The following is a 115343-nucleotide window of genomic DNA, read 5'->3' as shown; positions in this document are numbered from 1 at the left end:
CCGCTGTCTGGGCGCGCCCTCGCACCTGCTCGTGACCCCGGCGACCGTCCCGCTGGGCACGCTTGGCGCCGCCGACGGCGCCAAGGGCGACGACTCGCCGCGCCGCTCGGTGAGCGGTGTCGGGGAGCAGGACCCGGTTCCGCGCGAGTACCGGTACGGCGACGACCTGCGCAAGGTGCACTGGCGGTCCACCGCCAAGCACGGTGAGCTGATGGTGCGCCGGGACGAGCAGCACTGGCGCGAGAACAGCGCGGTCCTGCTGGACACGCGGCGCCGCGCGCACGGCGCCCCGGGCCCCTCGGGCTCCCTGGAGACCGCGGTGAGCGTGGCCGCCTCCGTGGCGGTGAGCCTGCTCGGCGACGGACACGACCTGCGCCTCCACACCGAGCGGGGCGGGGTGCAGACCGTGACCGCGGCCGGCGTCCTGGACGGCCTGGCCCTCACGGAGCCCTCCGACGCCGCGGGGCTCCTCGGCGGGATCGGCATGCTGGCCAACACCCGCGGGACCACCAGCCTGGTGGTGGCGGTGCTGGGCGCGGTCGGCCCGGAGGAGGCCGCCGCACTGTCCCGGACGGGCGGCAACGGGATCCGTGTGGCCGTGCTGTGCGCACACGCCGCCTGGCCCGACCGCGACGCCCTGGCCGGGGTCCACGACGTGCTGGCCACCGCCGGCTGGCGCGTCATCGTCCTGTCCTCGGCCACCGAACTGCCACCGCTGTGGAGCCGCGCGACCGGGCCCGCGGCGGCGTCCACCGCGAGGACCGCGCACGCCGGTCCGCACACCCCCGGGAGGGGACCGCGTTGAGAGCACTGATGCCCCTGGGCTCCCTGGCCTGCATGCTGATGGCGCTGCCCCTGCTGGATTCACTCGTACGCGGCGGAACGTGGTGGGTCCCGGCCTTCGTCATGATGGTGGCGGTGGCCGGTGTGTCCGCGCTGTACCGGTTGAGCGGATGGAACGTGCTCCCGGTGCCGTTCCTGCAGGCGTTGGCGGTGGCGCTCCTGGCCACACCGCTGTTCGCCGGGCACATGGCGCCCCTGGGGCTGCTGCCCACGGAGCGTGTTCTGGTACATCTGGTAACGGTCTTCGAGCAGGGCATGAAGACCATCGACGCCAGCGCGCCACCGGTCTCGTCCTCCGCCGGGGTCATGCTGGTCATCGCGCTGGCCCTCGCGGTCCTCACGGGCGCCGCGGACTTCCTCGCGGTGACGGCGCGCTGTCCCGGCATGGTCGGCGGCCTGCTGCTGGCACTGGTGTCGGTACCGGTGCTCCTGGACGGCTCCGGGCTGGACTGGCTGCCCGCGACCGCCTGCGCCGTCGGCTTCCTGGCGCTGCTCGCGATGGACATGTGGGTGCGCGGCCACGAGTGGGGGGCGCGCGTCCCCGACGAGCGCGGCTCCCGGGCGGGGACGCCGGGGTCGGTGCGCGTCCCCGACGGGCCCGACTCCCGGGCGAGGAAGCTGGGGGCGGTGCGCGGTGTGGCGACGGTGTCGCTGGCCTCGGCCGCCGCGGTGCTGCTGGCGGTGACGGTGCCGCTGATGCTGCCCTCGCTGCGCACCGACACGCTCCGCACGATGCTCGACGGGACCCGCATCGGCACGGGCGGGAACCACATCACCACCACGCACCCGCTGGTCTCCCTGCGTCGCGACCTGTCCTTCTCCGACCGCAGGGTGCTGACCTACCGGACCGACGCCGAGCAGCCCCCCTACCTGCGCACGTACGTGCTGGACGAGTTCGACGGCGTGAACTGGACGATGACCCCGGTGAACGCCTCGATCGGCACCAGGGTCGACGGGGAGCTGCCGCTGCCGACCGGGTGGGGCTCGGCCCCCTCCGAGGACGTGGTGACCACGCGGATCTCGCTGGACTCGGAGACTCCGCGGATGGACTTCCTGCCGCTGCCGTACTGGGCGCGCACGGTGAGGGCGCCCGGCGAGTGGTACGCCGATCCCCGGAGCCTCATGGTGTTCACCACCGACAGTGCTCCCACGGGTCTGAACTTCACCGTGGAGACCGTGGACCGGGTGCCGACGGCCGAGGAGCTGGCCGACACCGGGAACCCGCGGTCCCTGCCGGGCGACTACCGGAACCTGCCGAACGGGCTGGACCCGCGTGTGCGGGAGCTGACCGACGCGTTGACCGAGGAGGCGCGCACCCCCTACGAGCGGGCGGTGGCGTTGCAGGAGTACTTCACGGGGGGCGCGTTCACCTACGACCTGGACCCGCCCTCGGTTCCCAGCGACGCCGACCCGCTCGTCCACTTCCTGCTGGAGGACCGGGTGGGCTACTGCGAGCAGTTCGCGGGGGCGATGGCGGTCATGGCCCGGCAGGCCGGCATCCCGGCGCGGGTGGCGGTGGGCTACACCGCGGGCGAGCGCATGGGCGACGGCCGGTGGGCCGTGTCGTCGGGCGACGCCCACGCCTGGCCGGAGCTGTACTTCGAGGGCGCGGGCTGGCTTCGGTTCGAGCCGACCCCGGCGGCGGCCGACGGCCAGGGGTCGGCGTCGGTGCCCGACTACTCGCGGGGTTCGGAGGAGGGCGGCGCGGACAGCCCCGGCACCGTCCCGGAGGAGTCCGAGCTCTCGCCCGACGAGGCCTCGGAGGACCCGCGGGAGGACGGGGCGCCCGAGGAGGAGCCGAGCCAGGCGCCCGAGGAGGGTGGGGAGCCCGAGGACGAGCCGACCTCGTCGGTGGCGGCGCCCGGTGACGGCTCCCCCACCGCCGGGGGGCTGGCGTGGCTGCCCGTGGCGGGTGCCGCGGCGGTCGGAGTGCTGCTGCTACTGGTGCTGCCCGCGCTGGTCCGCGCCCTGGTGCGCTGGTCCCGGACGACCGCGCTGTCGGCGGGTACCGCCGGGGCGGCGGAGGCGCACACCGCCTGGCGGGAGCTGCGGGACACGTGTTTGGACCTGGGCGGTACGTGGACGCCGGCGGAGAGCCCGCGGGCCACGGCCGAGCGCCTGGCCCGCTCGGGACCGTCGCCGGCGACGGCGGAGCCGGGAGGACTGATGTCGGGGGCCGCACGGGAACCGGTGCCTCCGGAGGCCGCGGAGGCGCTGTGGCGCCTGGCCCTGGCCGAGGAGTCGGCGCGCTACGCGCCCTCTCCGGGATCCCCCGAGGGACTGCGCGAGGACCTGTGGACCGCCCTCTCCGGACTGGACGCGGCGGTCGGCCCGGGGGCACGCCTTCGCGCGGTGCTGCTGCCCCGTTCCCTGGCACCGTGGCACCGTCCGCGTCCGGCTCCGGGCCCCGGACCCGTGACCCTGTAGCACGCCGGCCGGGAACCCCGCCGGTGTGGCGCGCGAGGGTTCCCGGCCGGTGACCGGGGCGGGAAGGACAGGTGCGCGCGCCGCGGGGCGCGGGCGGCCCGGGAACACGAGAACGTGGTGGGGTCCCGCACGATCGTGCGGGACCCCACCACGTTGTGCTCCGTGCCGGGCGGGATCCGCTCGGAGAATCCACCGGCGGGGCCGTGACCAAGTGGGCGGGGGCGGCCGAGAGGCGGTCGGAGGCCTACTCCTCGCCCTCCTGGCGTCGCCGCCAGCGCTCCTCGAAGCGGTTCATCATACCGGGGCGGTTCCCGCCCCTGCGCTTTTGCTTGGGCTCCGCCGCCGCGGCGGCGGCCTCGGCGCCGCCTCCCGACGCCCTGCGCCAGGCACTGGCCCCCCACAGGAAGCACGACAGCATGACGAGGAAGCCGAGAACGCTGATGGCGACCTGGGCGACTGTGGACTGGAGCATCAGCCCCGTCATCAGCAGGACCACGCCGACGACGAATCCGAGTCCAGCCTTGATGATCCAGCGCTTGTAATGGACCGCGGGGTTCGTTTGCCGAACAGTGTTCGCGAACTTCGGGTCCTCGGCATACAGCGCCCGCTCGATCTGGTCGAGCATGCGCTGCTCGTGTTCAGAGAGCGGCACGGCGCCTCCCTACGGCAGTCCCCGGTTGGGGTGACGGGTACTGATGAACATTCTCTTGGTCAGTGATATGCCCAGAATACGGTGCGCTAGCGCCCGGTGGAAAGAAAAGCTGCGTGCGTACATGGCCCACAACGGCCACGATACCCTCGCCCTGTATCGGAAACACCGGCTTCCATGCCTCTCTTCTACCCTGACTCCGGTCCTACCCTTGGAACGCTTCGCAGGCCCCGGAAGTTGCCGCATCATACGTCGTTTTCGTCACGCTTGGCCAGCACGGCCGACTGTATCGCCCCTGGACCGAAACGTGCCGTTACACGGTCCATCACCCGTTCGACATCCCTCCATCCCGATTCCTCCTCCCCCAGCGCCAGCTGGTGGTGCGCCCGCTCCACCGGCATGACCCCCTCGACCCGCACCCCCACCAGGCGCAGCGGCACACCGCGCAGACCGGAGGCGGTGTACAGCTCGCGGGCGAGGGCGCTGATCTCGCGGGCCACGTCGGTGCCCTCGGGCAGGGTCCGCGACCGGGTGATCGTGGAGAAGTCCCCGCGGCGCAGCTTCACGCTCACCGTGCGCCCCGCCTGGCCCGACGCCCGCAGGCGGCGCCCCACCTTCTCCGCCAGCCTCAGCAGTTCGCGGTCCACCACGTCCGGGTCGGCGACGTCCTCGTCGAAGGTCTCCTCCGCGCCGAGGCTCTTGTCGGGGGTCTCCGGCACCACCGGGCTCTCGTCCACGCCCCGGGCCAGCTCGACCAGCCTGGTCCCGGCCTTGTCGCCCAGCTCCATGCGGAGCATGTCCGGCTCGTAGCGGGCCAGTCGGCCGACCGTGCGCACGCCCAGCTTGGCCAGTGTCCGCTCGGTCCGGTCCCCCACACCGGGCAGCGCCCCGACCGGGAGCGGATCCAGGAAGCCCCGCACGTGGGCGGTGGGCACCAGCAGCAGGCCGTCGGGCTTGCAGTGCGTGGAGCCGAGCTTGGCGGTGAAGCGGGTGGCGGCCACCCCCACGGAGCACGTGAGGCGCTGCTCGGCGCGCACCCGCTCGCGGATCATCGCGGCGATCCGCACCGGTCCGCCCAGGCGTCGGCGCGCGCCGGACACGTCCAGGAAGGCCTCGTCCAGGGAGAGCGGCTGCACCAGCGGGGTCACCGAGCGCAGGATGTCCATCACGGCCTCCGACACCTGCCGGTAGGCACGGCCGTCGGGCGGGAAGACCAGGGCCTCCGGGCACAGGCGCGTGGCCCGCGTCATGGGCATCGCCGAGTGCACGCCCTTCGCGCGGGCGAGGTAGTCGGCGGAGGAGACCACGCCGCGCGGGCCGGTACCGCCCACGATGACGGGGCGCCCGCGGGCCTCGGGGCGGCGCAGCTGCTCCACGCTCGCGAAGAACGCGTCCATGTCCAGGTGCAGGATGTGGCAGTCGGAGTCCGGGCCGGACCCGTCCGCGGGGAAGTCGGCGCCCAACGGCACGATCCCGCTCGGGGAGACCATGCCCCGCATCGCGGTACCGCGTTCCAGTTGGCGTCGGCTCATGATGTCAGGCTATGTCCTGCCGGTACGTGCGCTCCTTCGGGCCCGGAGCCGCTGGCCGCCCTCCCGTACGCCTCGCGGCGCGGGGCCGGGGGCTCAGTCGCGGTGGGCGACGACGTGCAGCTGGGTGGCGACCCCGATCAGCTCGGGGTACTCGGCGGCGGACCTCTCCAGCTCCACCAGGCGCTGCCCGGCGTGGGCGTCGCCCTCCCAGGCGTGCCCGGGCACGAGGTCGGCGAACGTCCGGACGCCGCGGACGCTCTCCCCGGTCAGCCCCGCACCGCCGATCAGCTCCAGGACCTGCTGACGGGTGAACCGGCGCGGCATGGGGTCGCCCTCGCCCCAGCGGCCGTCGGGGTCGCCGAGCAGGTGGTGCGCCTCGTCGATGTGCCCGGCCAGCGCGCGGTGCAGGGCTCCCGCGACCGCGTTGGTGACCAGCAGGCTCACCGCACCGCCCCCGCGGGTGATACCGACCACGTCGCGCAGCGCCGCCGCCGGTTCGTCCACGTACTCCAGCACGTTGTGCACCAGCACGAGGTCGGCGCTGCCGGGCTCGAACATGGAAGCCAGGTCGCGGGTCTCCCCCTGGACCCCGCGCACGGCCACGTCCCGTTCCGCGGCGCGGCGCTCCAGTGCGGCGAGCGAGTCGGGGCTGGGCTCGACCACGGTGACCCGGTGGCCGAGCTCGGCGAGCGGAACGGCGACACCGCCGGTGCCGCCACCCGCGTCGACGATCTCCAGGGGGCCGCCGTGCCCGAGCCGGGACAGCAGTTCCACCAGGGCGTCCCACACGACCGCCGTCCGCGCCGCGTTGGCCGCCCGCGCCGGTCCGGTCGATCCCCCCGCGCCGAGGCCGCCGCCGGCGGTCGCGGTCGCGCTGGTCCTGTCAGTCACCTGCGTCCCCTCAATCCAGGTTGCCCCGACGGTCCCCGCCCACCGGTGTCAGAGCGAGAGCGTCGACTTGTTCTCCATCAGCCTGGACAGGAGTCCGCTGATGAAGTTGGGCGACTCGTCGGTGGACAGCTCCTTGGCGACGCCGACCGCTTCGGCGATCGCCACACCGTCCGGGATGTCGTCGGCCCAGAGCAGTTCGTAGGCGCCCATCCGGAGGATGTTGCGGTCCACGACGGGCATGCGCTCCAGGGTCCAACCGATGGCGTAGGTGTTCAGGAGCTCGTCGATGCGCTCACGCCGCTCGTCGACCGAGCGGGCCAGGCTCTCGGTGAACTCGTTGATCGGCGGTTCGGGCTGGGCCCGGCGGCGTCCGATGACGTCCTCCACCGAGGTGGCGCGTACTTCCGACTCGTAGAGGACCTCGACGGCGCGCCGCCGCGCCTTGCGCCGTGCTCCGCTCATCAGTTGACTCGCCCGAGGTAGTCACCCGTACGGGTGTCGACCTTGATGCGCTCGCCGGTGGTGATGAACAGGGGCACCTGGATGGTGGCGCCGGTCTGGACGGTGGCGGGCTTGGTGCCGCCGGTGGAGCGGTCGCCCTGCACGCCCGGGTCGGTCTGGGTGATCTCCAGCTCGACGGCGGCGGGCAGCTCGATGTAGAGCGGGTTGCCCTCGTAGGTGGCCACCGTGGCCCTGGTGTTCTCCAGCAGGAAGTTCTTGGCGTCGCCGACGACCGTGTCCGGGACCGGGATCTGGTCGTAGGTCTGGGTGTCCATGAAGATGAAGGACTCGCCGTCGTTGTAGAGGTACTCCATCTCGCGGCGGTCGACGTTGGCGAACTCGACCTTGGCGCCGGCGTTGAAGGTCTTGTCGACGATCTTGCCCGTGAGGACGTTCTTCAGCTTGGTACGGACGAACGCGCCGCCCTTGCCCGGCTTGACGTGCTGGAACTCCAGGACGTTCCAGAGAACGCCGTTCTCGAGCCGCAGGGTCGTGCCGTTCTTGATGTCGTTCGTCGAGGCCACGTCGGTCGTCTCTCCAAGGGGTCTGACACGTCGGGAACCGGGCCCGTGGGGTCCGGTCGGTGGTCGGTGGGGCTGTGCGCGGGCACCTCGGGGAGCCTCCCCTGGCGCACCGGTGCGCATGTCGCCTGTGTTCAGTCTAGTGGCTTTGTGGAACACGGGCGTCGCCCGTGACCGCACGATAGGCCTCGTCGAGCAGCTCGGGGGCGGGACCGCTGAGGATGGCGGGCCGGGCCGGGCCGTCCAGGACGACGAAGCGCAGGGTGGCCCCGCGCGCCTTCTTGTCCACGGTCATGGCGGCGCGCAGCTCGGGCCACGCCTCCTGGGCGTAGGAGGTGGGCAGGCCCACCGACGAAAGCAGGGAGCGGTGCCGCCGGACCAGGTCGGCGCCCACACGGCCGTCCAGGCGGGCGAGTTCGGCGGCGTAGACCATGCCGATGGAGACCGCGTAGCCGTGCCGGAAGGTGTAGTTCTCGGCACGTTCGATCGCGTGCCCCAGGGTGTGCCCGTAGTTGAGGATCTCGCGGCGGCCGCTCTCGCGCAGGTCGCCGGAGACGACGTCGGCCTTGACCCGGACGGCGCGCTCGATGAGCTCGCGGGTGTGCCTGCCCTCGGGGGTGGCGGCGCCCTCGGGGTCGTCCTCGACCAGGTCGCAGATGACGGGGTCGTCGATGAACCCCGCCTTGACGATCTCGGCGAGGCCCCCGACGTAGTCGGCCCGGGGCAGGCTCGGCAGGGTGGACAGGTCGCACAGGACCCCGGCCGGGGGGTGGAACGCGCCGACGAGGTTCTTGCCCTCGGGGGTGTTGATGCCGGTCTTGCCGCCGACGGCGGCGTCGACCATGCCCAGCAGGGTGGTGGGGACCAGGACCGAGCGCACACCGCGCAGCCAGGTCGCCGCGACGAACCCGGCCAGGTCGGTGGTCGCTCCCCCGCCGACGCCGACGACGGCGTCGCTGCGGGTGAAGCCCCGCCGTCCGAGCCGCGACCACAGGTCGGCGGCGACGGCGGCGGTCTTGGCGGCCTCGCCGTCCGGGACGGGCATGGCGTGGACCCGGTACCCGGCGGCCTCCAGGGCACCGAGCACGGGGCGGGCGATCGCGCCCAGGCCCTCGGGGTGGATGACGGCGACCTGCGCGGCGCCGCCGACGAGCGAGGGGAGTTCGGAGAGGACACCGCTGCCGACCACCACGTCGTAGCGGTCGGCGGAGTCGCCCACACCGATCCGTGTCACGGTCACTGCTGAGCCCTTCCGGTGTCCTGTCCGGCCAGCGAGGGCAGGATGGCGTCGACGATCTCCTCGGGGTGGTAGCCGGTCGTCTCCACGGTGACGGTGGCCAGGCGCTCGTAGACGGGAAGGCGCTCGTTGAGCAGTTGGCGGAGCCGGGTGCGCGGGTTGCCCGCGAGCAGGGGGCGGGCGACGTCCATGCCCACGCGCTTGGCGGCCTCGCCGAACTCCACGTGGAGGTAGACCACGTGGTGTCCCTCCAGGTCCTTCCGCGTGGCCTCGTCGAGGACCGCGCCGCCGCCGACGGCGATCACGCCCTCCCAGGCGCGCAGGCCCTCCGCGACCACCTCGCGCTCCAGGGCGCGGAAGTGCTCCTCACCGTCCTCGATGAAGATGTCGCCGACGGGCTTGCCCGCGCGTCTTTCGATCTCGGTGTCGGTGCACAGCAGGTCCGAGCCCAGCCGCTCGGCCAGGGCCTCGCCGACGGTGGACTTGCCCGATCCGGGCGAACCGATGAGCACCGCGATCGCTTTTGCCACGCTCTGCCTGCCTAGGGGATCCGTGGGGCCGCCCCGCCCGCGCGGGGACGGCACCGTGTGACGTACTCGTCTCTGTCTAGCAGACACACGGCTCCGTCGTGTGGGACGTCCCAGCACGTGGACACCCGCACGCCCGCCGGGTCGCGTCAGGGCTCCCCGTCCCCGCGCAGCAGGACGAGGGCGAGCACCGTCGTCCACGCCAGTCCCACGACGAGCGAGAGCCGCTGGTAGAGGCCGCCCAGCTCCACGAGCTCCGGCGCCTGGGAGAACCCGAGGCCCGCCAGGAGGAACAGGCCGAGGAACAGGACGGCGCTGAGCACGGAGTACGCGCCGAGGACCCACCTGCGGCCGCGCGCGAACCAGAGGGCGAACGCGAGGCAGGCCAGCGGCAGCCCGAGGAAGAACAGCATCGACGCGGCGTCGTGGAGGGCGCCGGCCGGGGTGTACACCAGTTCGTCCGGCGTGCCCGGCGGGTAGCCGCTCACGGGATCGGTCGGGAACAGCCCGGCACCGAGCAGCCCGACACCGGCGGCTCCCAGGGGCCACGGCTTCACCCCCGCGCCCGAGGACCGTCCCAGAAGCCGCCGCACGCCCACCGCGAAGGCCACCAGGAGAGCCCCCGCGACCAGGAAGTTCGCGGTCTGGTTCCATCCGGCTCCGGTCAGCGCCAGCGAGCTGACGGGGTGGCGCAGCGGAAGGTAGCCGGGACGCACCGCCCCCGCGACGGTGAACACCGTGGCGAAGAGGGGCCCCGCGACGATCCCGCACGCCAGGAGCCCGCGTGTCATCGACATGGGGCCGCCTTCCTCGGGGGACGCTCCGCACCCAAGGTAGACGGTGCCCAAGGCCCGTGGGAGACCGCCGCCCCCGGCCCGCCCCGGGAGGAGGGGCCGGGCGCGGGGCTCAGCTGATGGTCAGCGAGTCCAGGTAGCCCCTGAGGTTGCGCGCGGTCTCGGGGACCGAGTCGCCGCCGAACTTCTCCACGGCGGCCTCTGCGATCACCAGGGCGACCATCGCCTCGGCGACCACACCGGCGGCCGGGACCGCGGTGACGTCGCTGCGCTGGTGGTGGGCCCGCGCGGGCTCGCCGGTCTCGGTGTCGATGGTGTCCAGCGCCTTGGGCACCGTCGCGATCGGCTTCATCGCGGCGCGCACCCGCAGCGGGTCGCCGGTGGTCATACCGCCCTCGACACCGCCGGCGCGGTTCGTGCGGCGGCGCACGCCGTCCGGGCCGGGCTCGATCTCGTCGTGCGCGGCCGAGCCCCGGCGGGCGGCGGTACGGAACCCGTCGCCGACCTCGACGCCCTTGATCGCCTGGATGCCCATGAGCGCACCGGCCAGGCGCGCGTCCAGGCGCCGGTCCCAGTGCACGTGGCTGCCCAGGCCAGGCGGCAGGCCGTAGACCAGCACCTCGACCACGCCGCCGAGGGTGTCGCCGGACTTCCTGGTGTCGTCGATCTCCTCGACCATGCGCGCGCTGGTCCGGGAGTCGAAGCAGCGCACCGGGTCGGCGTCGACCGCCTCCAGGTCCTCCGGGCGCGGCTCGGGAGCGTCCTCGGGCACCGCCACGGGCCCCATGGACACCACGTGGCTGAGGATCTCCGCGCCCAGTGCCTGGCGGCAGAACTGGCGGGCCACCTCGCCGATCGCGACGCGGGCCGCGGTCTCACGGGCGCTGGCGCGCTCCAGGATGGGCCGTGACTCCTCGTGCCCGTACTTTTGCATACCGACCAGGTCGGCGTGCCCGGGGCGGGGCCGGGTGAGCGGCGCGTTGCGCGCCACGCCCTCCAGCTCCTCGTCGGGAACGGGGTCGGGCGACATCACCTTCTCCCACTTGGGCCACTCGGTGTTCCCGACCTCGACCGCGACCGGACCACCCTGGGTACGGCCGTGGCGGATGCCTCCGATGACGGAGACCTGGTCCTTCTCGAACTTCATCCGGGCCCCACGTCCGTACCCGGCGCGACGGCGGAGCAGCGCGGCGGCGATGTCGTCAGAGGTGACGGACACACCGGCCGGGAGGCCCTCCAGAATCGCGACGAGTGCGGGTCCGTGGGACTCCCCCGCGGTCAGCCAACGCAACATGTGCACGATCCTCCCACGGATCGGTGTACGGCGGCGCACCCGGGCTCAGGGTTGGGGCAGCAGCGGCCCCTCGGCCAGGACGGTGGCGAGGGCGGCGGCGAGCATGAACGGGCCGAGCGGCAGCGGGTCCCTGCGGGTGAGCCGCCGGAGCGCCATGAGGACGAGGCCTACGAGCGAGAAGGCGGCGAAGGCCCAGAAGACGGCGACCAGCGCCCCGAGGGGGCCCGCGGCCCAGCCCGCGTACAGCCCGGTGAGCCCGGACAGTTTGACGTCGCCGAACCCGAGCCCCGCGCGGTGCACCCGCCACAGCAGCCAGTACAGCACCGTGACCAGGGCCATGCCGACCAGTGCGTCGACGAACCGGTCGGTGTCGGGGCCCCCGGGCGGCAGGAGGGCGGCCGCCCCGATCAACACCGCGGCCACCGGGTAGGCGGGGGCCACGACGGCGTCGGGCAGGCGCATGACCCTCAGGTCGATGACGGACAGCAGCACGCCGACGGCGACCAGCCAGAGCACGGCGAGAAGGTCGAACGGGCACCAGGGGGACCGCGTCAGGGACCAGAGTCCGGCGGCCCCGAAGAGGAGGGCGGTCAGGGCGACGACCGCGGGGTCGGGGCGGATGACCTGCTCGCAGTGGGGACAGGCCCCGCGCTTGCGCAGCGCCCGGGCCTCCACGACGGGAAGCCAGCGCAGGAAGCGGAGTTCGGCACGGCAGTGGGGGCAGCGGGGCGGCGGCGGCCCCTCGTCGTCGTCCTCCTCCGGCGGCGGACGCTCACTGGGCACGCCCTCGGTGTCCACGTGGACCCTCGTGGCGTCGTTCCCCCGCTCCGCGGGGAGCGGCAGGTTCCCGCGCGGTGCGGGTGGGTTCGGGGAACCGGGGGTCAGCGGTGCCCGCGCCGGGCCGAAGAGGTGGACCAGGCGGCCGTTGAGCCGGCCCGCGACCGCACCGAGCAGGGCGAGGAGGACGACGGTGACGGCCGTCCACAGAAAGGGGTGGAGCGCGAATGCCGAGGGGATGGGCATGTTGGGAAGTTACCGTTTCGGGCCCCGCGGCGACACCACCAGGTCCGGCCTGTGGACGACCACGGCACGGTCCCGGCGGCTCCGGACACGGGGAGGGCGCCGCCGCGCCTCCGCCTACGCACCGCCGCCGACCCGTCTCCGTGTCGGCCGTCCCTCCTCCGGGCTACTCCTCGTCGGCCGCCTCCCGGCCGGGCTGCTCGTCGGCCGCCTTCCGGCCCGGCTCCTTGCCGTCGTCCCGCCGGGCGCGCACGACGGCGCTCAGCTCGATGCCTCCGGGCAGTACGTGCCGCAGTTCGGCGGTGAGCCGCTCGGCCACGCGCCGCAGGGCCTCGTCGTCGCGCTCGTCGAGTTCGAGGCGGATGCCGATGTCGCCGCGCTCGGAGGGGTGGATGCGCACGCGCTCGATGCCGAACTCGGTGTGTGTGACCTGGTAGACGAGCGCGAGGACCTGCGGGTCCTCCCTGGGCTCGGGAACGGCGCCGGTCTCGGCGAGCATGGTGAGGAAGCGGCCCTGGACGGTGTAGGGCGCCGGGCCCGCCACGTCGACCACGAGGGCGTCCGCCCCCTCCTCCACGGCCGCCTGGCAGGCGTCCTTGGTGGTGAAGGGCACCGGCCGCGCGTCCGGGCGCCAGCGGCGGACCGCGTCCACCGAGGTGAAGGCGAGCATGCCCCGGCGCCCGTCCTTGCCCGTCATGATCGGGACGGCGACCTCGCTGTGCTTGTCCTTGGTGAGCCCGCCGAAGCCCTCCTCCGTCCCGGTGGCCGTGGCGACCACCGGGATGAGCACGCGGGACCCGCTGAGCGCGGCCAGCACCTGGCGGTCGCCGTTCCGTCCCGACGCGTGTTCGCGCAGGCGCGCCTCGACCTCGGGGTCGGCGCTGCCGTCGTCGTCACGGAAGTTCTGGGCGCCGGTGATGGATGGTCTGCTCACGGGCACCGACTCTACCGGGGGCCGGTCGGCGGTGCGCCCCGCGCTCGCGCGAACCTGGCGGACCTGTCCGGGCCCCCGGCCGGCGCGGGCCCCGCGCCCGTGCGGACCTATCCGCGGGGAGGGGTCCCGTCGCCGTCGAGGGCGGCGATGATCGTGCTGAGCTGGGAGACCTGCTCGCCGGTGAGCTTGTCGAACATCAGGGAGCGCACACACGCGGCGTGTCCGGGCGCGGCCTGGTCCAGGAGCAGGGATCCCTTCTCCGTGAGCACGGCCCACAGTCCGCGCCGGTCGTCGTCGCAGTGCTCCCGGCGCACGTAGCCGTCGCGTTCGAGCCTGGCGACCTGGTGGGAGAGCCTGCTCTTGGAGACGATGACGCTGTCGGCGAGCATCCGCATGCGCATGCGCTGGTCGTGCGCCTCGGACAGGTGCACGAGGATGCCGTACTCGATGAGCGAGAGCCCGGTGCTCGCGCGCAGGTCCCTCTCCAGCTCGTCGTAGATCCAGGCGTTCATCCTGAGGAAACCACGCCAGACGTGCTGTTCCTCGCCGTCGAGCCACGTGGCCTTGTCCATGGGCCCCATCGTAGTGGCGGCCTGCGGGCCGGCCTTGCACGAGTGCGTCGGAACACGTAACCCCTTCCAGGGAAGATACTTCTAAGGTACCTTGTTACTCAGCAGTGAGCAGGACCCGACCCCGGGTCCGCCGACCCGACGAGGGAGACACCATGGCAGAGCAGGAACTGAAGCCCGGCACCTGGACGATCGACGCCGCCCACAGCGTCGTCGGCTTCTCCGTACGGCACATGATGGTCAGCAAGGTACGCGGCCGGTTCGAGAAGTTCGACGCCACGCTGACGGTCCCCGAGGACCCCACGCAGTCCTCCGTCGAGGCCACCATCGACGCGGGCTCCATCAACACGGACAACGGTGACCGCGACACCCACATCCGCTCGGCCGACTTCTTCGGCGTCGAGCAGCACCCGCAGTTCACCTTCCGCTCCACCGGTATCGAGGCCAAGGGCGAGGACTTCGTCCTCAAGGGTGACCTGAGCATCAAGGGCAACACCCGGCCGGTCGAGATCGCGCTGGAGTTCAACGGCTCCACCATCGACCCCTACGGTCTGACCCGCGCCGGCTTCACCGGCTCCACGCAGATCAGCCGCAAGGAGTTCGGCGTGGACATCGAGATGCCGATGGAGAGCGGCGGCGTGGTCGTCGGCGACAGGATCACCATCGACATCGACGCGGAGTTCACCCGCCAGGACTGAGCGGACGCGGAACCGGGCGGGGCCGCACGGGACCGCGGCGTCGGGACGGCATCCGCGCCGGAGCTTTGACGACACACCGTCACCATCTCCGGAGCCCCTCGGATATCGTCGGCGGGGGAGGGCCACACGCCCTCCCCCGCCCGCTTTTCCCGCATGCGCCCGCCCGCCGGCCAGGAGGTCCCGTGCCCCCGACCCACCCCTTCTCCCCCGAGGTCGTCGCCGCCGTCACCGCCCACATGAACGGCGACCACCCCGAGGACACCCTGCTCATCTGCCGCGCCCTGGGCGGCCTTCCCGAGGCCACCGCCGCCCGCATGACGGGCCTGGACGGCGACGGCGGCGACTACGCGGTCACCGCGGGCGGCGCCGAGCACACCGTCCGCATCCCCTGGGCCCGGCCGCTGACCGAGCGCGCCCAGATCCGCGCCGAGGTCGTGCGCATGTACCAGGAGGCCCGCGAGAAGCTCGGCGCGGCCCCGCGCGAGGGGCACTGAGCCCCCTCCGCGTCACCGGTCCCTCCCGGATCACACTTGTTCGTCGGAACTCCGCGCGGCCGCGGGGAGTCGAACGAAGGCAGGGAGATGACGACACGTCCCGGACAGTGCCGCCGACGGCGCGCGACGGGCCGCACCGGCCTACTCTGGAAGGACCGTCGATCCCCCGCCCGTACACGACAGCAACGCCTATCCGAAGGACGGCCCCGGCCTCCATGGTGATGCCCGACCCCGGCGACGACAACGCGCCGACCCAACGGATCGAACCCACCGCGCCGACCACGCGAACCGGCCCCGGTGCGGGCTCCACCCGCACGGGAGCCACACGCTGGGTCACGCGCGTCCTGCGCCCGGGATCCGCGCGGCGGGACGACACGGCGCCCACCCGCGTCACCGCCCCCGGCGCGGAGCGCACCAGCGCCCTGCCGGGCTCCGCCCGGGCGGACCGCTCCGCCCCCGCCGCCCCGACGGCGGTGGCCGGCGCCCCACGGTCCGCTCCCACCGTCCCCGGCGGCGGACGCGGTGACGACCGCGCCCCCTGGTGGCGGGCCCTGTTCGGCCCGCTCCTGGACTGGATGGCCCGCCTGGTCTCGCGCGTGGTGGTCGGACCCGCGGGCGACCTCGACTACGCGGTCCCCGCCGAGCTGCGCCGCCGCTACCGCGTGCTCGACCACATCGGCGCGGGCGGCGAGGCCGTCGTCTACCTGGCCGAGCCCACCGACTCCCCCGGACGCCGGCTCGCGCTCAAGGTCTACCGGCCCGGACACGACATCAACCGCGAACTCCTCGACCGGCTCCGCGCCCGCGGCACCGCGTCGCCCCACGCCCCCGCCATCCACGGCTACGGCACCGCGGCCAGCGCCTGGGGCGAGGACCTGGCCTGGGAGGCGCAGGAGTACTTCTCCCGGGGGTCGCTGCGCACGCTCATCGACCAGGCCCCCCTGGAGGAGGAGCGGGCCAGGGCCGTGGTCTCCGCGGTCGCCGAGTGCCTGCACCACTGGCAGCACGAGCTCCAGCACAACCACACCGACGTCAAACCGGAGAACCTGCTGGTGCGGTCCCTCGACCCGCCGGTCGTGGCGCTCACCGACTTCGGCGGCGCCGTGCGCGCCACCATGAGCCGGGTCTACGGCGGGCTGGCCATCACCGAGGACTACGCCGCGCCCGAGGTCGTCGAGGGCCGCCGCGAGGCACCCGCCGCCTGGTGGTCCCTGGGCGTGATGGCGCACGAGCTGGTGAGCGGCCGGCGCCCCGAGCGCGGCGGCAACTGGCTGACCGCGCGCAACACCGAGGTGGACATCTCCGCGATCACCGACGAGCGCTGGCGTCTGCTGGCCCGCGGCCTGCTCGCGCCCGCCCCGTCCGCGCGCTGGGGTTACGACGAGGTCGTCCAGTGGCTGGCCGGCGAGCGCCCGCAGATCCGCACGGCACGCCGCCTGCGCCCCATCGACTTCGCGGGGGTCAGCCACGAGGACCCGCCGAGCCTGGCCTTCGACCTGCTCGACCGCTCCGACACCGGCGCCATGTGGCTGCGCAGCCACTGGCCGCAGCTGCGCACCTGGCTGGACCGGGAGGTCAACGACTACACCTTCGACCGCGCCTACCTGACCGGCCTGGACGCGTACCCCGAGCGGGCGCACGTGGCGATCAGCGCGCTGGCCGCCCGGTACGTGCCGGGAATGCCGCCGCGCTTTCGCGGACACGAGATCAGCGCCGACGGGCTGCTGGCCCTGGCCACCGGCGAGGCCAGCCGGCACGCGGTGGTACGCGAGGCCGTGGCCTCGGGCGCGGTCGGGCTGGGCGCCCAGCACTGGTGTCCGCACCCGGGCTGCCGTTCGGGCGGCTCGGGCCGGTGCGCCCTGCTGGAGCGCGTCCAGCACGAGGTGCCCCTGATCATGCGGCGGGTGTCCGAGACCCTCGACCGGCTGGTCGGCTCGGGCCCGGACGCCCCTCGGAGCCCGGACACCCACGAGACGGACACCGCGTGGGCGCGTGCGGTCGAGCTGGTGCTGGTCCCCGAGAGCGCGTCCCGGTACCGCTCACTGCTGCGGCACCAGTCCTGGCACCCCCGTCGGCGCAGCACCGCCCCGCACGCCCCCTGGTGGGCGGAGCAGCGGCGCCTGGCACTGCGCGACGGCACCGGACGAGACGCCCTGGCGACCAGGAGCGCCCTGGTCACCGCCGTGCTCCTGCTGCCCGAGGCGGTCCGGGTGGGCGGCGGTATCGCCGAACGCGAGCGCGCCGACGGCAGGGCACGCCGCCAGGACCGGTGGGCGGCGCTGGCCGGTTCGGCCCGTGAGCGCTGGTCCCAGGTCCGGGAGAGGGTCTCCGCCCCCGGGCGGCGCGGGACCGGGGCCGCCACGGCACCGACCAGGCCGGACCAGTCGGCCGTCCCGCAGCCCTACGGCCCCGCGGGTACGCCGGAGCCGGTGCCGAGCCCCCGCGAGCAGGAGCGCCGCAGGCGCCGGGCCGATCGGACCATGGGCCAGATCCAGCGGGCGATGAAGGCGGGCAAGTGCCGCCGCTTCGCCTATCCGGCGGCGCTGCTGGGCCTGGTGGACGGACTGGGCCGGGTGGTGCGCCCGCCGCAGGGCTTCTACCCCGAGAGCGAGTTCGTGACCTCGTCCTACACGGGGCTGTTGGGCGCCGCCGACGGCGCCGTCCTGGGCTGGCTGTCGGAGGTGACCGGTTCGGTGACCGGGCTGCTGCCGGGCGGCACGGGCGACGCGTGGTGGTTCCCGGTGCTGTTGTCGGTCGTACTGGTGGTGCTGGGGCGCTCGGCGGCCAGCAGGAAGCCCACCTCCCGGGCCCGCCGCCGCCTGGGGGCGTTCCGCCTGGCCGTGGCCGGATCGCTGTTCATGGTGGTGGTGCTGTTGTCCACGGGCCTGGTGGCACTGGGCTCGGGCGTGCTGATCCCCCTGGACGGGCTCCTCGGCTGAGCACGCGAGGATCCTGCTTGCGGGACATCCCTCGCCCGTCTGGTGTGCCGACCGTAAACGTTGCCGGTGTGGCGGGTGGGTCCGGACCGGCCGGAGCAGCATGCCGCCGCACACGCTTGAGGACCGACCCGGCCGGAAGCGGCGAGGGGCGCGGTACCGCGCGTGGGGCGCGGCCACCGGGGCCGGTGTGGGCTATGATCACCCGGTTCGGCATGCGTCCGGACGAGACCACGACGGGGAAGCGGGTGACAGGTGGGTGACGTGATCGAACTGCACGCCGGAGAGTACCGGGCGGGCATCGACCACACGGGGGCGGCTCTGCGGTCACTCACCTGGCGCGGCCGGGACGTGGTCTGGCCCTACGGCGCGGACGGCCCCACGGCCTTCCAGGGCCAGGTCCTGGCGCCGTGGCCCAACCGGGTGACCGAGAAGGGCTACCGGTTCGGCGGCGCCGAGTACCACCTCGAACCCAACGACCCGGCCACGGGCACGGCCATCCACGGCCTGGTCCACGACCGGACGTGGTCGCCGGAGTCGGTGTCCGGGGACGCGGCCACCCTGCGCCTGGACTTCGAGGGCACGCCCGGCTTCCCCTTCCCCCTGGAGCTGTCCGTCACCCACCGGCTCACCGGGGACGGGCTGGAGGTCACCACCACCGCCCGCAACCGGGGCGGCTCGCCCGCGCCGTTCGGGCTGGGCTTCCACCCCTACCTGACCCTGGGCGAGCCCCTGTCGGCGCTGGCCGAGCGCGGCGAGCTCACGCTGGAGGTCACCGCGGGCGCACGCCAGCCGGTCGACGAGCAGATGCTGCCGTCGGGCGCACCCGTCCCGGTGGACGGCGGCCCGCTCGACTTCCGACCGCCGGGCCGCGGGCTCGGCGACACGGTCCTGGACACCGCCTTCACCGCGCTGGAGCGCGACGGCGACGGACGCGCGTGGGTGCGTGCCAGCGGCCCGGAGCACCGGGTCTCGCTGTGGTGCGACTCCAGCTTCGGCTGGCTGCAACTGTTCAGCGCCGACACCCTCGGCGGGGCCGACCACCGGGCCCACCTGGCGGCCGAGCCGATGACCTGCCCGCCCAACGCGCTGGCGACCGGCACCGACCTGATCGTGCTCGCGCCGGGCGAGTCGACCGGGCACACGTTCGGCATCACGGCCGAGGCCCGGGGCTGAGCGCCGCCGGCCGGCCGCGCCTCATCCCGAGCCGGAGGGCTCGCGGCCCAGAACGTCGCTGAGCCGCTCCAGGTCCTCCACGGTGTCGATGTCCTCCGGGCTGGCGACGTCGTCACAGGCCACGGGGGTGACCAGGTGCGAGTACGCCCGCAGGAACGGGCGCGCTCCCACGTCGTGCACGGCCATGGCGTAGACGGTCGACCAGTGCTCGCGTCCCAGCAGCACCGGGTTGCGCTGGTTGCCGTGGTAGGTGGCCACCGCGGCGCGGGCGCCCTGCTCGTGCGCGCGCACCAGGCGGCGCACCGCCTCGGGGGTGACCAGGGGCTGGTCGGCCAGCGCGATCAGCACGGCGTCCACCGTGCCGGGCAGTGCGTCGATCCCCGCGCGCACCGACGACCCCATACCGGTCCGCCAGTCGGGGTTGTGCACCGTGTGCGCGCCGTCGACCGGCGTGTCGGCCGCGCCCAGCACCACCATCGCGGGGGCGCATCCGCCCTCGGTCAGGATGCGCACGCCCCGGTCGACCAGGCGCTCACCGCCCACCTCGACCAGCGCCTTGGGGCGCCCGAGTCTGCTCCCCGCCCCCGCCGCCAGCAACAGGCCCGCCACCCGGCCGGCACGCTTCCACTCCCGGTCCTGCGCGTCCCCAGTACCCATGACGAGATGATGCCACGCGAGCGCGCTCCGGGTGGGCCGCCTGGCACAGCCGGTCCGGGCTCCTCACGCGGCCCCCCTCCTTCCCCCGCGGTGACCAGGTGCTTCGACCCGGAACGGGTTTCGGTTCACTCTGCTGAGTGACCGAATCCGGCCGGAATGAGGGACGCCTTCGGCGTGTCGTGGTGGATGCGTCCGCTGGTCTCGCGCAGCGCGCGGCCGCTGCCGCCCCACCGGTCGCGTACCAGCTCCGCGGCGATCGACACCGCCGTCTCCTCCGGGGTGCGCGCCCCCAGGTCCAGGCCGATCGGCGAGTGCAGGCGCTCCAGCGCCTCCTCCTCCACCCCCGCCTCGCGCAGCCGCTCCAGCCGGTCCTCGTGGGTGCGTCGCGACCCCATCGCGCCGATGTAGCCCGCGCGGGTTCCGAGGGCGGCCCTGAGCACCGGCACGTCGAACTTGGGATCGTGGGTGAGCACGCAGACGGCGGTGCGCTCGTCGATCTCGTCGGCGATCTCGTCCAGGAACACGTGCGGCCACTTGACCACCACCTCCTCGGCGGTGGGGAACCGCTTGGCGGTGGCGAACACCGGCCGGGCGTCGCACACCGTCACCCGGTAGCCCAGGTAGGTGCCGAGGTCGGCCACGGCCGCCGCGAAGTCGATCGCGCCGAACACCAGCATGCGCGGCGCGGGCGCGAACGACTGGACGAAGACCTCCAGCGCGTCGCCGCGCCGCTGCCCGTCGCTCCCGTAGCGCAGCAGGCCGGTGCTGCCCTGGGCGAGCATGCCCCGCGCGTCGTCGTCCAGCGCGTCGGCCAGCCGGTCGCTGCCCAGGTCGCCCTCGGCGTGGCCGGGCCAGATCACGCGGCGCCGCCCCACCCGGCCCTCGTCGGAGGGGTCGGAGACGATGGTGGCCACGGCGACGGGCTGATGCTCGTCGACGGCGCCGATCACCGAGCCGAGCTGGGCGTAGGTGGCCCTGCTGATCGGCTCGACGAACATGTGCAGGGTCCCGCCGCAGGTCAGCCCCACGCTGAAGGCGTCGTCGTCGCTGACCCCGTAGGTGCGGCGCACCGGCACGCCCGTGCGGATGACCTCCAGGGCCTCCTCGTAGACCGCGCCCTCCACGCAGCCGCCGGACACGCTTCCCACGACCTCGCCGGAGGCGCTGACCAGCATCGCCGCGCCGGCGTCGCGCGGTGCGCTCTTGTAGGTGTCGATCACCGTGGCCAGCGCGAACGTCTCGCCTGAGGCGTACAGGTCGGACACGGCCGCTCGGATGTCGCGCACGCGGTACCTTCTTCCACGTTCGGTCAGGTGGCTCCCAGTACCAAACTACGTGGCTCACGCAACACCGCGGGAGTCCCCGATCCTCAAGAATCCGGCGCCTCCCTCGGGAGGTTCCTACGAGTATCCGGGCTCCTGGGCCTCGCCGCGGTCGTGCAGCAGTGCGCGGAACTCCGCCAGGCCGCGCCGGGCGAGTTCGCCGTCGGCGCTCTGGATGCCCATCACCGCCAGGGTCGTGCCGTCGGACAGGTCCACCGAGGGCCAGGGCTCACCGGTCGGCATCCGGATGTCCACCACCTCGGCCCACGACAGCACGTGGGTGCGGATGCTGTTGACCACCGTCACACCCTCCTCGGCGGCCACCAGCCGGGGCCGGGCGAGCAGGTGCAGCGCGGCGGCGATGACCAGGCCCGTGCCCACCATCAGGAACCGGTCCATCGGCCCCCACTCCCCCGGCATGATCACGGCGAGCACCGTCAGGGTGGCCACGATCAGCAGGGCCAGGCCGTAGGCGACCCACCGCACCGACCGGGGCCGCCACGTCCTGGGCAGGACCGGCCGCTTCGACGCCTCGTCCACGGGCTCTTCCCTCGTCCGCACCGACTACTCCACTCCTGACCGGCCCGTGTGGCCGGGCGACCGCCCGACCACCGGGAACACCGTTTCCGCGCGACCCGGTCCGGTCAGCGGCGCAGACCGCGCAGGACCACCGCCGTGTCCAGGGCGGCCAGCGCGGCCTCGGCGCCCTTGTTCTCGGCGCTCCCCGGCAGGCCGGCGCGGTCACGCGCCTGCTCCAGGGTGTCACAGGTGAGCACGCCGTTACCGACGGGGGTGGAGTGACGCAGGGCCACCTCGGTCAGGCCGTGGGTGACCGACTGGCACACGTAGTCGAAATGGGGCGTGCCGCCCCGGATGACCGCGCCCAGGGCGATCACGGCGTCGTGCTGCCGGGCCAGCTCCTGGGCGACCACGGGGATCTCGACCGCCCCGGCGACCTCCACCACGGCGGGTTCGACCACCCCCGAGGCCTTCACCACGTCCAGGGCGTTGGCGAGCATCGGCTGGACGAGGGAGGCGTTCCAGCGGGTCACGACGATGCCCACCGACATCCCCGAGGCGTCCACGGCCTGCTCGTCCGGACGTCCTTCACCACTCATGGGTCCTGCTTTCTGTCTGTGCCGCGGAGGGGCCGACCGGGCCGCCCCGCGGGGTCCCGCCGGTTCCGGGGACCGGTCTCAACGGGCGACGCCGGTCAGGTCGTGGCCCATACGGTCGCGCTTGGTACGCAGGTAGGTGAGGTTGTCCTCGGTGACGAAGGAGGGCATGCCCACCCGCTCGCCGACCCGCACGCCGTGGCGTTCCAGCCCCTCGGCCTTGTCGGGGTTGTTGGTCAGCAGCCGTACCGAGGACACGCCCAGGTCGGTGAGGATCTGGGCGCCGGCGCCGAACTCGCGGGCGTCGGCGGGCAGCCCCAGGCGCAGGTTGGCGTCGACGGTGTCCACGCCCTGGTCCTGGAGGCTGTAGGCGCGCAGCTTGTGCAGCAGGCCGATCCCGCGGCCCTCGTGCCCGCCCAGGTAGACCACCACGCCGCGCCCCTCCTCGGCGATGTCGGCCATGGCGGCGTCCAGCTGGGCACCGCAGTCGCAGCGGTGGGAGCCGAACGCGTCGCCGGTGAGGCACTCCGAGTGCAGGCGTGCCAGGACGTCGGCGCCGTCGGACAGGTCGCCGTAGACCAGCGCGACGTGCTCGGCGCCGTCGGTGGTGCCCTTGAAGCCGATCGCGCGCCACTGCCCGTACTTGTTGGGCATCCGGGTCTCGACCATGCGGGTGACCAGCGGCGGGTGGGCCTCGTCGTCGGTGAGGACCTCGCCGAGAGCGGCGCGGTGGACGGCCAGCTGCTCCACCGACACCAGCTTGAGCCCGTGCTCGTCGGCGAACTCGCGCAGCCGCGGCAGGCGTGCCATGGTGCCGTCGTCGTTGACGACCTCGGCGAGCACGCCCGCGGGGCGCAGACCCGCCAGCCGGGCGAAGTCGACGGAGGCCTCGGTGTGTCCGCGCCGGGCCAGGACGCCGCCCGGGCGGGCGCGCAGCGGCAGGATGTGGCCGGGGCGCACGAAGTCGGTGGGACGGGTTCCGGCCGAGGCCAGCAGGCGGATGGTGCGGGCGCGGTCGGCGGCGGAGATGCCGGTGGTGACCCCCTCGCGGGCGTCGACGGTGACCGTGTAGGCGGTGCGCAGGCTCTCCTCGTTGCGCGCGGTCATCAGGGGCAGGTCGAGGCGGTCCAGGTCCTCGCCCTCCATGGGCACGCACACCACGCCGGAGGTGTGGCGGATCATGAACGCCAGGAGTTCGGGTGTGGCGAGTTCGGCGGCGAAGATGATGTCGCCCTCGTTCTCGCGGTCCTCGTCGTCCACCACCACGACGGCCCGCCCGGCGGCGAACTCGGCGATGGCCTCCTCGATGGGGTCGAGGACGACGGCCTGGTCGGTCTCGGTGGTGGCCGGGGTGGCGTCGGTGACGGTCATTGCCGCTCCCTGGGGTGACTCGTGGGTGGAGATGGTGTGCCGGGTGGCGGCCCGCCCGCGCGGGTCCGCCCCCTGGTGCCGTGTGCCGGGTCGGGGCTCACGCCCGTGGACGGGCCGAAGCCACGGCGGTGATGCGCTCGACGTACTTGGCGATGACGTCCACCTCGATGTTCACGGTGGTTCCGGCGGTGAGGCCCCCCAGGGTGGTGGCCCGCAGGGTCTCGGGGATCAGGCTGACCTCGAAGAACTCCTCCCGCGCTCCGGGGTCGCTGACCGCGGAGACGGTGAGGCTGGTGCCGTCGACGGTGACGGAGCCCTTCTCGACCACGTACGGGGAGAGGTGGGCTGACAGCCCGAAGCGCAGAACGTCCCAGTTGTCGCCGGGATTCCGGGAGAGCAGGCAGGCGGTGCCGTCGACGTGGCCCTGGACGATGTGGCCGCCGAGGCGGCCGTCCACGCGGGCGGCGCGTTCGAGGTTGACCGGGGAGCCGACGGTGAGCGAGCCGAGGCTGGAGCGGTCCACCGACTCCTTCATCACGTCGGCGGTGAAGGTGTCCCCGTCGCGGCCGACGACGGTCAGGCACACGCCGTTGACCGCGATGGAGTCGCCGTGGCCGACGTCGGAGCTGACCAGGGGTCCGCGCACGGTCAGGAGCAGGGCTTGGCCGCCCGCTGGTTCGATGGAGACGATCTCGCCGAGTTCTTCCACGATTCCGGTGAACACGCCCTTGCCTTCCTTCGCCTGGTCGGCTCCGGGGCGTCAGGGGTGTGGAACGGGTCCACGGCAAGGCGGCACCGGCTCTACCGCGCGCGAGGGGCGCTGCGACAGGCGGACCGTCCCGACACGTACTGCCTCCCATCCGGACTTTCACCGTCGGTACCGGAATCTCACCGGTTCAACCGGCCGATGGATTCGGCCGGGTCGCGGACTGTCACCGCCGGTTCGGAATTACACCGACCCCGGAGCACGTGTTTGACTGTTGTCTCAACGATTCGGATCCTAACCCCTCGTCAGCCGGAACACATAGCCCGTGTGACACGAATCATCCGCGTTCGCCCCTGTCAGAGGGATCTGCGGAGGTGTCGGACGACGTGTCGGCGGAGGCGTCTTCGGGTGTGTCACCGGTGGCGCGGTCACCGTCTCCCACGGGTCCGCGGGCGGAGTCGCCGGCCGGATCCGGGGGTCCGGGCCGCTCGGCCAGGCCGCTGCGCACGAACATCTCCGGGGCGAGGTAGGAGGCCCAGAAGGCGATCCCGGCGTAGGCGAGGAAGGCCGCGGCGGACGCGGCCGGACCGGACAGTTCGCCGAAGAGCACGTCGACGACCACCTGGACGAGCACGATCACCGAGATGCCGAGGACGAAGCGGGCGGCCCGTGAGACGAGGGTGCCCCGGGCGCTGTACCAGCCGCGTCCGGCGAGCAGGGTGAAGCCGCAGAGCCCGCCGAGCAGGGTGCCCGAGGCGGTGTACAGGCCGGTGAGGGTCTCCCCGGCCGGGTCGGTGGGGATGGCGCCGGTCCACGCGACGGGAGCCGTCCAGCCGTCGCGCACCAGCAGCTGCCACAGGGTCGCGGCCACGCAGGGCAGCAGGGTGAGGGCGAGGGCACAGCCCACCCAGCGGGCCGTGCTCAGCCCCAGCCACCAGGCGGTGATCCGCTCCTCCCAGCGCAGGGCCGCCCACAGCACGAGCGCGCCCAGCAGCAGGCCGGCCAGGACGTCGCTGATGAAGTGCGCGCCCAGGTAGACCCGCGAGAGGGCGACGAGCGCGATGACGGCGGCGGCCGCCCACAGCACGGCACGGCGGCCGGAGCGCAGACCGAGGTAGCCCCAGGCGACCATGGCGCCCTGGGCGTGCCCGGAGGGGACGCCGAAGCTGCCATGGCTCACGTGGGCCTTGATCCGGGCGTCGAACCAGGAGGGGCGCGCACCGTAGAGCACCGACTTGAACAGGTAGTTCAGCACGCTGGAGGAGGCGACCACGACGAAGAGCCGGACGCCCAGCCCCGGGCTGAGGCACCAGAAGACCAGGGTGAGCCCGACGATGACGACGGCGTGGGAGCCGAGATGGGTGACCGCCCCCAGCGGATAGGCGAGCCAGTCCCCCAGCCCCTGGAGCCACAGGACGGGAGTGGCCTCCGCCTCCCACAGCACGTCCGCGACCCCCTGCTCGGCCGTCCGATCGTTCAACGCGTACTCCTCACGGGTCCGCGCCTGGCAACGCGCTCACGCCGCGCCGCTCCCCCGCACGCGTGGACGCGGAGGGGAAGACGGAGCCGCGACCAAGCGAAATCAACGACTACGAGTCGCACAGCCTAGGGCCGTGGGCCGCCCGCGTGCCACCCGCGCACGGGCCGTGTCGGGATCGTTGCGCACGGGCGGACCGGGAGGCGGAGGCGGGCCGGCCGGGTCTGCCGGGTTCCGACCGGGGTCACTTCCGTCCGGAGGCCTCCGCGGCCAGGGAGCGCAGGGACTCGACGGCCCCCGCCGGGTCCTGGGCCCCGTAGACGGCCGAACCGGCGACGAAGACGTCGGCCCCGGCCTCGGCCGCGCGCTCGATGGTCTCGGCGCTGACACCGCCGTCGACCTGGAGCCAGACGGAGGCGTCGCGGCTGTCGAGGAGCTCGCGCGCCCTGCGGATCTTGGGCAGGACCATGTCGAGGAACTTCTGGCCGCCGAACCCGGGTTCGACGGTCATGAGCAGGAGCATGTCCATCTCGCCGATGAGGTCGGCGTAGGGCTCGACCGCCTCGCCGGGGTTGAGGGCCAGGCCCGCGCGGGCGCCGAGGCGGCGGATCTCACGCAGGGTGCGCACGGGGGCGCCGGCGGCCTTGGCGTGGATGGTGACGCTGCCCGCGCCCGCCTCGGCGTAGGCCGGGGCCCACCGGTCGGGCTCCTCGATCATCAGGTGACAGTCCAGCGGGGTGTCGGTCGCCTTGAGCAGGGACTCGACGACGGGCAGTCCCAGGGTCAGGTTGGGGACGAAGTGGTTGTCCATCACGTCGACGTGGAGCCAGTCGGCGGACGGGGACACGGCGGCCGCTTCGTCGGCGAGGTGCGCGAAGTCGGCGTTCAGGATGCTGGGTGAGATCTGGATGGTCACGCGTGCAGTGTAACCACGCGGCTCCGAACTGCGTGTACGCGGTCGGACGGGGTCCGTCCGTTCCTTTCCCACGAAACGAACAGAACGTTCGTCCGGCACCTTTACGGCGTAGATTCACCAGGTTTCCCGGGGACGCGGACCGGGGGCACGGACCGGGGTCCGGGCGCTCAGGCCTCCCCGCCCCTGCGGAACAGCGCCAGGAACATCGCGTCGGTCCCGTGGACGTGCGGCCAGAACTGGGCGTACCTCCCCTCGGGGCCTGCCGCGAGGTCGGGGACCTCGTCCAGGTGGTCGGCGGCGCGCAGCAGCGTGAGGTCGTCTCGCTCGGAGAGGACTCCGCGAACGATCGCGTCGGTCTCGTCCAGGTGCGGCGAGCACGTCACGTAGGCGACCACCCCGCCGGGACGGACGGCGTCGGCGGCGCTGTTCAGCAGGGCGTGCTGTAGGGGCGACAGGTCGGCGGCCGAGGACTCGGTGCGCCGCCAGCGCGACTCCGGACGGCGGCGCAGCGCGCCCAGACCGGTGCACGGGGCGTCCACCAGCACCCGGTCGAAGGCCCCCGGGCTCCAGGCGGGCGCGGTGCCGTCGGCGACCACGACCCGTCCCGCGTCGCGCGGGGCACGGCGTACCGACCTGGCCACCAGGCCCGCGCGCGCGGGCTGCACCTCGGCGGCCAGCAGGCGGGCGTCGCGCTGTCCCGCCAGGGACGCCAGCAGGGCGGCCTTGCCGCCCGGACCGGCGCACATGTCCAGCCAGCGGGCGTCGTCACCGCGGACGTCGACCCTGGTCAGGGCCAGGGCGACCAGTTGGCTGGCCTCGTCCTGGACCGCGGCGCGGTTCTGGTGCACCTCGCGGATCGAGGCGGGATCGCCCTCGGGCAGGTAGGCGGCGAACGGCGAGTAGCGGGCCTCCTCGGCACCGGCGGCCACCAGGTCGGCGACGGTGGCGCGGCCCGGCTTGGCCACGAGGGTGACCCGGGGGCGCTCGTTGTGCGCGGCGAGCAGGTGCTCGGTCCTGACCAGGCCGTCCTTGGACCTCTCCCCCAGCGCCCGGGCCAGCTCCTTGACCACCCAGCGCGGGTGGCTGTGCACGACCGACAGGTACCCGCTGGGGTCGACGGCGCGGTCGGGGGCGACCACGGACATCCACGCGTCCAGGTCACGGGCGGACACCTTGCGCAGGACCGCGTTGACGAACCGGCCGCGGTGGTGGCCGACGACCCTGCGGGCCAGGTCCACGGTCGCGCTGACGGCGGCGTGCGGCGGGATCTTGGTGGACAGCAGCTGGTGGGCGCCCAGGCGCAGCAGCGGCAGCACCTCGACGTCCACGGAGGAGAGCGTGCGGTCCACGCAGCGCTCCAGGACGGCGTCGTAGGAGCCCTGGAGGCGCAGGGTCCCGTAGGTCAGCTCGGTGGCCAGCGCGGCGTCGCGGCCGCTGATGCCGCGCTCGCCGAGCAGGGAGGGCAGCAGCAGGTTGGCGTAGGCGTCGCGCTGGTCGACCGCGCGCAGCACGTCGTAGGCGACCCGGCGCGCGGGATCGCGGGGCGCGGGCGGCGGTCCGGACCTGCCCTGGCCGCCCTGGCCGGGCCTGCCGCCCCTGCGAGGGTGGCGGTACGGGGATCGGGACTGCTCGCTCAACGTGTGTGCCTCAACAAACCGGGGACGGGGCCTGGGTCGTGTTCCCTGGCGGGCTTCGGCCCGCCAGGTCGAGACTACGGCAGCTCAGCGGCCCAGGCGGTCGTCTTCGGTGGGACGCACGCCACGTGCCCAGTCGACCGCGGCCATGGCGCGCTTGCCCTGGGGCTGCACCTCGCCCAGGGCGACCGGATGGGTGCTGGTGCCGACGACGACGCGCTTCTTGTCGACGTGCAGCTGGCCGGGGTCGAGCGCCGGGGTGTCGGCGTCGGGGAGGGGGGTGAGGGGGCCGACCTTGAGGCGGCCGCCGCGGAAGGTGGTCCAGGCGCCGGGCGCGGGGGTGCAGGCCCGGGCCACCCTGTCCACGCGCAGGGCGGGGGCGGTGAAGTCGAGTTCGGCGTCCTCGGGGGTGAGCTTGGCGGCGTAGGAGACGCCGTCGGCGGGCTGCTCGACGGGGCTGAGCCGCCCGGCGGCGATGCCGTCGAGGGTGCGCACGAGGAGCTCGGCGCCGGAGACCGAGAGCCGTTCGAGGAGTTCACCGCTGGTGTCGGTGGGGCGCACGTTCTCGGTGAGGGTTCCGTAGACCGGCCCGGCGTCGAGCTCCTTGACGATCTGGAAGGTGGAGGCTCCGGTGATGTCGTCGCCGTGCAGGATCGCGTGCTGCACCGGCGCGGCGCCGCGCCAGGCGGGCAGCAGGGAGAAGTGCAGGTTGACCCAGCCGTGGCTGGGGACGTCGAGCGCGGACTGCGGCAGGAGGGCGCCGTAGGCGACGACGGGACAGCAGTCGGGGGCGATCTCGGCGAGGCGCTCCAGGAACTCGGGGTCGCCCGCCTTGGCGGGCTTGAGGACCTCGATGCCCTCGCCGGCGGCGAGTTCGCCGACCGGGCTGGCGGAGACCCTCCGGCCGCGTCCGGAGCGGGAGTCGGGACGGGTGACCACGGCGGCGACCTCGTGGTCGGAGTCGAGCAGCGCCCGCAGAGACGGCACCGCCACCTGTGGTGTTCCGGCGAAGACGAGCTTCATGCTTATATCCCCATTCACTGGCCCGGGACCGCCCACGGGTGTCCGCGGCCCGGGTCCCCGTGCGCGGGGCCCGGTCGGGGGAGGCGGAAGAGCCCACGAGCGCGGTCTGTCGGGTTCCCATTTCTACCAGTCGCCGGGAGCGGGACCCGCCCGTGCGGGAGCGGTGTCGCCGTGTCCGTGGAGGCCGCCGGACCCGCCGCGCTCGAAAGCGGTGTCGCAGGCCTCTGGTAGACAGAAAGCGATGACAACGCAGCCCGGCCAGCCCGACGGGGCCCTCTTCGACCTTCCGGAGAAGAGCGGGGCCCCGGCGGCCAGGAAGTCCCGCCGTCCGGCCCCGCGCAGGCCCGCCGAGCGGCTCCCGATCGCGCGCGTGGTCGTGGACACCCCGCTGCCCCACCTGGACCGGTACTTCGACTACCGGGTGCCGGCCGACATGGACGAGGCGGCGGTGCCCGGCTGCCGGGTGAGGGTGCGCTTCAACAACCGCCAGCTCAACGGCTTCCTGGCCGAGCGGGTGGAGACCTCGGAGTTCGCGGGACGGCTGGCGTACCTGGAGGCGGTCGTCTCGCCGGAGCCGGTGCTGACCCCCGAGACCCTGGAACTGGCCCGCGCGGTCGCCGACCGGTACGCGGGCACGCTGAGCGACGTGCTGCGCCTGGCCGTGCCGCCCCGCCACGCCCGCGTGGAGAAGGAGGAGGCCAAGGCCTCCGCGGCCGCCTCCGAAGCCGCTCCGGCGCGGGAGGCCGACGCCGACCCGGACACGGCCGGGGAACCTCCGGACGCGGCGCAGGAACCCGCGGCCGCGGAGGACGGGGCCTCCGGCCTGGAGAGTGCCGGGGCGGCCCCGGACGGGGTGGAGCCCGGGCCCTGGGCGGACTATCCCGAGGGCCCCTCCTTCCTGCGGGCACTGCACGAGGGCCAGCCCGCCCGCGCGGTGTGGAACGCCCTGCCCGGCACGGACTGGGTGGAGGCGGTGGCGGTCGCCGCGCGGGCGACCCTGGCGGCGGGGCGCGGCGCCGTGGTCGTGGTGCCCGACGGCCGCGACGTCGAGGCCGTCGACGCCGCGCTGGGCCGCCGCCTCGGCGGGGGCCGGCACGTGGCGCTCACCGCCGACCTGGGACCCGCCGAGCGGTACCGGCGCTGGCTCTCGGTGCTGCGCGGGCGGGTCCGGGTGGTGGTCGGCACGCGCGCGGCGGTGTTCGCGCCCGTCCGTGACCTGGGACTGGTGGTGCTGTGGGACGACGGCGACGACGTGCACGTCGACCCGCACGCCCCCTATCCGCACGCGCGCACGGTGCTGTCGATGCGCGCGCACCGCGCGGGCGCCGGTGCCCTGATCGGCGGGCACACCCGCACCACCGACACCCAACTGCTCGTCGAGTCGGGGTGGGCGCACCCCCTGACCGCCGACCGGACGACCCTGCGCCGCCGCGCGCCGGTGGTGCGGGCGGCCGGGGACGACCGGGAGCTGGCCCGCGACGAGGCGGCGCGGTCGGCGCGGATGCCGAGCTTGGCCCTGCGCGCCGCGCGCGAGGCCGCCCGCACCGGCCCGGTGCTCTTCCAGGTGCCGCGCCGGGGCTACCTGAACACGCTTGCGTGCGCCGGATGCCGCGAGCCCGCCCGCTGCGACTCCTGCCGGGGCCCGCTCGCGGTGCGCGGATCGCACGCCATGCCCTCGTGCGGCTGGTGCGGCCGGGTGGCCGGCCAGTGGGCGTGCCCGGAGTGCGGCCTCACCCGCATGCGCGCCGTGGTGGTGGGCGCGCGCCGCACCGCCGAGGAGCTGGGCCGGGCCTTCCCCTCGCTGACCGTGCGCACCTCGGGCCGCGAGGAGGTCCTGTCGCGGGTGGCGGACACGCCGTCGCTGGTGGTGGCGACCCCGGGCGCGGAACCGGTGGCCGAGAACGGGTACGCGGCGGCGGTGCTGCTGGACGGCTGGGCGCTGTTGAACCGGATGGACCTGCGCGCCTCGGAGGAGGCGCTGCGGCGCTGGCTGAACGCGGCGGCGCTGGTGCGGCCGGGCGGCACGGTGGTGGTGTCGGCCGACGTCTCGCTGCCGGTGGTGCAGTCGCTCGTGCGCTGGGACCCGGCGGGCTTCGCCGAGCGTGAGCTGGCGGAACGCCGGGAGCTGGGCTTTCCCCCCGCGGTGTCGATGGCCTCGGTCACCGGCGGCCCCGAGCACGTGCGCGAGCTGCTCGACCAGATCGAGCTGCCCGAGGGCGCCGAGCTGCTGGGGCCGGTGCCGGTGGGTTCGGACCGCGCGGTCGGCCCGGACGGCACCCACCAGACGGAGCGCGCGCTGCTGCGGGTGCCCCGCGCCGGGGTGGGCGCGCTGACCCGGTCGCTGAAGGCGGCGGCCTCGGCCCGCAGCGCACGCCGGGACGAGCACCTGGCGCAGGTGAGGGTGGATCCGCCGCACGTGGTCTAGAAGCCCGTGCGGTGGGCGCCTCCCGGGGAAAACCGGTGGAGGAACCACCGGAACACGTGGAGACTGCCTGCCATGGCACACTCCGCCGCGGACCTCTTCGACTCGGTGGCCGACGTCTACGACGAGTCGGTGCCCTTCTTCGCCACCTTCGCGCGGCGGCTGACGGCCTGGGCCGGGCCGCCTCCCGGCGCACGGCTGCTGGACCTCGGCGGCGGACGCGGAGCCGTGTCCCTCGCCGTCGCAGAGGCGCTGGGCCCCTCGTGCGCGATCCTCGCCGTGGACGTCTCACCCAGGATGGTCGACGCCCTGGCGGCGCTGCCGGTCCCGGGGCTGCGGGCCCGTGCTATGGACGCCGCCGCGCTCGACCTGCCCGACCGCTCCCGCGACGCGGTGCTCAGCGGATTCCTGCTCCACATCCTGCCGGATCCGGGCGCGGCGCTGCGCGAGGCGGCCCGGGTGCTCCGGCCCGGCGGAACCCTCGCCTTCTCCGTTCCCGGCCCCAGCGCCGACGGAGGATGGTGGTCGCGCTACGGGGAGGTCCTCGACGAGTTCGGGTCCGCGCACACCCTGGACGCACCCGCCGGGATGGGCGGCGGGACGAGCCCCTCCTGGGAGGAGCTCGCCGAGCGGTCCGGGCTGCGGTACACGCGCACGGCCGCCACGGAGGCCGAGTTTCCCCTCGACGGGCCCCGGGCGCACTGGGACTGGCTGCTCTCGCACGGCAACCGCTGGCTCCACGACGCGCTGGAGGAGCCCCACCGCCGCGCCCTCGAACAGAGGGTGTTGCGCACTCTCGACGAGCACCACCCCACACGGGGGCACAGCCTCATCGCCGGAGCCGTCCTCCACGAGATGACCAGGCCCTAGGACGCCTTCGGCCTCCGTGGCGGCGGGGCGGCCGGCTCCCGTTCAGCGTCCGTACCCGGCGCGGTACAGGTCGCGCAGCACCGCGATCTCGGCGCCGTGGTGGATGATCTCCCGGTTGAGGTGGAGCACCAGCGCGACCATCGGGAGGTCGTCCCACTGGGATGACTCGGCGCCGCCCACGGGAGCGGCCAGGCCGTCCTCGTCCAGCGCCTGGATGTGCTCGGACCAGGTCTCGTAGGCGTGGCGCAGCCGCTGCCTGGCGTCGGTGGCGGTCACGGGCCAGTCGATGCCCCGGCTCGTGGCGGTTCGGTCGCCGAAGTGCCAGTTGATGCGGGTCTCCAGCACGTCCACGACGATGTGCCCGAGCCGCCAGGCGATGGTGGTCACCGGCGGCGGGTCCGGTTCGGGGACGGCCACGTCGGGCTGGTGCCAGCCCTCCCGCACCTCGCGGACGGTCCAGGCGTCGGGCACCGGCTTCCAGAGGAGCTCCTCGTCGGTGAGCCCCTCCAGCCTGGGCCACAGGGAGTACTCCCAGTAGAACTGGAGCTGTGCCAGAACCTCGCCGGTCCAGTTCACCGCCATCGGTGCGTTTCCCCTCCCCGCTCGGGTGCCCGTCGGCCGAGTCCCGCCAGGATTCCGGTGCCCTGGCCGGACACGTCCTCGTCAGGGTAGGGCCACCACTCGATGTCGGCGACCCCCGGCTCGATCGGCTGGAAGGGGGAGAGCGCCCGCTCGACCACCGGCCGCGGCTCCGGGGAGGCGAGCGCGAGGTAGCCGCCGCCGCGCATGAGGGCGTGCAGGTCCCCGATCCCGACGGGCGGGCCGTCGGCGGGAAGGGACCGGGTCATCAGAACGGCGACGGGCTCGTCGAAGTCGACGAGCCCGGAGGTGCTGAGGCGGCGCAGGAGCGTGTCGGATCCGGAACCGTCCGCGGAGAGCACCGAGGTGCCCGCTCCGGAGAGCATGCCCGCCGCGCCGGACGGGGCGACGTGGACCACCGAGGCACCGGGGCTGGCGGTGTGGACGCGTTCGGCGGTACCGGGCACGGGGCATCCCCAGTCGACGAACTGGCGCACGCCCGCGTCGGCGCACAGGTAGTCGATCACCCGCCCCAGGAAGGCCTGGTGCGGGCGGGTGTGCGGGAGGGCGGGCGGCTCGCCCCCGCGCGGGTCGAGGCCCACCACACGTGGCCGTCGGCCGGGGACCGGGACGGGCTCGCGCCCACGGAACACGGCCCTGAGCGGACCTGTCTTGGGTCCTCGGACGTTGGTCACGATCACGCTCCCCCAGCCGGTTCGCTCGCGGGAGGCAGGACGCGCCACGGGGAGGGCCGGTCGGGCCCGGACAGCGTTGCGCCATGCCGTCAGGGCCCGATGGTACCGCCTGGGAAAGTGATCCTCGGCACATGCATGGGTGTTATGTGCCCCATTTCGCCGTTTGTGGAGTCCTGTGACGTAAGGGAGTTCTCGTCGACCCGCGGGCGGGCAGGCCACGGCCTCCTGCCCGGGCCCGGCAGGCATCCGTGCGCCCGCGCGGGCGGCATCCGCCCCGGGAGTGGGGGGAGTGGAGCCTCCTGGCGCGGCGCCCCGCCGAAGGGGACCCGCCCCGCCGCAGGGGGCCCGGCGGGGTGGGTCCCTCCCCCGGATCGCAACAGCTTGTCAGAACGCCCTGTCGGGATCGGGTACCGGGGCCAGGCGGCCGTCGCAGTCGGCGTACTCCCAGCGCGGACCACGGGCGACCAGGTCGGCGACCGCGCCGACGAGCCGGTCCACGTGCTCCCGGGTGGTGCCCACGCCCAGGCTCGCCCGCACCGCCTGGCCGTGCCCCTCGGGCAGCAGGTGGCGGGTGAGCGGGTGCGCGCAGAACAGCCCGTCGCGCACCCCGATCCCGTACTCGGCGGACAGCGCGGCGGCCAGCAGGTCGGCGGGCAGGCCGTCCACGGTGAACGACACGATGCCCACCCGGGGGTGCTCGTCCCCCCACAGGGTCAGCTCGGTGACGCCGTCGATCCCGGCCAGTCCCGCACGCAGCCGCTCCAGCAGAGCCGACTCGCGGATGTGCAGCGATCCCTGTGTCCGGGGGGTGAGGGTGTCACAGGCCGCGGCCAGCGCCACGGCGCCCAGCACGTTGGGGCTTCCCGCCTCGTGCCGCGCGGGCAGGTCGTTCCACACCACGTCGTGCTCGGTGACCAGCCGGGTGGCGCCGCCCCCGGACAGGTAGGGGGTGGCCTCGCGCAGCCAGTCGGCGCGCCCGGCCAGCACGCCGGAGCCGAAGGGCGCGTAGAGCTTGTGGGCGGACAGGGCGACGTAGTCCGCGCCGGTCTCCGCCAGGCTGAAGGGCAGGTGGGGCACGTACTGGGCGGCGTCCACGGCCACGCGCGCACCCTCGGCGTGCGCCGCCTCCACCAGTTCCCCGACCGGCCAGATCTCACCCGTGACATTGGAGGCGGCGGTCACGCACAGCAGCCGGGGCCCCTCGGGCGCCCCGCGCAGCGCGGTGCGGGCGGCCTCCACCGCGGCACCGGGGGTGGCGGGCAGCGGCAGGCGCACCACGCGTCCGGCGCGGGAGGCGGGGTGCTCCCAGGGCAGCAGGCCGGCATGGTGCTCGGACTCGAACACGACCACCGTGCAGCCCTCGGGCACCGCGCGGGCCAGCAGGTTGAGGGCGTCGGTGGTCCCGCGCACGAACACCACGGCGTCCGCGGGCCGGGAGCGCACGCCCAGGAAGCGGGCCACGCTGCGGCGCGCGCGTTCGTAGGCTTCGGTGCTGACCTGGGAGTGGTGGCCCGCCCCGCGGTGCACACTGGCGTAGCGGGGCAGCGCCTCGGCCAGGGCCTCGGCCACCGGGGTCAGGCAGGGGGCACTGGCCGCGTAGTCGAAGTTGGCGTACTCGACGCGCTCGCCGGTGACCAGGGGGACGCCCTCCTCGGAGGCGAGGACCGTGCACCGGTCGGTGCCGGACGAACGCGCCGAACGGGCGGAACGGGCGGTGTGGATGGAGCTGACAGTGGTCATGGGGCACCTCGCCTACGGGTCGTGGGACCCGCGGGGGTGCCGTCACGGCGACGCCTCGGGGTCCGCGCTTGTCCGACACGGACGTGTCGGGACCTGGTCCTCACCCGGGGCACCCCACCGCGGAAGGAGGGTTGCCGGCCAGCAAGCCGGGGCTTGACGCTGGCACTCGTGACCTGCGACGCAGATTAACACAGCCGTCCCCCGGCGGACAGTGCGAGCCGCGTGTGGCCCGAACCACCGCCCCGCTTGACAGCCGCGAACGCGTTGGGGACATACTTGTCCCTGCCTGCCCTCACGCCGCGGGTGTCCGGTTCTCCCCGGCCGCCCTCCAGGCGCGAGACTCCAGAGCGTTGGAGTTTTCGCGTGCCCGCGAGCGAGAGGTGTGCATGTTGCAGGGCAACGACCGTATTCAGCAGGTCTTCCGTAATCCCAGGGTCGTCCTGGTCTCCGGCTACGCCCGTCTTCCCGACTCCGTGGCGAGCCACTCCCAGTACCAGCGCCTCGGCGTCGTCCTCGCCGTGGACACCGCGGACGGCCGTATCGTCGCCGCGGACACCACCCTGCTCACCGACCTGGCCAAGGACTTCTTCCGCGCCCTGGTCGAGGGCTCCTCGGTGACCGAGGACATCGCCGAGCTCGTGCGGCGGGTACAGACCCGGTACGCGGGCCAGTCCGGTGCCGCGCTGACCACCGCCCTGCGCCGGTGCCTGGAGACCTACGGCCAGCTGCGGGAGGGCGACCAACTGCCCGGCGGCCCCGACGGCGAGGAGTGAGCACCCCGTGACCGACACCCGTTCCGAGTCCGGCTCCCCCGCCCCGCTGCCGCTGGCGGGGGTGCGCGTCGCCGACCTGTCCCGGGTCCTGGCGGGCCCGTACGCCACCATGCTGCTCGCGGACATGGGCGCCGAGGTCGTCAAGGTGGAACAGCCCGGGCGCGGTGACGACACCCGCTCCTGGGGGCCGCCCTGGGCCGGGGCCTCGGAGTCCTCTCCCGGCGAGGCCGCCTACTTCCTGTCGGTGAACCGCAACAAGCGCAGCCTGGCCGTGGACCTGAAGGACCCCGAGGGCCTGGCCGCCGTACAGGAGCTGTGCGCGGCCTCCGACGTGGTGATCCAGAACTTCCGGCCGGGGGTGATCGACCGGCTCGGGCTCGGCTACGAGGCGGTCAGCGCCCGAAACCCGGCCGTCGTGTACTGCTCGGTGAGCGGGTTCGGGCCCGAGCACGACCCGGGCACGCGCCCCGGTTTCGACATCGTGGTGCAGGCCGAGAGCGGCCTGATGGCCACCACCGGGCCGGCCGAGGGGCCGGCGAGCAAGGTGGGTGTGGCCCTGACCGACGTGCTCACGGGACTGAACGCGGCCGTGGGCGTCCTCGGCGCGCTCATGCGGGCCCGTGTGACCGGCAGGGGCGAGAACGTCAGCGTGTCGCTGATCAACTCCACCCTGTCCGGCCTGGTCAACCTCACCCAGCAGGCGCTGGTGACGGGTGCGGAGCCCGCCCGGGTCGGCAACGCGCACACCACGATCGTGCCCTACCAGACCTTTCCCACGGCGGACGCGGAGATCGTCGTCGCCGCCGGGAACGACGCCCTGTACCAGCGGCTGTGCGCGGCCCTGGACCGCCCCGACCTGGGCGGGGACCCCCGCTACGCCACCAACCCCGGGCGGGTGGCGCACCGGGAGGAGCTGGTCGCGGAGCTGTCGGCGACCCTGCGCGCCCGGTCCGCCGACCACTGGATGGAGGTCCTGGTGGAGGCCGGGGTGCCGGTGGGGCGGGTGCGCGGGGTGCTGGACGCGCTGCGCACCGCCGACGCCAGCGGCGACGACGTCCTGCGCACCGTGGAGCATCCCACCGCCGGGCTGGTCGAACAGGTCCGCGCGGGGTTTCGGCTGGAGAACAGCCCGCCGCCGCTCACCGCTCCGCCGCTGCTGGGCCAGCACTCCCGGCAGGTCCTCGCCGAACTGGGCGTGGACGATGCGACCGTGGACGGGATGGTCGGGCGCGGCGCCGTCCAGCAGCCCGACCTTCCCTGAACCGGGACCGCCCGTACGGGGCCGCACGCCAGGACCGACCGACAGCACGAACACGAGGACCCCGCACCCGCCTCCCCTCCGGCCGCACGGGCCGGACGCACCACGAAGGGACACCACCATGAGCGACCACCGCAAACCCGCGGCCCCGGACCCGCACGACTTCCTGGCCGTGGACGCCGACCTGTCCGACACCGAGCGGGACGTCCGCGACGCCGTGCGCGGCTTCGCCGAGCGGGAACTGCTGCCGAACGTGGCCGACTGGTTCGACGCGGGCACCCTGCCCGACCCGCGCGGGCTGGCCAAGGCCTTCGGCGACCTCGGCGTGCTGGGCATGCACCTGGAGGGGTACGGCTGCGGCGGGTCCAGCGCGGTCGCCTACGGCCTGGCCTGCCGCGAACTGGAGGCGGTCGACTCGGGCCTGCGCAGCTTCGTGTCGGTGCAGGGTTCGCTGGCGATGGCGGCCGTCCACAAGTTCGGCTCCGAGGAGCAGAAGAACGAGTGGCTGCCGAGGATGGCCGCGGGCGAGGCGATCGGCTGCTTCGGCCTGACCGAGCCCGACTCCGGCTCCGACCCGGGGTCCATGCGCACCCGTGCCCGCAGGGACGGGTCGGACTGGGTGCTCAACGGCACCAAGATGTGGATCACCAACGGCTCGGTGGCCGACGTGGCGGTGGTCTGGGCCACCACCGACGAGGGGGTCCGCGGGTTCGTGGTACCCACGGGGACCCCCGGGTTCTCGGCCAACGTCATCCACAAGAAGCTGTCGCTGCGCGCGTCCGTCACCGCCGAACTGGTGCTGGAGGACGTGCGGCTGCCCGCCGACGCGCTGCTGCCCCTGTCCCGGGGGCTGGGATCGCCGCTGTCGTGCCTGAACGAGGCCCGCTACGGCATCGTGTGGGGCGCGGCCGGCGCCGCCCGCGCCTGCTACGAGGCGGCGCTGGAGTACGCGCTGAGCCGCGAGCAGTTCGGCCGACCCATCGCCGGGTTCCAGCTCACCCAGCGCAAGCTCGCCGACATGGTGGTGGACGTCAACCACGCCGGCATGACGGCGCTGCGGATCGGCCGGCTGAAGGACGAGGGGAACTGCCACCACAACCACGTGAGCTTCGGCAAGTTCTCGTGCGTGGCCGCCGCCCAGCGGGTGGCGGCCGCCGCGCGCTCGGTGCACGGCGCCAACGGCATCACCCTGGAGTACCCGGTGATGCGGCACATGGTGAACCTGGAGACGGTCGCCACCTACGAGGGCACCGAGGAGATCCACGCGCTCAGCATCGGCCAGGCCGTGACGGGGATCTCCGCGTTCCGCTAGGGGGTCGGGGTAGGAACGCCGGGACGGGGCACGGACACGTCCCCTCCCCGGTGTCGTCGGCCGCGCGCACCCGCCAGAATGGGGAGCATCCGAGCGAGGGAGTTGCCGAGATGGGGAACGAACCGACGAAGCGGTTCGAGATGACGCGGCTGCGGCGGACGGCCAACGCCTGCGTCAGCGGCTTCGTCAAGTACGGGGTGTGCCTGCCCGAGTTGCACCTGCTCACCACGCGTGGGCGCAAGACGGGCTTCCTGCGCACCATCCCGCTCAGTGTGCTGGACAGTGACCGCGGCCGGTTCCTGGTCTCCCCCTACGGGGAGGTCGACTGGGTCCGCAACCTGCGCAAGGACGGTTTCGCGACGCTGCGCCAGGGAGGCTGGATCGAACTGGTCAGCGTGCGCGAACTGGGCGCCGAGGAGGCCGCCCCGCTGTTGAAGGAGTACCTGGACCATCCGCGGGCCGCCGTGGTGGGGCTGTACTTCGAGACGCCGCCGGACGCCCCGGACGAGGCGTTCGTCGCCGAGGCCGAGCGCCACCCGGTCTTCGAGATCGTGCGCTCCACCACGATCCGCATCTGAGCGGAGGGTCCGCAGTGCCCCGGGCGCTCCGTGCGCCCGGGGTCCTCAGTTGCGGACGCGGTAGACGTCGTAGACGCCGTCCACGCCCCGGACCGCGCGCAGCACGCTGCCCAGGTGGGCGGGGTCGGCCATCTCGAAGGTGAAGCGGCTCTGCGCCACCCGGTCGCGACTGGTCTGGACGGTCGCGGACAGGATGTTGACGTGCTGGTCCGACAGCACCCGGGTGATGTCCGACAGCAGCCGGGACCGGTCCAGGGCCTCCACGTGCAGCGCCACCAGGAACATGGAGTCCTCGGTGGGCGACCAGTCCACCTTCACCATGCGCTCGGTGTCCAGGGTCGCGGTGTTCACGCAGTCCTTGCGGTGCACGGACACCCCGTTGCCCCGCGTCACGAAACCGACGATCTCGTCTCCCGGCACGGGCGTACAGCACTTGGACAGGCGCGCCCACACGTCGGCGTCGCCCTCCACGACCACGCCCGGGTTGCCGGACTGGTGCTGGCGGAGCGCCGCCTTGGTGGGCAGGGCCGACTCGGCGATGTCCTCGGTGTGGCTCTCCAGCCCGCCCATCGACTCGACGAGCTTGCCCACCACGTGCTGCGCGCTGACCTGGTGCTCGCCCACGGCCGCGTACAGGGAGTCCACGTCCGGATAGCGCAGGTCCCTGGCCAGGGCGATGAGCGCCTCACCGCTGAACAGGCGCTTGACCGGCAGCTCCTGTTTGCGCATGATCTTGGCGATCTCGTCCTTGCCCTGTTCTATGGCGGCCTCGCGGCGCTCCTTGGTGAACCAGTGGCGGATCTTGTTGCGGGCGCGGGCGCTCTTGACGAAGTTCAGCCAGTCGCGGCTGGGCCCGGCGTCGGGCGTCTTGGAGGTGAGGATCTCCACCGTCTCGCCGTTGTGCAGCTTGTTCTCCAACGGCACCAGGCGGCCGTTGATACGGGCGCCCACGGTGCGGTGGCCGACCTCGGTGTGCACCGCGTACGCGAAGTCGACGGCGGTGGCGCCCTGCGGCAGGGAGATGACGTCGCCGCCCGGGGTGAAGACGAACACCTCCTGCACCGACAGGTCGAAGCGCAGCGACTCCAGGAACTCGCCCGGGTCCTTGGTCTCCTGCTGCCAGTCGATGAGCTGGCGCAGCCACTGCATGTCGGAGCCGCCCCTGGGTTTGCTCACGCCCCCGCTGGTGCGGTCCTCCTTGTACTTCCAGTGCGCGGCGATGCCGTACTCGGCGCGCCGGTGCATCGCCCGGGTCCGGATCTGCAACTCGACCGGGTTGCCCGAGGGCCCTATGACCGTCGTGTGCAGCGACTGGTACATGTTGAACTTGGGCATCGCGATGTAGTCCTTGAACCGCCCCGGCACCGGGTTCCACCGCGCGTGGATGGTCCCCAGGGCCGCGTAGCAGTCGCGGACGCTGTCCACCAGGACCCGCACGGCGATGAGGTCGTAGATCTCGTCGAAGCCGCAGTTGCGGGCGATCATCTTCTGGTAGATCGAGTAGTAGTGCTTGGGGCGCCCGCGCACGGTGGCCTTGAGCTTGGACTCGCGCAGGTCGGCCGAGACCGCCTCGATGACCTCCTGGAGGTAGACGTCGCGGCGCGGGGCGCGCTCGGACACCAGGCGGGCGATCTCGTCGAAGCGCTTGGGGTAGAGGGTGGCGAAGGCCAGGTCCTCCAACTCCCACTTGATGGTGTTCATGCCCAGTCGATGGGCGAGGGGGGCGAAGATCTCCAGGGTTTCGCGAGCCTTCTTCTCCCGTTTGGCACGGGATGGCAGGTAGCGCAGGGTGCGCATGTTGTGCAGGCGGTCGCACAGCTTGATGACCAGCACGCGGATGTCGCGGGCCATGGCCACGACCATCTTGCGGACGGTCTCGGCCTGGGCGGCCTCGCCGTACTTGACCTTGTCCAGTTTGGTGACACCGTCGACCAGCTCGGCGATCTCGTCGCCGAAGTCGGCGCGCAGCTCGTCCAGGGAGTACTCGGTGTCCTCGACGGTGTCGTGCAGCAGGGCGGCGGCCAGGGTGGCCTCCTGCATGCCCAGCTCGGCGAGGATCGTGGAGACGGCGAGCGGGTGGGTGATGTAGGGGTCGCCGCTCTTGCGCTTCTGGTCGCGGTGGTGGTGGGCGGCGACCTCGTAGGCGCGCTCGATCAGCCGCACGTCCACCTTCGGGTGGGTGGCGCGCACTGTCTTGATCAGTGGTTCGAGCACCGGGTTCATCGTCACTCCCCGCTGGGCGCCGAGTCGGGCGAGCCTTCTGCGTACTCGCACCGTGGAGGGCGTGGTGGAGGGGGTCGGCTGCCGCGTGGCCCCCGCTCCGGAGACGTCGGAGGGCGCCGCTCCACTCGCGGCGCCCTCCGGGCGGTCCTCCTGTGGTCTTGTGGCGGCGTCCGGCGCACCGGTGCCGTCCGCGTGCCCTCCTGGCATGGCCGGCCGCGGTTCTCCGGGGGCGTTCCGCCGCGTCTCGTCCGCCGCTACCGCCCCGGTCGAAACCACTTCGCTTGGCATGCCTACCTCCCGCGGATCCGCCCGGGTCGCGCGGGCGCCGTCGGCGCCGCCCGGCTCCACCGGTGCACGTGCGTGTCATCAGGGCCAGTGTGGCGTGGCCGCCGCGGTACCTCTCCCACCAGTCTAGTGGGACCGTCCCCCCGGGTACGGGAGACGGTCGGGCCTTCCCGCACCCGCCGTGACCGGCGGGTGTGACACAGGCCACCAGGAGCGTCACTCCTGGTGGTGGAGTATGTCAACGATGACGGACCGTCGCGCATTCCCGTGCGGGAGGGGCGCCGGTCGCGGCGCGGGTCGGCGGAGTCAGACCGAAAGGAGGGTGTGCAGCTCCACGTCGGGCATCTTCTCGTGCCCCCGGAGCGAGGAGAGCTCCATCAGGACGGAGAATCCCACGACCGTACCACCCGCCTTGCGGATCAGGTCCACCGCGGCCTTGCCGGTGCCGCCGGTGGCGAGGACGTCGTCCACGATCAGCACACGGCTGCCCGGGGTGACGGCGTCGGCGTGGATCTCGACGGTCGCGGTGCCGTACTCCAGATCATAGGCCTGACCGATGGTGCTCGCGGGCAGTTTCCCCGCTTTGCGCGCGGGAACGAAACCGGCGCCCAGCGCCATGGCGACCGGGGCCCCGAAGATGAACCCGCGTGCCTCCAGGCCGACCACGTGGTCCACCCCGGCGCCGAGGAAGGGCGCGGCGAGGCCGTCCACGGCGGCGGCGAGGGCCTCCCGGTGGTTGAGCAGCGGCGTGATGTCCTTGAACAGGATGCCGGGGTGCGGGAAGTCCGGGACGTCGCGGATGTGGGCCTGGATGAGTTCCAGGTCCGGGGCGGCGTCCGTGGTCGCGGTGTCGTCGGACATGTGCGGTGGGACCTTCTGCTGGAGAGGTGAGGACTGTCGGGCGGGATCCGGCCCCGACACGGCGGTACCGACCCCCGGGCGGGGGTCGGTACCGAAGCCTGTCGGGCCGTGCGCGGCCCGCGGCGGAGTCCGCCGCACGCGGGCGGGCGCCGCTCCGCCGTCCGGGGCCGGGGTGGCGAGGGGACTAGCCCTTGGGGTTGTCGTCGTCGCCGAAGTCGGGACGGTCCTCCACCGGAGTGTCGCTGGCGGCCGGGGTGATGACCTCACCGATACCGGCCTTGAGCATGCGGATGCGGGTACCGGGCGCGATCTCCAGCACGACGTCCTGCTCGTGGATCTCGACGAGGGTGGCGAAGATACCGGCCTTGGTCATCACCTCGACGCCGGGGACCAGGGAGCTCTGCATCTTCGTCTCCTGCTGACGGCGCTTCTGGTTCGGGCGCCAGAACAGCAGCCAGAACACCACGAGGATCAGCAGGAACGGGAACAGCATACCGAGGAGTCCGCCCGTGGGCTCTCCTTCGGCTGCGAGGTGGTAAAGGCCCTGCACGGGGCGTCCTTCCTGACGTTTCGTCGTGTGGCCGACGGATGTCGGCTCGGACACCACCACGGCCACCTTGTTCGCGCCGGTCCGGACCGTCGCGGCCCGAACCGTACCCGGCACGTACAACGTGCTGGAGGGCCGACTCGTTCCGCCGGTGTCGAACGACACGTACGGAGCACTGCCCCGTATCGGCTGGTTCGTCCCAGCTTACGTGGCGTCGGTCACCGGTATCCCACCGGTCGAGATCGGAGTGTTAACGGTTCGGCCCCGGATTCTCGTGCGCAGCACCCATTGTGCCCGGACCGACGCCCCGTGTCAGCACACCCGGTCAGGGACCCGACGTGCCTCCGGCCCCGGGGCCGCCCGTGGAGGAGGGCTGGCCGTTGGCGGCCGCCGCGCCGAAGGCCGCGTCCGGCGGAGGCGTGAGCCCCATGTGCGCCCAGGCCTGCGGGGTGGCCACCCGGCCGCGCGGGGTGCGGGCCAGGAAGCCGGACCGGACCAGGAAGGGTTCGGCGACGACCTCCACGGTCTCGGCCTCCTCCCCCACCGAGACCGCCAGCGTGGACAGGCCGACCGGGCCTCCGCGGAAGCGGTTCATCAGCACGTCGAGGATGGCCCGGTCCAGCCGGTCCAGGCCCAGGCGGTCCACCTCGTACAGTTCGAGCGCGGCGCGGGCGGTGCCCAGCGACAGCTTGCCGTCGCCGCGCACCTCGGCGTAGTCGCGTACCCGGCGCAGCAGCCGGTTGGCGATCCGGGGCGTGCCGCGCGAGCGCCCGGCGATCTCCCGGGCGGCGTCCTCGTCCAGGGGGGCGCCGAGCAGGCCGGCCGAGCGGTACAGGATCAGTTCCAGTTCCGCGGGCGTGTAGAAGTCCATGTGCGCGGTGAACCCGAAGCGGTCGCGCAGGGGGGCGGGCAGCATGCCCGCCCGCGTGGTGGCCCCGACCAGGGTGAACGGGGCGATGTCCAGCGGGATGGCGGTGGCCCCGGGACCCTTGCCGACCATGACGTCGACCCGGAAGTCCTCCATGGCGACGTAGAGCATCTCCTCGGCGGGGCGGGCCATCCGGTGGATCTCGTCCAGGAAGAGCACCTCGCCCTCCTGGAGGGAGGAGAGCACCGCGGCCAGGTCGCCCGAGCGCTCGATGGCCGGACCGGAGGTGATGCGCAGCGGGGCGCCGATCTCGGAGGCGATGATCATGGCCAGGGTGGTCTTGCCCAGGCCCGGACCGCCGGACATCAGGATGTGGTCGGGCGCCCGGTTGCGCCGCTGGGCGCTGTGCAGCACCAGGGAGAGCTGTTCCCTGACGCGTTCCTGGCCGACGAACTCGCTCAGGACGCGGGGGCGCAGCGCGCCCTCGACCTGGTGGTCGTCCACGCTGACGTCGGGCGAGACCGCCCCGCGCTCGTAGGCGGGGGCCTCCTCGGCGGTGAATCCGCTGTGGGGTTCCTCGTGGGAGTCGTACACGGGAGTTCCTCGTCCCTCCTAGGCGCGGCTGAGCCTGCGCAGGGCGCTGCGCAGCAGGACGGCGACGTCGTCGGTCTTCTCGGCCTCGGTGGCCACGGCGGCGGCCGCGGCCTCGGCGTCCTTGGCGGGCCATCCCAGGTTGACCAGGCCGGACACGACCTGGCCGCGCCAGGCGTCGCCCGGCCCGCCCTCAGGTGCGGCGGCCTCGGCACCGGGGAGGGTGCCGTCGGTGAGTACGGGCGCGTCGAGCTTGCCGCGCAGTTCCAGGACGATGCGCTGGGCGCCCTTCTTGCCGATGCCGGGCACGCGGGTGAGCGCGGCGGTGTCCTCGGTGGACACGGCGTGGCGCAGGCTGGAGGGACTGTGCACCGAGAGCATGGCCAGGGCCAGGCGGGGACCGACGCCCGAGGCGGTCTGCGCCTGTTCGAACAGGTGCTTCTCGTCGTCGTCGGCGAACCCGAACAGGGTCAGGGACTCCTCGCGGACGACGAGGCTGGTGGCGACGGTGCCGGTCTCGCCCACGTGCAGGCGGGACAGGGCGGAGGGAGTGCACTGCACGGTCATTCCGACCCCGCCGACGTCGATCACGGCGCTGCCCGCGCCGCGTGCGGCCACCCGGCCGGTGAGGAACGCGATCATCTCGTGTGGGCACCGGGGACGGTGCCCTTCTCCTTCCTGGGGGCGTGGCGCTACCGGCCGCGGGTGCGGCGGGCCAGTTCCACCTTGCGGGCGAAGTCCTGCTGGGCCTGGGCGACGCGGGCCTGGGCCCCGCCGCGCCAGATGTGACAGATGGCCAGGGCGACGGCGTCGGCCGCGTCGGCGGGCCTGGGCGGTCCGTCGAGTCCGAGGATACGCGCCACCATGGTGCCGACCTGCGCCTTGTCGGCGCGGCCGTTGCCGGTGATGGCGGCCTTGGCCTCGCTGGGCGTGTGCATGGCCACGGGCAGGCCGCGGCGGGCGGCGCAGACCAGGGCGATGCCGCTCGCCTGGGCGGTGCCCATGACGGTGCTGAGGTTGTGCTGGGCGAAGACGCGCTCGACCGCGACGGCGTCGGGCCGGTAGTGGTCCAGCCACTCCTCGATGCCGCGTTCGATGCCGACGAGCCGCTGGGGCAGGTCGGTGTCGGCGCTGGTGCGGATGGCGTCGGCGCCGAGCAGGGCGAGCGGCCGGCCGATGGCGCCCTCGACGGCACCGATGCCGCACCGGGTCAGTCCCGGGTCGATCCCCAACACGCGCACGCGTTTCACCCTCGTCTTCTCGAACGTTCGTTCGCCCACATGCTAGCGGCGGGCACCGACCTTCGCCGTAGGCCCGCCCGCGTGTCAGCGCGCGGTCGGCCGCCGACCGGTGCGGGCGGGGACATCGGCCCCGGTCAAGCCTTCCACCCCGGGCGCCCCCTGAGGACAGTATCCGCCTCGGGCCCCGGCGCGCGCACGGCCCGGACCCGGTCGCGGCCCCGGGAAGGGGGTGGACGGCGCCGGAGGAGCGTGCTAGGTTGCACTCAGTTCGAGAAAAACTCACTATGAGAGCAACATGGGGGCGCACGTGACCGCCGAAGAACCGCGACAGGAGGAGGGCGAGGGCCGGTTCCTCGCCGGCTACGACCCGCACGCCTTCGCGCCGGCCGCGGTCACCGCCGACGTCGTCGCCCTCACGATCCGGTCGGGAGAACCGCACGTGCTGCTGACACGGCGCGCCGCCCATCCGCAGCGCGGCTGGTGGGCCCTGCCGGGCGGATTCGTCCGGGCGCAGGACGGACCGGACGGGCCCGCGGACCCCGACCTGCCCGACGCCGCCCTGCGGGTGCTCTCGGAGAAGACCCTCCTGCCCACCGAGCTGCACCTGGAGCAGTTGGGCACCTACGGCGCCCGGGACCGGGACCCGCGCATGCGCGTCTTCTCGGTCGCCTACGTGCTCCTGGCCCCCGACCTGCCCGACCCCCGCACCGGCCGCGACACCGAGGAGGCCGCCTGGGTCCCGTGGCGCGAACTGGGCCACGGCGACGGCGCCCGTGCCGGCCGCGAGCTGGCCTTCGACCACGGCCGCATCCTCGCCGACGCCGTCGAGCGCGCCCGCTCCAAGCTGGAGTACACCGCGCTGGCCACGGCGTTCCTGCCCCCCGCCTTCACCATCACCGCGCTGCGCGAGGTCTACCAGGCCGTGTGGGGACGGGCTCTGCACGCCGCCAACTTCCACCGCAAGATCCTGGCCACCCCCGGGTTCGTGGAGGACACCGGGGAGCTCGCCGAGCGCGGCGGCGCGGGAGGCGGGCGGCGTGCCCGGCTGTACCGGGCGGGCGGCGCGGCCCTGCTGCACCCGCCCCTGCTGCGGAGCACCCAGCCGGCCGCGGGAGGAACCCCCCGATGACCGGCCACCGAGGTGGGGCCCCGACCTTCGAGGACGCCGAGCGCGACGTCGCCATGGCATCCGGGCCCGTCGAACTGTTCGGCCCGCCGCCCGAGGACGGCTCGGTGCCCCCGGCCGCGACCGACCGGTACCGCCGGCTCGCCCGTGCGCTGCACCCCGACAGCGCGCCGCGCGGGAGGGGCGCCGCGTCCTTCACCCGCCTCACCGAGCTGTGGGACCTGTACCGGGAGACGGCCGCGGGCGGCCCGGGCCTCACCGAGCCCACCCTGGCCACCCGCACGCGCGTCTACCGGGTCGACGGCCCGAGGCTGGCCAGAGGACACGTCGCCGACCTGTACCCGCTGCGCCACCGGGCGCCGGAGTGGCGCGAGGCGGTGCTCAAGCTGCCCCGCTCCCCGCGGGACAACGACCTCATGGAGGCCGAGGCGACCGCCCTGCGCCGTGTCCGCGAGCGGGGGCACGAGCGCTACCGCGCGTTCGTCCCCGACCTGGTGGAGTCGTTCAGGCACCGCGACGCCGCGACCGGCGCGGAACGGCGCGCCAACGTCCTCGGGCGGCTGCGCGGGTTCCACACCCTCGACGAGGTGCGCCGCGCCCATCCCGACGGCGTCGACCCCCGCGACGCGGCGTGGATGTGGCGGCGGCTCCTGGTCGCGGTCGGCAACGCCGCCCACGCCGGGGTGGTGCACGGCGCGGTCGTACCCGAGCACGTGATGGTCCATCCCGGGGAGCACGGCCTGGTGCTGGTCGACTGGTGCTACTCGGTGACCGCGCACGCCCCGCGCACCGCGCCGCACGTTCCCGCGACGGTGCCCGGCCGCGAGGACCTGTACCCGCCCGAGGTGGCCGCCCGCCGACCCGCCCTGCCCCAGACCGACATCCACATGGCGACCCGGTGCGTGGAGTACGTCACCGCGGGCCGCCTGCCCCGGCGGCTGAGGGCCTTCGCGCGCGGCTGCACCCTGCCCGCGCCCGAGCGGCGGCCGCGCGACGGCCTCGCCCTGCTCCGCGAGCTCGACGAGGTGCTGGAGCGCCTCTACGGGCCGCGCCGGTTCCGCCCCTTCTCCATGCCGGATCCGGTCCCCCGCCCCTGATCCGACCGACCACGACCCGGCCCCGGCCCCCGGCCTCCGTCCACCCCCGCACCGCACCCCCACGAAGGAGACCTCCCATGGGAAGCAGCAGTTGGTCCACCGACGCCTACCACGCACGTCAGGCCTACAACTCCTCCGTCGGCTCCAGCAGTTTCGGCTACACCGACGACGTGCTCTCCTCCACCCCGCGCAGCGCGTGGAGGACGCACGCGTCCCTCGACCCCGAGGGGGTGGCCACGCGCGAGAGCCGTGACTCCGCCGAACACCCGAACTCGCTCGCCATCTCCGTGCTGTTCGACGTCACCGGGTCCATGCGCGACGTGCCGCGCGTGCTCCAGACCAAGCTGCCGGACCTGTTCGGCCTGCTGCTGCGCAAGGGCTACGTGGAGGACCCGCAGATCCTGTTCGGCGCGATCGGCGACGCCACCTGCGACCGGGCCCCGCTCCAGGTCGGCCAGTTCGAGTCCGGCAACGAGCTGGAGGACGACCTGGGCAACATCCTGCTGGAGGGCGGCGGTGGCGGCCAGGTCACCGAGTCCTACGAGCTGGCCATGTACTTCATGGCCCGGCACACCGCCATGGACTGCCTGGAGAAGCGCGGACGGCGCGGCCACCTGTTCGTCATCGGCGACGAGATGGCCTACGGGTCGGTCAAGGCCGGGGAGGTGCGCGAGGTGATCGGCGACGACCTCACCGAGGACATCCCCTTCCCGCGGATCCTCGCCGAACTGCGGCGCCGTTTCGAGGTGTACTTCATCATGCCGACCGGTAGCGGGCACTTCCACAACCCCAAGGTCCGCGGCTTCTGGGACACGCACCTGGGCCAGAACGTCATCTACCTCGACGACCTCGACGCCGTGTCGGAGACCATCGCGGTCACCGTCGGGCTGGCCGAGGAGGCCATCGACCTGGAGGAGGGGCTGGCGGACCTCGCCGAGGCGGGCTCGGAAGCGGGCGCGGCGGTCGGCAAGGCGCTGCGGCCGCTGTCGCGCACGCGCGGCTCCGTGGTCGTCGCCGACGCTCCGCGCGGGATGGGCGGGGACGGCGGCGGGGTGGACCGGCTGTGACCGCCGCTCCCCCGCCGTGGGCCGACGGGCACGCCGCCGTCGTCGACCTGGGCTTCGGTGACGCGGGCAAGGGCGTGACGGTCGACCTGCTGTGCGCGCGGCGGCGCTTCGGCTCCGTCGTGCGCGCCAACGGGGGCGCCCAGGCGGCGCACAACGTGGTGACCCCCGGCGGCCGACACCACACGTTCGCGCAGTTCGGCGCGGGCACGCTGGCTCCCGGCGGCCCCGTGCCCACGCACCTGTCGCGGTTCGTGGTGGTGGACCCCCTCGCCCTGGCCGCCGAGGCCGGGCACCTGGCCGCGCTCGGCGTCCCCGACCCGTTCGCGCTGGTCACCGTGGACCGGCGGGCGCTGATCAGCACGCCATGGCACCGCGCCGCCAACCAGGCGCGGGAGCGGACGCGCGGAGGCGGACGGCACGGGTCCTGCGGGATGGGGGTGGGCGAGGCCACGGCCTACGCCCTGGCCCGCCCCGAGGACGCGCCGACCGTCGGCGACTGTGCGCACCCGGAGCGGCTGCGCCGCAAGCTGCGCCGCCTGGCCGACCACCTGTACGCCGTGCGCCGGGAACTCGCCCGCCTCGGTACCGGCACGGAGGAGGGAGGCGGAACCGAGGCGAAGGACACGGAGGGAGGAGGCACTCCCGCGAGCACGCCCGCGAACGGCCCCGCGGACCCCGGCGTCGAGGAGTGCGTGGAGGCCTACCTCGCCTTCGCCCGACGGGTGCGGCTGGTGGACGAGGGATACCTGCCCCGGCTGCTCACCCGCTCCCCCGTGGTGTTCGAGGGCGCGCAGGGCGTGCTGCTGGACGAGTGGCACGGCTTCCACCCCCACACGACCTGGTCCACGACGACCACCGCGAACCCGCTCACGCTCCTGGCCGAGGCCGGGCGGCCCGGCGACGCCCGCAGGATCGGGGTGGTGCGCACCTACACCACCAGGCACGGCGCGGGTCCGCTGGTGGCCGAGGACCCGGCGCTGGGCGCGGTGCTGACCGAGCCGCACAACGGCACGCACCCCTGGCAGGGGGCCTTCCGCGTGGGGCACCTGGACCTGGTCGCCCACCGGTACGCGGTCGCGGCCACCGGCGGGGTGGACTCCCTGGTGGTCACCCACGCCGACGCGCCCGCCCGCGCGGGCGGGAGGCTGCGCTGGTGCACGGGCTACACCGCCCCGGACGGGTCACCCCTGGAACCGTCCCCCGCCGAGGCTCCGGCTCCCACCCGGCCGGGTGCCGCCGTGGACGGCGCTTCCCACCTCGCACGGCAGGAGCGGCTCACCCGGGCCCTGCTGGAGGCCCGGCCCGTGCTGTCGGCGATGCCCGGCTCCCCCGCCGAGGCGGTCGGCGAGGCGCTGGGACTGCCGCTGGAGGCGGTGTTCTCGGGGCCCTCTCGCGACGACGCCCGCGCGGGCGCGCGACGGCCGCCGCGTACGTGGACACCGCACGGACGCGCGGACCCGCCCGCGCGGTCCGCCACTTCCCGAGACAGCGCCGTGTCCTGCCGGAGGAGGCCTCCGCCGCGCACTAGCGTGAACCCGTGACTTCCATCTCCGACCCCAGGGTCCGCGACTTCCTGCTCCAGGGCACCCGCACCGGCATGCTCGCCTACACCGCCTCGGACGGCCGGCCGCTGGCGGCGCCGGTGTGGTTCACCGTCGAAGGCGACGAGATCGTCTTCAACACCGGTGAGAAGACCGCCAAGGGCCGCTCGATCGCCCGCGACCCGCGCGTGACGCTCACCGTCGACCTGCCCGAGCCGCCCTACGCCTTCGTCCAGGTGCAGGGCGAGGCCAGTGTCTCGGCGGACACCGACGAGCTGGTGCGCACCGCGACCGCGATCGCCCGCCGCTACGTGGGATCGGAGCAGGCGGAGGAGTTCGGTCGGCGCAACGGCGTTCCCGGCGAGCTCGTGGTGCGGTTGCGCCCGACCAGGGTGAACGCCGCCTTCGACATGACCGACTGACCACCGCCCGGAGCACGGGCGCCGCGGAGTTCACCGCCCGGGTGCTCGCCCGCCCCGGCACCGACCCGGGGCGGGGCCGCACCACCCCTCCTCCTTGGCCCAAGCCCACAAACAGCGGATGTCTCTTTGTCCGTTCCCGACAAGCCGTGTCCCGGCATGATCGAGCAGGCTGGTGGTGGGAAGCAGAGGTCACTGAGGGGGAGACGCGGGAATGGCGGACATGGGGCTCGACGGCCACGCACGGAGGGTGCTGGTCGTGGGGGCGGGGATCGTCGGACTCTCGACGGCGTGGTTCCTCCAGGAGCACGACGTACACGTCACCGTGGTCGACCGGGACGGCGTCGGCTCGGGTTCGTCCTGGGGCAACGCCGGGTGGCTCTCCCCCGGGCTGGCCCTGCCCCTGAACGAACCCGGGGTCCTGCGCTACGGGATCCGCTCCCTTCTGGACCCCGCCGCCCCGCTGTCGGTTCCGGCCACCCTCGACCCCGAGCTGTGGCTGTTCCTCGCACGTTTCGCCGCCCACTGCCGATGGGGCGCGTGGAACCGGGCCGTACACGCCAACCTGCCGCTGAACACCGCGTGCCTGGACGCCTTCGGCCTCCTGGCCAAGGGCGGCGTGGAGACGACCATGGTGGACGCCCCCGTCACGGCGCTCTTCCGTTCGCCGGGCGCGGCGACCGGTCTGGTGCGGGAGCTGCGACGCGTCACCCGCTCCGGCCTGCACGTGGACCACAGCGCGCTCACCGGTGACCAGGCGCGCGAGGCGCTGCCCCAGGCCTCCGAGCACATCGGGGCGGCCGTGCGCCTGGACGGACAGCGCTACGTCGATCCGGGCACGCTGGTCCGGAACCTGGCCCGGTCCGTGCTCGAACGCGGCGGGGAGATCCGCGGCGGGTTCGAGGCCGTCGACGTCCGCGCCGGTGGCGGCACGGTCGTCACGACCTCCGCCGAGAACGAGCCGCTGCCCGCGGACGCCGTCGTGGTGGCCAACGGCGCCTGGTTCGGCAGGCTCGCCCGCGCCCTCGGTGTGCGCACCCAGGTCCGCGCGGGCCGAGGCTACTCCTTCACCGTGCCCACCCGTGAGCCCGTACCCGGCCCGGTCTACCTCCCCGAGGCCCGGGTGGCGTGCACGCCCTACCAGGGGGCCCTGAGGGTGGCCGGAACGATGGAGTTCCGCCCTCCCGACACGGCCCCGGACCACCGGCGCGTCGAGGCCGTGGCCACCTCCGCCCGGTCCTACCTGTCGGGTGTGGAGTGGGACGGCCGCACCGACGAGTGGGTCGGCCCCCGTCCGGTCACCCCAGACGGTGTCCCCCTGGTCGGGGCGACCCGTGTGCCCGGCGTGTACGTGGCGGGCGGGCACGGCATGTGGGGGCTCACCCACGGGCCGGTCACCGGGCGGCTGCTCGCCGAGCAGATCGCCACCGGAGAGCGCCCCGAGGAGCTGCGCGCCCTCGATCCCCTGCGCTGAGGAGAGGCCCCGGCCGGGCGTTCCGTGCGCGGAGCGCCCGGTCGGCGTGCCGTCGGCCGCGCCCGCTTCGCCCGCGCCCCCGGGGCAGTCCCCTCCCCCGTCCTGGCACACGCGGTTCAGGGCCCGCGTCGTACGCCGCCGGTTCCCGCCCTGTCCCAGGTGAGAGATGTTGATCCAGGTACCGGTGTACGGACATGTGTACCGATCCAGACCAGGCGAGACCGCGGTGCGTTCGTGGTGTGAGAGGGAGTTGGCCGGTGGTCCGGGGACGCGTTCCCCGTACGACCTGACCGCGGACGGGCGACCGACCCGGGTGCACGTACTGGAGGGAGGCCCGGGGACACCGGTCCTGGTCCTGTCGGGTGCGGTCCTCAGCTCGGCGGCCCTCACCGGGCTCGCCCGCCTGGTCCGCGCGGACCGGACCGTGATCCTGGCCGACATGCCCGGGCAGCCGGGGCTGAGCTGCTCGCGCCGCGTGTCCGGACGGCGCCCGGCGGCCTACGGGGCCTGGCTCGACGCCCTGCTGCCCCAGGTCACCGACCGGCCGGTGGTGCTCCTGGGGCACTCGCTGGGGGCGGTCGCCGCTCTGTCGTCACTGCCCTCGCCGTTGGTGAAGGGCATGCTGCTGGTCGGTCCGGCCGGACTCGCCGACCCGGTGCTCGGTCTCGAGCGCCTGCTCGCGACGTGCACATGGCGGTTCTCACCCGGTGAGCGGACCAGCCTCCGGCTCCTGGACGCGCTGTGCGGTCCGCGTGGGGCGGGCCCGGGACCCGGTCCCCACCCGCTGGAGGAGTGGATGACGCTGGTGGGACGGCACTGTCGGGTGGGATCGCTGCCGGGGATGCTCCGGGGCGAGGAGTTCGGCGACTGGCGCGGGACTCCCGTGACCGTGGCGACGGGCTCCCACGACCGCGTCTTCTCCCCCGCGCTCCTGCACGGCGCGGCCCGCCGCCTGCTGGACACCGGAGTACACGTGGTCGAGGGCGCGGGGCACCTGGTGCCCTACGAGGCGCCGCACCGCGTCCGTGAACTGCTCAGGCTCGTCTCCTGACCCGGCGCGGCCGGGACGTCCGGCGAAGTGGGGCGGGGCACGAGGAACGGTCGGCCCGTGCCACCGGCCGGAGGCCTCCGGTGGGAGCGGCGTGCCCCGCGCGAACGCCTGTGGCCGCGGCCCGGAGGGGGCGCGGCCACAGGCGTCGGGTCCGTCGGGTCAGCCGATCTCGGCCATGACCTCGTCGGGGATGTCGGCGTTGGTGTAGACGTTCTGCACGTCGTCGGAGTCCTCCAGCACGTCCACCACCCGCAGGACCTTCTTGGCCGCGTCGGCGTCGACCGGGATCTCCATGGTCGGCAGGAAGCTGGACTCGGCGGAGTCGTACTCGATCCCCGCCTCCTGGAGCGCGGTACGCACCTGCACCAGGTCGGTGGCCTCGCAGACGATCTCGAAGGACTCGCCCAGGTCCTCGACGTCCTCGGCGCCGGCCTCCAGCACCGCCATGGTCACGTCGTCCTCGGTGGTGCCCTCCTTGGGCACGATCACGACGCCCTTGCGGTTGAACAGGTAGGACACCGAGCCGGCGTCGGCCATGTTGCCGCCGTTGCGGGTCACCGCCACGCGCACCTCGGAGGCGGCGCGGTTGCGGTTGTCGGTCAGGCACTCCACCAGCAGCGCCACGCCGCCGGGCGCGTAGCCCTCGTACATGATGGTCTGCCACTCGGCACCGCCGGCCTCCTCACCGGAGCCGCGCTTGCGGGCGCGCTCGATGTTGTCGGCGGGCACCGAGTTCTTGCGCGCCTTCTGGATGGCGTCGTAGAGCGTCGGGTTGCCTTCGGGGTCCCCACCACCGGTACGCGCGGCCACCTCGATGTTCTTGATCAGCTTGGCGAAGAGCTTGCCGCGCTTGGCATCGATGACGGCTTTCTTGTGCTTCGTGGTGGCCCACTTCGAGTGGCCGCTCATGAATGTCCTTTCACAATGTCGACGAAGAGGCGGTGGATGCGCGTGTCGCCGGTCAGCTCGGGATGGAAGGACGTGGCCATCAGGCCGCCCTGTCGTACGGCGACGATCCTACCGGCCTCGTCGGGGCCGGGAACTTCGCCGAGGACGGTGACTCCCGGCCCCACCGACTCCACCCAGGGAGCGCGGATGAACACCGCGTCGAAGGGGTCGCCCTCCAGCCCGTCGATGTGCACGGCCGTCTCGAACGACTCGGTCTGGCGCCCGAACGCGTTGCGGCGCACCGACATGTCGATCCCGCCGACGGTCTGCTGGTCCGCGGCCGCGCCCAGGAGGCGGTCGGCGAGCATGATCATCCCGGCGCACGTGCCGTAGGCGGGCATCCCCGCCGCGATCCGCTTGCGCAGCGGCTCCAGCAGGCCGTACCGGACGGCCAGCTTGGACATGGTGGTGGACTCCCCGCCGGGGACGACCAGTCCGTCCAGGGTGTCGAGCTGGTCGGGGGAGAGCACCTTGACGGTGTGCGCGTCCAGGGCGTCGAGGACGCGCAGGTGCTCGGCGACGTCGCCCTGTAGGGCGAGGACGCCGATGGTGGGTCTTGCGGTCAAGAACGGCCTCACTCGTTTGGCTCGCGTACTGGCTGGGCGGGGGCGGGACCCGTGCGGTCCCGCCCCCGAGGTCGTCCGCCGGTCGGCGCCGGTGGACGTGCCGTCCCGGTGCGCGCGGGCGCGCCGAGGCTGCGGGCTACCAGCCGCGACCGGCGTAGCGCTGGGCGTCGGACAGGTCGTCCAGGTTGATGCCGACCATGGCCTCGCCCAGGCCGCGGGACACGCGCGCGATCACGGCGGGGTCCTCGTAGTGCAGGGTGGCCTGCACGATGGCGTCGGCGCGCCCGGCCGGGTCGCCGGACTTAAAGATGCCCGAGCCCACGAACACGCTCTCGGCGCCGAGCTGGCGCATGAGCGCGGCGTCGGCCGGGGTGGCCACGCCTCCGGCGGAGAACAGCGGAACCGGGAGCTTGCCCAGCGACGCGACCTCCTTGACGACCTCGAACGGGGCGCGCAGCTCCTTGGCGGCGCCGAACAGCTCGGGCTCGTCCAGCGTGCCCAGGCGCTTGATCTCGGAACGGATGGAGCGCATGTGGCGGGTGGCCTCGACGACGTTGCCGGTGCCGGCCTCGCCCTTGGAGCGGATCATGGCCGCGCCCTCGGAGATGCGGCGCAGCGCCTCGCCCAGGTTGGTCGCACCGCACACGAAGGGGACGGTGAACGCCCACTTGTCGATGTGGTAGGCCTCGTCGGCGGGCGTGAGGACCTCCGACTCGTCGATGAAGTCGACGCCGAGCGACTCCAGGACCTGGGCCTCGACGAAGTGGCCGATGCGGACCTTGGCCATGACGGGGATGGACACGGCCTCGACGATGCCGTCGATCATGTCGGGGTCGGACATGCGGGCGACGCCGCCGTCCTTGCGGATGTCGGCGGGGACCCGTTCCAGGGCCATGACCGCCACGGCACCGGCGTCCTCGGCGATCTTGGCCTGCTCGGGCGTGACGACGTCCATGATGACGCCGTTCTTGAGCTGCTCGGCCATGCCGCGCTTGACGCGCTCGGTACCGACGGCGTTGTCGGAGGTGTTCGATGCGTTGTTGGCCACGGTTGTGGGCTCCCGTTGTGTCGTTGCTGAAGGGCTGCGGTCCCCCGGCAGCGCCGCTTCCTCCCGGCCGTGCCGGGTGCTGCGGGCGGTGCCGCGGTCTCGGGCAGCGGAGTCGGCGGCCTCACGCGGCGGTGCGCGGACACCGTCGGCGCCGCGCACCCTGGTCGACCAGCCTCCCATCCTACTTCCACCCCCTTTCGGGGGTTTTGGCCAGATCGGTGTTTTCGGGGTCCTTCCCCTTACGGGGTGTCGGGCCCGACGGGGAGGAGCGGGATGCGCGGCGGCTGGTCGTCGATCTCGAAGAAGTCCGGCAGCGGCGCCGTGCCCGCCAGCCGGAACGCCCGTACGAGTCTGGAGCGGCGGGCGCGGCGGGTGTCGGAGACGGCACCGTTGTAGAACGTGCGGGCCATGTGGACGCCCTTGGCGGCCGCCTCCACCTCGGCCAACTGGGGCCGCAGCAACTCCCAACGCCCGGTGGCGCCGTGGGATTCCAGGGAGGCGCGCAGTGCCCGCGAGAGTGTGCTCTCGGCCAGGTCGCGCTGGCCCTCCCCCGCGTGGCGCGCGGCCTCGGCCGCGTCGGACAGCCCGCCGAACGCACCGGTGTCGGCGGCGGCCAGGGCGAGCGCGGCGTCACGGCGCCGGTGCAGGGCGGCCTCCAGACCGGCGCGGGCGATGTCGACCCGGTGGTGCAGGCGGTGCAGGCGGGTGGCACGCCACGACAGGTAGAACCCGAACAGCACCAGCGCCAGGAGGGTACCGACGACCGTGATGGCGAAGAGGACGTCCTCGGTCAGGGCCGTTCACCCCGCTCGGACAGGACGCGCACGCGTCCGTGCGGATGGGCGTCGGTCACGGTGCCCCCCGGCGCAGCAGGGCGGTGGCGCGGGGCCCGGTGTCCAGGCGCACCCCTTGGGGGTGGCCGTTTCCGGCCCCGCCCCACATCAGGACGGTCCGGTAGACGTGGGCGACGTCGGCGGCGACCGTGTCCCAGTCGTAGGCGCGCACCGCCTGGCGGGCGGACAGGGACAGCTCGGCGCGCCGCTCGGGGGCGTCCAGCAGCACCCCGGCGCGCTCGGCCAGGTGGGCGGGGTCGCCCGCGGTGAACAGCTCCCCGGCGGCACCGCCGTCCAGGACCGCGGAGAAAGCCGGGATGTCGCTGGCCACGACGGCCGCGCCGGCCGCCATCGCCTCGGTCAGGACGATGCCGAAGCTCTCCCCGCCCAGGTTGGGCGCGCAGAACACGTCGGCGGAGTGGTAGGCGCGCACCTTGTCTTCGTCGTCCAGGCGGCCCAGCAGCACGACGCGTTCGCGCAGGTGCTCGGGGACGGCGGCCATGGCCGCGGAGGGGTCCCCGGGGCCGGCCACCAGCAGGCGCAGGGACGGGCGCGCCGGCGCCATCAGCGTGAAGGCATCCAGCAGGACGCCCAGACCCTTGCGGGGTTCGTCCAGGCGGCCCAGGAAGCCGATCGAGCCGCCCTCACCCGGCCAGCCGGGCAGCGGCTCGGCCTGGGCGAACCTGCGTACCGACACCCCGTTGGGGATGAGCACGGCGTCCCCGCCCAGGTGTTCGACCAGGGTGCGCCGGGCCGCCTCGGACACGGCGATGCGCCCGTTGATCTTCTCCATCGCCGAGCGCAGCGCCGGGGAGCTGACCGCCATCGCCCGCGAGCGCGGGTTGGAGGTGTGGAAGGTGGCCACCAGCGGCCCGTCGGCCGCCCAGCACGCCAGCAGCGAGACACTCGGCGAGGAGGGCTCGTGGATGTGCAGGACGTCGAACCCGCCCTCGGCGATCCACCGGCGCACCCGCGAGGCGATCCTGGGCCCGAAGCTGAGCCTGGCCACGGAACCGTTGTAGGGCACGGGGACCGGCTTCCCGGCGGGAACCAGGTAGTCGGGCAGGCGGCTCCCCTCGGCGTCGCCCACCGGCGCCAGGACCGACACCTCGTGGCCCATGCCGACGAGTGCCTCGGCGAGGTCGCCGACGTGCTGCTGCACCCCGCCTGGGACGTCCCAGGCGTAGGGGCAGACCAGACCGACACGCATGGCCGCGGTCACCCGTTCCGTTCGTCGTGTTCGGGGGTCCCCGCCCCGCCGTGCTCCGCGGCACCGGCGCCGGGCGCGGGAGCGGCGGCCGCCTCGGCCCGCCCTCGGGAGGCACCGTCGCGCTCGCGTTCGTGGTCGGAGCTGAACACCGGCTGGAGCATGTGCCAGTCCTCGGGGTGCTCGGCGATCGCCCCCTCGAAGACGCGGACCAGCTCCTGGGTGGTGTTCTGGACGCGTTCGGCGCGGGTGGCTCCCCCGGCGACGGGGATCTCCTCGTGTACGCGGATGTTCCAGTACGGACCGTCGTACCAGAGCGAGACCGGCATCAGGGCGGCGCCGGTGTTCAGGGCCAGGGCGGCGGGTCCGGAGGGCACGCGCGCGCTCTCCCCGAAGAACTCCACCTCCAGGCCGCTGCCGCCGACGTCGCGGTCGGCGAGCAGGCACACCAGTCCGCCGTCGCGCAGCCGCCGGGCCAGGGTGCCCACGGTGCTGGAGCCGCTCCCGGTCAACGGCAGCACCTCCATGCCCAGGGACTCCCGGTAGGCGGTGAAGCGCTGGAACAGGCTCTCGGGGCGCAGCCGCTGGGCGACGGTGGTCAGGGGGATGCCGTTGAGGGTGATCCAGGCACCGGCGTGGTCCCAGTTGCCCATGTGCGGCAGGGCGGCGACCACTCCGCGACCGGACCGGATGTGCTTCTCCAGCACGTCGATGCCGGTGGCGCGGGTGCGGTCGAGGATGTACTCCTCCCCCATCGCGGGGAGGCGGAACATCTCGTAGTAGTAGCGCATATAGGACCGCATACCCGCGCGCGACAGAGCACGCAGCCGGGCGTCGGTCGCCCCGGGGCCGAGCAGGCGCCGCAGGTTGCGCTCCAGGCCGCGGGTCCCGGCGTCGTGGGCGCGCCAGGAGCGGTCGGCCAGGCGCCGGAAGACCGCCCGCCCCGCGCTCTCCGGCGCGCGGCGGACCATCGCCCAGCCCGCGGAGTAGGCCAGGTCGGCCATGCGTTCGTCCACGTCTTCTCCCCCGTACTCCCGGTCGCTGTCAGGCCTCGCCGCCGACGTCCCCGGCCTCGGCGGCGTCGGCGGGGTCGGGGTCGTTGAGGCGGGCCCGGGTCTCCACCAGGCGCTGCAGGACCGTGGTCAGGCTCATCACGGCGAGCAGCCACAGGCCCCCGGCGAGGATGTAGGGCACGCCCATCTCACTGAGGCCGACGGCGACCAGGATGACCACCAGGCGCTCGGTGCGCTCGGCGACGCCGACGTCGCAGTTGACCCCCAGTCCCTCTGCCCGGGCCTTGACGTAGGACACCATGAATCCGGTGATGAGACAGAAGAGGGTGAGACCGGCGAGCAGGGGGTCGTCGCCCTCCCCGATGAACCACCACAGGAGTCCGGCCAGGATGGCGGCGTCGGCCACCCGGTCCAGGGTGGAGTCGAGGAAGGCGCCGAACGCGCTGGCGCTGTTCCCGGCCCTGGCCACGGCGCCGTCGAGCATGTCGAAGAGGGCGAAGACGGTGATGACCACCGAGCCCGCGTACAGCTGGCCGCGCGGATAGAAGTACAGGGCGCTGACGACGACGCCGGTGGCGCCGATGATCGTGACGAGGTTCGGGGTGAGGCCGATGCGGGCCATGCTCCGGCCGAGCGGAGCGGTGACCCGGGAGGTGATGGGGCGAAGGATTCTCAGCATGTCTTCTTGGGATCGTAGGGCGGGAACGGTCGCGGAGGTGGGAACCGCACCGGTGGGGGTGGCGTGCCGCCGGACGCCGTCCGGGCGGGGCGGAAGGAGGCGCCGGTCTCCGGCCCCGGGCTCTCAGTCCCTGGGCCAGTGCTCGGCGAGCCTGGCCCGGGTCTGCTCCAGCATCTCGGGCAGTACCTTGGTCTGGCCGACGACGGGCATGAAGTTGGTGTCGCCGCCCCAGCGGGGAACGATGTGCTGGTGCAGGTGCGCGGCGATCCCCGCACCCGCCACGGTACCGAGGTTCATGCCGACGTTGAAGCCCTGCGGCCCGTAGGCGGCTCCCAGCGCACGGATGCCCGCCTGGGTGAGCGCGGCCACCTCGGCGGTCTCGTCCTCGTCCAGGGAGGTGTAGTCCGCGGCGTGGCGGTAGGGGCACACCAGCAGGTGGCCGCTGTTGTAGGGGTAGAGGTTGAGCACCGCGTAGGCCGACTTGCCCCGGGCGACCACGAGGCCCTCGGGGTCGGACAGTCCGGGGGCCCGGCAGAAGGGGCAGCCGTCCTCGGGTCGGGAGCCGGTGGGCTTGTTCTCCCCCTTGATGTAGGCCATGCGGTGCGGCGTCCACAGCCGCTCCCAGCCGTCGGGGCTCCCCGTCCCCGCGCCGGGAGGGTCCCCGGGACCGTTTCCGTGCTCGTTGTCGGCACCGCTCATGGCTCGTCCGTTTCCGTCGCCTGTCCGTACTCTCTCGCCCCACCAAGCATAGAAGCGCGGGAGGGAGGGCGCGTCGAGGGCGGTGGACCCGTGGGCGGCTCCGCGGGGGCGGTCCCGGCCCGGGGTGCTCCGGGCCCCGCCCGGGCGTCCCCGGGGGCACGGAGGAGCCGCGGAGCCCTCCCCCGACAGCCTCGTTTGCGTGATCGCACTGTCCCCGCCGCTCCGGCGGACCACGAGGCGCTGACCGCGTTCCTGCGCGGGGCCGACCTGACCCTGAGCGGGCTCGGCTCCCCGTCGGTACACCTGTGGAACGAACGGGACGCCGACGGAGCGGTCGCCGCCACCACGGGCTTCGAGCTCAGCGCCGACGGACGCGACGCGCTCATCCGCAGCGTGGCGGTCAGGGAGGACCGGCGCCGCGCGGGCGCCGGGTCCGCGCTGGCCCGGTACGCGATCGAGCGGGCCGCCGCGGGCGGCGCCCGGCGGGCGTGGCTGTTCAGCCGCCGCTCCGGTCCCTTCTGGCGCAAGCTCGGGTTCGAGGTCGCCGACCGCCACGAGCTGGCCCGCAGGCTGCCCGACACGTACCAGGTGCGCCTGTTCGGGGAGACGGGCCAACTCGACCGGGAGGTCGCCTGGCGACGCCCCCTCCCGTGAGACCTGTTTTGAGTGAAGCCGCAGCCCCAGGGGGTTGGTTCGGGCGTCCACGGGGTTCTGGAGGCGCCGGAGGTGGGACTGCGAGGAACGAGCCGTCGCACCGCAGGCGCCGAAGGTTCCCGTCCTCCGGACGCCCGAACACGGGCCGAAGCGAAGCGAAGGCCCAAAGAAAACAGAGGGTTGGTTCGGGCGTCCACGGGGTTCTGGAGGCGCCGGAGGTGGGACTGCGAGGAACGAGCCGTCGCACCGCAGGCGCCGAAGGTTCCCGTCCTCCGGACGCCCGAACACGGGCCGAAGCGAAGCGAAGGCCCAAAGAAAGCACACCCGCTCACAGCCCCAGCAGTGTGCGCAGGTGGCGCGGGGGCGGGCTGCCGTGGGCGAGCATCGCGTCGTGGCGCTGGCGCTCGGTGAGCGAGGGGCGCGCCGCCGCCAGGTCGCGGGAGATGTCGCCGACCTCGGCGTAGCCGACGTAGTAGGTGGACAGCTGTGCGCTGGTGAGCTGGGCCCTGCGCCACTTGCCGACGGCCTCGCCCTCCTCCTGGTGGCCGCGCTGGGTGAGCAGGGCGATCGCCTCGGACTCGGTGAGGTCGCCGGTGTGCAGGCGCACGTCCAGGATCGCGTTGAGGATCATGCGCAGGCGCATCTTCAGCTGCACCAGGCGCAGGGCGAGGTTCTCGCGGCGGTCCCCCGACCAGCCGTGGCGGGCCATCGCCTCCTCGGCGTAGACCGCCCAGCCCTCCACGAAGGTACCGCTGAGGAGGACGTTGCCCACCCGGGTCCCGCCGGTGTGGCGGGCCGCGTGGGCCAGTTGCAGGGCGTGGCCCGGTACGGCCTCGTGGACCATGAGGTTGCGCAGCATGCACCCGTTGTACTCGCGGAGGAACGACTCCCTCCGCTCGGCGGGCCAGTCCGCCGGCGGCGGGGACACCGCGATCAGGGTCGGCTGCTCCCTGAGCCGGGGGTCGGGCGGGGAGGGGACGACCGCGCCGGAGGCGTCCGTGGAGGGCGGCGCGGGGAGGCGGGCGGGCGGATCGCAGTAGGCCACGGAGATCCCCCGGCGGGACTCGGGCATCGGGACGATCCGCACCGGGTCGTCGTGGACCGTCACCATGTCGAGTTCGCGTACCCGCCCGTCCAGGTGCGCGAGTGCGTCGGCGCAGACGGGGCGGACGGTATCGGCGCCGGTGGCGTTCTCGTCGGCGAGCGCGGAGAGCACCTCGGCCACCTGCCCCCGGCGGCGCGGCGTGCCCTGGTACTCGGCGGCGGCCTCGGCGATCGCCTCCTCGGTGGCGAGCAGGTCGCTCTCGGCGCGGACCAGGAGCGCCTCGGGGGACAGCTCGGAGTCGAGCGTGTACCAGAGCTGGGCGGCGAAGTCGCGCTCTCCCAGGCGGGGGTCGGCGGTGGCGTCCTCCAACCGGCCGCGCAGCCAGGCCGTGTACTCCTCCACGGCGGCCAGGGCGGCCTCGCGGGCCGGTTCCACCTCGGAGGCCGCGGACGGCTCCTTCGCGGCCAGGGCGGGCACGTCGGAGAGGAGCATGGTGCGGGCCCCCTCGGCCTGCGCCAGGGCCGTCTCCACGTGCACACGGGGCATCCCGGGGCCCTCGGACAGGCGCGAGCGTGCGGTGGCGAGGTAGTCGGGGAGCGCGGCGCAGCGCGCGGCGAGCGCCGAGAGGCGCTCGGGAAGGGGGAGGGTGTCGCGTTCCAGGAGGGCGTGGAGGGCCTCTCCGGGCGAGTGCAGGAGCGGGTCCCACGTGTGCGGCCGCAGCTCGGCGGTGTGCCACAGGTCGGCGCTGACGCGGGTGCGCAGTACCTCCAGGTCGACCAGGTCGCCCTCGGGGATCAGGTCGGCGTCGATCTCGTCCAGGGAGCCGAGGGCGTCGGTGAGTACGCCGACACGGCGCACGTCGGCGTCGGCGGAGTGGTCGGACAGGCGGGCGGCGCCCCGGGTGTCACCCAGGTCCAGCGCCCACTCGGGGGCGTCGTCGAGCAGGGCGTCGAGCACGCGCTCGGCCACCTCGCGGAACCGCCGGGTCATCGCCTCTGCGTCGGGCTGGGAAGAGCTCATTGCGCCATGATGCCAGCACGGACGCCCGGTTCCCGACTTGCGGGAACCGGGCCGTGCTCTGTGCGGGACCCCGGCCCGGGTGGCCCTCCTAGCGCCAGGAGTTCTGGCCGCCCGTGGATGTGGGCTGTCCGGCGGCGCCCTCGGGGTCCCCCACCGTGATGGCGTGTTCGACGAGGGTGATGAGCGTCGACTTGGTGGAGGCACGGTCACGTGCGTCCACCTGGACGATCGGGATCTCGGGACTGAGAGTCAGAGCGTCCCGGACCTCGTTCGCGGCGTGGGGGTAGTAGCCGTCGAAGCCGTTGATCGCCACGATGAAGGGCAGGCGCGCCTCCTCGAAGTAGTCGATCGCGGGGAAGCAGTCCGCCAGGCGGCGGGTGTCCACCAGCACGACGGCGCCGATCGCGCCCTTGACCAGGTCGTCCCACATGAACCAGAACCGGTGCTGTCCGGGGGTGCCGAACAGGTACAGGATCAGGTCCGAGTCCAGGGAGACACGACCGAAGTCCATGGCCACGGTGGTGGTCTGCTTGTCCGGCGTCTTGGCGAGGTCGTCCACCCCGACACTGGCGCTGGTCATGACCGCTTCGGTGGTCAGCGGCACGATCTCGGAGACAGAGCCAACGAATGTCGTCTTCCCGACACCGAAGCCCCCGGCGACGACGATCTTGACCGACGTCATCGCGTTCCCCCCAGCACCGCCTTCCTCGGCTGGGCTAGAGCTTGCGAAGTCCACTGAGCACCCTTTCAAGCAGGTTGGTGTTGGGACGGGCTTCATTGTTGAGCGAGGACCTGATCTGGACCAGTCCCTGCTCGGACATGTCCGCCACAAGCACCCGCGCCACACCGAGCGGCATCCGCAACAGCGCGGAGATCTCCGCCACGGAACGCCACTCCCGGCACAGGTCGCTGATCGCCTGCCACTCGGGCGTCAGCGTCCCAGACTCGTTGCGGGCCGCCGCGGTGGCCGAGATCAGAGCTTCCAGGGGAAGCTGCGACTTCGGCTTGGTGCGGCCCTTGGTCACCGCGTAGGGGCGGACCAGAGAACTGGGCGCGCTCCCCGCGGGGGGTCGTTGTTCGTACGGTTGTTGGATTGGTCGGGGAACATCTCCGCCGCCCGGAACCGCCGGCATTCCCCCCGTGGGGGGACCGCCCGGCTGTTGTCCGAACCACGAGGCGCTCCCGGCATCTCTACTGTGAGGTGCCACCACTTCCTCCTGTCGGTGGTGGTTCAGTGGATTCCCGAGGTGCGCGCCGTTGGTGTCAGCGCCCGCCCCGCCCGCTCGACGAGCAGAGTCATCTCGTACGCGACCAGGCCGAGGTCGCTTTCCGCCGCCGCCAGGACCGCGAGGCAGGAGCCGTCGCTGATGGCCATGATGAGCATCAGCCCCCGCTCCATCTCCACGACGGTCTGGGCGACCGCGCCACCCTCGAACACCCGGGCCGCGCCCTGCGTCAGACTCGACAGGCCGGAGGCGATCGCCGCCAGCTGGTCGGCCCGGTCAGCCGGGAAACCCGCCGACGAGGCCAACGGGAGGCCGTCAGAGGAGACGACGATCGCGTGGGCGACATCGGGGACCCGGTCGGCAAAGTCAGTGATCAACCAGTTGAGTTCATTCACCTGTCGACTCATCTGATCTCCTGTCCAAATTCGCCGGCTGATCTGTGGGCACTGCTACCGCCGGCACAGCATGTGACAGCACTGCCTCTACGAGCTGCCCGGCCCCTCCCGCGGGGGTGACCGGGAGTCTGGTGTTCCGCTCTCGTCAAGCTACGGGTGTGGCGCGTCCGAGAAGCTCGGTCGATGCTATTGCATCCGGCCCCTGTGGATAAGAGGGACCCCGTCCCACCAGGTTTCACTGGAGTCATCCCTCCGTCGGACCTTCGCCGAGCCGGTTCCGGCCCTCCCGGACGCCCTTCTGGAAGCCCGAGAAGCGGTTGCGGACACGGTCCGCGCTGCGTACGGGCATCTGCTTGAAGTTCTCCGGCTTGGGTGCCGTCCCCGGAACAAGGTTTGCCTTGGGGACCCGTTTTGGCAAGCCCGAGGTGGTCAGCCCGCCCGCGAGGGGCTCGGCCGCGGTGCGTGCGGCCTTCCAGCCGCGGTCGGCCGCCGAGTTCCACTCCTGCTCGGAGTGGGTGCTCTGCTCGGTGCGCGCCGCCGTGCTCCGGTCGGCGCCGTTGCTTTGCCGGCGCTGCCCCTTCTCCGCCGAGACCTGCTGGATCGGCCCGGTCTCGGTGGTGTCCACGGTGGGACCGCCGCTGCGGCGCTTGAACCAGTTGGACTCGATCGCGTCGAAGATCGGCAGCGAGTCGCTGTCCTCACTCGCCGGGGACGGCGGCACGACCGTGTTGTTGGGCCCCTGGGCGCCGCCGTAGCGGCGGGAGAGGTAGGCGGTCGAGCCGTAGCCCTCCCTGGAGTCGGTACCGCCGTCGGAGCGCCGGTTCCCCGTGTCGGAGGGCGGCGGGGTCTGTGCGGCGCCGCCGTTCCAGTCGGAGGAGACGGCCGGGAAGGTCTCGGTGTCGTCGCCGCGGACCGGGGCGGCGGAGCCCTCGTGGGCGCTGGTGTCCCGGCGGAACAGGTCGCCGCCGCCGGCGCCGGAGTGCTCCTGGGGCGGCGTTCCGGTGTTGCCGAAGCCGTCGTAGGAGTCCTTCGCCCCCGCCGGCTGCCGGAAGGCGCCGGTGTCGGTGACCGGGCGGCGGAAGGCGCCGGTGTCGGTGGTGGGACGGCGGAACGCTCCGGTGTCGGAGGGCCTGCTGAAGGACCCGGTGTCGGAGGAGCGTCCCACGGAACCGCTGTCGCCGAAGGACGGGCCGCCGCCCGCGTCGGAGCGGGGAGCCGGGTCGAAGAGGCTGCGGCCGCCGCTCTCGGGCTGCGGGCGCTGCGGCTCCTCGTCCTCGGGGACGTCGTAGGGGTCGACGACCGTGCGGCCGCCGTCACCGGCGCCGCCGCCGGTGGTCCCCGCCCCCCGGGTGGTGTCCCACACCGAACCCGAGCTCGACGCGTTGCCCCACAGGTCCTGGCCGCTGGGCGGGTGCTCCTCGGTACGGGCGCCGCCCGGCTGGCGCTTGGGCAGTCCGCCCAGCTCGCCGGGGCCGGCCCCGCTCTCCTGGGTCTGCCAGGGGTCACCCGGCTCGGCGGGCGCCTGGGTGGAGGCGAAGGCCGCCTCGGCGTCGGCGTAGGTGTTGGGCGCACCCGAGGTGAGCTCGGGGCGCTGGTCCGCGCCGCCCAGGGAGTGCTGCCCCTCGACGGGGGTGATCAGCAGGTCCGGCGGGAAGACGACGTGGGCGGTGATCCCGCCGCCGTGCGCCTCCTCCAGGCTGAGCTTGACACCGTGGCGGTGGGCCAGGCGCGAGACCACGAACAGGCCCATGCGGCGCGAGACCGCGACGTCGATGACCGGCGGGGCGGCCAGGCGGGCGTTGACCGCCTCCAGGTCGTCGGCGGCCATGCCGATGCCGCTGTCGGTGACGTCGACCTGGACGCCGCCGTCGTCGAGGCTCTTGGCGCTGACCAGGACCTCGGTGTCGTGCGGGGAGAACGAGGTGGCGTTCTCCACCAGCTCGGCGACCAGGTGGATGACGTCGTTGACCGGGCGCCCGAGCACCGAGATGTGGGAGGGGGCGCGCACGTTGACGCGCTCGTACTGCTCGACCTCGGAGACGGCGCCGCGCAGGACGTCGACCAGCGGGATGGGCTGGGCCCACTTGCGGGTGTTGTCCTGGCCGGACAGGACCAGCAGGTTCTCGTTGTTGCGGCGCATGCGCGTGGCGAGGTGGTCCAGCTGGAACAGGTCGGAGAGGCGGTCGGAGTCCTGCTCGGACTGCTCCAGACCGTCGATGAGGCGCAGCTGCCGCTCCACCAGGGTCTGGCTCCGGCGGGACAGGTTGACGAACATCGCGTTGACGTTGCTGCGCAGGGCGGCCTCGTCGGAGGCCAGGGTCAGGGCCACGCGGTGGACCTCGTCGAAGGCCCGGGCCACCTCACCGATCTCGTCGTGGGTCTCGACCTCGATCGGTGCGACCCTGACGTTCTCGGGGACCGTCCCGGCCTCCTGCATCCGGTTGATCGCGTCGGGCAGGTCGCGCTCGGCGATCCGGCGTGCGCCGTCCTCCAGGGCGCGCAGCGGGCGCACCAGGGAGCGGACCACGAGGGAGGTGAGGATGAAGACCGCGAGGAGCACGACCGCGACGACGAAGAGGTCCATCAGGGCTCGGCCCATGGCCGCGTCGCGCAGCGTGTCGGCCTCGGCGGCGATACCTTCGGCGAGCCCCTCCTCGACCTTCTGGAGGCGGTCCAGGGCGACGTCGGCGATGGCCCTGTAGTCCTCGGGGCCGTCGTTGGCGGTCACACCGGTGAGGTCGTCCTCGCGGTCCGCGCGGTACATGACGCGCATGCGCATCGTGGAGACCTGGCTGACCTCCAGGCCGGTGAAGTTGTTGTCGAAGAGGGTGCGCTGGTCCTCGCTCGCCGCCTGGACGAAGTTGGAGATCTCGTTCTCGTAGCGCGCGCGGCTGGAGTCGATGGCCTCGGCGATACCGCCGGTCATCGTGTTCCGGGACAGGGCGTGGCTCATCAGCGCGGTCTCGTACGAGAGCTGGTCGCGCGCGTTGGACAACGCGGTCAGCGTGCGCACGCTCTCGCGCAGGGCGGTGTCTCCGGTCGCGTCCGCGATCGTCTGGTTGAACTCGGCCAGACCGCGGGTGATCGTCCGGTACTTGGTGACGACCGGCAGGACGGTGATGCGCGTCTCGTCGACCTCGGTGCGCAGGGACTCCAGGGTGGAGACCTGGCTGCGCATGGTGGACAGGCGGGTGGCGGCGTTGCCCTCGACCTCGCCCATGTCCTCCAGCTCGGCCTTGAGGGACTGCTGAAGGTCGCGGGAGGTGTCGCGCTCCTCCTCCAACTGCTGGCGCAGCTCCTCCGACCGCCGCTGGGGGTCGGCGTTGTCGGAGATGTAGATCGCGCTGGCGGAGCGCTCACGACCCAGCTGGTTGGCCAGCTGCACGATGAGGACGCCCACCTCGGCGCGGTTCTGGATGTGGGCGTGGGTGACGGTGGAGACCGCCGCCTCGTAGACCCGCAGACCACCGAGCGCGAGCGCTACCGCGGTGGGAATGACGATGAGGGCCACCAGTCGGGAACGCACCCGCCAGTTACGTGGCCGCCACCAGTCGGCTCTGCGCTGGGGCGTGGCATCGGCATGTTCGGCCTGCGCTGCCTCGCTCTGCGCGCTGGCCCCGTTTTTCGTCGCTCGTGTCGACACGGACCCTCGCAACCTTTCGTGTCACCGCTTCGAGCGGCTGGTTGGACCCCAGGGGCCGACCACTCCGACCGAAGAATCTTCGGGAAAGCCGGTATAGACCAAGGTCCACCGAACCGGGAGCGGTGGGGAATGTGGGGAGATGTGAAGACTGTCCGCCGGACTCGCCTGGGAGGAGAAGAGCCGCGCACCCCAAGGTTTCCGTGTAGGTGCACGTGCGGTGGATAGCGTATCAATGGGCGGGAAGGACTCGCTTCGGCGGTTTGACGGCGATCGACGAGATCATCTTCGGTTGCCCGGAATCATAATGCCCACAATGTCGGCATTATGACCAACCCAGCAGGTCAGACACGGGGACCGAAACCCCAAGGGACACCCAGGTAACTTTTTGGACACACCGCCAACTTCTCCGCCAACACCACCCTGACATGACATCGTGACAAGACGTATACGCAGGTCCCGGGGAGGAAGCGGAAATGCGTCCCTCGTCATGCCCTGACACGAGCACGTTCGGTGACAAAGCACAAGCGAAGGGTTTCACGCGTGTGCGGATCAAGGACGCCTTCCGGCGCGCCTTTTCGGTCAGTACCGCGCTGCCAGTGGGGATGGCGGTGCTCCTGGCCCTCTCCGCCGCGGCGCCCGGAGGCGCCGACGACTCCGGCTCCGCCGAGGTGACCACGCTGGGCGACGTGCGGGTCGAGCTGGCCGCCCTGCGCGCGGACATGGAGACCCTGCGCCAGGAGGCCTCCGCCAGGATCGAGGAGTACCAGGCCGCACGTGAGCGCCTGGACGAGCTGGTCGAGCGCAGGAAGGCGGCCGACGAACGCGCGGAGAGGGCCGACGAGCGCGGCGAGGCGGCACGCCTGGCCGCGGCCCGTCAGGCCGCCACCGCCTACAAGGGCGGTGGCCTGGGCATGGTGAACGCCTGGGCCGGCCCGGAGGGCCCCGAGGGAATGCTCGAACGCGGTGCCTACCTGCTCCTGCTGGGCGAGCACCGCGAGGCCGACGTGGACCGGGCCGAGGCCGCGCGTGTGGCCACGGACACCCTCGCCGGGATCGCCGAGACCGCCGAGCAGGAGCAGGACGAGGCGGTCGAGGCCGCGGACGCCGCCCGGGAGGAGGCCGTGCAGGCGGTCGCCGACCAGGAGGCGGCGGTCGAGGAGCTGCTGGAGGAGCAGACCCGGCTGGAGGCGCGGCTCGCGGAGGCGCGCGACGCCGAGGCCGAGGAGAGGCAGCGCGAGGAGGCGCTGTCGGACGCGCGCTCCGCGGCGGGGAACGCAAAAGGCAACAATGACCATTGGCGCAATAACAAAAAGAAGAAAGGTGACGGGGAGACGCACTCCACAGCGGAGAATGCGAGCAGCGGATGCACCGCGGGCGGCGCGGCCGTCCACGCCAACGGACACCTCCCGGAGTCGGTGCTGTGCCCCCTGCCCCAGCCCGGCGAGCGGCTGCGGGCCGACGCCGCCGAGGCCTTCATCGAGCTCGACGGCGCCTACCGGCAGGTGTTCGGGCGGCCGATGTGCGTGGCCGACTCCTACCGCCCCTACCACGAGCAGGTGTACCTGTTCCAGCAGATGCTGCCCGGTATGGCCGCCAAGCCCGGGACCAGCCAGCACGGGCTGGGCGTGGCGGTGGACCTGTGCGGCGGCGTGAACCGGCTGGGCACGCCCGAACACGAGTGGATGCTGGCCAACGCCCCCGACCACGGCTGGCACAACCCCGCCTGGGCGCGCGGCGGCTTCGAACCCTGGCACTGGGAGTTCACGCCCTAGGAGGCGTCCGGACACGGAGGGCGCCGCGCCGCAGGCGTCCGTTGGGGGTGGTGGAGGGCGACGGGCGGGCGAAGCGGAGCGGAGCCCCCAAGAAAGCACCAGGGCGGCGGCACTCAGACCTGGGAGCCCACCCGGACCTCGAAGGTGCCCAGCGCGTCGGCGTCCACGAACAGTTCGTCGTCGGCCTCCAGCGGCGGTGTGGCCACCGGCAGCAGCGCGCGCACGCCCGCGGATCCGGACACCAGCCACTCGTGGTCGGGGGCGACCAGCCCGCGGCCCAGTTCGCGGTCGTCCACCGAGGCGCTCATCCGCAGCGGTTCCCCCGCGACCTCGTCGGCGGTGACCAGCACGGGGCCCAGGCTCAACTGCACCGGCCGCCCGGCCCGGTCCAACCACAGGCATGCGGGCGTGTACGCGCTCACCGGGCCCCCTCCCCCGGCGACGGCGGCCACGCCCACCCTGGCCGAGCGCGCGTCGGGCGGCACGGCGTCGTCCACGCCCCGCACCAGTCCGGGCGCGACCTCCCACACGTCGTCGCCCGCCCGCACGGCCACCGGGGCGGCCGGCACCACCGGGGCGCACATACGCGCCTCCGGCTCGACGATGATCTCGATCGGCGCGTCGAGGGCGCGCCCGTGGGCCGCGCCGAGGGCGTCGCCGCCCGCCTCCAGCAGGTCGGCGAGGCGCTCGGCGCCGGGGCTGCCCAGTACGTCACCGTCGTCCAGGGCCCCGAGGCGCTCGCCACCGCCGCTCGGCGACAGATAGGTCACCCAGCGCATGTACGTCTCCTTGTCCACCGCGGAAGCGGTCCGGGGCGTGTCGGTACAGCGGGCAGGTGTCCGCCGGGCACGCCCCACCTCAGTGGGCGGCGGTCGGACTGTGCTCCTTGCCCGTCCCCGCGCAGCCGCGGCAGGGCTCGTCGACCCGGAGCCAGACGATCACCCCGCTGCCGTCCCGGTGCGGCTGCTCCGGCCGCCACCAGCCCGTTCCGGAGCAGAACCGGCAGTCGACGCCGTCCTGCTCGCACCATCCGCACGAGGAAATCGCACACCGGGCGTGTGTCGGTTCCCGCATCGGGTCCATGCGCTCCCACCGTCTCCCGCGAAATCGCGACCAGCCTTGCACAGCGGTCGCGTGCGCGTCCAGCGGGGGCGGCGCGAACGGGCGGGTCAGAGCCCTCCTGAGCCGTCCGTTCCGGCTTGCTCAGCCCGACGCGCGCACCACCAGGTGGGTGTCGAGCATGATCGTCTCCGCGTCCCTCTCCCGCGGGATCGCCACGTCCACCAGGAGCCGCGCCATCTCCTGGCCCATCTGCACCGTGGGCTGGTGGATGGTGGTCAGCGGCGGATCGCAGTGCTGGGCCATGACGGTGTCGTCGTGACCGATCAGGGCGATGTCCTCGGGCACGCGCAGGCCGCGGGAGCGCAGCACGCGCAGTCCGCCGATGGCCATCATGTCGGAGGCCACGAACACCCCGTCGGGGTCCGCCCCGCTGTCCAGCAGCCGCTCCATCGCCTCCGCGCCCCCGTCCACGCTGAAGTCGCCCTGGACGACGAGCTCGTCGCCGACCTCGATCCCGGCGGAGGACATGACCTCGCGGTAGCCGCGCAGCCGCTCCACACCGGCGTTCATGTCCTGGGGGCCGGTGATGGTGGCCACCCGCCGGCATCCGCGGTCCAGGAGGTGCCGGGTGGCCGCCTTGGAGCCGCCGATGTTGTCGATGTCGACGCAGAAGGGCGCGGGCTGGTCGGGCGAGTGGGGGCGTCCGCCGTGCACGACGGGCACACCGGCCTCGGCCAGGCGGGCGGAGAGCGGGTTGTCGCGGTGCAGGGACACCAGCAGCGCCCCGTCCGCGTGGAAGCCGCTGAGGTAGTCGCCCACGCGCTTGTGCTCGGACTCGGTGCGGGCCGTGGTGAGCATCAGCTGCAGGTCGCGCTCGTGCAGGACCGAGCTCACGCCGCGGATGATGTCGGCGAAGAAGGGGTCGGCGAACAGCCGGTCACGGGGCTCGGAGACGACGAGCGCGATCGTGTCCGTGCGCCTGGTGACCAGGGTGCGCGCCGCCTGGTTCGGGCTGTAGCCGAGTTCGGCGATCGCGCTGTGCACGGCCTCACGGGTACGGGGGCTCACCTGGGCGGAGCCGTTGATCACACGCGAGACGGTTCCACGTCCGACCCCGGCACGTTGCGCCACCATCTCCAGGGTCGGACGCTTCCGACCCTCACCGATCTTGACCACTTGCGGGGCTCCCTCTGGGATCGTGTGCCGCGGCCCGGCATCGCACCGGGCCGCGGCCTGTTCGACGGGCGTTCTTTTCCTACCCGCCGGAAACGACTGTGTGGGGCGCCCCGTGAGACACCCCACCGTCGTCCGTGGTTCACCGCTTAGCGCTCGGGGAAGACTCCCGTCTTGGCCAGCTCGGCGTACCAGTGCCCGCTGTCCTTGACGGTCCGCTTCTGGGTCTCGTAGTCGACGTGCACGATCCCGAACCGGCGGGAGTATCCCCACGCCCACTCGAAATTATCCAGGAGTGACCAGGCGAAGTATCCACGCAGGGGCACTCCGGCCTGGATCGCCTCCTTGGCGGCCCTCAGGTGGCCCTCGTAGTAGTCGACTCGGTCGGTGTCGTTGACCTCGCCGTCCTCGGTGACGGTGTCCTCGAAGGCACACCCGTTCTCGGTGACGTAGAGGTCGATGCCACCGCTCTCCCCGGCCAGGCGCATGAGCACGTCGTACAGGCCGGTGGGGTCGATCTCCCAGCCCATGTGGGTGACGGGCAGGCCCTGGGAGACGTGCACCTCCTCGGGCTCCGCGCCGAGCCAGGCATCGCCCTCGCCGCTGACCAGGGCGGGGTCCAGCCCCTTGGCGGAGGCGGCGACGAACTCGGGTGAGTAGTAGTTGACGCCCAGGAAGTCCATGGGGGCGGAGATGGTGTCCATGTCCCCGTCGACGAGGAAGGAGAAGTCGCTGACCTCGGCGAGGTCCTCCCTCAGGTCCGCCGGGTAGCGGCCCTTGAGCAGGGGGTCGGTGAAGACGCGGTTGCGCACGGCGTCGGCGCGGCGGGCGGCGCGGGCGTCGGCCGCGCTGGGCCCGTGGGGGCGGATGACCGCCTGGTTGTGGGCCAGGCCGACCCGGGCCGGGTTCCCGGTGGAGCGGATCGCCTCGGCCGCCAGACCGTGGCCGAGCAGCAGGTGGTGGGCGGCGGCCAGGGCCGCGGCCGCGTCGTGGTGGCCCGGCGCGTGGTGGCCGTTGTGGTAGCCGAGGAAGGCCGCGCACCAGGGCTCGTTGATGGTCATCCAGTTGCCGACGCGGTCGCCGAGGGCGTCGGCGACGACCTGGGCGTAGTCGCGGAAGCGGTAGGCGGTGTCGCGGTGGGGCCAGCCGCCCGCGTCCTCCAATGCCTGGGGCAGGTCCCAGTGGTAGAGGGTGGCCCAGGGCTGGATGCCGGCCTCCAGGAGGCTGTCCACCAGTCGGTCGTAGAAGTCGATCCCGGCCTGGTTCACGGCGCCCGCTCCCTCGGGGAGGATCCGCGGCCAGGCGATGGAGAAGCGGTACGCGCCCAGGTTGAGCCGGCTCATGAGCGCGACGTCCTCGGCGTAGCGGTAGTAGTGGTCGTCGGCGGGGTCGCCGGTGTCTCCGCCCAGGATCTTGCCGGGGGTCTCGGCGAAGGTGTCCCAGATGCTGCGACCTCGGCCGTCGGCGGTTGTGGCGCCTTCGATCTGGAACGAGGCGGTGGCCGCCCCCCAGAGGAAGCCCTCAGGGAAATCGTTGCGGTTGCTCACTGCTTGTGTACGCACCTTCCATGACGAGGGGACATCGTTTTGGGAGCGCTCCCATAAAAGAAACAGAGAAGTACCTTGGTGTCAATCAACACACCTGGCACCGCAACCCAACCGTTACGGGCCGAAAGCGGTGGTCGCGCCGGTGCCCTCGCCGGATCCTCGTGCCCTCCGTGGTCGCGGCTCTCGGGCCACCGCTCCCCGACGTCCGCCAGAATGTGTCCCTCGTGGACCTCTGCGAGACATCGACCGTTATGAGTTGTATCAGACCCTATGCGGCGAAGTCTTCAAAAAAGTCCTGTTCACCGCGCTCCCCCGTCGCCGGTGGGACCGCCCGTGGACGCGGAAGGGTCCCCGCGGCCCCGGCCGACGACTCCCGTCAGCGTCGGGACAGCCTGCGCACCAGCAGGTCGCCCAGGCTCTGGGCGATCTGCACGATCACGATGAGCAGGATGACGGTGGCCCACAGGTAGTGCTCGTTGAAGCGCTGGTACCCCTCGCGGATGGCCAGGTCGCCCAGGCCGCCGCCTCCGATGGCACCGGCCATCGCCGAGTAGGAGATGAGGGTGACCACGGTCATCACCAGGCCCGCGATGAGGCCGGGGAGCGCCTCGGGCAGCATGACCTTGCCCACGATGGTGGTGCGGCGGGTGCCCATGGCGTGCGCGGCCTCGACGACCCCGCGGTCCACCTCGCGCAGGGAGGTCTCCACCAGTCGGGCGAAGAACGGGATCGCTCCGATGCTCAGGGGCACGACCGCGGCGGTGGGCCCCAGGGTGGTGCCCACCAGGAATCGGGTCAGGGACAGCACCGCCACCATCAGCACGATGAACGGCAGCGAGCGGCCGACGTTGACGATCCCGCTGAGCACGGTGCGCACGGCCGGGGCGGGGGTGAGGCCGCCCCGGTCGGTGGTCACCAGCAGCACGCCCAGCGGCAGGCCGACGAGGACGCTGAAGACGGTCGCCCACAGCACCATGTAGACGGTGTCCAGGGTGCCCAGCCACAGGTCGGGCCACATGGCGGGCCACGCCCGGACGAAGGCCGCGACGGAGTCCCAGGCGCTCGCGCCCTCCGTCGCGGCGGCGATGACGAGGGAGGGATCGGTGGTCACTTCGCGGCCTCCTCGACCAGCAGGCCGTGATCGGACAGGTAGGTCAGCGCCTGGTCGCGGCGGTCGCCCCGCAGGTCCACGCTCAGGCGGCCCACGGACTGCCCGGCGACCTTCTCCACACCGCCGCCGAGGATGTTGACGTCCACGTCGAAGCGGCGGGTGAGCTCGGACATGAGCGGCTCGTCGAAGGAGCGCGGGTAGGTGACGTAGACCGTCTCCGGCCCGCTGTGGGCGGGCAGCGGGAAGAGCGACCGCGCCAGCAGCGAGCCGGGGGTGCCGATGAGGTCCAGGACCCGCCCGGACTCGCGGAACCCGCCGGACTCCATGATCGCCGCGGAGTCGCAGATCCGTTTGATCACGTTCATCTCGTGGGTGATCAGCAGGATGGTCAGGCCGAGCTCGTCGCGCAGGCGGCGCAGCAGGACGAGGATGGACTCGGTGGTTTCGGGGTCGAGCGCGGAGGTGGCCTCGTCGCTGAGCAGCACCTCGGGGCGCGAGGCCAGCGCGCGGGCGATGCCGACCCGCTGCTTCTGGCCCCCGGAGAGCTGGGAGGGGTAGGCGCGCGCCTTGTCGCCGAGCCCCACGAGTTCGAGGAGTTCGCCCACACGCGCCCGGCGGCGGGCGCGGTCGACGCCGGAGACCTCCAGGGGAAAGCCCACGTTGCCCGCGACGGTGCGCGAGGACAGGAGGGCGAAGTGCTGGTGGACCATGCCGATGCCGCGGCGGGCCGCGCGCAGGCGGGCGCCTCGCAGCGCGGTGAGCTCCTCGCCCGCGACGTGGACCGTTCCGGCGTCGGGGCGCTCCAGGAGGTTGATCGAGCGCAGCAGGGTGCTCTTGCCCGCGCCGCTCTGGCCCACGACCCCGAAGATCTCGCCGGGCTCGACGTGCAGGTCGACCCCGTTCAGGGCGTTCACCCGGTGCTTCTTCAACCGGTAGGCCTTGTGCAGGCCCACTGCGTCAATCACGGTCTTCCCATCGGCGTGTCAGCGGTGGTGTCACGACGCGGCCGCCGGCAGCGGCCGGCTCCACACGGTGGTCCGCCCAGGTGGGCGCGGTGGTCGCCTGGTCGTACGCGGGATCCCCCACGTTTTCAACACAACCATGGGCATAGGAGTCGGTTAGCCGGAATCGCCCCCTTTGGCTAGGTTATGTAAGCCACATCGAGGCTCTCGGCGCACGGTGGAATCGTCCCGTCTCTCCCGGTTCCCCGTACGAGTGCCTACACTCGGGACCGTCCCGCTTCCTCCCGCCCCCATCCGCAGGCGCGCGGGAGAGCCGGGGCTGCCGGGCACACCGACAGCCGCGGACCCCCCGTCCGGGAAAGACGAGAAACAGTGCCCGTCCCGCCCCCGCTGCCCGCGGAGAGGCGCGACCGGGCTCAAGGAGCGACCACACCGTGCAGTTCGACCGCCAGAACCGAGTGGACGATTTCGCCGACTTCTGGGCTCCCGATCCCACCGACCCCACCTGGGTCGACCGGGCCGAGGCCATGGCCGCCGCCCTCCCCGCGCTCCTCCGTCCCGGTCGCGCACGGGTCGCCGCCCTCGCGGTGGCCCTGTTCGGAGCCTTCCTGGCCCTTCCCCAGGCAGCCGTCTCGGCGGTGCCGGCGGAGCCCGAGAGCATGAACTCGCTCAAGGAGCGCGCGGACGCCCTGGGCGAGGAGTACAACGGCGAGCTGCGCGACATGGAGGGGGTCATCCAGGAGGCCGAACTCGCCCAGAAGCGCGCCGAGGGCACCCGTGAGGAGGTGGAGGCCGCGCGCGGGCAGGTGAGGTCCCTGGCCGTGGCCACCTACATGGGCGGCGGGATCGACCTGTCGATGCTGCTTTTCGCCGGGACCGAGCCCGACGAGGTCATCGACCGGGCGGTGCTGATCGACTACCTGTCCACCAGCAACCAGGAGAAGATCGACCACCTCGCCCAGGCGCTGAGCCGTGACGAGACCGCCCAGGAGACCGCCGAGGGGAAGCTGGAGCAGGCCGAGGAGGACCTCCAGGAGCTGGAGGAGCGCCGCACGGAGGTGCAGCGGATGATCGCCGACCACCCCGCGCAGCCCATGGGCGGCCCCTACAACATCACCCCGCGCACCGAGCAGATGCGGGCACTGGTCATCGAGGAGTTCGGCGAGGGCGAGAGCGTGGGCGGCGTGGGCTGCTACCGGGCGGTCGGCGGCTGGGTCGTCGGCGAGCACCCCAAGGGCCGGGCCTGCGACTTCATGCTGAACCCCAACGGGAGCATGCCCTCACAGGAGCAGGTCGACCGGGGCTGGGCGATCGCCGAGTGGGCGAGGGAGAACGCCGAGGACCTCGAGATCATGTACGTCATCTACCGCCAGCAGATCTGGGACAGGCGCCGGGGCGACACGGGCTGGCGTCCGATGGCCGACCGCGGCAGCGTCACCCAGAACCACTTCGACCACGTGCACATCTCGATGTGGTAACCCCGGGTGTCCGGCGGGCGTCCGGGCGCTCACCGGAGGCCCCCGCCGGGGATCCCGGTGGTGCGGCGGCGGACCAGCGCATACGCGCGGCCGGAAGCGTCGGCCGCGGGGACGCGTCCCTTTATCCCGGACAGGGCACGTACGTCCACCGGCCGGAATCACGATTGCGTCACTTACGCGGCGAACTCCCTCACAACCGACACAAAACAGTGACGATTCCCCCCTCCGGCCCCGGCCCGACCTGCCCTCGGACCCTCGGGCACAGCTAGGATGCACACGTTCCGGTCCGGTCCGAGGAGTCCCTCGACCCCCGGCCTCCACCCTGGCGGCCGGTGCCCCGGTCTGCCGGAACCCTCCTCACGCACACGGGAAAGCCCCGCCCCACGCCCCCGCTTTTCGCCCGCGGCAGGGCCGCGCGGGAAGTCGTGAGAACCCATCGGCGCACACACGCGTCCCAGACAACACGGTCAGCACACACGGGCGAGGGGAGCCATGAGCGAAAACGGACCTTACAACCAGCCACCGCAGAACCCTTACGGTGGCGGGGACAACAGTGGGGGCCAGCCGCCCTTCGGCCAGCCCTACGGCGACCCCAACACCGGCGGGCAGCCCGGCTACGGCCCCCCCAACACCGGTGGACAGCCCGGATACGGCGCCCCCGCGGGTTTCCCCGGCTCTCCGGAACAGCAGATGTACGCGGGCGGTCAGCCGCCCTACCCCGGCGGCCCCGGTGGTCCTGGTGGTCCCGGCGGCCCCGGTTACCCCCCGCCGCCGCCCCAGCCCTCGGGCGGCGGCAGCAAGGCCGGCCTGTGGGTCGTGATCGGCGGCGGCGCCGTGATCATCGTCCTGGTGATCGCGGTCGTGGTCATGCTCATCACCAACGGCGGCGGCAACGACCAGGCCACCCCGCAGCCCGCCCCCGATCCCTCCCAGGGTGCCGAGGCGACCACCGGCGGGGACGACGGCGGCGACGGGGAGCCCGAGCCCGAGCCCGACACCGACACGGCCCCCGCGGGCGAGCCCCCCTACACCGTGCCGGCCGAGCCCTGTGGCGCCTTCACCGAACAGGTGGTCTCCGACTTCCAGATCAACGACGGCGGCAACAAGTCCGTCCGGGACGAGAACTCCTACTGCGACACCCTCGAGGCCTCGGTCCCCGAGGGCAACCCGGCCGAGGGCTACGCGGCCTTCGAGGTCGTCTACGAGACCCCCTACTCCGCGTCCGACTCCGTCGAGGCCGCCGAGAGCGACTACCAGGCCAACGTCCAGGAGGTCACCGGCGAGGACCCCTACCTCGACTACTACAAGGCCGAGGACGTGAAGGAGAGCAAGGAGGTGGACCTCGGCGACGAGGCCCACTACGTCCTCACGAAGTACGACTTCCTGGGTGACAAGGTCCCCCAGGCCGTGCTGATGATCCGCACCGCCAACCTCAACATCCGGATCGAGTACCAGCTGCACCCGCCCTTCGGCGAGGAGGACTCCTCGGAGGACCTGGTCATGCCCGACAACGTCGAGGAGATCATGCTCAACGCCGGCGCCGACGCGCTGGCCGTGGTCGGCACCTGACCGTCCCCGGACGGCATGGCGTGGGGAGAGGGGCCGCGGCGTTCGCCGCGGCCCCTCTCCCGTACCGCCCTCCCCGGCCGTGCGCGGCCCGGACCCGGTGGCCGGCCGGAGGCGTCGCCGGTGGGGCCGGAGGGCTCCGGCCCCCGGTGATCCCGTACCCGTGGCGGGGTTCGCCGCTCCGGGCGCGCTACGAGTACGGGATCACGGCGCGTGGTGCGGGTCGGCGCGCACCTTTTCCGGTCACCTCACCGGCGCAGGTCGGCGCGTACCCGGCGGGCCGCCTCCACCATGTTGCGCAGGGCCTGTTCGACCTCGGCGTAGCCGCGCGTCTTGAGGCCGCAGTCCGGGTTGACCCACAGGTTTCCGGCGTCGATGTGCGCGACCGCCAGCCGCAGCGCGTCCTCGACCTCCTCCACCGGGGGCACCCTCGGCGAGTGGATGTCGTACACGCCCGGGCCGATCCCGCGCTTGTAGCCGCGCTCCCCGAGGTCGCGTACCAGTTCCATGCGCGAGCGGGCGGCCTCCACGCTGGTGACGTCGGCGTCCAGGGCCTCGATCCCGTCGACGATCAGCCCGAACTCCGAGTAGCACATGTGCGTGTGGACGGTCGTGGACGGCGACACCCCAGAGGTGGCCAGGCGGAAGGATCCCACCGCCCAGTCCAGGTACTCCCCGCGCCGCTCCTCCCGCAGCGGCAGCAGCTCGCGCAGGGCCGCCTCGTCCACCTGGATGTGGCGGATCCCGGCGCGTTCCAGGTCGGCGGCCTCGTCGCGCAGTGCGAGGCCCACCTGGCGGGCGGTCTCGCCCAGCGGCTGGTCGGTGCGCACGAACGACCAGGCGAGCATGGTCACCGGTCCGGTCAGCATGCCCTTGACCGGCTTGTCGGTGCGCGACTGGGCGTAGGTGGTCCACTCGACCGTCATCGGCTCGGGGCGCGAGACGTCGCCGAACAGGATCGGCGGGCGCACGCACCGCGAGCCGTAGGACTGCACCCAGCCGTTCGAGGTGGTGGCGTAGCCCTCCAACTGCTCGGCGAAGTACTGGACCATGTCGTTGCGCTCGGGTTCGCCGTGCACGAGCACGTCCAGGCCGATCTCCTCCTGGAGTGCGACGACCCGGTCGATCTCCTCGCGCAGGATCTGCTTGTAGGCGTCCTCGGACAGCTCTCCCCGGCGGTGCGCGGCACGGGCGCGGCGCAGCTCCGGGGTCTGCGGGAACGATCCGATCGTGGTCGTGGTGAGCGGGATCTCCGTGGGCCTGCCCCGGTCCTGGGGGCGCTCGTAGGCCTCCGGGCCCAGCGCGTCGAGGCGCGCGCGCACGCGGGCGTCGGTGAAGGCCGGGGGACGGACGCCGCCCCCTCCGGTGTGCTCGGCCTCGGCGCCCTCGGAGAGCACGCGGCCGAGCAGGGCCACCTCCTCCGCCTTCTGCCTGGCGAAGGCCAGGGCTTCGCGCAGCCCGGGGGCCAGGGAGGTCTCGGCCTCCAGGTCCAGGGGCACGTGCAGCAGGGAGCAGGAGGTGCTCACGGTGAGCTCGTCGGTGAGGGCGAGCAGTGTGCCGAGCGTGGCCGCGGCGGCCGGGACGTCGGTGCGCCAGACGTTGCGGCCCTCGACCACGCCCGCGACCAGGCGGGTGGCCCCCAGGCCGGAGACCTGTACCAGGTCGTCCACGCCCTCGTCGTCGGTGACCAGGTCCAGGCCCACGGCCTCGACCGGGGAGTCCTTGAGGACGCGCAGGGCGGGCGCGCCGATGGAGCCGAAGTAGGTGGAGACCAGCAGGGCGGGACGGTCGGAGAGGGAGCCCAGGCGCTGGTAGGCGCGCTCCAGGCGGCCGACGGCGGCACGGCCCTCGTCGGTGGCCAGGATCGGCTCGTCCAGTTGGACCTCGGTGGCGCCGGCGGCCCGCAGCTCGCCGAGGAGCCGGGCGTAGGCGTCCAGGAGCTGGTCGAGCAGGACGATGGGCTCCCACCCCTCGGGAGCGTCGTCGGCGGCCTTGGCCAGCATCAGGAAGGTGAGCGGGCCGACCAGGACCGGGCGGGTGTGGAACCCCGCCTCGGCGGCCTCGCGGAACTCGGCGACGGGCTTGTCCCCGACCAGGCGGGGACGGGTGCTCGGTGACAGCTCGGGGACCAGGTAGTGGTAGTTGGTGTCGAACCACTTGGTCATCTCCAGCGGCAGGGCTCCCTGCTCGCCGCGGGCGAGGGCGAAGTAGCGGCGCAGCTCCTCGTCCCGGTCGTCCGCGGCGGCGGGCGGGGCGAAGCGCGGGGGGACCAGGTCGAACAGGACCGCGGTGTCCAGGACGTGGTCGTAGTAGGAGAAGGTGTTGGACGGGATGTCGTCCACGCCGGCCTCGCGCAGCTGGGCGTAGACGCCCCGGCGCAGGTCGGCCGCGACCGCGTCCAGCTCCTGGGCGCTGGTCCCGCCCCTCCAGTAGGACTCGCTGGCGCGCTTGAGCTCCCGGTGGGGGCCGATACGCGGGTAGCCGTGCACGGTGGAGCGCACGGAGGCGGGAGGTGGGGACGCGTCCGGGGAGGCGGGGGCCTCCGCGGGCCTGGGTGTCTCGGTCATGAGCTTCTCTCCCTCGTCGAAAGCCGGGTACCGGCCACGAGGCGGAGCGAGGAGCGGACCCGCCGGTGAACGCGCCGTGAGCGCACACCCGCCGCCGTCCTCGGCCCTCCCTCGGGGCGCGGGACCACCGGCGGCACGGGTGCGCCGCCGGGTGGAGGCAGGTCTTCGGACTCGGGGGCTCGGACGGTGCGGACACCGTTCCTCCTACTGGCCGCCGCTTCCCGGTTTCCGACCTTTCCGACCGGACTACCAGTGCTTGTGGCGACGCTCGTTCCCCCATACCGCTGCGGGGCAGTCCCGGATTCGCACCGGGTTCCCTCTTGCGACACGCCCCTCCCCACCGGGTACCGTCCCGACCGCGGGGTGGCGCGTGTACCTTCCACGGCTGCAAGTATAGGGAGACCCCTCGCCCCTGTACCCGGCGTACACCCCCTGTGTCCGGCCCCACGGCGTGAACCCCTGCCGCACGACCGGCATCACACCCGATGTGAAACGTCGCGCGGGCGAGTCTCCCCTGTCTCTCCCCGCGGACGTTCGTTCGACGATGAGCGCGGAGATCCCCTGGTGAAGAAGCACTCCCATCCGACCATGGACCCGGACCACCCCCTGATCACGGTTCTGGTAGCGCTACTGGTTCTGGCGGGAATGGTGTTACTGGCGGCCCGGCCCTCCGACGAGGCCGGTCCGCCGGCGGACGAGGCACCGGCGGCCGCCGCCGAGGAGAAGAAGGCGCCGCCCCGGGCCGAGGGCGGCCCCGACGGGCTGACCGTGGTGGACGCGGCGGACGTGGTGGGTGTCGGGGAGGCCGAACTGGCCTACGACGGCGGGATCCCCGCCTCGGTGACCTACCCTGTCATCCCCAACGCCGAGCCGCTGGCCGACTTCCTGAAGCGCGAGCTCGACGCCGAGGTGCGCGCCTTCGAGGCCGCGAGTCCCGGCGCGGTCTCCTTCGAGGCGGACTGGAACCTGACCACGGCGGGCGACGGCCTGGTGGGGGTCCGGATGACACGGGTCGAGACCGACTCCGAGGGCTCCAAGGAGGGGTACACCACCTACTGGTACGACACCGCCACCGCCCAGCACCACCCCTCCACCGCCCTGATCGCCGGACAGGAGGAGCTGGAGGAGCTCAACGCCCTGGTGCGCGAGACGGTGGGCGGCAAAGACGGCGGCCTCCACCCGATCAGCTCCCTGTACGACTCGATGGGGTTCAACCCCGACGGGGACCTGGTCGTGGAGTTCGACGCCGGACAGGTCGCGGCCGCGTCGGAGGGCCGCGCGTACGCGGTGGTCGACGCGGAAAGGGCCGGGGCGCTGCTGTCCGAACTGGGCGCGCGCGTGCGCGACGCGGCGACCGTGGGCGTCGAGGACTTCGAGATCCCCACCCCGCCCCCGGCCGGCGGGGACGGCGGTGGTGACGCTCCCGTGCCCGGGGAGCTGAGCCCGACCGACGACGGCGTCGACTGCTCCGACCCCGACACCAAGTGCGTGGCGCTGACCTACGACGACGGCCCCGGCGGACGCACCTCCGAGCTGCTGGACGTCCTGGCCGAGCACGACGCGCGGGCCACCTTCTTCCTCACCGGCCACCCGGTCATGGAGCACCCGCACACGGTGCGGCGCGCCTACGCCGAGGGGCACGAGCTGGCCAACCACACCCTGAACCACCCCGACCTGGCCGCTCTGGGCGCGGGCCGGGTGCGTTCGGACCTGAACACCGTGCAGGCGCTGGTGTACCGCGAGACGGGATACCCCATGAACCTGATGCGTCCGCCGTACGGCTCCACCGACGACGGCGTGGCGTCGGTGACCGCCGACATGGGCCTGGCCCAGATCCTGTGGAGTGTGGACACCCTCGACTGGAAGGACCGGGACGCCTCGACGGTCCGCGACCGGGTGCTGAAGGGCGCCTCGGAGGGCGCGATCATCCTCATGCACGACATCCACGGCACCACCATCGACGCCGCCGGCTCGGTCATCGAGGAGCTGGACGCGCGCGGGTACACCATGGTCACCGTGTCCCAACTGCTCGGAACCACGACCCCCGGCGAGACCTACCGCGACGGGGTTCCCGACACTCCCGAGGAGGACGCCCGGGCCGACGCCTAGGCATGTGACGGTGACCACATGCGGTCACCTCCACGGGACCGGGCACGACGTCCTCTATGTTGCTCCCATCAGCCACGTCAGCCTCCGCGCAGGGATGAGGGAGTCCGGTGTTGTCGTCGACCCGAGTTCGTCCGAGCGAGGCCGTCCGGTGTCCGGTGGACGGAAGGCGCGGACCGCGGGAGCGCAGACCGCTGTGGCCCGCGGCCGTGCTGGCGGCGCTGGTCCTGCCGCTGGCGGCCTGTGGCGTCCAGGAGGCCACCTCCGGGGTCGAGGATCCGGAGCTGATCACGGTCCTGTTGGACGAGCCGGGTGAGGGGGTCACCGAGTGGCGCGGTGACGCGGGCGACTTCGCGGACCACCCGTACAAGCCGGAGGGCCTGGAGGTCGACGTCGCCTACCCCCGGTTCGAGGGGGCCGAGGCCTTCTCCCGGGGGCTGGCCGCGCGGGTGGACCAGGAGGTACGGGACTTCCGCGGCGCCAGCCGGGACCCGGTGAGCCTGGGCATCGGGTGGGAGGTGGCCGCCGCCGGGCACGGTGTGCTGGGCGTGCGTCTGGTGCGGACCGAGGAGGACTACCACGGGCTGCGTCAGGGATACGGGACGTACTGGTACGACACGGCCACCGGCCACACCGCGTACGCCACGGAGCTGCTGGCCGACGACGCGGCGCTGGAGAAGCTCAACGGGATCGTGCGCGAGGCGTTCGCCGGGGATCCGGACGTGGACGTGGAGAGCCTGCACCCGGTGATGCGCACGTACGACTCGATGGGGTTCAACACCGACGGGGACCTGGTCGTGGAGTTCGACGACGGTCACCTGTCCCCGGTCGTGGAGGGCCATCCGCCGACGTCGGAGCCGGGGCGGATGGTCGCGGTCGTGCCCTCGGAAAAGGCCCTGCCGCTGCTGTCCGACCTGGGTGAGCGGGCGCGGAGGGCGTCGCTGGCGGAGGATCCCGTACTGGCGGTGGAGGCCCCGAGCAACGCCCCGGGCCCTTCCCCGGGGGTGCCGGGGGTGGTCTCTTCCGGTGGCACGGACGTGGACTGCGCGAAGGACAAGTGCGTCGCGCTGACCTTCGACGACGGCCCGGCCAAGACGACACCGCACCTGCTGGACCTGCTGGCGGAGGAGGACGTGACGGCGTCGTTCTTCCTGAACGGCGACCCGGCCCTGACCCGGCCCGGCGTGCTGCGGCGCGCCTACGCCGAGGGGCACGAGATCGGCAGCCACAACGACCTGCACGAGCACATGCCGAAGCACTTCGCCGGCGAGGAGCTGGCCGGCCAGGTGGCCGCGGTGAGCGCGATGGTACGCCGCCAGACGGGTCACACCGTGAAGCTGTTCCGGCCGCCGTTCGGGGACAGCTCGCCGGAGGTGCTGGGGGAGATCGGCAGGCAGGGCATGGCCGAGATCCTGTGGAGCCGGGACAGCGGGGACTGGACCGGCGCGAGCCGCGACGAGATCGTGGAGAACGTGGTGGGGCAGGCCGAGCCCGGCGCGGTGGTGCTGCTGCACGACACCCTGGCCCCGACCCTGGCGGCGGCGCCGGAGATCATCGAGAGGCTCCGTGGGCAGGGGTACGTGTTCGCGACCGTCAGCCAGGTCTACGGCGGCCCGGAGGCCGGTGAGAGCTACCCGCCCGAGGGCCTGGCCTGACGGCCGCGCGAAGACCCTGCGGGTGCGCCCGCGGGGTGGGCGCGGGCGCACCCGCGGGGGCCGGGGGTTGCCCGTACCCCCGGCGTCCGGGCACGGGCGAGGCGCAGCCTTGGGAAGAGAAGCTCTAGCCGCCGGTGGCGGCCGCGGAGTCCGGCCGCTGCCCGGTGTCCGCGGGAGCGGGGACGTCGGCGCCGACGGCCTCGCCGATGGAGCGGTAGCCGGCGGAGCGGACCAGCCGGGCGAGGCCCCGGTGGATACGGCGGGGCCAGAGGGGGCCGCCGTAGATGAGACCGGTGTAGCCCTGCACGAGGGTGGCTCCGGCACGGATGCGGGCCCAGGCGTCCTGTGGGGTCTCGATGCCGCCGACGGCGACCAGGGTGACGCGGTCGCCCACACGGGCGCGCAGGCGGCGCAGCACCTCCAGGGAGCGCTGCTTGAGCGGAGCGCCGGACAGGCCGCCCGCGCCGGCGGCCTCCACCTGGTCGGCGGAGGTGGTGAGGCCCTCGCGGGAGATGGTGGTGTTGGTGGCGATGATGCCGTCGAGGCCCTCGGCGAGGGCGAGGTCGGCGACGGCGTCGACGTCCTCGTCGGCGAGGTCGGGGGCGATCTTGACCAGGAGGGGCAGGTCCGGGTGGCCGGCCTCGGCCATGGCCTCGCGCACGGCGGCCAGGAGCGGGCGCAACTGCTCCACGCCCTGGAGGTTGCGCAGCCCCGGCGTGTTCGGCGAGCTGACGTTGACCACCAGGTAGTCGGCGTAGCGGGCCAGGCGCAGGGCGCTGACGGCGTAGTCGGCGGGAGCCTCCGCCTCGGGGGTCACCTTGGTCTTGCCGATGTTGACGCCCAGTACGGGGCGGCGTCCGCCGCGCCGGTGGTGGAGGCGCTCGGCGACCAGGGCCGACCCCTCGTTGTTGAAGCCCATCCGGTTGACGATCGCGCGGTCGCCCACCAGCCGGAGCAGGCGCGGTTTGGGGTTGCCCGGCTGGGGCTGGGCGGTGACGGTGCCGATCTCCACGAAGCCGAAGCCGAGCGCGGCCAGTCCGGCGGGGCTCTCCGCGTTCTTGTCGAAGCCCGCGGCGAGCCCCAGCGGGCCGGGGAACTCCCGGCCCAGGGCGTGCACGGTCAGCTCCGGCTCACGCGGCCCCAGGACCCTGCCCATCGCGGCGGCGACGCCGGGGAGGGCGGTCACGCCGCGCAACGCGGCGAAGCTGAGCCTGTGGACCTTCTCCGCGTCCACGCGGCGCAGGACCGCGCGGAAGACAATCTGGTAGAGCACGGTCATCCGTTTCCGTCGCCCTCGCGCTCTGCGAGGTAGCGTTCGAGTTCCGCGCCGAGCTCGTCGGCGGTGGGCAGTTTGGCCTCGTCGTCGGCCAGCGGGAGCGTGGGACGTTCCTCGGGGTCGGTCTGCGAGGACATGATGTCGTCGTACTGGCGCTCCAGGTTGGCCACGACACGCTGGACCTCCTCGGAGGCCGCGACCTGTTCGGCGATGTCGACGTCGGTCGTCCGGGCGGCCTCCTCCAGCTCCGCGGTGGGCAGGGCCAGGCCCGTGGCCCCGGCCACGTACTCGGTGGCGGCGATGGCCGCGCGCGGGTACTGGGACTGGCCCAGGTAGCTGGGCACGTGGACGGCGTAGCCGACGAAGTCGTGACCGCTCTCGCCCAGCCGGTACTCCAGCACCGAGACGGCGCTGCCGGGCACCTCGACGCGGCCGATCCACGGGATGTGCTCCTCGACCAGCTCGGGGCGGGTGGAGTGCGGGGTGACCGTGATCGGCCGGGTGTGCGGAACGGCCATGGGGATGCCGTGGGTGCTGATGGACAGCGTGACGGAGAAGTGGTCGACGAGTTGGCCGACGGCGGCGGCGAAGGCCTCCCACTCGCGGTCCGGCTCCGGGCCGTGCAGGACCAGGAAGGGGGCGTCCTCCTCGTCGTGCATCCGGTACAGGGCCAGCTTGGGCGCGTCGTAGGCGGTCCAGGTGTTCTCGACGAAGGTCATCATCGGACGGCGCGACCGGTAGTCCACGAGGCGGTCGGCGTCGAAGGTCGCGACCTCCTCCGCGGTGAACCGCTCGAACAGCGCCGTGGCCATCTGGCGTCCGGTGTGTCCGGCGTCCACGAAGCCGTCCAGACAGACGAGCATCGCCAGCCCGGCGACGTCGTCGAAGCCAGGGTGGAGTTCGTACAGGTCTGCGGGATCACGCACCGGGTTCTCGTCTCCAAAAGGGTCGGGGTCGCAGGGCCCGTGTTCACCCGGCGGCCGGGACACGGCCGGACGGGCCCGGCTTGGTATCGCCTGGGATGTTGTGCCCTGCTTTTCCACAATACCGATCCGGCTCCCCCGGAACTGAGCCGCACGGTGTCCCCCCACCGGATCGGTGGGAGCCGGTTCCCCCGGAACCGAGCCGCACGACGTCCCCCCACCGGATCGGTGGGAGCCAGCTCCCCCGGAACTGAGCCGCACGGTGTCCCCCCACCGGATCGGTGCGAGCCGGCTCCCCCGGAACTGAGCCGCACGACGTCCCCCACCGGATCGGTGAGAGCCGGCTCCCCCACAGCCGAGCCGTGGGACGTTCCCCACACCCGGAGCGGTGCCCCCACCGCACGGCGGGGGCACCGCTGCCCGTCAGCGCAGGTCGGCCACCCGCAGGGCACGCAGCCGGTTGAGGACGGCGGCGACCTCGTACCGGCGCGGCAGGACGTAGTCGCCGCCGAAGTCGGAGCCGAGCAGCGTGACTCCCCTTCTGCCCAGGGCCTCGTCCAGGGAGTCGAGCGCCTCGGCGAGGGTGCGGGCGCCGTCCATGTGGCGGCCGCCGACGAGTTCGCGCAGGGCGAGACCGGCTCCGGTGATCTGGCCGGGGTCGGCGAACTGCTCGATCGCGCGCACGTCGATGTCGCTCTCGCCGAACACCAGCACGTCGGTGTCGCGGCGCTTGATCCTGCCCCGGCCGCGCGCGGTGGTGTCGTCCACGGAGGCGGGGTCGACCACACGGGCGCGCGGCAGGGTGAAGTCGGCGTCGACGCGCTCGTGGGCCAGCGCCCGGGCCTGGTCGGTGACGTCGTGCGGGTGGTAGGCGTCGAGCATGACGACCTGGTCGGCGACGTCGAAGTAGTCGCCGCTACCGCCCATGACCAGGACCGTGGACACCCCGTGCTCGCGGTACAGGGGTCGGACGAGGTCGATGAACGGGACCAGGGGCTCGCGGTCGCCGTGGACGAGGGCCTGCATGCGCTCGTCGCGGATCATCAGGTTGGTGGCGGTGGAGTCCTCGTCCACCAGCAGCGTGTGCGACCCCGCCTCCACCGCCTCGCAGATGTTGGCGGCCTGCGAGGTGGATCCCGAGGCGTTCTCGGTGCGGAAGTCGCTCGTGTCCGCGCCGGTGGGCAGGTTGCGCACGAAGGGGCTGACGTCCACGCGCTCGACCCGGCGGCCCTCCTCGGCCCGGATCTTGACGGCGTCGTCCCTGGTCACCACGAGTTCGCGCCCGTCACCGGGCACGTGGTCGTAGACGCCGCGCTCCAGGGCGTGCAGCAGCGTGGACTTGCCGTGGAAGCCGCCTCCGACGATGAGGGTGATGCCCTCGGGGACTCCCATGCCGCTCACGGTGCCCCGGTGCGGCAGGTCGACGCTCACCCTCAGGCTCTCGGGTGGGCTGAAGGGCACGGCGCCCCGGGTCATGGGCTCGTCGCTGACGCCGCTGCGCCGGGGCAGGACGGCTCCCTCCGCGACGAAGGCGACCAGGTTCCGCTCCGCCAACTGGGCGCGCAGGGCGACCGTGTCGGCGACGGTGTCGGCGAAGGCGACGGCCTCCTCGGTGTCGATCTCCTCCCAGTCCAGGTCGTCGACCAGGTCGGGCAGGGTCCGGCACAGCTCGCGCTCGGCGGTGCGGCCGTCGATGCGGCGGCCGTGGCCGGGCAGGTCGATACCGATGCGCAGGTCGATGCCGCCGTCGGTGAGCTGGCAGGAGGAGCGCTCGATGACCTCCTGGCCGCCGGTGTCGATCTTGAGCAGCGATCCCCGCAGCAGCCTGCGTGCGCGCCGCCCCAGGTAGTCGGCGGTGGCGCGGCGGCGCACCGGGTCGCCCCAGGCGCTCTTGGGGATGCCGGTGTCCGGGACGAGCACCCGCACGCGCGAGGGCGGGGCGAAGGGGTCGGACTGGACCCGCTGCACGGTCAGGGTGAAGTCACCGAAGTCCCAGTCGCCCTTGAGGGACTTGTAGCGCCCGTAGGAGGCCCCGTCCATGCGCAGCAGCTCGCTGGAGAGCCTGGCCTCGTCGCGGACGCCGCTGATGGGTTCGGGCTCGGGTTTGCGCCCGCCGCCGCGGCCTCCACCGCCGCCGTACCGGCGCCCCTGGCCGCCCCCGTACCGTTCCGCCATGGCTGTCCCCCTGGGTGTCGCTTCTGCTGCTCCGGCCAGGTTAGGCGTTTCGCGGATCCCCCGCAGAGGGCCTGTGGACACACCGCGGGCGCCGCGGGACGCACGGACCCGTGTCCGCGCCCGGGAGCGGTGGGGCCCGGACACGAGACCGGCCCCGGGGGGTGCCGGGGCCGATCTCTCGGGGGTACGCCACACCTTCCTCCGGCACCAAGGGGGTGCGCCGGAGAGTGTGGCGGGCACCTCCCCGGGAGGGGTGGGGAGGTGCCTCGGTTCAGTTTTACCGGAAGTCGGGGGCGTGCGCGGGGGAAACCCGGATTTCGTCGGCCCCGGAGGCGTTTTCGAAGGTCACCGGGGGTTCTCCGGCGCTCGTTGTGCCCGACCGGACTTCCAGATGGTGTCCGGTCAGCCCTCCAGGGCGACGCGCAGGGCCCGGTCGTGGTCGTCCACGGGACCGTCGGCCGGGTCGTCGACGAACACCGCGACGAGCTCCCCTCCGCCGTCGGCGACCCGGCCGAGCAGTTCCCGCCAGTGGTGCAGGTTGGGGTGTTCGAGCTCCGTGCACGCCTCGGCCGGGGCCAGCTCCGCCACGGCCGCCTCCAGCCGGCTGGTGGGGAGGGGGTGGCTGGCGGTGCCGCTCCGGTGGCCGACCGCGCGGGCCAGGACCACCGCGGGCAGGTAGCCGCCGCCCTCGTTGGCCAGCTCGAACACGGTCTCCCCCGCGTGTACGAGGCCGACCCCGTAGGCGGCGGGCCTGCGCCAGCCCGGGTGGGCGGCCTCCAGGCGCTCGCGTGCGGCGACGATCTCCTCCTTGGTGGTCCACCGCTCCGCGGAAGGCTCCTCCCGCTGGTCGCGGCCCACCCGGAGGTGCAGGGTCCCCGTGGCCACGGACACCGCCTCACCGCCGATCAGCACGCGCTCGCCCCGGTCCTCCAGGAGGAGGTCGCCGCCGCGCGCGGAGGCCTGGTGCGCGGTCAGCGCGCTCCGGCCCAGGCGCCGGGCCCAGAACGGGGTGAGTACGGTGTGCGCCCTGCCGGTGACCGGGTCCTCGGGCACGCCGATGGCGGGGGCGAAGACCCGGGAGACGAAGTCGGGACCGCCGTCGGCGCGCGCGGTGACGATCACCAGGTGGTACGGCATCCGGGCGAGCGCGGCGGTGTCGGGGGCCAGGCCGCGCACGGCGTCCTCGTCGGCGAGCTCGACCAGCAGGTCCTCCTCCCCTCCCAGACCCACCCACAGGGGTCGGGCTCCGAGGGCCCGGGCCAGTCCCTCAGGCGCCTCGGTCCGCTTCGGGGGCTCGGCCGGGAAGTCCATCCACAGCCGACCGTCGCGCTCGGTCACGGTGAGGAGGCCGCTGCGGGTGGTGAAGCGGTAGGGGCCGGGCAAGCCGCGCTCAGCCAGGGTGTGGGCGGTGGCCAGGGTCGCGTGCCCGCACAGGTCGATCTCGACGGTGGGCGTGAACCAGCGCAGCTCGTAGTCGGCCCCCTCCTCGTCCACGGGACGGGCGAAGGCGGTCTCGGACAGGTTGAACTCGGCGGCCACCCCCTGCGCCCAGCCGTCGGAGTAGTCCTCGTCCATGACCAGGACGGCGGCGGGGTTCCCGGCCAGGGGCCGGTCGGTGAAGGCGTCGACCACGCGGTACTCGGGCATGGGCCAAGACTAGGTTCTGCTTGGTGGACTCGGTGCTGTGCCGCCGGGGGCGAGGGCGCCGACGGGGTTCTGGAGGATTCGCAGGTGGGGCTGCGAGGAACGAGCCGCCATACCGGAGGATCCGAAGGTTCCCGTACCTACGGCGCACGAGCACGAGGCGAAGCGCAGCGCAGCCTCAAAGACGACACAGCCCAGGGTTCTGTTCGGTGGACCGGGTCCTGTGCCGCCGGGGGTGGCGAGGGCGCCGACGGGGTTCTGGAGGTCCCGCAGGTGCGCCCGCGAGGCACGAGCAGGCGCACCGCAGGGACCGAAGGTTCCCGTACCCGCGGCGCCCGAGCACGAGGCGAAGCGCAGCGCAGCCTCAAGAAGACACAGCCCAGGGGCGCGCCAAGGTCCGGTCGGGGGCCCGGTGGACCCTTTCCCGCCGCGCCCGGGTGCCCTCCTACAGGGGCGGCTCGTCGAGGATGAACATGGTCTGCGTGCTCTTCACCTCGGGAAGGCGCTGGAGGCGTTCGAGGACGAAGGTGCGCAGGGCCGCGGCGTCGGTCACCCGGACCAGCAGGAGCAGGTCGACGTCCCCCGAGACCAAGGCGGCGTGGTCGACCTCGGGGATGTCGCGCAGATAGCCGCGGAAGCGCTCCCAGGAGTGCTGTTCGATGCGCACGGACACGTAGGCGGACAGGGCCGTGCCGTACTTCTCGGGGTCGATGACGGCGGTGAACCCGCGGATGACGCCCTCGCCGCGCAGGCGCTCCAGGCGGGAGTAGGCGTTGGCGCGGGAGATGTGCGCCTGTTCGGCGACCGCGCGGATGGACATGCGTCCGTCGTCGCGGAGCAGGGAGATGATGCGACGGTCGGTGTCGTCCAACTGCACGGCCATGTGTCTTACCTCATACCGCTCACACGATGATCGAAGGAGAACATCCGGATCGTCGGGCCGCACTACTGGGCAGTTCGTCCAGCATCGGCGTGGGGATATCGACAATATGGGGTTATTCACCTCATATTCAAGACATGAAGCACATCGATGGGCGATCTCAGGCTCCTCCGCTCCCCTGGACGGAGCCCGGGCGCCTCGTGGACCGGCACGGCCGGCGCGCGGAACGCCTCCCGCGGCCTTCCTCCCGCGGAACGGCCACCGGGTGATCGGCGTGCCCCGGCGGATCCCTCCTCGGCGCCGCACGAGGCGGTCGCGGCCGGCGCGTCCCTGACCGCCGTCGCCCCGCCACGCACATACCTCCGTGCCGGCCTCCGAAAGGAACCCGGACCCGTCGGCGGCAACGGCGCCGCCGACCACGCGGGCCCGGGAACCGCCCCGGGGGCCGCGGCACGGGACCCGGGCGCGCGGACACCGCGCCGACGCGCCCGCGGGGAGGGCGGGCCGACACGGTCAACGGCGACCGGCGGCCCGTCCACGCCCCCGGCCGGGCGGACCCGCGTCCGCTGCCCGACCACGTGTGCGACGACCGCGTCGAGGGGCCGCGGCACCACGCCGCGACCCCTCGACCGCCGTACGGGGTTCTCCGGGACGCCCCCGACCCCCGCCGTCGTCCTACCTGCCGCGCAGCCTGTCGACCACGGAGTTCAGGCGCGAGCCCAGGCTGTGGCGGCCGCTGCTCTGGGCCGTCAGGCCCCTGCCCCTGTCGCCGGCACCGGCGTGCGCGCCGGACGGGCGGCGGGTCCAGGCGAAGAGCAGGGCGATCAGCAGGGCCGGGATGACGGCCATGGCCAGCAGCCCGGTGCCGCCCATGACACCGTTCGCACCCATGAGGTCGAAGCCGGAGAGGTCGTTGGCGGCGGTCTCCGCGGTCACACCGCCGTCACCGCCCTCACCGCCGGTGGCCGCGCCCTCCTCGGACCGCTCCTGCTTGGCGGCGTCCCGCCCGGAGCCGCCGTCGGTGGCCTTCTCGGGTGCCTTCTCCTCCTTCGAGGGCTCCTCCGAGGGCTTCTCGGCGGGCTCCTCGGACTCCTGCTCCTCGTCGGCCTTCTGCTCCTCCTGGGGCAGGGCCTCCTCGGGGATCGGGGAGACCGCGTCCTCGCACTTGTTCCCCGGCTGCTGGAAGGGGTGCGGGGCCCCCTCGGTGCCGTTTCCGTCGCCCCACTCGGTGATGTAGTACTCCACGTCGAGGTGGCCGTTGCCGCCGCTGACGGTGTAGCTGGACTCGTTCCAGGTCTCACCGGTGATCTCGGCGAAGGTCTTGCCGTCCATGTCGAGCAGCACGTCGCAGTTCTGCGAGGGGGCGCCCGGACCGCGGTCGCCGATGAAGAACTCGGCCTTCTTGCCCTCGTAGACGACGTAGCCCTCGGTGCCGAGCGGCCAACTGGGGCTGGAGAACAGGCCCTTTTGCATGGGTTCCCCGCTGGCGGGGGCTCCCGTGTCTCCGTTGATGCCGGAACCGTCGTCCCAGAAATAGGTCGCGGTGACTTCGCCGTATTGAATCGGAGTGTCGTTGCTCATGAAGTGAAGGCCAGGTAGACGACAGGGCCGAGAAGACCTTGGACACGACGCGTCGAACACGCGGGCACGCTGGTGCGCGCCCACGCGGGGGCGTGTCATGGCAGGGTTCTCCCGCGTCGCTGGCGGCGATGGCGGGCGGGAACGGGAGGTGTCTCCGCTGGCACAGGCACGTGGATTCGTGCGGCCCTGATCCCGAGGGTGAGGTCTCGACTCCCTTGCGGCGCGCGGCCGGTCAAGGGCTCGGCATCGGTTCGCCAAGAGGTAATAACGAACCGATCACGATGGACCCTAACCCACCCTTTGAGTAAAGCGTGCGACCTTGCGGGTAAAATGACTTTGCGTGTCTGCCGCAATACGTTATGAATAGGGACGTACAAGGGGCCGGAAAGGCGAAAAACCCCTCTCCAGGAGGGGTTTACGGACCCGCCCGAGGACGACGGGCGGGTCCGCGCGTGGCTCTCGTCATACGCCGGCGCCCGTCCGTGCGCGGCGGATCGGGGCGGATCGGGGCCACATGTGCACCGGTGGACCGGGGACTCCCGGGGCGACACGGATCAAAGATGGACAAAGGTGGCAAAAACCACGCCATCCAAGCACTCGGTGGCGGTCAACGGCCGTCAGGTCACCTGTGCGCGCCGGGAGAAGCGCTCCTGGCGCCACTCCCCGGTCTCCACGACCTCCACCAGGGCCGTCGCGGCGTCCCACACGTCCACATAGCGCAGGTACAGCGGGGTGAACCCGAACCGCATGACGTCGGGAGCCCGGAAGTCGCCGATCACACCGCGCTCGATGAGCGCCTGCACGATCGGGTACCCGGCGCCCTCCTCCGGCTGCACCAGGGCGACCTGGCTACCGCGCCGCTCGTGCTCCGACGGCGTGATCGAGGAGATCCCCACCCTGGCGGCGCGGTCCAGGAACAGGTCGGTCATCGCCAGGCTCTTGGCACGCACCAGGTCCAGGTCCGCCTCGGCCCACACGTCCAGGCTCGCCTCCAGGGCGGCGTCGGCCACCAGCGGCTGCGAGCCGCTCAGGAACCGGGACACGCCCTGCGCGGGCTCGTAGCCGGTGCTGAAGTCGAACGGGCGCGCGTGCCCGTGCCAACCGCTGAGCGGCTGGTCGGCCACGCTGTGGTGGCGTCGGGCGGCATACAGGAACGCGGGGGCGCCCGGACCGGCGTTGAGGTACTTGTAGGTGCACCCCACCGCGAAGTCCGCGCCGCTGCCGGACAGGTCGACGGGGACCGCGCCCACGCTGTGGCACAGGTCCCAGATCACCAGGGCGCCGTGCTCGTGGGCCAGGCGGGTGATGCCCGGCATGTCGCGCAGGATGCCGCTGCGGTAGTCCACGTGGCTGAGCAGCAGGACCGCGACGTCCCCCGCGGCCAGCGCCCCGGCCAGCCCGGGACCGTCGGGGTCCACGCGCCGCTGGGTGGCTCCCGCGAGGGCGGCCGCGCCCTCGGTGACGTACAGGTCGGTGGGGAAGTTGCCCTCCTCGCCCAGCACGACCGAGCGGTCGGACATGCGCAGCGCCGCGACCAGCGTCTTGAACAGGTTCGCCGAGGCGCCGTCTCCGACGACCACCTCGTCGGGCCCGGCCCCGACCAGCGGTGCGACCTTGGCGCCCAGGGTGCGCGGCTTGTCCCACCACCCGGCGTCGTTCCAACTGCGGATGAGGTCGCGCCCCCACTCGCGTTCGATCATGTCGGCGACCCGGCCGGGGGTGGAGCGCGGCAGCGCGCCCAGCGAGTTGCCGTCCAGGTAGATCACACCCTCGGGGAGGACGAACTCCTCCCGGAACGCGGCGAGGGGGTCGGCCTCGTCGAGCGCGACGCATTCCTCACGGGTGGTGGGGATCATGGGGTCCTGCTTCCTCGGAGCGGTACGGGCGGGGGACGGGAGCGGGGGCAGGCGGTGCTGCGCCCGGAGAGGGCGGGTCAGAGGCGGACAGGACGCGTCAGACGGTACTGCGGAGGGACCACAGCTCGGGGAAGACGTCCTGCTCGGCGTTGCGGGCCAGCCAGGTCAGGCCGTTGGAGCCGCCGCTGCCGGTCTTGCCGCCCATCGTGCGCTTGACGGCGACGAGGTGGCGGTGCCGCCACCCGGTCACCCGCTCGGCGACGTCGAGCAGCGCCTCGGCCAGCAGGAACAGGTCGTTTCCGGGCCGGTCGTCGGCGTAGACGGCCTTCCACGCCTCCTCGACCCCGGCGCTGGGCTCGTAGGGCCGGGTCCAGTCGCGCTCGGCCCGGTCGTCGGGGACCGACAGGCCGCGGCGGTGCAGCAGGCGCAGCGCCGCGTCGTAGAGGCTGGGACGCTCCAGCAGACCCGTGAGCTGGTCGACGACCCCGCTCATGGCCTTGTGCGGGCGGATCATGGCGGCGGACTTGTTGCCGAGCAGGAACTCCAGCTTGCGGTAGCCGTAGGACTGGAAGCCCGAGGCCTCGCCGAAGGAGTCGCGGAAGCGGTTGAACTCGGTGGGCGTCATGTCGGCGAGCAGGCCCCAGGAGTCGTTGAGCACGTCCTGGGCCTTGCACGCACGGCGCAGCCAGGCCAGGGCGCCGGGCACGTCGTCGGCCTCCAGCGCGTCGCGCGCGGCCTCCCAGCGCTCCTGCACGAGGGCGAACAGCAGCTCCATGACCTGGGTGGCGATGATGAACGCGGACTCGGCGGGCTCGTCGGTGCGCGGCTTCTGGAGGCCCAGCAGGGTGTCGATACCGGTGTAGTCGACATAGGGGGTGTTCCGGTCGAAGGACAGGTTCGGCCCGTCCTGCTCGGATCCGCCCTGATCGGCTCCGTCCCGCCGCGCCCCAGCCGCCTCGACCGCATCGGCCGCACCGGCCTCCGCGGCGTACGGGCACTGCTGGGCGGTGGTGGAGAGCATGGAAAAACCCCTTGTCGGACTCGCGTGAACGGTGGTGCGGCCAGGGCGCCGCGGGGAGGGAGCCCCCCGCACGCGGCGCCGTGGCGTGAGGTCACATCATCGGACAACGGCACCCCGGAAAGGAATGGCCACCGGACACGCAATCCGGGCATTGGTTTAGCATTCGTAAGAGATAGCGCCCCTCGACTTTGGGAGCACAAAGCATGGCCTCACGGTTGGCAACCCCGTTGGACAGCGTTGACCAGCGCATCCTCTCCGAGCTCCAACAGGACGGGCGGCTGTCCTACAACGAGCTGTCACGACGGGTGAACCTGTCGGCGCCCGCCGTGGCCGACCGTGTACGCCGTCTCACCGACCGCGGGGTGATCACCGGCTACCACGCGCACGTGGACCCGGCCGCCGCCGGACTGCCGGTGACCGCGCTGGTGCGCATGGAGTGCTTCGGAGCGCACTGCCTGCTGCGCGAGCGCTCCTCGCTGGAGCTTCCGGAGATCCTCCAGGTCCACCGGGTGACCGGGGACGACTGCTGCGTACTGCTCATCGCGGTCCGCTCCATGGAGCACTTCGAGGAGGTCATCGACAGGCTCGCCGAACACGGCCGGCCCTCCAGCACCATGGTCATGTCCAGCCCGGTGCCCTGGCGCGCCGTGACCGCGCCCGTGTCGGGACGCCCCTGACCGGCCGTCCGCCCACGCGCGTCCACCGCTCGCCTAGAGTTCTGTGGTGAGCGTTCTCATCGACACCCCTCTCTGGCCCGGGCCGCGCGGCTGGCTGTTCGCCCACCTGGTCAGCGACCGCTCCCACGAGGAGCTGCACACCTTCGCCAGCGCGCTCGGCGTGGACCCGCGCGCGTTCGACCGCGACCACTACGACGTCCCCGAACACCTGCACGCCCGCGCCCTGGAACTGGGCGCCGAGCACGTCGGCAGCCGCGAGCTGGTCACCCGCCTGCGCGCTTCGGGACTGCGGCGGCCCAAGGCCCCGCGGGCGCGCGACCGCGCCTGACCCCGCGGACCGGCCGGAGGAAGGCGTCGGACACGCCGCGCGGAGCGGGGCCGGTTCAGGGCGGGGGCAGCTCCTCCGGGGGCCGCGCGTCCAGCCGGTCGAGCTCGGCGAGCATGTTCACCCGCGCCCGCGCCTCCCAGCGCGCACGCCCGAACGGGGTGTGGAACAGGTGCGGGGCCTCCAGCAGCGACCGCAGCACCCCGGTGCGGCCCGCGCGGAACTCCTCGTCGGAGACGTGGCGGTACTCGGCGCGGATCGCCGTCGTGTAGGCCAGGTACTCGTCGGCCGGAGCGGCCAGCACGGACAGGTCGGCGTCACAGAGCACCGCGCCGTCGGCGTCCCACCTCCCGGGCCGGTGCGTCGCGGTCACCCCGACCAGGCGCGCGACCTCGCGGACGAACGCGGGCTCGGCCCCCATCAGGGACAGCAGCCGCTCGGCCAGTTCCGCGCTCTCCTCCTCGTCGCGTCCGGGGACCCCCTCGTAGACGGCGTCGTGGAACCAGACCGCGTAGCGGACGCGGTCGGCGTCGCGGGCCTCGTCCCGGAGGAGGTCGACCGCGCGCAGCGTGGCCTCCAGGTGGGTGAGCGTGTGGTACCGGCGGTGCGGCTCGTTCCAGCGCCCCAGGAGTTCGGCGCCGACCGCCACCGCCTCGGGGGTGTTTCCGGCGAGCCCGCGCCAGGCGGCCTCCAGCCGTACCGCGATCCGCTGGTTCGGCGGTGGCGCGCCACCGGGGCTGTGAGAGCTCATACCCCCTTCCTTCCCACCCGGTCGCTTCGGGCTCAGCCGCGGGAGGTGTCCACGAGTCCGGCCTCGTAGGCGAGGATGGCCGCCTGCACCCTGTTGCGCATCTCCAGACGGTTGAGGATGGCGCTGACGTAGCTCTTGACGGTGCCCTCCACCAGGAACAGCCGTTCGGCGATGTCGGCGTTGGACAGCCCCGCGCCCACCAGGGACAGCACCTCGCGCTCGCGCTGGGTGAGCTCCTCGATCCGGGCCGCCGCGGCCGCCTCCCGGGAGGCCCGGGCCCCGCCGAACCGGGCGATCACCTGGCGTGCCACCTGCGGGGACAGGTAGGCGCCGCCGTCGGCGACGGCGTGCACCCCGCTGATCAGCTCGCGCGGGTCCCCGGCCTTGAGCAGGAAGCCGCTGGCGCCGCCGCCGAGAGCCTGGGAGATGTAGCTGTCCTCGCCGAAGGTGGTGAGGACTACCACGGCGGTGGCGGGCGCGACCCTGCGGATCTCGACGGTGGCGGCGAGCCCGTCCATCCGGGGCATCCGGATGTCCAGAAGCGCCACGTCGGGGCGGTGGGAGAGCACCAGTTCGACGGCCTCGCGCCCGTCCGCGGCCTCGGCCACCACCTCGATCTCCGGATCGCTGCGCATGATCGCCCGCACACCGGCGCGGATCATCGCCTCGTCGTCGGCGATGAGCACCCTGATCACGTCTGTTCTCTCCTCTGGTGTCCGGTTCGGGGGGTCGTGGTCAACGTAGCGGCGCCTCGCCCTTGGTCAGCAGGCGCCCCTCGGCGAAGCACACCTGGTAGACGACCTCCTCGGACGCGAAGAACGCGGCGTCACTGCGGTAGTAGCTACAGGACGCGCCCTTGGGGACGGCGTCCTCCTCCAGCATCCGGGCGTCCACGTACATCGAGGCCGCCGGAAGCGCCTCCTCCACCTCGGCCTGGCTGTCCCCGACCTCCAGGGAGGCGAACTCCTCCGGGGTCAGCGCGGTCTCCTCCAGGCTCCTGACACCGGTCCAGCCCAGGGCGAGGACGATCATCACGGCCGCTGTGACCGGTGTCAGCACCAGGGCCAGCGACCAGCCGCGCGCCCTGCGGTGGGCGGCCGACTGGAGCTGGTCGATCTCGGCGCCGTCCTCCGTCGAGGTCTCCGCCTCGACGGTGCCGTCCAGCGGCATGGCCGCGCAGACCTCCCAGCCGCCGTCGCCGTCCGGTCCGGCGGCGAAGGAGCCCCCCGTCAGGCGGACGCGCTCGCGCAGGCCGATGAGCCCCCGCCTGCCGCCTCCCTCCGTCTCCGGGAGCCGTCCCCGGGGCATGGAGTTGGTCACCCGGACCTCCAGCCGCTCCCCGTTCGCGGTGAGCCACACGGTCACGTCGGAGCCGGGCGCGTACTTGGCGGCGTTGGTGAGCGACTCCTGGACGACCCGGTGGACCGCCCGGTCGACCATCGGCAGCAGGCCGGAGGTGTCGCCCTCGCGTACCAGGGCGACCCGCATCCCGGAGTCGCGGACACGGCCGACCAGGGCGGCGACGCCCTCGTCCGCCGGGGACATGGGAACGGGTTCGGCGTCGGTGCGCAGCACACCGATGATCTCCCGCAGGTGCTGGGTGGCGGTGACGGCGGTGGCGCGCAGTTCGGCGGCCGAGCGGCGGTGCTCCTCCTCCAGGTCGGGGGTGACCTCCAGAGCTCCGGCGCGCAGGGCGATGAGACTGAGCTCGTGGCCCAGGGAGTCGTGCATGTCCTGGGCGATGCGGGAGCGCTCGCGCAACCGGGCCTGGTCGACGGTGAGCCGGTGCTCGCGCTGGAGCTGCCTGGCGTGTTCCCAGCCCGCGGTGGCCAGGGCGACGTGCTGGCGCCGGTAGACGCCCACCAGCCAGGGGAGCACGACGCTGAACACCATGGTGCTCACGGTGGTGGTCCACACCACCACGTCACCGGGCCCCGTCAGGGACGCGACCGCCAGCCACAGCACTGTGCCGGACACGAAGAGGACCACCGCGGACCACACGTCGGGCATACGGCGCCCGACCAGGTAGGACACGCAGATCACCAGGACACCGAATCCGTACACCCAGAACGAACCGAGCAGGGCCACGACCAGGGAGAGCAGCGGGTAGAGGCGGCCGAGCACGACGGCCAGGACGGTCAGTGCGACGGCGGCCGCCGCGGTGGCCGCCGCCTCGGCGGTGGGCAGGCTCCCGGAGGTCCACCGGAAGAGGAACTCCACCAGGCACAGGGCGGTGATCGCGGCCCCGAACAGCACGTCGCGCAGGACGGCGCCCCTGGTGGGCCAACCCGCCAGCGGACGCAGTGCGCGCTGGACGAACGCGCGCGGTTCGGACAGATCCATGCCGGTGAACCTACACACTCCACCGGTGGGAGCGGCACTGCCGAAAGTCGGGGTGGCGCTCCGCCGGCCGCCCGGACCCTCCGCCTCCGTCAGGGCCCCTTCCGGTCCGCGCCTCCCAGGTGGGGAGTGGGAGGCGCGCGGGAACCGGGGCCACCACTGGGAATCAGCCATATCATGGGATGAATTCTGGTCCTTCCGTGATGAACCGCGCCGTACCGCCGTGCCGGAGTCCGAGGGGCGCGGGCACCACCACAGGACGAGGACGGATGTCACCACTGCAGACCCTGCGGCGCATGCACGACATCGCCGGATGGCCGCTGCTCCTGACCACCTTCCTGGCCCGCCTGCCCATCTCCATGTCCCTGATCGGGCTGCTCACCCTGGTCACCACCACGACCGGCAGCGTGGCCGCGGCCGGTGCGGTGACCGGCGCCTTCGCCCTCGGCGAGACCGTGGGCGGCCCCGTCATCGCCCGCTTCGCCGACCGGCACGGGCAGCGGGTCCCCGTACTGGCCACCGCGCTCGTGGACGCCGTACTGATCACCGTGCTCGTCGGCGCCGTCCTGGCCGGAGCCGCCGCTCCCGTCCTGGCCGTGCTGGCCGCCGTGGCGGGCATGTGCATGCCCCAGATCGGGCCCATGGCCCGCACGCGCTGGGTGGTGCTGATCCGTCGGGGCGGGTACCGGGGCGTGCAGCGGGAGCGGTCGCTGTCGGCGGCCATGTCGGTCGAGGGGGTGCTGGACGAGGCCGCGTTCGTCCTCGGCCCCGCGCTGGTGGGCCTGCTCACCGTCGCCCTCTCACCGTCGGCGAGCGTGCTGGGCGCGGCGGTGCTCATCGGCCTCTTCGGGTCCGTGTTCGCCCTGCACCCCACCGCGCCGCCCGGGTCCCCTCCCGCACCCGGCGCCGAGGGCCGCATCGCCACGCCCGCGCTGCTGGTCCTGGCCGTTCCCATGTTCTGCCAGGGCCTGTTCTTCGGCGGCATGTCCACCGGTGTGACCGCGTTCGCCGCCGACTCCGGACACGGCGACCTGTCCGGGCTGATGTACGCGGTGATGGGTGCCAGCAGCGCCGCCGCGGGGCTGATGATGGCCTCCCTGCCCGTGGGGTTCGCCCTCACGGTGCGCACCCGGATCGCGGCGGGCGCGCTGTTCCTGCTCACACTGCCGCTGTACCTGGACCACGGCGCGGCCGGCCTGGCGGCGGCCGTCTTCGTGCTGGGCGCGGCGATCGGCCCGCATATCGTGAGCCTGTTCGGGCTGATCGAGCGGGCCGCACCCGCCAGCCGCCTGTCCCAGTCGATGGCCGTCATCCTGAGCTGCCTGATCCTGGGCCAGGCACTGGGGTCGACGGCCTCGGGCGCCCTCGCCGACGCCCACGGCCACCAGGGCGCGTTCGCGCTGGCCACCCTGGGCGGGCTGGTCTCCTTCGCGGTGACCACGCTGGCCATGCGCACCCGTTGGTACGGCCCCGCGGAGGGCATGGCGCCCTCCTCCGCGGCGAGGACGGGAACCGCGGCGGAGCCCGCTCCGGAAGACTGAGCGAAACACCCTGCATGAACAGGGTGATCCCGGGAACATCGGGCGTTAAACCCGCGTTAAAGAGTCGCCCATCATTCCGACTCCGACCTAGGCTCGATGATCGTGCTCGACCTACTGGCCACCATCGGCCCCCGCCGCAAAGAGGTGCCCGTGCCACAGCTCAACGGGCTCGCCCGCGTCACTCTCTCGGTCCGCGACCGCGACGAGAGTGTGCGCTTCTATCGCACGGTCCTGGGCTTCCAGGTCCTGGGCAAGCGCGACCACGAGGGCACACGGCGCACCGAGTGTCAACATCCGACCTCGGGACTGCTGCTGGCGCTCATCCAGCACCGAGACAACTTCAAGGGCAGGTTCGACCGCAGACACTGCGGTCTGGACCGCCTCACCATGGGTGTCGCCAACCTGGGCGAACTGGAGGCCTGGGAGGAACGCTTCGCGGAGATGGACGTGGAGCACTCCCCGGTGATGCACGGCGTGGAGGGCTCCACACTGCTCTTCTACGACCCGGACGGCACCGAGCTGGCCCTGTTCGCCCGCGCCGAGATCGACGCCGACGAGAGCTGAGGGTGCGAGGACGCACCGGATCCAGAGGAACCCGCACCACCGGGGTACCGCGCCGCGGGCCCTCCACCGAGGTGGTGCGGGTGTGTACGCACCGCACCCCACCACCCCCGCCGAGAACCCCTACTCCACCTCGACCAGATTCAGGCGGACGTCGCGCTCGGCCAGGTCGTCCACGGCGGAGCGCGGCAGCCGGTCGTCGGTGATGATCAGGTCGAACTCCTCCAGGCTGGCCACCCTGAAGGTGCCGAACTTGCCGTACTTGGTGCTGTCGACGGTGAGCACGCTCTTGGAGGCGATCCGCAGCAGCGCCTGCTTGGCGACCACCTTGGCCTCCGAGGGGGTGGTCGACCCCCGTTCGGCGTCCCAGGAGCTGCTGGCGATGAAGGCCAGGTCCACGTTCACCTGGCGCAGGAAGTCGGCGGTGAAGCGGCCGACCGAGGAGTGGTCGGAGTGCGAGACCACGCCACCGGTGTGGATCAGCTCGATCCCCGGGTACTCCATCAGGTGGCCGACGACGTTGAAGTCGCTGGTGATGACGGTCAGGCCGACCTTGTCGGTCAGCAGCGGGACCATCTGCAGCGTGGTCGTGCCCGCGTCCAGGTAGATGGTGAAGTTCTCCCGGACCAGGTCGGCGGCGGCCCGGGCGATGGCCCGCTTGGCGGGTACCTCCAGTTGGGCCTTGGCCAGGTAGGAGGGTTCGCTCTTGAGCCGTGCCGCCAGCCGCACACCGCCGGTGACCGACAGGACCTTGCCGTCGTTCTCCAGCGCCTGGATGTCGCGCCGGACCGTCATGTGGGACACGGACAGCATCGACGTGAGCTCGTTGATGCTCAGCACGTGGCGCTCCTGGAGGAGCTTGAGGATGTGCTCTCGTCGCTGGTCCGGAATCATCATTCGCCTCACACTCAGGGACGGCCATGGGAACGCCGTGCGGTCACGACGCCGTGTGACAAAGTTTCCCAGTTCACCGCACCGCGTCGGTGCCCGTGCGACGTGAGTCCGCTCGCAGTCGTGTGCGCCGCGTGTGCGCACCGCCGCCCCGAGCGGGAGCCGACCCGGCCCTCCGGGCCGTCCCGGTGGACGTTTTTCCTGTTTACACCACGTGGAGCGGAAGTCTTTGCCACTCTTGGCACCATGACGCTGTCCATCGCACTACGCGGAGACACCGCACGCTTTCCGGGAAACACCCTTCCGGCCCTGCGTTCAGCCTCACGTGCCGGGGCGGACCTGGTCAAGATCGACGTCCACCTGACCGCCGACGGGTACCTCGTACTGATCGACGAACGAACAGTGGCCGCCCCTGGTTCCCCGCCCCGGCCCGTGGGCGAGCTGAGCCTGGCCGAACTGGCCGCCGCACGCGAGGACGTGGAACGGCGCGTGCCCACCCTCATGGAGGTCCTGGCCGAGTTCGAGGGCGGTGGTCCCCCTCCCCTGCTCGTGGACGCCGGCGCGCCGGAGACCGCGCTCGCGGCGGACACCCTGCTGCGCGGGCGCGGGTTCGGCGACCAGGTGCTCTTCACCGGCTCCACCGAGGCCCTCGGCGCGCTGCGTGCCCGCAGCCCCGACGCCCGGCTGATGCTGGCCTGGGACCAGCCGGGGCTGCCTCCCGAGGACGTGACCCGCTCCCTGCGCCCGAACTTCCTCGGTGCGCACCACACGCTGCTGACCCGGGAGTTGGTCGAGGAGATACACCGTTCCGGTCGCCGCGTCACGGCCTGGACGGTGAACGACTTCCCGGAGATGGCACGCCTGATGGGGATCGGCGTGGACGCGCTCGCCACGGAGCGGGTCGAGGACCTGGTGTCGCTGACCACGGGCCGCGCGCGGGGCGAACCGGCCCCCGACCCGGTCTGACGCGGGCCGGCGTTCCCCGTGGACGGCGCCGAGGACGGTCCCCGGTCCCCGCGTCCACGTCGCACGGCCGCCGGAGCCGCGCGGTACGCGACGCGTCGGACTCCGCCGCTCCGCGTCCTTCCGCGATGGCACGGACTCCCGAAGACAACGACCCGCTGGGTGAGGACCACACGCCCTCGCTCCCCCCTCGAAGGCGTACCCCAACCGATGAGACACCACCGCATGACGGCCGGCACCTCCCCTCACGCGCTCCGCACGACGGCCTCCGTCCTGGACTGCGCCGCGCGCCTGTTCGCCGAACACGGCTCCCGGGGTCTGGCCACGTCCGCGCTGATCCGCCGCGTCTCGGCCGAGACCGGGACCGACGCCGCCTCGCTCAGACGCGCCTTCCCCACGTGGTTCGACCTGGCCTACGCCGTCGTACTGCGCTCCACCCGGGAGCGGGTCGACGGGCAACTGGCCGCGGACCAGCCCGGCCTGCCCGCGGCCGAGCGCATGTCGTCCCTGGTCAGACGGCACGTGGAGATCGGTTGGAAGCACCGTGCGGCGACCTCGCTGGCACACGAGATACTGCCGGTGCTGCGGGCCGTCCATCCGGACCGCCACCGCGAGGTCGGCTCGCTGACCCGCACCTACCGCGAGCACGTCCGCGGGATCATCGTGGACGGCCTGGTCGCGGGCGCCTTCGGGGTGGACGAGCCCGGACGGGCCGCCGACGAGGTGCTGGCGACCTTCGACTCCCTGCTGCACTGGTACGAGCCCGAGGCCGGGCTGAGCCTGGACGACCTCGGCGCCGTCTACGTGGACCTCGTGCTCCACCACCACCTGGGGCACCCGCGCTGACCGTGGAGGCTAGCTCCCGACGAGCTGGTACAGGTCGATGGACTCGGCCAGCGCGCGCAGGCCGGCGTCGCCGGGGTGGAGGTGGTCCCCCGAGTCGTAGGCGGGCCGCATACGGGCGGGGTCCTGCGGGTCGCGCAGGACGGCGTCGAAGTCCCACACCCCGTCGAAGGGCGACATCGGGTCGTTGATCTGGGAGCGCAGGTAGGTGTTGACCTGCTGGCGGGCCTGCTCGACCTCCGCCGTACAGCGCGGATCGCCCCCGCACGGGCCGAGCGTGGCCACGAACACCCGCAGGTCGTACTCGTGGGCCAGCCGTGCGATGTGTCCGATCCCGCTGATCACCGCCTCGGGAGAGGTGCCCAGGCGCAGGTCGTTGATGCCGGCGAAGACGACGACGGTGTCCACGCCGTTCTGGACGAGCACGTCCCGGTGGACCCGGCGGGTCATCGCGACGCCCCTGGGGATGGTGGCCACCCCCTCGCCCGGGTAGTCGTCCCTGACCACGTGGTTCCCGGACACCCCGAGGTTGAGCACGCCGGGGTCGGGCAGCCCGGGCCGCGCGGCCAGGCGGGCGCTGAGCACGTCGGGCCAGCGGGAGTAGGCGTCGCGGGTGGAGCGGACGCCGTCGGTGATGGAGTCGCCGAGCGCCACGATCGCTCCCGGCCCGTCGAGCACCTCCACGCCGGTGAGGAAGGGCCACTGGTCGATCCGGCCGGTGAACGGCTCCCCGGTGGTGTCCAGGGTGTGGTCGCCGCTGCCGGGCGCGCTGGTGTAGTTGGTGTCCACCGAGGCGTAGTGCACCGGCGCGGTGGCCACCCGCTCGGGCAGGTAGACGCTGACCAGGACGTTGGTCTGCGGCGGCACGGAGATCCCGGCGGGATCGCTGAACACCTGTCCCCCGGCCGGTATGACGGTCGCGGAGCGCCCGCCGAAGGTGAGCGGGACCGCGGAGCCCCTGACGGCCGCGCCGGTGTCGCGCGGGGCCAGTGAGGCCGCTCCCACGGTGACGGGGGCGTCGGCGAAGGTGTTGTCCAGACGGATCCGTACGTTGGCGCCGCCGGTGGTGGTGCGTACCGACAGCCGCAGGGTCTGGTCCTCCCAGGGGCCGACCTCCATGTAGCCGGAGGTGGCCCGGGCCCAGGTACCGGTCCACTCGGGGCCCACCTCGCGCCCGCCCACGGAGAACAGGTGGATGCGGCCCTCGCCCTCCCCGGTCTCCGGCAGCACCACGTGGGAGATCTCGCGTGCGGGATCGACCGGGACGTCACGCGCGTACAGGCGCACCGCGCCGAGCCCCGGGTCGGGGCCGGAGGCGGAGTTGGCGTAGGGCAGGGTGAGCGCGGCCTCGCTCGCGGGCCCGGTGATCCAGTCGGGGACGGACAGGACGAACTCCTGTTCCCTCCCGTCGGTGTAGACCACCCGGCCGGTGCCGTGGACCTCGGCCCCGGCGCCGCCGGTGTCGATCCCACCGGCCCCGGTGTCCCCGGTCTCGGTTCCGCCGGTGCGGGTGGCGGTGGCCAGGAAGGTGAGCGAACGGTAGCGGTCGGCGCCGAGCCGGACGGCCTGGCCGTCGGAGACCAGGTGGTCGGGGCGCCCGGGTGCGTAGTCGGGCAGTTCCAGGGGTGCGCCGAGGAGGACGACCTCGCGGCCGGGGATCCACCCGGCCGAGGCCAGGGTCTGCGCGGACAGGCTGTTGCCGGAGCCGTCGAGGTCGACGTTGGCGCTGGAGCCGTCCCGGGATACGCCGATCCGGTCGACGAGGGCGCCGAAGGGGGTCCCGGGCGCCTGGGGGTTCGTCTGCTCGGCCTGCTTCGGGGGCTCGGTCCCGAGTCCGTGGGAGACCGTGATGGTGACGACCGTCGCGAGGAGCACCGCCGCGACAGCCGCCGCCGTACCGCGCAGCAGGTAGTAGGCCGGGTTCCCGCGGCGGCGGCGCCCACGCCGCCGCGATGTTCCGTCCGATCCCAACACTCGCCTCCCCGGAGTACACCCGTCCACCGATCTGTCGGACGACGCCGGGCACGCGGTGGTTGCCGAGACGTGGCACACCACGCCCCTCTGGCCGGCCGTCAGTGTAAACGAGCGGGCTCCGTGCGGCGGGGAGGTTCCAGGACCGCGTCGCGCACCGTTCCCGGTGCGCGAAGGCGCAGAGCAGGTGAGGGGGCGGGCCGGGCGGAAGCCGGATTCGTGCCCGAGGGCGGGTCCCCGGACCGACCGGCGTGGGCGGCCGTCCCGGACCGTGTCCGTCGCCACGGCCGGGACCGAAAGTCACCGGGACGAAGCACAATGGCCGGAGCACTTCCGTCTCCGATCCCTCCCCCCTGTCCGCCCGTCCTCACCGCACGCGTTCCGAACCGGCGAGAAGCGAGCACCCCCCGAGTCCGGCCCCGTCCCGAACCCGGATTCCAAAAGTGCGCGGCCGCGCCCGCCCGTTCCACGGAATCCGGTTCCCGAAGCCGCATCATCAGAGGAAGCGCCGAGCTTCTCCCGTCGAACCCCCGACCCCAGAAGGGCCCGCATGACCTGGCACACCCGTCCCATGGCCGCGTTCGACGTCGAGTCCACCGGCCTGGACCTGGACCACGACCGGATCGTCACCGCCGCCCTGTGGCGCATCGACCCCGTCCACCGCACCAAGGAAGTCACCACCTGGCTCATCGACCCGGGCATCGACATCCCCCAGGAGGCCACCGACATCCACCACATCACCACCGACCACGCACGCGAGCACGGCCGGCCCGCGTCCGAGGCGGTGCCCGAGATCGGCGCCGCCCTGGAGAAGGCGGCCGTGGACGGCCTGCCGGTGGTGGTCTACAACGCCCCCTACGACCTGGGACTGCTCGCGGCGGAGCTCCAGCGCCACCAGTCCGGGGCCCGCTTCGACGAGATGCTGCGCGTCCTGGACCCCCTCGTGCTGGACAAGCGGGTCGACACCTTCCGGCGCGGCTCGCGCAAGCTGGTCGACGTGTGCGCCCACCACGGCGTGCGCCTGGACGCCGACCAGGCGCACGGGGCCGCCGCCGACGCGCTGGCCGCCGCCCGACTGGCCTGGAAGCTCGCCGCGACCCACCCCGAGCTGGCGGACATGGGCATCGACGAGCTGCACACCGCACAGGTCACCTGGAAGGCCGAACAGGCCGCCGGTCTCCAGGCCTACCTGCGGCGCAAGGACCCCGAGGCGGTCGTGGACGGCTCCTGGCCACTCGCCGCCCGCGCCTGAGCGCACCGGCCCGGCCGCCTCCCCGACCGCACGCGCTCAGGAGGGCTCGAAACACCAGCCCGTCTCCGCGAGCGCCCGCGCCCGTGCCTCCACGACGGCCGTACGAGCGCTCCGCTCCCGCTCGTCGGCGTGCGGGGCGGCGGCGGTGGCCTGCCCGGGCCACTTGCGGTAGAGGAGTCCGGTCCGCGCCGTGAACCAGCCGCGGCTCACGGCGTTGAGGGCGAGGAGGAGCCCGGTGTCCTCGGACGCCGGCAGCGCCATCCACCCGCCCAGGGCCAGGAGCAGGTCCCGGCGTACGCACAGGGTGGCCGGGTGGACGGGCGGCAGGAAGCCGTTCGCCTTCCAGGAGTCCAGGACGGCGCCCCGCTCGATCGGGCCCTCCGGCGGGTCCCCCTCGAACCCGGTGGTGGACCCGTCGGGCATGAGGTCCAGGGCCCGCGAGGTGGTCCAGCAGACCCCGGGCGTCCGCGTCAGGGCCCCGATGTCCCGGGCCAGCGCGCCCGGCGTCAACTGGTCGTCGGCGTCCAGGACCCGGACGAACTCGCCCTCCGTCCGGGAGAGCGCCATCGTGCGCGCCGTTCCGGCGCGGCCCGCCCGGCCCTGCCCGAAGCTGACGCGCGGGTCGTCCGGCACGCGGGACCCGACGGCGTCGGTCTCCCCGTCCTCCTGTACGACCCACTGCCAGTCCCAGCCGTCGGGGAGGACCTGCCCGGACAGCGACCTGTACGCCTCGGGTAGGAATCCGGCGCCCGGGGCGTGCACCGCCGTGACGACGGAGACGAGACCGGCCATGGTCACCACCGTTCCAGACGAGTCGTGAAGACGGCCTCGGTCCGGTCGCCCGGAAGGATGACCTCCGACCAGTCCACGACGCGGCCGTCCGTGTCGACGCAGGCCTTCCGGAGCACCATCACGGCGGTACCGGGCGGCAGCGCGAGCTCCCGTGCCTCCTCGGCGGTGGGCGGCCGCGCGGTGACCCGCTCCTCGACCCGGTCGACCTCGACGCCCACGGTACACAGCTGGCTCTGGGTACCGCCGGGCCACGGCTCCCTGGCCGCGTCGAGCAGGTCCGGGTTGGAGGCCACCATCGCGTGCACCAGGTAGGAGCGCGTCATGTTGAGGGGCGCGGCCTCCTCCCGGTAGCGCGTCCGGTAGAGGCGTTCCACCAGCCTGGTCCCCACGCGCACGCGAAGGGCTCGGGCCAGCTCCTCGTCGGCCCTCACGTCGTGGTACTCGGCGTGGAACACGAGGTCGTCCACGGTGAGCCCGGTGTCGTGTTCCGTGGCGCCGGTCGCCCCGCGCTCCTCCCGGCCCGCCCGGGCGCGGTTCTTCTCCCACTGGTGCCGCTCGTTGGTCCTGCGCACGAGGCGCCGGGGCCCATGCCCGTACGCCCTTCCCCGAACCACTTCGGTACTCACCCGCCTCCGTCGGCCGACACGCACGCTCCAGGCCCCGGGAGAGACCGGGAGCCTCTCCGAGGGCGCGCGTCCTCTGGATCTATTCCGACGGCGGGCCGATGTCCAGCCACCTCACCGGCGCGGCGCGGCAGGAGGGCCGTGAGTTCTCCGGCGCGCGGCTCCGCCGTACCCACATGACCGAACCAGGGTTTTGTCCACCACAAGTGGCGGAATGGGCGGAACACAGCCTTGATGTCCTACTTCGTATTCAAGCCCGCCGCCTTGACGAGGGCGAACGCGAATCACGGTGCGGGACCGCGGACGAGGGCGCCGAGTTCTGGGCCCCGGACTTCGGCGCGTATTCCCCGCGGCCGTCCGGACGGGACCGTATCCGGCCGCACACACCCCGATAGCGAAGAAAGCGCCGCTGGCCCGTATCCGCAGGTCGGCGGCGCTTTTGTCATGTTCGGAAGGGGTAGGCCGGGCAGGACTCGAACCCGCGACCCAGGGATTATGAGTCCCCTGCTCTAACCAACTGAGCTACCGGCCCGCCGTCATCGGCGAACGTCATCCTAACAGGGTGCGTCCTCCGTTTCCGCGCCGTAAATCCGTTACCGCACGGAACCCGCGACCCCCGGCGAGGGGCACGCGGATCCCCTACCGCGCACCTGGTTCACGCTCCGCGAGGACGCGAGGTCTAGGGTGGTGAGGTGCGCGGCGCGCACCTGGACGACCCCAGCGCCCGGTACCGACGCCGCGTCGAACCCGTTGGTAACATCGCGGGTCGCACAACGTCGTTCAGGAGAGTTCACGCATGTCCAAAGCACCCGTCAACATCACCGTCACAGGCGCCGCCGGCCAGATCGGCTACGCGCTGCTGTTCCGGATCGCCTCCGGGCAGCTGCTCGGCGCCGACACCCCGGTGAAGCTGCGCCTGCTGGAGATCCCGCAGGCGGTCAAGGCCGCCGAGGGCACCGCGATGGAGTTGGACGACTGCGCCTTCCCGCTGCTCCGGGGCATCGACATCTTCGACGACGCGGCCCAGGCCTTCCAGGGAGCCAACGTCGCCCTGCTGGTCGGCGCCCGCCCGCGCGGCAAGGGCATGGAGCGCGGTGACCTGCTCGAGGCCAACGGCGGCATCTTCAAGCCCCAGGGCGAGGCGATCAACGCCGGCGCCGCCGACGACATCCGCGTCCTGGTGGTCGGCAACCCCGCCAACACCAACGCCCTCATCGCCCAGAGCCACGCCCCCGACGTCCCGGCCGAGCGCTTCACCGCGATGACCCGCCTGGACCACAACCGCGCGCTCACCCAGCTCGCCAAGAAGCTCGGCGTGTCGATCAACGACATCAAGAAGCTCACGATCTGGGGCAACCACTCCGCCACCCAGTACCCGGACCTGTTCAACACCGAGGTCAACGGCACCAGCGCCGCCAAGACCGTGGGCGACCAGTCCTGGCTGGAGAACGACTTCATCCCGACCGTCGCCAAGCGCGGCGCCGCGATCATCGAGGCCCGTGGCGCCTCCTCCGCCGCCTCCGCCGCCAACGCCGCCATCGACCACGTCCACGACTGGGTCAACGGCACCCCCGAGGGCGACTGGACCTCCGCCGCCATTCCCTCCGACGGTTCCTACGGCGTACCCGAGGGCCTCATCTCCTCCTTCCCCGTCGTCTCGCGCGGGGGCCGCTGGGAGATCGTCCAGGGCCTGGAGATCGACGGCTTCTCCCGCTCCCGCATCGACGCCTCCGTCAAGGAGCTCGTCGAGGAGCGCGACACCGTCAAGCAGCTCGGCCTGGTGTAGCACCCGCCCGGGCCCGCGCGCCTCGCTCGGGGCGGGGGCCGGACCGTGTGCGCGGGCACGCCTCGTTCGGGGCGTGCCCGTCGTCGTCTCCGAGGCGGCCGGACGGGTTCCGGGGCCTGCGGGACCGGCCCCGGGCGACCGGACCGGGCTCCGTGAACGGGCACACGGCACTGTCCCGGGGGGCCTCGGGAAGCAGGCAGTATAGAGACCGTGAGTCTCATCGATGTACTTCCGGCCGAACCAGAACCCGACTCCCTCTTCGAGGCGTTCGCTTTGTGGGCCGAGGAGCGGGGCCTCACCCTCTATCCGCACCAGGAGGAGGCGCTCATCGAGGTCGTCTCCGGGTCCAACGTCATCCTCAACACCCCGACCGGATCGGGCAAGAGCATGGTGGCCACGGGCGCGCTGTTCGCCGCCCTGGCCCGCGACGAGTGCGCGTTCTACACCGCGCCCATCAAGGCGCTGGTGTCGGAGAAGTTCTTCGACCTGTGCAAGATCTTCGGTACCGAGAACGTCGGCATGATGACCGGGGACGCCAGCGTCAACGCCGACGCTCCCATCGTGTGCTGCACGGCGGAGGTCCTGGCCCAGATCGCGCTGGCCGAGGGCGCGGACGCCGACATCAACACCGTCGTCATGGACGAGTTCCACTTCTACGCCGAACCGGACCGCGGGTGGGCCTGGCAGGTGCCCCTGCTGGAGATGCCGCAGGCGCAGTTCCTGCTGATGTCGGCGACCCTGGGCGACGTGAGCCGCTTCGAGGAGGACCTGGAGAAGCGCACCGGGCGTTCCACCGCCGTGGTCGCCTCCGCCGAGCGCCCCGTTCCCCTCTACTACGACTACCGGGTCACACCGCTGCACGAGACGCTGGAGGAGGAGCTGGCCAGCGGCAGCGCGCCCGTGTACATCGTGCACTTCACCCAGGCCCAGGCCGTGGAGCGCGCGCAGTCGCTGACCAGCATCAACATGTGCACCAAGGAGGAGAAGGCGGCGATCGCGGCGGAGATCGGCAGCTTCCGCTTCACCACCAAGTTCGGCCGCAACCTGTCCCGGTACGTGCGGCACGGCATCGGTGTGCACCACGCGGGCATGCTGCCCAAGTACCGGCGCCTGGTCGAACGGCTGGCCCAGGCCGGGCTGCTCAAGGTCATCTGCGGCACCGACACCCTGGGGGTGGGCGTGAACGTGCCCATCCGCACCGTGCTGTTCACGGCCCTGAGCAAGTACGACGGGACACGGGTGCGCCGCCTGCGCGCCCGCGAGTTCCACCAGATCGCCGGACGGGCCGGACGGCCCGGGTTCGACACCGTGGGCAGCGTGGTGGCCCAGGCTCCCGAACACGTCGTCGAGAACCAGAAGGCGCTGGCCAAGGTCGGTGACGACGCCAAGAAGCGGCGCAAGGTGGTGCGCAAGAAGGCCCCCGAGGGGTTCGTCTCCTGGGACGAGGCGACCTTCAACAAGCTGATCGAGGCCGAGCCGGAGCCGCTGACCTCCCGTTTCCGGGTGAGCAACGCCATGCTGCTGAGCGTGATCGCCCGGCCCGGGAACTGCTTCACCGCGATGAAGCACCTGCTCAGGGAGAACCACGACGACCGCAGGACGCAGCGCCGCCACATCCACGAGGCGATCGCCATCTACCGGTCGCTGCTGGACGGCGGGATCGTGGAGACCCTCCCCGAGCCCGACGAGCAGGGGCGCCCCGCCCGGCTGACCGTGGACCTACAGGCCGACTTCGCGCTCAACCAGCCGCTGTCCACGTTCGCGCTGGCCGCTCTGGACCTTCTGGACAAGGAGTCGCCCACCTACGCGCTGGACGTGCTCAGCGTGGTGGAGTCCACCCTGGACGATCCGAGGCAGATCCTGGGCGCACAGCTCAACAAGGCCCGCGGCGAGGCCGTCCAGCAGATGAAGATGGACGGGATCGAGTACGAGGAGCGCATGGAGCGGCTGGAGGAGGTCGACTACCCCAAGCCGCTGGAGGAGCTGCTCAGCCACGCCTACGAGGTGTACCAGAGCGGCCACCCGTGGGTCGGCGACCACCCGCTGCGGCCCAAGACGGTGGCCCGCGACATGTACGAGCGGGCGATGACCTTCACCGACTACGTGGGCTTCTACGAGCTGGCGCGCTCGGAGGGGCTGGTGCTGCGCTACCTGGCCAGCGCGTACAAGGCGCTCAACCAGACGGTTCCCGACGACGCCAAGACCGAGGAGCTGCGCGACCTCATCGAGTGGCTGGGAGAGCTGGTCCGCCAGGTCGACTCCAGCCTGCTGGACGAGTGGGAGCAGCTGACCAACCCCCAGGCGGAGGTCTCCGGGGACGAGGAGCCCCCGGAGGAGAGGGTGCGCCCGGTGACCGCGAACACGCGGGCCTTCCGTGTGCTGGTGCGCAACGAGATGTTCCGCCGCGTGGAGCTGGCCGCCCTTCGCCGCTACACCGAACTGGGCAAGCTGGAGGACGGCGGGGAGTGGGACGACGCCGAGGCCTGGGAGGAGGCCCTGGAGGAGTACTTCGAGGAGCACGACTCCATCGGGATCGGCCCGGACGCGCGCAGCCCGGCGATGCTCCTCATCGAGGAGGAGCCGGAGCTGTGGCGGGTGCGCCAGATCCTCGCCGACCCGGCGGGCGACCACGACTGGGGCATCAGCGCCGAGGTGGACCTGGAGGCCTCCGACGCCGAGGGGCACGCGGTGGTGCGCGTGGTGGACGTCAACCGGCTCTGACCGATTCCGCCCCACCTGGTGGGAACGGGGTCACCCCACCAGGTGGGCGTTGACCTCGCGGACGCCCGAAGCCAGGTCGGGGCGCTCCACCAC

General features: G+C 72.9%; 100 protein-coding genes, 1 tRNA gene, 1 pseudogene and 3 riboswitches (2 of these 105 only partly in view). Of the genes and pseudogenes, 34 read left to right on the top strand and 68 right to left on the bottom strand.

Annotated features, from left to right (window positions below; all coding sequences use genetic code 11):
* Together NOSIN_RS04365 and NOSIN_RS04360 are read left to right on the top strand one after the other, a co-directional pair.
* Positions 1-805 carry the 3' portion of a DUF58 domain-containing protein gene (locus NOSIN_RS04365; protein ID WP_077689498.1) on the top strand. 458 nt of this gene lie to the left of the window's left edge, so only the last 805 of its 1263 coding nucleotides appear in the window; its start codon lies off the left edge, out of view; it ends in the stop codon at positions 803-805.
* Positions 806-813: 8 nt separating this feature from the next.
* Entirely contained in the window at positions 814-3270 is a 2457-nt protein-coding gene (locus NOSIN_RS04360) for a DUF3488 and transglutaminase-like domain-containing protein (RefSeq protein WP_077693399.1), read from the top strand.
* A 244-nt stretch (positions 3271-3514) separates the two neighbouring features.
* Here NOSIN_RS04360 and NOSIN_RS04355 read toward each other — a convergent pair whose 3' ends face one another.
* The 12 genes from NOSIN_RS04355 to NOSIN_RS04300 all read right to left on the bottom strand — a co-directional run bounded on the left by NOSIN_RS04355 (position 3515) and on the right by NOSIN_RS04300 (position 13742).
* A complete protein-coding gene (locus NOSIN_RS04355) occupies positions 3515-3922 on the bottom strand; it encodes a DUF3040 domain-containing protein (RefSeq protein WP_077689497.1) in 408 nt (135 codons plus the stop codon).
* A gap of 242 nt (positions 3923-4164) precedes the next feature.
* Positions 4165-5418, bottom strand: coding sequence for a DNA polymerase IV (locus NOSIN_RS04350; protein WP_077693398.1), 1254 nt, complete (start codon positions 5416-5418; stop codon positions 4165-4167).
* Positions 5419-5544: 126 nt separating this feature from the next.
* Positions 5545-6342, bottom strand: a complete 798-nt coding sequence (locus NOSIN_RS04345) for a methyltransferase domain-containing protein (RefSeq protein ID WP_077689496.1) — start codon at positions 6340-6342, stop codon at positions 5545-5547.
* A 48-nt stretch (positions 6343-6390) separates the two neighbouring features.
* Positions 6391-6804, bottom strand: coding sequence for a transcription antitermination factor NusB (gene nusB, locus NOSIN_RS04340; RefSeq protein WP_077689495.1), 414 nt, complete (start codon positions 6802-6804; stop codon positions 6391-6393).
* Positions 6804-7367, bottom strand: a complete 564-nt coding sequence (gene efp, locus NOSIN_RS04335; RefSeq protein ID WP_077689494.1) for an elongation factor P — start codon at positions 7365-7367, stop codon at positions 6804-6806. Before efp ends, nusB begins: the two co-directional genes overlap by 1 nt.
* A 136-nt stretch (positions 7368-7503) precedes the next feature.
* Complete coding sequence (gene aroB / locus NOSIN_RS04330; protein ID WP_077689493.1) at positions 7504-8604, bottom strand: 3-dehydroquinate synthase; 1101 nt, start codon at positions 8602-8604, stop codon at positions 7504-7506.
* Entirely contained in the window at positions 8601-9113 is a 513-nt protein-coding gene (locus tag NOSIN_RS04325) for a shikimate kinase (protein WP_077689492.1), read from the bottom strand. Before NOSIN_RS04325 ends, aroB begins: the two co-directional genes overlap by 4 nt.
* A 164-nt stretch (positions 9114-9277) precedes the next feature.
* Positions 9278-9925: a DUF998 domain-containing protein gene (locus NOSIN_RS04320; RefSeq protein ID WP_143832848.1), complete on the bottom strand. Its 648-nt coding sequence runs from the start codon at positions 9923-9925 to the stop codon at positions 9278-9280.
* 109 nt (positions 9926-10034) lie between these two features.
* Entirely contained in the window at positions 10035-11216 is a 1182-nt protein-coding gene (aroC, locus tag NOSIN_RS04315; RefSeq protein WP_077689491.1) for a chorismate synthase, read from the bottom strand.
* Positions 11217-11261: 45 nt separating this feature from the next.
* Positions 11262-12239, bottom strand: coding sequence for a prepilin peptidase (locus tag NOSIN_RS04310; RefSeq protein WP_077689490.1), 978 nt, complete (start codon positions 12237-12239; stop codon positions 11262-11264).
* Between the two features lie 163 nt (positions 12240-12402).
* On the bottom strand, positions 12403-13170 hold the full coding sequence (locus tag NOSIN_RS04305) for an SseB family protein (RefSeq protein WP_077693396.1): 768 nt from the start codon (positions 13168-13170) through the stop codon (positions 12403-12405).
* A gap of 107 nt (positions 13171-13277) precedes the next feature.
* Positions 13278-13742, bottom strand: a complete 465-nt coding sequence (locus NOSIN_RS04300) for a MarR family winged helix-turn-helix transcriptional regulator (protein WP_077689489.1) — start codon at positions 13740-13742, stop codon at positions 13278-13280.
* A 152-nt stretch (positions 13743-13894) separates the two neighbouring features.
* On the opposite strand from NOSIN_RS04300, the gene NOSIN_RS04295 reads away from it, so the two are divergent.
* The 4 genes from NOSIN_RS04295 to NOSIN_RS04280 all read left to right on the top strand — a co-directional run bounded on the left by NOSIN_RS04295 (position 13895) and on the right by NOSIN_RS04280 (position 19043).
* On the top strand, positions 13895-14437 hold the full coding sequence (locus tag NOSIN_RS04295; protein WP_077689488.1) for a YceI family protein: 543 nt from the start codon (positions 13895-13897) through the stop codon (positions 14435-14437).
* A 182-nt stretch (positions 14438-14619) separates the two neighbouring features.
* On the top strand, positions 14620-14931 hold the full coding sequence (locus tag NOSIN_RS04290) for a DUF2470 domain-containing protein (RefSeq protein ID WP_077689487.1): 312 nt from the start codon (positions 14620-14622) through the stop codon (positions 14929-14931).
* Positions 14932-15146: 215 nt separating this feature from the next.
* Entirely contained in the window at positions 15147-17870 is a 2724-nt protein-coding gene (locus NOSIN_RS04285; RefSeq protein ID WP_077689486.1) for a protein kinase domain-containing protein, read from the top strand.
* Positions 17871-18122: 252 nt separating this feature from the next.
* Complete coding sequence (locus tag NOSIN_RS04280) at positions 18123-19043, top strand: aldose 1-epimerase family protein (RefSeq protein ID WP_077689485.1); 921 nt, start codon at positions 18123-18125, stop codon at positions 19041-19043.
* Positions 19044-19064: 21 nt separating this feature from the next.
* Here the strand turns inward: NOSIN_RS04280 and NOSIN_RS04275 are convergent, their stop codons facing one another.
* The 10 genes from NOSIN_RS04275 to fmt form a co-directional block, all read right to left on the bottom strand.
* On the bottom strand, positions 19065-19652 hold the full coding sequence (locus NOSIN_RS04275; protein WP_077693395.1) for a nucleotidyltransferase family protein: 588 nt from the start codon (positions 19650-19652) through the stop codon (positions 19065-19067).
* Positions 19653-19825: 173 nt separating this feature from the next.
* Positions 19826-20986, bottom strand: coding sequence for an XdhC family protein (locus NOSIN_RS04270; RefSeq protein WP_077689484.1), 1161 nt, complete (start codon positions 20984-20986; stop codon positions 19826-19828).
* Positions 20987-21100: 114 nt separating this feature from the next.
* Complete coding sequence (locus NOSIN_RS04265) at positions 21101-21562, bottom strand: PH domain-containing protein (RefSeq protein ID WP_077689483.1); 462 nt, start codon at positions 21560-21562, stop codon at positions 21101-21103.
* A gap of 104 nt (positions 21563-21666) precedes the next feature.
* Positions 21667-22140: a 6,7-dimethyl-8-ribityllumazine synthase gene (ribH, locus tag NOSIN_RS04260; RefSeq protein ID WP_077689482.1), complete on the bottom strand. Its 474-nt coding sequence runs from the start codon at positions 22138-22140 to the stop codon at positions 21667-21669.
* A gap of 78 nt (positions 22141-22218) precedes the next feature.
* Positions 22219-23508 (bottom strand): bifunctional 3,4-dihydroxy-2-butanone-4-phosphate synthase/GTP cyclohydrolase II, encoded by a 1290-nt coding sequence (locus tag NOSIN_RS04255; RefSeq protein WP_077689481.1) that lies wholly within the window; start codon positions 23506-23508, stop codon positions 22219-22221.
* A 97-nt stretch (positions 23509-23605) separates the two neighbouring features.
* Complete coding sequence (locus NOSIN_RS04250; RefSeq protein ID WP_077689480.1) at positions 23606-24232, bottom strand: riboflavin synthase; 627 nt, start codon at positions 24230-24232, stop codon at positions 23606-23608.
* 118 nt (positions 24233-24350) lie between these two features.
* Positions 24351-24481, bottom strand: a riboswitch (FMN riboswitch).
* Between the two features lie 70 nt (positions 24482-24551).
* The gene (locus NOSIN_RS04245; protein WP_077689479.1) at positions 24552-25694 is read right to left on the bottom strand and encodes a phosphatase PAP2 family protein; all 1143 of its coding nucleotides are present in this window, start codon (positions 25692-25694) and stop codon (positions 24552-24554) included.
* Positions 25695-25935: 241 nt separating this feature from the next.
* Positions 25936-26607: a ribulose-phosphate 3-epimerase gene (gene rpe / locus NOSIN_RS04240; protein ID WP_077689478.1), complete on the bottom strand. Its 672-nt coding sequence runs from the start codon at positions 26605-26607 to the stop codon at positions 25936-25938.
* A gap of 167 nt (positions 26608-26774) precedes the next feature.
* Positions 26775-28244, bottom strand: a complete 1470-nt coding sequence (locus NOSIN_RS04235; RefSeq protein ID WP_077689477.1) for an RsmB/NOP family class I SAM-dependent RNA methyltransferase — start codon at positions 28242-28244, stop codon at positions 26775-26777.
* Positions 28245-28328: 84 nt separating this feature from the next.
* Complete coding sequence (gene fmt, locus NOSIN_RS04230) at positions 28329-29264, bottom strand: methionyl-tRNA formyltransferase (protein WP_077689476.1); 936 nt, start codon at positions 29262-29264, stop codon at positions 28329-28331.
* Positions 29265-29505: 241 nt separating this feature from the next.
* Here fmt and NOSIN_RS04225 point away from each other — a divergent pair, with 241 nt between their 5' ends.
* Together NOSIN_RS04225 and NOSIN_RS04220 are read left to right on the top strand one after the other, a co-directional pair.
* A complete protein-coding gene (locus NOSIN_RS04225; protein WP_077689475.1) occupies positions 29506-31689 on the top strand; it encodes a primosomal protein N' in 2184 nt (727 codons plus the stop codon).
* A 72-nt stretch (positions 31690-31761) separates the two neighbouring features.
* Positions 31762-32556 (top strand): class I SAM-dependent methyltransferase, encoded by a 795-nt coding sequence (locus NOSIN_RS04220; RefSeq protein ID WP_077689474.1) that lies wholly within the window; start codon positions 31762-31764, stop codon positions 32554-32556.
* Between the two features lie 42 nt (positions 32557-32598).
* On the opposite strand, the gene NOSIN_RS04215 is transcribed toward NOSIN_RS04220, so the two are convergent.
* From NOSIN_RS04215 to NOSIN_RS04205, 3 genes are all read right to left on the bottom strand, one after another.
* Entirely contained in the window at positions 32599-33138 is a 540-nt protein-coding gene (locus NOSIN_RS04215) for a DinB family protein (RefSeq protein ID WP_077689473.1), read from the bottom strand.
* Positions 33129-33830 carry an SAM-dependent methyltransferase gene (locus NOSIN_RS04210; RefSeq protein ID WP_236743293.1) on the bottom strand — a complete coding sequence of 234 codons (702 nt, stop codon included), beginning with the start codon at positions 33828-33830 and terminating at the stop codon, positions 33129-33131. The genes NOSIN_RS04215 and NOSIN_RS04210 overlap by 10 nt, the downstream gene beginning before the upstream one ends.
* Before the next feature lie 384 nt (positions 33831-34214).
* Positions 34215-35570, bottom strand: a complete 1356-nt coding sequence (locus NOSIN_RS04205) for an aminotransferase class V-fold PLP-dependent enzyme (RefSeq protein WP_077689471.1) — start codon at positions 35568-35570, stop codon at positions 34215-34217.
* Between the two features lie 59 nt (positions 35571-35629).
* A riboswitch (SAM riboswitch) is annotated at positions 35630-35744 on the bottom strand.
* A 215-nt stretch (positions 35745-35959) separates the two neighbouring features.
* On the opposite strand from NOSIN_RS04205, the gene NOSIN_RS04200 reads away from it, so the two are divergent.
* The 4 genes from NOSIN_RS04200 (at position 35960) to NOSIN_RS04185 (ending at position 39491) form a co-directional block, all read left to right on the top strand.
* Positions 35960-36343 carry a DUF3870 domain-containing protein gene (locus NOSIN_RS04200; protein WP_073702780.1) on the top strand — a complete coding sequence of 128 codons (384 nt, stop codon included), beginning with the start codon at positions 35960-35962 and terminating at the stop codon, positions 36341-36343.
* 7 nt (positions 36344-36350) lie between these two features.
* On the top strand, positions 36351-37604 hold the full coding sequence (locus NOSIN_RS04195) for a CaiB/BaiF CoA transferase family protein (protein WP_077689470.1): 1254 nt from the start codon (positions 36351-36353) through the stop codon (positions 37602-37604).
* 118 nt (positions 37605-37722) lie between these two features.
* Positions 37723-38913 carry an acyl-CoA dehydrogenase family protein gene (locus NOSIN_RS04190; RefSeq protein ID WP_077689469.1) on the top strand — a complete coding sequence of 397 codons (1191 nt, stop codon included), beginning with the start codon at positions 37723-37725 and terminating at the stop codon, positions 38911-38913.
* Between the two features lie 110 nt (positions 38914-39023).
* Positions 39024-39491: a nitroreductase/quinone reductase family protein gene (locus NOSIN_RS04185; protein ID WP_077689468.1), complete on the top strand. Its 468-nt coding sequence runs from the start codon at positions 39024-39026 to the stop codon at positions 39489-39491.
* Between the two features lie 45 nt (positions 39492-39536).
* On the opposite strand, the gene NOSIN_RS04180 is transcribed toward NOSIN_RS04185, so the two are convergent.
* The 6 genes from NOSIN_RS04180 to ruvC form a co-directional block, all read right to left on the bottom strand.
* On the bottom strand, positions 39537-41714 hold the full coding sequence (locus NOSIN_RS04180; RefSeq protein WP_077689467.1) for a RelA/SpoT family protein: 2178 nt from the start codon (positions 41712-41714) through the stop codon (positions 39537-39539).
* 591 nt (positions 41715-42305) lie between these two features.
* Positions 42306-42860, bottom strand: coding sequence for an adenine phosphoribosyltransferase (locus NOSIN_RS04175; protein WP_077689466.1), 555 nt, complete (start codon positions 42858-42860; stop codon positions 42306-42308).
* Between the two features lie 184 nt (positions 42861-43044).
* Positions 43045-43410, bottom strand: coding sequence for a preprotein translocase subunit YajC (gene yajC / locus NOSIN_RS04170; RefSeq protein ID WP_077689465.1), 366 nt, complete (start codon positions 43408-43410; stop codon positions 43045-43047).
* Positions 43411-43732: 322 nt separating this feature from the next.
* Complete coding sequence (ruvB, locus tag NOSIN_RS04165) at positions 43733-44869, bottom strand: Holliday junction branch migration DNA helicase RuvB (protein ID WP_077689464.1); 1137 nt, start codon at positions 44867-44869, stop codon at positions 43733-43735.
* 18 nt (positions 44870-44887) lie between these two features.
* Positions 44888-45508, bottom strand: a complete 621-nt coding sequence (gene ruvA / locus NOSIN_RS04160) for a Holliday junction branch migration protein RuvA (RefSeq protein ID WP_077689463.1) — start codon at positions 45506-45508, stop codon at positions 44888-44890.
* A 50-nt stretch (positions 45509-45558) separates the two neighbouring features.
* Entirely contained in the window at positions 45559-46107 is a 549-nt protein-coding gene (gene ruvC / locus NOSIN_RS04155) for a crossover junction endodeoxyribonuclease RuvC (protein WP_077689462.1), read from the bottom strand.
* Positions 46108-46414: 307 nt separating this feature from the next.
* Between ruvC and NOSIN_RS04150 the strand changes: the two genes are divergently transcribed.
* From NOSIN_RS04150 to NOSIN_RS04120, 7 genes are all read left to right on the top strand, one after another.
* On the top strand, positions 46415-47236 hold the full coding sequence (locus NOSIN_RS04150; protein ID WP_236743292.1) for an NUDIX hydrolase: 822 nt from the start codon (positions 46415-46417) through the stop codon (positions 47234-47236).
* A complete protein-coding gene (locus tag NOSIN_RS04145; RefSeq protein ID WP_077689460.1) occupies positions 47233-48330 on the top strand; it encodes a J domain-containing protein in 1098 nt (365 codons plus the stop codon). Before NOSIN_RS04150 ends, NOSIN_RS04145 begins: the two co-directional genes overlap by 4 nt.
* Before the next feature lie 77 nt (positions 48331-48407).
* A complete protein-coding gene (locus tag NOSIN_RS04140) occupies positions 48408-49397 on the top strand; it encodes a hypothetical protein (protein ID WP_077689459.1) in 990 nt (329 codons plus the stop codon).
* Complete coding sequence (locus NOSIN_RS04135) at positions 49394-50938, top strand: adenylosuccinate synthetase (RefSeq protein WP_077689458.1); 1545 nt, start codon at positions 49394-49396, stop codon at positions 50936-50938. The genes NOSIN_RS04140 and NOSIN_RS04135 overlap by 4 nt, the downstream gene beginning before the upstream one ends.
* A complete protein-coding gene (locus tag NOSIN_RS04130; RefSeq protein WP_077689457.1) occupies positions 50935-51360 on the top strand; it encodes a PPOX class F420-dependent oxidoreductase in 426 nt (141 codons plus the stop codon). The genes NOSIN_RS04135 and NOSIN_RS04130 overlap by 4 nt, the downstream gene beginning before the upstream one ends.
* A 211-nt stretch (positions 51361-51571) precedes the next feature.
* Positions 51572-52831 carry an NAD(P)/FAD-dependent oxidoreductase gene (locus NOSIN_RS04125; RefSeq protein WP_077689456.1) on the top strand — a complete coding sequence of 420 codons (1260 nt, stop codon included), beginning with the start codon at positions 51572-51574 and terminating at the stop codon, positions 52829-52831.
* 166 nt (positions 52832-52997) lie between these two features.
* A complete protein-coding gene (locus NOSIN_RS04120) occupies positions 52998-53882 on the top strand; it encodes an alpha/beta fold hydrolase (RefSeq protein ID WP_077689455.1) in 885 nt (294 codons plus the stop codon).
* A 159-nt stretch (positions 53883-54041) separates the two neighbouring features.
* Here the strand turns inward: NOSIN_RS04120 and NOSIN_RS04115 are convergent, their stop codons facing one another.
* The 8 genes from NOSIN_RS04115 to NOSIN_RS04080 form a co-directional block, all read right to left on the bottom strand.
* Positions 54042-54791: a YebC/PmpR family DNA-binding transcriptional regulator gene (locus NOSIN_RS04115; protein ID WP_077689454.1), complete on the bottom strand. Its 750-nt coding sequence runs from the start codon at positions 54789-54791 to the stop codon at positions 54042-54044.
* Positions 54788-55396, bottom strand: a complete 609-nt coding sequence (gene pdxT / locus NOSIN_RS04110) for a pyridoxal 5'-phosphate synthase glutaminase subunit PdxT (RefSeq protein ID WP_077689453.1) — start codon at positions 55394-55396, stop codon at positions 54788-54790. Before pdxT ends, NOSIN_RS04115 begins: the two co-directional genes overlap by 4 nt.
* 136 nt (positions 55397-55532) lie before the next feature.
* Positions 55533-56444 (bottom strand): pyridoxal 5'-phosphate synthase lyase subunit PdxS, encoded by a 912-nt coding sequence (pdxS, locus tag NOSIN_RS04105; RefSeq protein WP_077689452.1) that lies wholly within the window; start codon positions 56442-56444, stop codon positions 55533-55535.
* Between the two features lie 239 nt (positions 56445-56683).
* On the bottom strand, positions 56684-57184 hold the full coding sequence (locus NOSIN_RS04100; RefSeq protein ID WP_077689451.1) for a hypothetical protein: 501 nt from the start codon (positions 57182-57184) through the stop codon (positions 56684-56686).
* A 109-nt stretch (positions 57185-57293) separates the two neighbouring features.
* Positions 57294-58487, bottom strand: a complete 1194-nt coding sequence (locus tag NOSIN_RS04095; RefSeq protein ID WP_143832847.1) for a glycosyltransferase family 4 protein — start codon at positions 58485-58487, stop codon at positions 57294-57296.
* An 8-nt stretch (positions 58488-58495) separates the two neighbouring features.
* Complete coding sequence (locus NOSIN_RS04090; RefSeq protein ID WP_077689449.1) at positions 58496-59500, bottom strand: phosphatidylinositol mannoside acyltransferase; 1005 nt, start codon at positions 59498-59500, stop codon at positions 58496-58498.
* Between the two features lie 28 nt (positions 59501-59528).
* A complete protein-coding gene (gene pgsA, locus NOSIN_RS04085) occupies positions 59529-60155 on the bottom strand; it encodes a phosphatidylinositol phosphate synthase (RefSeq protein ID WP_077693394.1) in 627 nt (208 codons plus the stop codon).
* A gap of 144 nt (positions 60156-60299) precedes the next feature.
* A complete protein-coding gene (locus tag NOSIN_RS04080) occupies positions 60300-60875 on the bottom strand; it encodes an HIT family protein (protein WP_077689448.1) in 576 nt (191 codons plus the stop codon).
* A gap of 195 nt (positions 60876-61070) precedes the next feature.
* Here NOSIN_RS04080 and NOSIN_RS04075 point away from each other — a divergent pair, with 195 nt between their 5' ends.
* Entirely contained in the window at positions 61071-61529 is a 459-nt protein-coding gene (locus NOSIN_RS04075; protein ID WP_077689447.1) for a GNAT family N-acetyltransferase, read from the top strand.
* 328 nt (positions 61530-61857) lie between these two features.
* Here the strand turns inward: NOSIN_RS04075 and NOSIN_RS04070 are convergent, their stop codons facing one another.
* From NOSIN_RS04070 to NOSIN_RS04050, 5 genes are all read right to left on the bottom strand, one after another.
* A complete protein-coding gene (locus tag NOSIN_RS04070) occupies positions 61858-63564 on the bottom strand; it encodes a DUF885 domain-containing protein (RefSeq protein ID WP_077689446.1) in 1707 nt (568 codons plus the stop codon).
* Between the two features lie 118 nt (positions 63565-63682).
* Positions 63683-64276, bottom strand: a complete 594-nt coding sequence (locus tag NOSIN_RS04065) for a GTP-binding protein (protein ID WP_077689445.1) — start codon at positions 64274-64276, stop codon at positions 63683-63685.
* 34 nt (positions 64277-64310) lie between these two features.
* Positions 64311-64727, bottom strand: a complete 417-nt coding sequence (locus NOSIN_RS04060; protein WP_227014261.1) for a DUF742 domain-containing protein — start codon at positions 64725-64727, stop codon at positions 64311-64313.
* Positions 64728-64825: 98 nt separating this feature from the next.
* Positions 64826-65227, bottom strand: coding sequence for a roadblock/LC7 domain-containing protein (locus NOSIN_RS04055; protein ID WP_014909276.1), 402 nt, complete (start codon positions 65225-65227; stop codon positions 64826-64828).
* Positions 65228-65459: 232 nt separating this feature from the next.
* On the bottom strand, positions 65460-68741 hold the full coding sequence (locus tag NOSIN_RS04050) for a sensor histidine kinase (protein ID WP_077689444.1): 3282 nt from the start codon (positions 68739-68741) through the stop codon (positions 65460-65462).
* Between the two features lie 719 nt (positions 68742-69460).
* On the opposite strand from NOSIN_RS04050, the gene NOSIN_RS04045 reads away from it, so the two are divergent.
* Positions 69461-70630 carry a D-alanyl-D-alanine carboxypeptidase family protein gene (locus NOSIN_RS04045; protein ID WP_227014263.1) on the top strand — a complete coding sequence of 390 codons (1170 nt, stop codon included), beginning with the start codon at positions 69461-69463 and terminating at the stop codon, positions 70628-70630.
* Between the two features lie 113 nt (positions 70631-70743).
* Here NOSIN_RS04045 and NOSIN_RS04040 read toward each other — a convergent pair whose 3' ends face one another.
* The 6 genes from NOSIN_RS04040 to NOSIN_RS04015 all read right to left on the bottom strand — a co-directional run bounded on the left by NOSIN_RS04040 (position 70744) and on the right by NOSIN_RS04015 (position 76476).
* Positions 70744-71409 (bottom strand): hypothetical protein, encoded by a 666-nt coding sequence (locus NOSIN_RS04040; RefSeq protein WP_077693392.1) that lies wholly within the window; start codon positions 71407-71409, stop codon positions 70744-70746.
* Between the two features lie 79 nt (positions 71410-71488).
* Positions 71489-71713 (bottom strand): hypothetical protein, encoded by a 225-nt coding sequence (locus tag NOSIN_RS04035; protein ID WP_077689442.1) that lies wholly within the window; start codon positions 71711-71713, stop codon positions 71489-71491.
* A 120-nt stretch (positions 71714-71833) separates the two neighbouring features.
* Positions 71834-72868, bottom strand: a complete 1035-nt coding sequence (locus NOSIN_RS04030; RefSeq protein ID WP_077689441.1) for a LacI family DNA-binding transcriptional regulator — start codon at positions 72866-72868, stop codon at positions 71834-71836.
* Between the two features lie 146 nt (positions 72869-73014).
* Positions 73015-74412 carry a GH1 family beta-glucosidase gene (locus NOSIN_RS04025; RefSeq protein ID WP_077689440.1) on the bottom strand — a complete coding sequence of 466 codons (1398 nt, stop codon included), beginning with the start codon at positions 74410-74412 and terminating at the stop codon, positions 73015-73017.
* A gap of 376 nt (positions 74413-74788) precedes the next feature.
* Positions 74789-75523 (bottom strand): methionine ABC transporter permease, encoded by a 735-nt coding sequence (locus NOSIN_RS04020; RefSeq protein WP_077689439.1) that lies wholly within the window; start codon positions 75521-75523, stop codon positions 74789-74791.
* Positions 75520-76476 (bottom strand): methionine ABC transporter ATP-binding protein, encoded by a 957-nt coding sequence (locus tag NOSIN_RS04015; protein WP_077689438.1) that lies wholly within the window; start codon positions 76474-76476, stop codon positions 75520-75522. Before NOSIN_RS04015 ends, NOSIN_RS04020 begins: the two co-directional genes overlap by 4 nt.
* Before the next feature lie 443 nt (positions 76477-76919).
* Here NOSIN_RS04015 and NOSIN_RS04010 point away from each other — a divergent pair, with 443 nt between their 5' ends.
* Positions 76920-77963, top strand: a complete 1044-nt coding sequence (locus NOSIN_RS04010; RefSeq protein WP_077689437.1) for a coiled-coil domain-containing protein — start codon at positions 76920-76922, stop codon at positions 77961-77963.
* A gap of 492 nt (positions 77964-78455) precedes the next feature.
* Positions 78456-79532, top strand: a complete 1077-nt coding sequence (locus tag NOSIN_RS04005) for a hypothetical protein (RefSeq protein ID WP_077689436.1) — start codon at positions 78456-78458, stop codon at positions 79530-79532.
* A 245-nt stretch (positions 79533-79777) separates the two neighbouring features.
* On the opposite strand, the gene metE is transcribed toward NOSIN_RS04005, so the two are convergent.
* The gene (metE, locus tag NOSIN_RS04000) at positions 79778-82096 is read right to left on the bottom strand and encodes a 5-methyltetrahydropteroyltriglutamate--homocysteine S-methyltransferase (protein WP_077689435.1); all 2319 of its coding nucleotides are present in this window, start codon (positions 82094-82096) and stop codon (positions 79778-79780) included.
* A 156-nt stretch (positions 82097-82252) separates the two neighbouring features.
* Positions 82253-82445: riboswitch (cobalamin riboswitch) on the bottom strand.
* 239 nt (positions 82446-82684) lie between these two features.
* Between metE and NOSIN_RS03995 the strand changes: the two genes are divergently transcribed.
* Positions 82685-84205, top strand: coding sequence for a polysaccharide deacetylase family protein (locus NOSIN_RS03995; protein ID WP_077693391.1), 1521 nt, complete (start codon positions 82685-82687; stop codon positions 84203-84205).
* A 110-nt stretch (positions 84206-84315) separates the two neighbouring features.
* A complete protein-coding gene (locus tag NOSIN_RS03990; protein WP_077689434.1) occupies positions 84316-85857 on the top strand; it encodes a polysaccharide deacetylase family protein in 1542 nt (513 codons plus the stop codon).
* Positions 85858-85981: 124 nt separating this feature from the next.
* On the opposite strand, the gene NOSIN_RS03985 is transcribed toward NOSIN_RS03990, so the two are convergent.
* The 8 genes and pseudogenes from NOSIN_RS03985 to NOSIN_RS03950 form a co-directional block, all read right to left on the bottom strand.
* Positions 85982-87136: a quinone-dependent dihydroorotate dehydrogenase gene (locus NOSIN_RS03985; protein WP_077689433.1), complete on the bottom strand. Its 1155-nt coding sequence runs from the start codon at positions 87134-87136 to the stop codon at positions 85982-85984.
* Complete coding sequence (locus NOSIN_RS03980; protein ID WP_077689432.1) at positions 87133-88059, bottom strand: proteasome assembly chaperone family protein; 927 nt, start codon at positions 88057-88059, stop codon at positions 87133-87135. Before NOSIN_RS03980 ends, NOSIN_RS03985 begins: the two co-directional genes overlap by 4 nt.
* A gap of 420 nt (positions 88060-88479) precedes the next feature.
* A complete protein-coding gene (locus tag NOSIN_RS03975; RefSeq protein WP_077689431.1) occupies positions 88480-90231 on the bottom strand; it encodes an ABC-ATPase domain-containing protein in 1752 nt (583 codons plus the stop codon).
* 861 nt (positions 90232-91092) lie between these two features.
* Positions 91093-91878: pseudogene (locus NOSIN_RS03970) on the bottom strand (PhzF family phenazine biosynthesis protein); the annotation flags it as partial.
* A 442-nt stretch (positions 91879-92320) separates the two neighbouring features.
* Entirely contained in the window at positions 92321-92758 is a 438-nt protein-coding gene (locus NOSIN_RS03965; RefSeq protein WP_073702435.1) for an Lrp/AsnC family transcriptional regulator, read from the bottom strand.
* 672 nt (positions 92759-93430) lie between these two features.
* The gene (locus tag NOSIN_RS03960) at positions 93431-94336 is read right to left on the bottom strand and encodes a hypothetical protein (protein ID WP_077689430.1); all 906 of its coding nucleotides are present in this window, start codon (positions 94334-94336) and stop codon (positions 93431-93433) included.
* A gap of 617 nt (positions 94337-94953) precedes the next feature.
* Positions 94954-96192, bottom strand: coding sequence for a kynureninase (kynU, locus tag NOSIN_RS03955; RefSeq protein ID WP_077689429.1), 1239 nt, complete (start codon positions 96190-96192; stop codon positions 94954-94956).
* Positions 96193-96289: 97 nt separating this feature from the next.
* On the bottom strand, positions 96290-97213 hold the full coding sequence (locus tag NOSIN_RS03950; RefSeq protein WP_077689428.1) for a tryptophan 2,3-dioxygenase: 924 nt from the start codon (positions 97211-97213) through the stop codon (positions 96290-96292).
* Positions 97214-97416: 203 nt separating this feature from the next.
* Here NOSIN_RS03950 and NOSIN_RS03945 point away from each other — a divergent pair, with 203 nt between their 5' ends.
* Both NOSIN_RS03945 and NOSIN_RS03940 read left to right on the top strand, forming a co-directional pair.
* Positions 97417-97890, top strand: coding sequence for an Lrp/AsnC family transcriptional regulator (locus NOSIN_RS03945; RefSeq protein ID WP_077689427.1), 474 nt, complete (start codon positions 97417-97419; stop codon positions 97888-97890).
* Positions 97891-97936: 46 nt separating this feature from the next.
* Complete coding sequence (locus NOSIN_RS03940) at positions 97937-98218, top strand: DUF4031 domain-containing protein (protein ID WP_077693390.1); 282 nt, start codon at positions 97937-97939, stop codon at positions 98216-98218.
* Positions 98219-98273: 55 nt separating this feature from the next.
* On the opposite strand, the gene NOSIN_RS03935 is transcribed toward NOSIN_RS03940, so the two are convergent.
* The 3 genes from NOSIN_RS03935 to NOSIN_RS27965 are packed head-to-tail and all read right to left on the bottom strand — an operon-like array spanning position 98274 to position 101309.
* Positions 98274-98966, bottom strand: coding sequence for an HD domain-containing protein (locus tag NOSIN_RS03935; protein ID WP_077689426.1), 693 nt, complete (start codon positions 98964-98966; stop codon positions 98274-98276).
* 32 nt (positions 98967-98998) lie between these two features.
* The gene (locus tag NOSIN_RS03930; protein WP_077689425.1) at positions 98999-99661 is read right to left on the bottom strand and encodes a response regulator transcription factor; all 663 of its coding nucleotides are present in this window, start codon (positions 99659-99661) and stop codon (positions 98999-99001) included.
* Positions 99662-99701: 40 nt separating this feature from the next.
* Positions 99702-101309: a sensor histidine kinase gene (locus NOSIN_RS27965; protein ID WP_077689424.1), complete on the bottom strand. Its 1608-nt coding sequence runs from the start codon at positions 101307-101309 to the stop codon at positions 99702-99704.
* 266 nt (positions 101310-101575) lie between these two features.
* Here NOSIN_RS27965 and NOSIN_RS03920 point away from each other — a divergent pair, with 266 nt between their 5' ends.
* Positions 101576-102847, top strand: coding sequence for an MFS transporter (locus tag NOSIN_RS03920; protein ID WP_077689423.1), 1272 nt, complete (start codon positions 101576-101578; stop codon positions 102845-102847).
* A gap of 96 nt (positions 102848-102943) precedes the next feature.
* Positions 102944-103411 (top strand): VOC family protein, encoded by a 468-nt coding sequence (locus NOSIN_RS03915; protein WP_077689422.1) that lies wholly within the window; start codon positions 102944-102946, stop codon positions 103409-103411.
* A gap of 120 nt (positions 103412-103531) precedes the next feature.
* Here the strand turns inward: NOSIN_RS03915 and NOSIN_RS03910 are convergent, their stop codons facing one another.
* Positions 103532-104302 carry a DeoR/GlpR family DNA-binding transcription regulator gene (locus NOSIN_RS03910; protein WP_077693389.1) on the bottom strand — a complete coding sequence of 257 codons (771 nt, stop codon included), beginning with the start codon at positions 104300-104302 and terminating at the stop codon, positions 103532-103534.
* Positions 104303-104545: 243 nt separating this feature from the next.
* Here NOSIN_RS03910 and NOSIN_RS03905 point away from each other — a divergent pair, with 243 nt between their 5' ends.
* Entirely contained in the window at positions 104546-105265 is a 720-nt protein-coding gene (locus tag NOSIN_RS03905; RefSeq protein ID WP_077689421.1) for a glycerophosphodiester phosphodiesterase, read from the top strand.
* A 222-nt stretch (positions 105266-105487) separates the two neighbouring features.
* Positions 105488-106108: a TetR/AcrR family transcriptional regulator gene (locus NOSIN_RS03900; protein ID WP_077689420.1), complete on the top strand. Its 621-nt coding sequence runs from the start codon at positions 105488-105490 to the stop codon at positions 106106-106108.
* 9 nt (positions 106109-106117) lie between these two features.
* On the opposite strand, the gene NOSIN_RS03895 is transcribed toward NOSIN_RS03900, so the two are convergent.
* Complete coding sequence (locus NOSIN_RS03895) at positions 106118-108076, bottom strand: GDSL-type esterase/lipase family protein (RefSeq protein ID WP_077689419.1); 1959 nt, start codon at positions 108074-108076, stop codon at positions 106118-106120.
* A gap of 550 nt (positions 108077-108626) precedes the next feature.
* On the opposite strand from NOSIN_RS03895, the gene NOSIN_RS03890 reads away from it, so the two are divergent.
* The gene (locus tag NOSIN_RS03890) at positions 108627-109328 is read left to right on the top strand and encodes an exonuclease domain-containing protein (RefSeq protein WP_077689418.1); all 702 of its coding nucleotides are present in this window, start codon (positions 108627-108629) and stop codon (positions 109326-109328) included.
* A gap of 36 nt (positions 109329-109364) precedes the next feature.
* Here the strand turns inward: NOSIN_RS03890 and NOSIN_RS03885 are convergent, their stop codons facing one another.
* The 3 genes from NOSIN_RS03885 to NOSIN_RS03875 all read right to left on the bottom strand — a co-directional run bounded on the left by NOSIN_RS03885 (position 109365) and on the right by NOSIN_RS03875 (position 111275).
* A complete protein-coding gene (locus tag NOSIN_RS03885) occupies positions 109365-110120 on the bottom strand; it encodes a glycosyltransferase family 2 protein (RefSeq protein WP_077693388.1) in 756 nt (251 codons plus the stop codon).
* A gap of 2 nt (positions 110121-110122) precedes the next feature.
* Positions 110123-110746 (bottom strand): UTRA domain-containing protein, encoded by a 624-nt coding sequence (locus tag NOSIN_RS03880; RefSeq protein WP_236743290.1) that lies wholly within the window; start codon positions 110744-110746, stop codon positions 110123-110125.
* Positions 110747-111201: 455 nt separating this feature from the next.
* A tRNA-Ile gene (locus NOSIN_RS03875) sits at positions 111202-111275 on the bottom strand.
* Between the two features lie 264 nt (positions 111276-111539).
* Between NOSIN_RS03875 and NOSIN_RS03870 the strand changes: the two genes are divergently transcribed.
* Together NOSIN_RS03870 and NOSIN_RS03865 are read left to right on the top strand one after the other, a co-directional pair.
* Positions 111540-112529, top strand: coding sequence for a malate dehydrogenase (locus tag NOSIN_RS03870; RefSeq protein ID WP_077689416.1), 990 nt, complete (start codon positions 111540-111542; stop codon positions 112527-112529).
* Between the two features lie 210 nt (positions 112530-112739).
* A complete protein-coding gene (locus tag NOSIN_RS03865) occupies positions 112740-115250 on the top strand; it encodes a DEAD/DEAH box helicase (protein ID WP_077689415.1) in 2511 nt (836 codons plus the stop codon).
* Positions 115251-115280: 30 nt separating this feature from the next.
* On the opposite strand, the gene NOSIN_RS03860 is transcribed toward NOSIN_RS03865, so the two are convergent.
* Positions 115281-115343, bottom strand: partial view of a deaminase gene (locus tag NOSIN_RS03860; RefSeq protein WP_077689414.1) — the 3' end only. The gene runs 408 nt beyond the window's last position; the window shows 63 of its 471 coding nt (coding positions 409-471); its start codon lies beyond the right edge, outside the window — the gene reads right to left on this strand; the stop codon is at positions 115281-115283.

The organism is Nocardiopsis sinuspersici (assembly GCF_001998325.1).
Lineage (GTDB): Bacteria > Actinomycetota > Actinomycetes > Streptosporangiales > Streptosporangiaceae > Nocardiopsis > Nocardiopsis sinuspersici.
The sequence above is the reverse complement of the archived record's forward strand: the minus strand, read 5'-3'. Positions and strand labels throughout refer to the sequence as shown.

Bases quoted from the DNA above. Each gene is read 5' to 3' on its own strand.
- NOSIN_RS03910 (WP_077693389.1), bottom strand. From the start codon at position 104,302: ATGATTCCGGACCAGCGACGAGAGCACATCCTCAAGCTCCTCCAGGAG.
- NOSIN_RS03960 (WP_077689430.1), bottom strand. From the start codon at position 94,336: ATGAGCAACGACACTCCGATTCAATACGGCGAAGTCACCGCGACCTAT.
- NOSIN_RS04180 (WP_077689467.1), bottom strand. From the start codon at position 41,714: ATGAACCCGGTGCTCGAACCACTGATCAAGACAGTGCGCGCCACCCAC.
- NOSIN_RS03920 (WP_077689423.1), top strand. From the start codon at position 101,576: ATGTCACCACTGCAGACCCTGCGGCGCATGCACGACATCGCCGGATGG.
- NOSIN_RS04295 (WP_077689488.1), top strand. From the start codon at position 13,895: ATGGCAGAGCAGGAACTGAAGCCCGGCACCTGGACGATCGACGCCGCC.
- NOSIN_RS03870 (WP_077689416.1), top strand. From the start codon at position 111,540: ATGTCCAAAGCACCCGTCAACATCACCGTCACAGGCGCCGCCGGCCAG.
- NOSIN_RS04055 (WP_014909276.1), bottom strand. From the start codon at position 65,227: ATGAGTCGACAGGTGAATGAACTCAACTGGTTGATCACTGACTTTGCC.
- NOSIN_RS04205 (WP_077689471.1), bottom strand. From the start codon at position 35,570: ATGACCACTGTCAGCTCCATCCACACCGCCCGTTCCGCCCGTTCGGCG.
- NOSIN_RS04285 (WP_077689486.1), top strand. From the start codon at position 15,147: ATGGTGATGCCCGACCCCGGCGACGACAACGCGCCGACCCAACGGATC.
- NOSIN_RS03885 (WP_077693388.1), bottom strand. From the start codon at position 110,120: ATGGCCGGTCTCGTCTCCGTCGTCACGGCGGTGCACGCCCCGGGCGCC.
- NOSIN_RS03995 (WP_077693391.1), top strand. From the start codon at position 82,685: ATGGACCCGGACCACCCCCTGATCACGGTTCTGGTAGCGCTACTGGTT.
- NOSIN_RS04060 (WP_227014261.1), bottom strand. From the start codon at position 64,727: ATGCCGGCGGTTCCGGGCGGCGGAGATGTTCCCCGACCAATCCAACAA.
- NOSIN_RS04070 (WP_077689446.1), bottom strand. From the start codon at position 63,564: ATGACCCGGCGGTTCCGCGAGGTGGCCGAGCGCGTGCTCGACGCCCTG.
- NOSIN_RS04190 (WP_077689469.1), top strand. From the start codon at position 37,723: ATGAGCGACCACCGCAAACCCGCGGCCCCGGACCCGCACGACTTCCTG.
- NOSIN_RS03905 (WP_077689421.1), top strand. From the start codon at position 104,546: ATGACGCTGTCCATCGCACTACGCGGAGACACCGCACGCTTTCCGGGA.
- nusB (WP_077689495.1), bottom strand. From the start codon at position 6,804: ATGAGCGGAGCACGGCGCAAGGCGCGGCGGCGCGCCGTCGAGGTCCTC.
- NOSIN_RS04320 (WP_143832848.1), bottom strand. From the start codon at position 9,925: ATGTCGATGACACGCGGGCTCCTGGCGTGCGGGATCGTCGCGGGGCCC.
- NOSIN_RS04350 (WP_077693398.1), bottom strand. From the start codon at position 5,418: ATGCGGGGCATGGTCTCCCCGAGCGGGATCGTGCCGTTGGGCGCCGAC.
- NOSIN_RS04005 (WP_077689436.1), top strand. From the start codon at position 78,456: ATGAGCGAAAACGGACCTTACAACCAGCCACCGCAGAACCCTTACGGT.
- NOSIN_RS04095 (WP_143832847.1), bottom strand. From the start codon at position 58,487: ATGCGTGTCGGTCTGGTCTGCCCCTACGCCTGGGACGTCCCAGGCGGG.
- kynU (WP_077689429.1), bottom strand. From the start codon at position 96,192: ATGATCCCCACCACCCGTGAGGAATGCGTCGCGCTCGACGAGGCCGAC.
- NOSIN_RS04140 (WP_077689459.1), top strand. From the start codon at position 48,408: ATGGGAAGCAGCAGTTGGTCCACCGACGCCTACCACGCACGTCAGGCC.
- NOSIN_RS03985 (WP_077689433.1), bottom strand. From the start codon at position 87,136: ATGACCGTGCTCTACCAGATTGTCTTCCGCGCGGTCCTGCGCCGCGTG.
- NOSIN_RS04125 (WP_077689456.1), top strand. From the start codon at position 51,572: ATGGCGGACATGGGGCTCGACGGCCACGCACGGAGGGTGCTGGTCGTG.
- fmt (WP_077689476.1), bottom strand. From the start codon at position 29,264: ATGAAGCTCGTCTTCGCCGGAACACCACAGGTGGCGGTGCCGTCTCTG.
- NOSIN_RS03975 (WP_077689431.1), bottom strand. From the start codon at position 90,231: ATGGCGGAACGGTACGGGGGCGGCCAGGGGCGCCGGTACGGCGGCGGT.
- NOSIN_RS03965 (WP_073702435.1), bottom strand. From the start codon at position 92,758: ATGGCCGTGCAGTTGGACGACACCGACCGTCGCATCATCTCCCTGCTC.
- NOSIN_RS03900 (WP_077689420.1), top strand. From the start codon at position 105,488: ATGACGGCCGGCACCTCCCCTCACGCGCTCCGCACGACGGCCTCCGTC.
- NOSIN_RS04040 (WP_077693392.1), bottom strand. From the start codon at position 71,409: ATGCGCTGGGTGACCTATCTGTCGCCGAGCGGCGGTGGCGAGCGCCTC.
- NOSIN_RS04035 (WP_077689442.1), bottom strand. From the start codon at position 71,713: ATGGACCCGATGCGGGAACCGACACACGCCCGGTGTGCGATTTCCTCG.
- metE (WP_077689435.1), bottom strand. From the start codon at position 82,096: ATGACCGAGACACCCAGGCCCGCGGAGGCCCCCGCCTCCCCGGACGCG.
- NOSIN_RS03890 (WP_077689418.1), top strand. From the start codon at position 108,627: ATGACCTGGCACACCCGTCCCATGGCCGCGTTCGACGTCGAGTCCACC.
- NOSIN_RS04360 (WP_077693399.1), top strand. From the start codon at position 814: ATGCCCCTGGGCTCCCTGGCCTGCATGCTGATGGCGCTGCCCCTGCTG.
- NOSIN_RS03945 (WP_077689427.1), top strand. From the start codon at position 97,417: ATGGCCTCACGGTTGGCAACCCCGTTGGACAGCGTTGACCAGCGCATC.
- NOSIN_RS04185 (WP_077689468.1), top strand. From the start codon at position 39,024: ATGGGGAACGAACCGACGAAGCGGTTCGAGATGACGCGGCTGCGGCGG.
- NOSIN_RS04220 (WP_077689474.1), top strand. From the start codon at position 31,762: ATGGCACACTCCGCCGCGGACCTCTTCGACTCGGTGGCCGACGTCTAC.
- NOSIN_RS04080 (WP_077689448.1), bottom strand. From the start codon at position 60,875: ATGAGCGGTGCCGACAACGAGCACGGAAACGGTCCCGGGGACCCTCCC.
- NOSIN_RS04255 (WP_077689481.1), bottom strand. From the start codon at position 23,508: ATGACCGTCACCGACGCCACCCCGGCCACCACCGAGACCGACCAGGCC.
- NOSIN_RS04120 (WP_077689455.1), top strand. From the start codon at position 52,998: ATGTTGATCCAGGTACCGGTGTACGGACATGTGTACCGATCCAGACCA.
- ruvA (WP_077689463.1), bottom strand. From the start codon at position 45,508: ATGATCGCGTTCCTCACCGGCCGGGTGGCCGCACGCGGCGCGGGCAGC.
- NOSIN_RS04310 (WP_077689490.1), bottom strand. From the start codon at position 12,239: ATGCCCATCCCCTCGGCATTCGCGCTCCACCCCTTTCTGTGGACGGCC.
- NOSIN_RS04300 (WP_077689489.1), bottom strand. From the start codon at position 13,742: ATGGACAAGGCCACGTGGCTCGACGGCGAGGAACAGCACGTCTGGCGT.
- NOSIN_RS27965 (WP_077689424.1), bottom strand. From the start codon at position 101,309: ATGGATCTGTCCGAACCGCGCGCGTTCGTCCAGCGCGCACTGCGTCCG.
- ribH (WP_077689482.1), bottom strand. From the start codon at position 22,140: ATGAGTGGTGAAGGACGTCCGGACGAGCAGGCCGTGGACGCCTCGGGG.
- NOSIN_RS04145 (WP_077689460.1), top strand. From the start codon at position 47,233: ATGACCGGCCACCGAGGTGGGGCCCCGACCTTCGAGGACGCCGAGCGC.
- NOSIN_RS03935 (WP_077689426.1), bottom strand. From the start codon at position 98,966: ATGAGCTCTCACAGCCCCGGTGGCGCGCCACCGCCGAACCAGCGGATC.
- NOSIN_RS04065 (WP_077689445.1), bottom strand. From the start codon at position 64,276: ATGACGTCGGTCAAGATCGTCGTCGCCGGGGGCTTCGGTGTCGGGAAG.
- NOSIN_RS04175 (WP_077689466.1), bottom strand. From the start codon at position 42,860: ATGTCCGACGACACCGCGACCACGGACGCCGCCCCGGACCTGGAACTC.
- NOSIN_RS04045 (WP_227014263.1), top strand. From the start codon at position 69,461: ATGGCGGTGCTCCTGGCCCTCTCCGCCGCGGCGCCCGGAGGCGCCGAC.
- NOSIN_RS03915 (WP_077689422.1), top strand. From the start codon at position 102,944: ATGATCGTGCTCGACCTACTGGCCACCATCGGCCCCCGCCGCAAAGAG.
- NOSIN_RS04215 (WP_077689473.1), bottom strand. From the start codon at position 33,138: ATGGCGGTGAACTGGACCGGCGAGGTTCTGGCACAGCTCCAGTTCTAC.
- NOSIN_RS03950 (WP_077689428.1), bottom strand. From the start codon at position 97,213: ATGCTCTCCACCACCGCCCAGCAGTGCCCGTACGCCGCGGAGGCCGGT.
- aroC (WP_077689491.1), bottom strand. From the start codon at position 11,216: ATGTTGCGTTGGCTGACCGCGGGGGAGTCCCACGGACCCGCACTCGTC.
- NOSIN_RS04115 (WP_077689454.1), bottom strand. From the start codon at position 54,791: ATGAGCGGCCACTCGAAGTGGGCCACCACGAAGCACAAGAAAGCCGTC.
- NOSIN_RS04225 (WP_077689475.1), top strand. From the start codon at position 29,506: ATGACAACGCAGCCCGGCCAGCCCGACGGGGCCCTCTTCGACCTTCCG.